Here is a 115,019-nt window from a genome sequence, read left to right as displayed (position 1 = left end):
CGGACTGGGAGCAGGTGCCGTTCAATACCGACAAGGCCAATCCCGGCTGGATGCTGGAGCTGAAGCGCTTCGTCACCTCGCAATGGCGCGCCTTCCATCGCAACCAGCTCGATGCGATCCGCGCCGTCATTGGCGACAAGCAGTTCATCACCATCAACTTCGGTGGCCTCGGCTGGGCCAACCGCTTCGACCGCTACGAGATGAACCGCGACCTCGATGTGACCTCATGGGACGATTATGTCGGCATGGGTCACTTGAAGGCCTATCGCAACGGTGCGACGCACGATCTGGTGCGCGGCTGGAAACGGCAGAATTTCTGGGTGATGGAGACGCAACCCGGCTTCGTGAACTGGGCGCCGGTCTCGAACATGCTCTACCCCGGCGAGACGCGCGCGCTCGCCTGGCAATCGGTCGGCCATGGCGCCGATGCCGTGCTCTATTGGCAGTGGCGCAACGCGCTGAACGGTCAGGAAACGATGCACGGCTCGATCGTCGGCCCGGACGGAAGGCCTCTGCCGATCTACTCCGAAGTGCAGCAGATCGGCCGCGACTTCGCCAAGGCGTCAGCCGCGCTCAAGGGGACAACGCCGATCTCGCCGGTCGCCATATTGCAGGACTATCCGAGCCGCTGGGCGATCGATTTCCAGCTGCACCACAAGGACTATGACCAGATCGAGACGCTGCTTGATTATTATCAGCCGCTGAAGGACGCGCTGGGCGCGGTCGATATGGTCGAAGCCGCCGAGGCGCCGCTCGCGCGCTACAGACTGGTGGTCGCGCCGAGCCTCAACGTCATCACCGATGAGATGGCCAAGCGGCTGACCGACTATGTGCAGGGCGGCGGACATCTCATCCTCGGCCCGCGCTCGGGCATGAAGGACGAGTATAATCGGCTCGACACGGTGCGACAGCCCGGTCCGCTGGCCACGCTGCTCGGCGGTCAGGTCGAGCAATATTACGCGCTCGACGAAGAGATCTCGGTCGGATCGGGCAAGGCGAGCATCTGGGCCGAGCTTCTCTCCACCAGCGCGCCCGATACGCAGGTGCTTCTGCGCTATGGCAAGGCGAACGGCTGGCTGGACGGCAAGCCCGCGGTCATCAGTCGCAAGGTCGGCAAGGGCCGGATCACCTATGTCGGCGCACTGGTCGACGATGCGGTCATGAAGGGGTTGATGGACACCGCTCTGGGCGATGCCGGGGTCGTTCGCGATTTCGGGGTGCCAGCGGATGTCGAGCTGATGACGCGCGAAGGCAATGGCAAGCGGATCGTGATCCTCGTGAACCATGGCCGCGAGGCGCGCGAGGTCGCCCTGCCGTCGGCGATGACCGACATTCTGGGCAGCGGCAAGGTGAGAAAGGTCAGCCTCGCGCCCGAGGGCGTGGCGGTCCTTCAGCGCTGAGGCAAGGTCCGTTCAGTCGGACGCCGTCAGGACGAAGTCATAGCGCACTTCATGGTGCGAGGCCGCGACGGCCTTGAAAGGCACGACCAGCTGCGGCCGGACACCGAAGACGACATCGTCGTCCAGATAGTCGGCGCCCTCCGGGAAGAGGTGCGTGACGAGCGTGCCGAAGCCCGGTGCGCTCACGATGAAGTGGATATGCGCCGGGCGATAGTTGGAGATGGCCGTGCGGCCGATGAGATCGCCGACCGGCCCGTCCATCGGAATGGTGTAGCCGAGCGGCATGACCGTCCAGAAGTCGAACTTGCCGGCCGCATCCGTGGATAGGATCGCGCGGAGCCGCGGCTCGTCGGCACCGAGCTGGGCTTCGTAATTGCCCTCATGATCCGCCTGCCAGAAATCGACGGTAGCGTTCGGGATCGCAGAGCCCTCGACCCCGCACACCGAGCCGACGACGTGCAGCCGCCCTCCCCCGATGCTCTCGGCCAGATCGGCAGCCGACCACAGGTCAGCATTTTCTGATTCACGCGGAGACGCAGAGACGCGGAAAAAAAGCGCTGCTTCCTCCGCGCCTCTGCGTCTCCGCGTGCAAAAATAATGCCTTCGGCGAAGCGCGGCTTCGGTGTTTGAGCGAGACGCGCGCCCCAATTCTCGGCCGCACCGGGTCCCAACCCCTTCCCTGAAAGAGATATTTTCCTCCCCCTCTAGAGAAAATACCGACCGATACATAAATACCCCTTGAAGCCGCCCGGCCTATTATTATATCGATCGGTATGGAATGAGGCGGAAGGCCATGGTGCTTCCCCTGCCGCTGCGGTCTCCCGCCTCGTCCTGATCAACCGACCCAAGGGTCATCTCTCAAAAGGGGGTGGCAGACACACCGTCTCGTCCGCGAGGCAGGCGATGCCCGGCTGCGCCCAACGTAAAAGGACTTACACATGAACCGCACCCTGATCGCCAGCGTTCTGGCAGCGACGGCGCTCGTCCCGGCCGCAGCCTCCGCGCAGTCGTTCGACGGCCCCTATGTCGGCGTCCAGGCCGGCTGGAATCACGACGTTGCCATCCAGGACGATCGCGACGCGGCCGTCGCGGGCGTCTTCACCGGCTATGACAAGCAGGTGACGCCCAACATCGTGCTCGGCGTCGAAGGCGGCTTCTCGATTGCGGCCGAGGATCGCATCGGCCCGTCCGGCAACAACGCCGCGCGCATCGATCCGCTGCACAGCTTCGATCTCTCGGCCCGCGCCGGCTATGTCGTGGGCGAGAACAACCTTCTCTACGTCCGTGGCGGCTATCAGAACAGCCGCGCCCGCTACACGACCACCGTGGCGAACGTCACCAGCAGCGACCTTCGCACGCTCGACGGCTGGTTCGTCGGCGGCGGCGCCGAGCGCAAGCTGACCGACAACATCTCCGCCCGTCTCGAATATCGCTACGCCGATCTCGGCCAGGAAAATGCGAAGTTCGAGCGTCACCAGGTGCTGGCCGGCGTGTCGTATCGCTTCTGACGACTGCCCTGCCTTACCCCTCCTCTTCAGAGGAGGGGTTGGGGTGGTGCTACGACGATGCGCTCTGGCGCTCCAGCCCCGACCCAAACCAAGTCATTCCCGCGAAAGCGGGAATGACGACGTTGCCATCCCTGTCCTACAACCCACCCCTCATGCTAGGAAGTCCGCAAGCGCCACCTCGCGCCCGTCGCTCTTTGACTTCGTAAAATCCCCTGAAATCAATACCCTCCGCTCACCTGCGAGAGGAGCTTTCGCGTTCACCATGCGCGATATGAGGGAAGTTAGCGAAGCCAAGCCCGGAACCCCGCAGAAAAGCGCGCTTCCCGTCCCTCAGCGCTCAGCGCCTAACCGGCACAAACCTGCACGTCCGCGTGAAGATAAGCCAACACCCGCACTTCGACCGCCCAAACCACGCATCCCGTCAGGAGTCGCGCCCGACCTCCCGCGCACGGCCATTCTCGTCGATCGCGACGAAGGTGATCACCGCATCCGTCACCTTGGCCACCGCCTCGCCATTGCGGTCCCGTGCCCAGGCCTCGACCGCGATCCGCATCGAGCTGCGCCCGATCCGGTCCATGCGCGTATAGATGGAGACCTCGTCCCCAACCTTCACCGGCTGATGGAAATCGATCCGCTCCATCGAGGCCAGCACAGCCCGCCCCTTCGACCGGCGCGAGGCAAGAGCGCTCGCCGCCAAGTCCATCTGCCCGACCAGCCAGCCACCGAAGATATCGCCATAGAAATTGGCATCGGCCGGCATGGCGGTCACGCGGATGGTCGGCTGCTCGGCGGGCAGCACTTCAGACATGGATCGCGTGACCGAGCGCCTTGAGTGCGCTCTCATGGGTCGCCTCGCCCAACGTCGGGTGCGCGTGGATGATCCCCGCGAGATCCTCGAGCGTAGCGCCCATCTCGACCAGCGTGACGAACTCTCCGGCCAGTTCGGAGATATGCTTGCCAACCCCTTGGATTCCGACGATCCGCCCGCTGTTCTTCTCGGCAATGGTCCGCACGAACGTCCCGACATCGCCGGCATCCATGCTGAGCGCGCGGCCGTTGGCCATGAACGGGAACTGGCCGACGACATGCTCCTCGCCGGGCGCATCAAGGCCGACCGAGACGATCTCCGGCTCGGTGAAGCAGATCGCGGGAATGGCGGCGGGGTCGAAGCGGCGGCGCTTGCCGGCGATGATCTCGGCGACCATCTCGCCCTGCGCCGAGGCGCGGTGGGCGAGCATCGGCTCGCCGGTCACGTCGCCGATCGCCCAGACGTTGGTCGTGGAGGTGGCGCAACGCTCGTCGATCTTGATGAAGCGGCCCTCCATCTCGATCGCCATCTTCTCCAGCCCCCACCCCTCGGTGCGCGGCTTGCGGCCAACGGTGACGAGGATCTTCTCGGCCGGAATGGTAAAGCGATCGCTCAGCGCCGTCTCGATGTCGAGCCCGCGCGCGGAGGTGCCGAGCGCCTTGGCCTGCAGGTGCATCTCGACGTCATGCTTGTGCAGCCAGTCGGCAACCGGCCGGGTCAGTGCCTCGTCATAGAGCGGCAGGATGCGCTCGGCCACCTCGACCAGCGCGACCCGCACGCCCAGCTTGGCGAAAGCGATGCCGAGCTCCAGCCCGATATAGCCCGCGCCGACCACCGCGAGCGTGCGCGGCAAGTCTGTGAGCGAGAGCGCCTCGGTCGACGAGAGGATATTGCCGCCAAAGGGCATGCTCGGCAGCTCGACCGGCACCGATCCCGTCGCGAGGATCACATGCTCCGGCTCGATCTTCACCGTTCCGTCCGCCGTTTCGACCGCGCAGCTCTTGGCGTCGGCAAAGCTCGCCCAGCCATTCAGCACCGTCACATGCGCCCGGCGCAGTAGCCCAGCGACGCCGCCCGTCAGCTTGTCGACCACCCCGTCCTTCCAGCGCATCGTCGCTGCCAGATCGAGCTTCGGTACGGTCTCCAGCCTGATGCCGAGATGCCCCGCCACGCTGCTCGCCCGTGTCATCTCCTCGAACAGCCCGGCCGCATGGATGATCGCCTTGGACGGGATGCAGCCCTTGATGAGGCAGGTGCCGCCCGGCCTCTCCGCCTCGACCAGCACCGTCTCCAGCCCGAGCTGGCCCGCCCGGATCGCGGCGACATAACCGCCCGGCCCGCCGCCGACAACCAGCACCTTGGGGCGCAGCGTCTTGCTCATGCGCCGTCTCCCATGAAGATCAGCGCCGGATGCTCGATGAGCCTCTTCAGTTCCTGGATGAACAGCGCGGCATCATAGCCGTCGACGATCCGGTGATCGAACGACGAGGAGATATTCATCACCTTGCGCACGCCGACGAACGGCCCCTGCACGACCGGCTTCTCGACGATCTTGTTCGGCCCGATGATCGCGACTTCCGGATGATTGATCACCGGCGTCGTCGCAATGCCGCCGAGCGGACCGAGCGACGTGATCGTGATCGTGGAGCCGGACAGTTCCTCGCGCTTGGCGCTGCCGTCGCGCGCCGCCACCGAGAGGCGCGTGATCTCGCGGGCGAGTTCGGCGAGGCTCATTGCTTCGGCATGGCGCACGACGGGGACCATGAGGCCGCCGGGGGTCTGTGTCGCGATGCCGACATGCACGCCCTCGGAGGTGTGCAGCACGCCCGCATCATCGTCGAAGCGAGCATTGACCTCCGGGAAGTCCGGCAACGCACGCACAAGCGCGCGGATGAGGAACGGCAGCAAAGTGAGCTTCGGCTGGCCCTCTGCGGGCTTGGCATTCATCGCCACCCGCAGCGCTTCCAGCTCGGTCACGTCGACTTCCTCGACATAGGCGATGTGCGGGATGCGGCGCTTGGCTTCCTGCATCTTCTCGGCGATGCGGCGGCGCAGGCCGACGATCTTGATCTCCTCGCCGCCAGTCCGCACAGCCAGACCGCCGGGCGCGCGGGTCATGCCGCCCGCCGCGATGAAGTCGTCGAGATCGGAAGGCAGAATGCGGCCGCCGGGACCCGTGCCGGGCACGAACTGAAGCGGAATGCCAAGCTCATGCGCGCGGCGCCGCGTGGCGGGGGCCGCAAACGCTTCCTTGCGGCCGATGGGAATGTCGACCCTGGGAAGCGCCACCGACTTGCGTGTGGACGCAACCTCATCCCCCTCCCGCTTGCGGGAGGGGCTAGGGGAGGGCTTCGACGGCGCCGGTTCGGGCTGCGCCTGCACGATATCAGGCCCTCCCCCGTCCCCTCCCGCGGGCGGGAGGGGAGCAGAAGCGGCATTGCCCTCGCCCTCGACCTCCAGCTCGACCAGCACGGCGCCCACCGCCAGCATCGCGCCAACATCGCCATGAACCGCCGTCACGGTCCCATCGACCGGCGAGGTCATCTCGACCGTCGCCTTGTCGGTCATGACGTCCGCCAGATTGTCGTCCTCGCGGATCTTGTCCCCCGGCTTCACATGCCAGGCGACGATCTCGGCCTCGGTGACACCCTCACCGACATCGGGCAGGCGGAAGAGATAGCGGCCCATCGTCAGTCCTCCATCACCTTGACGAGCGCGGCGGCAAGGCGCCCGGGGCCCGGCAGATAATCCAGCTCGAAGGCGTGCGGATAAGGCGTGTCCCAGCCCGCCACCCGCGCGATCGGCGCCTTGAGCGCCCAGAAGCAGCGCTCTTGGATAAGCGCGGATAATTCGCCGCCAAAGCCCGCGAACCGCGTCGCCTCGTGCAGGATGACGCAGCGCCCGGTCTTGGCCACCGAAGCCACGATCGTCTCGATGTCGAGCGGCACGATCGAACGCAAGTCGATGAGTTCCGCATCGACCCCGCTGTCCTCGATCCCCGCCTTGGCCACGTGCACCATCGTGCCATAGGCCAGCACGGTCGCGTCCTTGCCCTCGCGTGCAATCGCCGCCTTGCCGAGCGGCACCGTATAATGACCCTCGGGCACGTCCGCGCTCGGATCGCCCGCCCAGTTCTTCAGCGCCTCGTCATGCTTGCCGTTGAACGGGCCATTGTAGATGCGCTTTGGCTCCATGAAGATGACCGGGTCGTCATCCTCGATGCAGGAGATCAGCAGCCCCTTGGCATCATAGGGATTGGACGGGATCACCGTTTTCAGCCCTACGACATGCGCGAACAAAGCCTCGGGCGACTGGCTGTGCGTCTGACCGCCGAAGATGCCGCCGCCATAAGGCGACCGCACCGTGATCGGCGCCCAGAACTCGCCGCCCGAACGATAGCGCAGCCGCGCCGCCTCGGAGACGAGTTGGTCATAGGCCGGCAAGATATAGTCGACAAACTGGATCTCGGCGACCGGGCGCAACCCGTAGGCGCCCATGCCAATCGCCGCGCCGATGATGCCGCCCTCGGCAATCGGCGTATCGAAGCAGCGGTTCTTGCCATATTTGGCCTGCAGCCCGTCGGTTACGCGGAAGACGCCGCCGAAATAGCCGATGTCCTCGCCGAACAGCAGGACGTCCGGGTCGCGCTCAAGCATCACGTCGAGCGCGCTGTTGATCGCCTGGATCATGTTCATCGTCGGCATGTCAGACCCCAAGCTCCCGGCGCTGCTCGATCACGCGCCAGTCGGGCTCCTTGAACACGCCCTCGAACATCTCGCTGACCGGCGGCTTGGACTTGCCGAGCGTGCCGATCGCCTCGCCGTCCTTCATTGCCTGACGCACGGCCTGGTCCAGCTCCTGCGTGAGCGCGGCGTGGCGCTCCTCGTCCCATTCGCCGAGCGCAATGAGATGCTGCTTCAGCCGCTCCAGCGGGTCACCGAGCGGGAAGTGATTGGCCTCGTCACTCGGGCGATATTTGGTCGGATCGTCCGAGGTCGAATGCCCCGCGACACGATAGGTCACGAACTCGATCAGGGTCGCGCCCATATTGGCCCGCGCCCGCTCGATCGCCCATTGCGTCGCCGCCCAGATCGCCAGGAAGTCATTCCCGTCCACCCGCAGCCCCGGCATGCCGAAGCCGATGGCGCGCGCCACCAGCGGCGCTTCCTGCGCCCCGGCAAAGCCGGAATAGCTGGAAATCGCCCATTGGTTGTTGGTGATGCAGAGGATCGCCGGCGCGTGATAGACCGAGGCGAAGGTCAAAGCCTCGTGGAAGTCGCCTTCCGCCGTCGTGCCGTCGCCGACATAGGCCAGCGCCAGCTTGTCGTCCTGCTTGTAGGCCGAGGCCATGGCCCAGCCGACCGCATGGATCATGCGGCTGCCGAGATTGCCGGACAGCGAATAGAAGCCGTAGTCGCGCGCCGAATAGAGGATCGGCAACTGACGGCCGCGCAGCGGATCCTTCTCGTTCGAGAAGATCTGGTTGGCCAGATCCGGCAGCGGATAATCGCGCGCCATCAGCCAGCCGAGCACGCGATAGGTGGGAAAGCACATGTCGCCCGCGCCGAGCAGCAGCGACTGCGCGACCGGGATCGCCTCCTCGCCGGTCGACTTCATGTAGAAGCTGGTCTTGCCCTGACGGTGGGCGCGAAACATGCGATCGTCGAAGATGCGGGTCAGCATCATCGCGCGCAGACCCTTGCGCAGCATCTCGGGATCGATCCGCGGTGCCCAGGGGCCGACCGCCCGATGATCCTCGTCCAGCACGCGCATAAAGCGGAACGGCATTTCGCGCAGCTCAAGGCCGGGCGTATCCGGAGACGGACGCTCGGTCGCGCCGGCGGGCGCGAGATGGAGATGGGAGAAATCGGGTACCTCCCCGGGCCGCGCATCGGGCTCGGGAATGTGAAGAGAGAATGACCGGTCATTCCTCATCGCAAAACTCTCCATGGATCTGTTCTTCAGCCGGATTGTCTCACACAGCGCCGTGAAACAACATTGCTTTCTTGTCCGCCAAAACCGATAATTCGGGAAAAGGGTTCCTTGGAGAGCGCCTGAAGTGGAACATCATTCTCTCGACGGGTTCGATCGCAAGATACTCTCTGTCCTGCAGGAAGAGCCGGATATCACGGTCAGCGCGCTTGCCGAGCGCATCGGCCTCTCGCAGACGCCCTGCTGGCGCCGGCTCAAGGCACTGGAGAATGAAGGCTTCATCGCCCGCCGCGCGGTCATTCTCGACGCCAAGCGCCTCGGCTTCATCGTCGACGTCTTCGCCCATGTCCGCCTCAGCCATCATGACGGCGACACGCTCGACCGGTTCGAGGATGCCGTGCGCAGCCATCCCGAGGTGGTCTCCTGCTTCTCGATGAGCGGAGAGAGTGACTATCTGATGCGCATCCTGTGCCGGAGCATCGAGGATTATGACCGCTTTCTCAAAAAGGTGCTGCTGCACCTGCCCGGCGTCGCCTCGGTCAATTCGAGCTTTTCGCTGAAGACGGTGAAGCAGACCACCGACTTGCCGATCGAGGGACTCTAACTCCCAACAACAATCCCGCCATTGGGATGCAGCACCTGCCCGCTCATATAGCTCGAATCCTCGCAAGCCAGGAACAGGAAGCTCGGCGCCACTTCATTGGGCTGGCCGGGCCGGCCCATCGGTGTGCTCTCGCCGAAATGCGCGAGCTTCTCCTTGGTGGCACCCCCATCGGATTGAGCGGAGTCCAGATCGGACCCGGCGCGACGCCATTCACGCGGATGCCTTTCTCGATGAGATTTTCGCTGAGCGAGCGCGTGAACGCCGTTATCGCGCCCTTGGTGCTCGAATAGTCCAGCAGTTCCTTCGATCCCTTGTACATCGTGACCGAGGTGCAATTGATGATAGACGCGCCTTCGCGCAGGTACGGGATCGCGGCCTGGGTCAGGAAGAACATGGCGAAAATGTTGGTCTGGAAGGTGCGGCGAAGCTGCTCTTCCGTGATGTCCTCGATCTTCTTGTCGGGATGCTGCTCGCCGGCATTGTTGACGAGAATATCGATGCGGCCAAATGCCGAGATCGTCCGCTCCACCAAGCGATCGCATGTCTCCCGCTCGCCCAGATCTCCTGCGAAAGCCATGGCGCGGGCTCCCTCAGCCTCAACGAGCTTCTGAGTCTTTTCCGCATCGTCATGTTCGCAAAGATAGGCGATCACGACATCCGCGCCTTCGCGAGCAAAGAGGACCGCGACGGCGCGGCCGATCCCGCTGTCCGCTCCGGTGACGATCGCGACTTTACCCTTGAGACGATCGGATCCCGGATAGCGCGGCGTCCAGTCCGGCTTGGGTTCGAGCTGGCTTTCATGGCCCGGCAGGGCATCTTCGTGGATCATTTCGGCCGTGTCGGCCATGGCTCATGCTCCTGTTGAGTGAGCCCCCTTTGGTCGACTTACCGGTCTACATGCTCCGGCTTGCCCTTGTGCTTGGTGTGGGCGAAATCCTCGAGTTGATTCTCGCTCATGGACTCATACATATCGCGCGAGGCGCCCTTGAGTTCGCTCTTCTTGGTATCGCCGCGTTTGGCAGACAGCGCCGCGCCCGCAGCCTTCTGCTGCGCTTTCGATTTCGCCGGCATGGATCAAACTCCTGTGCAGCCGGCCGGACTCATGACAAGCCCGGCCGGCGGCCGCGTTCATCGTCAGATGAACGGATAAGGTACGCCCCAATAGCCGTAGACCTGGCGACCATAGACATGGTCGTAGGCCGGCTCGGCATGTTCGGCTGTGTAGCGCGGCGCATTCTCGAGCCGCGACTTATCAATGTCCACGACATAGCCGCCAAGGTCGGTGTCATAGATCAGCATATCCCACGGGATGGGATAATGATCACTGCCGAGGCCGAACAGGCCACCGAACTGCAGCACGGCGTAGTCCGCCTTGCCGCTGCGCTTATCGACCATGAAGTTTTTGACGCTCCCGAGCTTCTCGCCCGCGCGATTATAGACCGTAGTGCCTTCGACCCTGTCGGACGCGATGAGCCGATTGGTTTCTTCAACGGCAAGTGTTTCGGCCATGATTGGCTCCTTTCTCATGAATTGCGGCATCCCCGGTCCACAGCTGGGGTTCGCCCGAACCTGCCGGGACCGGGGTCCGTCCGGGCCGGCTAATGCCTGGCCCTTCCGTCTCATCGGCGGCGGCATCTCGCTCGTCGCCTTTCCCTTCCTCAACGGATGGACGAGAACATGGTTTCAACGCTTCGGCGCAACTTCGCCGACGACCCGCCGCGCCATGACTTATAAATCGGGGAGCGCCTGTGCCGCGAAGCCCCAACCGCGCAATGCCTTGTCCCGAGAGCGTTCAAATAAGGTCGAAACATCGCCAATATCAAAGGGATGCGCGTCCTTCATCGCATCGAGCTCGTCCCAGGAGATCGGCACGGCCACCGGCGCGCCCGCCCGGGCGCGGGCGGAATAGGGCAGGACGGCGGTGCTGCCACGCTGGTTGCGCAGATAGTCGATGAAGATGCGGCCTTTGCGTTTCGCCTTGCTCATCGTCGCGACGAACCGCTCCGGCTCTACCGCAGCCAGCGCCTCGGCAAAGCGATGCGAGAACCCCTTGTGCGCCTCCCAGTCATGGCCCGGCGTCAGCGGCACAACGACATGCACGCCCTTGCCGCCCGAAAGCATAGCGAAGCTGACAAGCCCAAGATCGGAAAGCTGGCGGCGGATGTCGCGTGCAGCGCGCTTCACCTCGCCAAAGTCGAGGCCCTCGTCCGGATCGAGATCGAAGATCATCTTGTCCGGCAGCTCGACATCCTCGACCTTAGAGCCCCAGCCGTGGAACTCGATCGTGCCCATCTGGACGCAGGCGAGGATTCCCTCGGCATCGCGGATGAACAGATAATCCTCCGCCCCGCCGTCCTTCTCGACGATCGGCACATGGAAGACATGGTCGCCGAACGAGCCGCTGTCATGCTTCTGGAAGAAGCACTTCTTTGCGCGGCCCTGCGGGCAGCGCACGAGGCTGACCGGCCGGTTCGCGGCAAAGGGCAGCATCAGCGGCGCGATCGCTCGATAATAGTCCGCCAGATCGCCCTTGGTCTGGTTGCTTTCCGGGAACACCACGCGGTCACGATTGGTGATGCGGATGTCCGTCGCCGGTTCGGGCGCGGGCTCGGCTGTTTCCGGTGTCACGGTCTTGGCCTCCTTGTCGGAGCGGAGCGCAATGAAGCTGCCGTGGCGGACGCGACCCTCGGCCGTCAACTCGGCAAAGGCGATCTCGGCGACGAGCCTCGGCTTGATCCACTGGACGCCGCGTGCTTCGGTTCGCTGCACCTCGGCCGCCGCTTTCTCCTGCGCGAGCGGCTCCATCTTCTTCGCCAGATCGGCCAGCATATCCGTGTCGAAGCCCGTGCCGACCTTACCTTTATAGCTGAGCTTGCCGCCCTCCTTCTGCCCCAGCAGAAGCGATGAGAACGGCCGCCCGCGCGCGCTGCTCTTCGTCCAGCCAAGGATCACGAACTCCTGCCGCAGCGTGCATTTGACCTTCACCCAGTTGCGCGTGCGATCGCCGCGATAAGGCGCGTCGATCCGCTTGGCGATGATCCCTTCCTGCCCGGCCTTGCACATTGCCGCGAACAGCTTCTCGCCCGCGCCGATGACATGATCGGCGACATGGATCGGCGCTTGTGCCTCCGCGAGCAGCGCTTCCAGCCGCTCCTTGCGCTCGATATTGGGCAGCGCCGTCAGGTCCTGCCCGTCGAGCGAGAGCAGATCGAACGCATGAAAGGCGAAGCTGTCGCTCGCTTTCTGGGCGCCATGGCCGCGCTTGAGGACGTTCTGCAAGGCCGAGAAATCCGGATTGCCGTCCTTGTCATACGCGACGATTTCGCCGTCGATCAGGCTGGCGGGCAGATCGAGCGCGGTGACCTGTTCGGCCAGGGGTGCGAACTTCTCCGTCCAGTCGAGGCCCGAGCGCGTGTAGACCCGCACCTCCTCGCCCTTTGCCGCGATCAACGCGCGATAGCCGTCGAACTTGATCTCATGCATCCACTCGTTGCCGGTCGGCACGTCATCGACCAAGGTCGCGAGTTGCACCGGCTGAAAGCGCGGCAGCCTGGCCGTGCTCTTGCGCTTGCGGACGGGCGCTCCGGCTTTGGAATTGTGCCTGGCCGCCGCTGCCATGGCAGCGTTGAAGTCCTTGCCCTTCTTCCCGGCGAGCGATTGCGTCCCTTTCCGGTCGGCCGCGATCTGCGCCATCGTCCGGTCCGTCAGCACGCTGGTCAGCCCGCGCTCGACCAGATCGTCACCCGATCCTTCCTCGCCGTCCGCGATCTTGCGCAGCAGCCAGTTCTCGCGCTTCTCGCCGGGGCGCGGCTTCATCCGCACCAGCAGCCATTCGCCTTTCATCCGCTCGCCCTGCAGCGTGAAATGGAGATGGCCCTGCTCGATGTCCTTCGCGCTCTTGCCCTCGATAGGTGCCCAGGTCCCCTGATCCCAGAGCATCACCGTGCCGCCGCCATATTCGCCCTCGGGAATGATCCCCTCGAACCGCGCATAGGAGAGCGGGTGATCCTCGGTCCGCACCGCGAGCCTTTTGTCCTCCGGGTCAAGGCTCGGCCCCTTGGTCACCGCCCAGCTCTTGAGCACGCCGTCCACTTCCAGCCGGAAATCCCAGTGCAGCCGCGTCGCGTCGTGCTTCTGGACGATGAAGAGATTGCCGCCCGCGCTGCGCTCGGCCTTGCCCGCCGGCTCCGGCGTCTTCTTGAAGTCGCGCTTGGCATTGTAGGTGGCGAGCGCGTTGCGTGCCATCAGGATTCCTCCACTTGCCCCTTGGCATGCGGCTCGATCCAGCGCTTCTCGACCACGCGCAGCACGGTCATCATGATGACCGCGACGATCGCCGCCACCAGCACGAGAGGCCATTGCCCGGCACCGCACGCGATACCGATCACCGTCGCCAGCCAGATATGGGCCGCCGTTGTCAGATTATGCACTTCACCCTTGCTAATCACGATCAATCCGGCGGCGATGATACCGACGAACGCACCCGCACCCTCGAAGATGCGCAGCGGGTCCATGCCATGTTCCTGCCCGCCGAGCTGATGATAGAGCGCGATGGAGCAAACCGTCATGACCGACGCGCTGAAACAGATCAGGCCATGCGTGCGCATCCCCGCCGCATTGCCTTTCAGCTCTCTGTCGAGGCCAAGGGCCAGGCCGAGCAACGCCGCCAGGCCCAAACGGAGCAGCACGTCCGTATCGATCCAGTGAAGGGGCGTCCCCGCATTAAGCTCCATGTCAGGCGCTCTTGCGCTTGGGTGCAGTCTTGCTTGCAGCCGGCTTGCGCATGGGGGACTTCTTCGCCGGAGCTGCCTTCGCTGACACCGCCTTGGCCGCGCTCCGCCCGCCCTCCCCCACCGATTTCTTGAGCGCGGCCATCAGATCGATGACGTTTGCGCCGCTCGGCCGATCGGGCTCGCCGACATCCTCCAGGATACGCTTGCCGCCGCGCGCCTTGCGCTTCTTCTCGATCAGCCGCTCAAGCGCCTCGACATAGCGGTTGTGGAATTCCGCGGGCTTGAACGGCGCGGTCTTCTTGTCGATCAAGGTCGTCGCCAGATCGAGCAGGTCCTCGTCCGGCTTCATGTCCTCGATCTCGCGGAAATAGCTCTGCGCCTTATGCACCTCGTCGGCATAACGCAGCACTTCCATGACCATCCCGCGCCCGCATGGCTTGATCGAGACGAGCTGCTCGCGCCCGCGCACCGAGAGCTGGCCCAGCCCGACCTTCTTGGTCTGGCGCAGCGCATCGCGCAGCACGACATAGGCTTCTTCCGCCAGATCGTCCGCCGGCACGACGAAATAGGGCTTCTCGTAGTAGAGCACGTCGATCTCGTCCGCCTCGACGAACTGGACCAGATCCAGCGTCTTGCGGCTCTCGATCTTGACGGCCTCAATCTCCTCGTCGTCGAGCAGGACATAGTTGCCCTTGGAGACCTCGAAGCCCTTCATGATCTCGTCGCGGTCCACCGGGCCGACGCCGGGCGCGACTTTCTCGTAACGGATGCGCTTGCCGCTCGGCTCGTGGATCTGATGAAAGCTGATCGCCGCGCCCGACTTGGTGGCCGGGTAGATTTCGACCGGAATCGAGACCAGAGCGAGCTTGATCTGTCCTTGCCAATATGCGCGTGCGGCCATGGGAACCTCCTGCTGGAGAAGGTTCGGATGGGGGATATGGTTCCCGTCGTGATCCTAAAGCCCCTCCCTTTCAAGGGAGGGGTAGGGGGTGGGTGTCGCGCAGCGATCCGGAACGTCGAAGGCCCCACCCCAACCCCTCCCTTGAAGGGGAGGGGCTAATCTCTTCAAACCATCTTCTCCGGCCGCACGAAACGATCGAATGCCCCCTCGTCCACCAAGCCGAGCGCCAGCCCCGCTTCCTTCAGCGTCAGCCCCTTCTCATGCGCGTGCTTCGCGATCTTGGCCGCATTGTCATAGCCGATCTCCGGCGCCAGTGCCGTCACCAGCATCAGCGAGCGATCGACCAGCTCGGCGATCCGCACCTCATTGGGCTTCAGATCCTCGATGCAGCGCTCGGCGAAACTCTCCATGCCGACCGAGAGCAGATGGATCGAACGCAGCACGGCAGCGCCGATCATCGGCTTGAACACGTTGAGCTCCAGATGCCCCTGGAGCCCGCCCACGGTCACCGCCTGATGATTACCGATCACCTGCGCCGCCACCATGGTCAGCATCTCGCACTGCGTCGGGTTCACCTTGCCCGGCATGATCGAGCTGCCCGGCTCGTTGGCGGGCAGGTCCAGCTCACCCAGCCCCGAGCGCGGCCCGGAGCCCAGCAGGCGGATATCATTGGCGATCTTGGTGAGAGCAACCGCCAGCGTGTTGAGCGCGGCCGATACATGGACCAGCGGATCGTTGGAGGCCAGCGCCTCGAACTTGTTAGCCGCCGTGTAGAACGGCATGTCGGTGAGCTGGGAAATCTCCGCGGCGACCGCCTCGGCAAAGCCCTCCGGCGCATTGAGGCCGGTGCCGACCGCCGTACCGCCCTGCGCCAGCGCCATGACGTCATGCATCACGGCATGGGCGATGCGCTCGCGGCAATTGGAGAGTTGCTGCGTGTAGCCGGAGAATTCCTGGCCGAGCGTCAGCGGCGTCGCATCCTGCAGATGGGTGCGGCCGATCTTCACGATCCCGCCCCAGGCACTCGCCTTGGCATCGAACAGGTCGCGCAGATAATCGAGCGCCGGCAACAGATCGTCCGTGGCCATGCGCGCGACGGCGACATGCAGCGCGGTCGGGAAGCTGTCGTTGGACGACTGGCTCATGTTCACATGATCGTTGGGATGCACCGGGCTCTTGCCGCCCCGCGTGCCCGCCAGCGCCTCATTGGCGCGCCCGGCGATCACCTCGTTGACGTTCATGTTGCTTTGCGTGCCGCTGCCGGTCTGCCAGATGACGAGCGGGAACTGATCGTCGAGCTTGCCGGCCGCCACCTCGTGCGCCGCGCTCTCGATCGCGTCGGCAAGTTTCGCATCCAGCCCATGCGCCCGGTTCACCCGCGCCGCCGCCTGCTTCACAATCGCCAGCGCATGGACGATCTGGCGCGGCATGCGCTCTGTCTCGCCGAACGGGAAATTCTCGATGCTTCTTTGGGTCTGTGCCCCCCAATAGGCCTCGGCTGGGACCTCGATCGCGCCGATGCTGTCACTTTCCATGCGGGTGTCGGTCATGGGGAGTCTCCTCGCTGGGCGCATATTCACATGAGCGCGAAAGGCTTGCCGGACAAGCTTCTACGACAACGCATCGCAGCCGTTCCGGCTCCAAATGCCCGGTTCGCGCATTGTGGGCGCACCGGATCTTCATGTTGGAGCATCATGACGCAACGCCTCATCTTCGTCGATGATAGCCTGCCGGGCATCAGCCGCCGCAAGCTGCGGGGCCACTGGGCCTATTATGATCCGGCCGGCGGGCGCATTACAAATCGCGACGAGATCGACCGGCTCAATCGCATCGGCCTGCCCCCGGCCTATAGCGATGCCTGGTTCGCGCCCAGCGAGCGGGCGCACATATTGGCGACCGGCCTCGATGCGCGCGGACGCAAGCAATATCGCTACAATCCCGATTTCCGCGCGGCGCGCGAGACCGCGAAGTTCGACGGCTGCGAACAGTTCGGCCGCCTACTCCCGCTCATCCGTGCGCGCGTGGAGGACGATCTGGCGGGGCGCGACCTCACCCAGCAGCGCGCCATCGCATCCATTGTCCGCCTGCTCGACAGCGGGCGCATCCGCATCGGCAACGAGTCCTATGCCAAATCGAACAAGAGCTTCGGCGCGACCACCTTGCGCAGGCGCCACGCGAAAGTCGCCGGCAAGCGACTGATGCTCCGCTTCAAGGCCAAGTCAGGCAAGCTCTGTGAAATCGGCATGACCGACACGCGGCTGATCCGCTTCGTCAAGCAGATGCAGGACCTGCGCGGCCAGCACCTCTTCCAGTATCTGCGCGAGGATGGCGATCCGGCGCCGATCAGCTCGTCCGAGGTCAACGACTATATTCGCGAGACGATGGGCGCGGATTTCACCGCCAAGCATTTCCGCACCTGGCGCGCGAGCGCGCTGGCCTTCGAATGGCTGGCGGAGGAAAGCGGCACGGGCCTCAACGACATGCTCGCCTATGTCGCCGGGCATCTCTGCAACACGCCGGCCATCGCGCGGAAATCCTATGTGCATCCAGTGCTGATCGACATCGCCAAGGAGCGCGCCAATGCGTTTCGCGAGACGCTGCGCCTTCCGCGCAAGACCCGCTGGCTGAGCCGCTACGAACGCGGACTGATCGATTGTCTGGAAGACGCAGGCTAGCATCTAGCGACAGGCCCGCCAGCCCATTCCGCCACGCGCCGCCTGATCGAGATGGAGATGGTCGCGATGCTGGGCGTTGTAGTCCGGTGAGAGTACCGTCGCGAACAGGCGGCAGGCGCCGTCGCGCACTTCCTTGAGGAAGATCGCTTCCTCGCCCGGCTCCGGCCAGTCCTTCAGCACGGAGATACGCCGCCCGTCGGTCAGGACGAAGGCACTGATATCGATCGCGTCCGCCGTCGCATGCTCGCTCCACGCGCCTTCCGTGCGGCCATACATCCGGCGGCAATTGTGGCTACCCAGAGTCTCGATCGAGGCGACCGATGCGCCGAACAGGCGCTGCGCGGCAGGCTGCACGACCTGCCATTTCCAAACCGCGACCGCGGCCGCGACCGGGCAGGACGGCGTCACACTGGCCGGCGCGAGCGCCAGCATTTCCTGCCGGGGCGCGATCCGCACCGCATCCGCTGCGAGGCATTGCCCCTCCCCGCGCGGCGGCAGTTCTTCGAAGCGCAGTCCCGTCTCGCGCAGCAGCATGATGCAGCGAGCCGGATCGCTGGTCAACGCGGTGAGCTTGCGGCCCGTGAACAAGCCGATCGGCTCGCCCAGCCTGAGCTCCGTCCACGGCAGGTCCTGCGGCGGCGGACGGAAGAACACAAAGGCCAGCATGCCGTCGGCGACGATCACCAGCAGCCAGACGATCCGGCGCAGCCAAGGCACGATCCTCACGCGCTTCATGCTCCCGCAACGCCCGGAACCGCGCTTGGCTGCATCGCTGCGATCAGTTCGGTCGCTGCGGCTCCCCGGCCCGCGATACGTCGATCGTCGCGATCTGCCCATTGCGCAGGCCATAGATCACGAACACCCGCACCGCGATCGACTCGCCCTGTCTGAGCGGCGCCACGGCGAAGTCCGGTGCATCGGTCTGTGCGACGAACGTGCTCGTACAATCCACGGCGATCCCGTTGTCGTCGATCACGAGGCTGTGGATCGTCAGATGCTCGCGCACGTTGCGGAACATCGCACCGTAGAAATCGCAGATCGCCTGCTTGCCGACCATCGGCGGCACGGACGGCAGCCGCAGCGTGCAATCGTCCGTATAATAGCGCCCGGCCCGCTCCATGTCCCCGGCGCTGAACGCCGCCGCATAGGCCTGATAGGCGGCCCGCCCGCCCGCATGACCTGAGAGCATCGGCGCCTTGAGGACGCCCTGATCGGTCGGCCAGGTCATCGAGCAGAGCTCCTGGATCAGCCCGTCCGCGTTCAGCGCATAGGTCACGAAGAAACGCACCGTGATGATGTCGCCCGGCAGCAGCGGCTTGAACGGAAAGTCCGGGCGCGGCGCCGTGCAGACAAAGTCCATATCGACATCGACGAACAGCCGGTTGCCGTCCTGCAGCACCAGCCGCGGACGCACCACTTCACGCACCCCGTCATGCGCCCAGTGCAGGAAAGCGAGCAGCTCCGCCCGTCCCCGGCTGACCCGGCTGCTCGAATACATCACGCAATCCGGCGCGAACCAGGTCTCCACCAGCGCCGCGTCGTCGCCCTGATTGAAGGCCTCGATATAATCATCGTAGTTCATGCGAGTTCGTCGATCGCCGCCATGCCGTCCAGCGCGAGCCGATCCGCACGGCGCGCCATGCGCAGCAGCAGGCCGTCGAGCAGGGCCAGTTCGTCCTTGCTCATGTCCACCGTCAGCGACTGGAAGAAAGCACGCCGCTGCTTGTGTACACGCTCGTAGATGCCTTGCCCTTCCGGCGTCAGTGCCAGCAGGTTGCTCTTGCGATTGCGTGGATTGTCGAGCCGCTCGACGAAGCCGCCTTCCTCCAGCACGCGCACTGCCCGGCTGACTTCGGCCCGATCGACCAAAGCCGCCGCCGAGACCTCGCTCGCGCTTTTCGAGCCCATCACGGCCAGATGCGCCAGCACCCGCCATTCGGCGAGCGACATGCCGGCAAGATCGCGGACATGCTGGACGGAGAGCCGGTCCAGCATCTTGCCCAGCATCAGCAGCCGATAAGGGAGATGACGGGCGTCGAAGATACGCCACGCCTCCTCCAGCGGCCCGACGGCCGCTTCCTCGTCCCGCATCATCCGCTCTCTTCCCCCGCGATTGGCCATCAGAGCGCGACGCTGACCGCCTTGAGCTCGGTATAGGCCTCGATGCCGGCCTTGCCGTTTTCGCGGCCCCAGCCCGATGCCTTGAAGCCACCCAGCGGCAGCGCCGGATCGACGCCGCCCGATCCGTTGATGCGGATCGTGCCGGCTTTCAGGCGCCGCGCCAGCTTGTGCGCGGTCGTGATGTTCTGCGTGTAGATCGACGCCGACAGGCCGAATTCCGTCTCGTTGCCGCGCCCCGCAAGGGCCTCGACATCATCATCGTCGCCGAAGCGCATGGCGCACAGCACCGGCCCGAAAATCTCTTCCTTGCGCACGCGCATGTCCGGCTTGGTGTCGAGCAGCACCGTCGGCTGCACGAAATAGCCCGTATCGCCGATCGCCTCGCCGCCGACGAGAATGCTGGCGCCCTCCTCCCGGCCGGACGCGATATAACCGGTGACGCGCTCGAGCTGCGCCGCGCTGACGAGCGGGCCGATCATCGTGTCGGCTTCCAGCGTCTGGCCGACCTTCAGGCCCTTCGCCATGTTGACCACGCCTTCCAGCACCTGATCGGCGACCTTCTCATGCACGAACAGGCGCGATCCCGCCGCGCAGACCTGCCCGGCGTTGAAGAAAATGCCCATCGCTGCCGCGGGAATCGCCTTGGAGAGCTCGGCGTCCGCGAAGATGTAGGTCGGCGACTTGCCGCCCAGCTCCAGCTGCACGCGCTTCATGTTGGTCTTCGAGGCGTCAATAATCGCCTTGCCGGTCACGGTCGAGCCTGTGAAGGCGACCTTGTCCACGTCGCGATGTGCCGCCAGCGCCGCCCCCGCCGTCCGGCCGAAACCGGAGACGATGTTCACCACGCCTTCGGGAATGCCCGCTTCCAGCGCCAGCTCGCCGATGCGCAGGGTCGAGAGCGGCGTCTGCTCGGCTGGCTTCAGCACGACCGTGCAGCCTGCCGCCAGCGCCGGCGCCAGCTTGCCGATCGCCATCACCATCGGGAAATTCCACGGGACGATCTGCGCGCAGACGCCGATCGGCTCGCGCAGCACATAGCTCAGCCATTCGCCCGGCGCGCTGATCTCGGCCGTCTCGCCCGCGATCTTGCTGGCCCAGCCCGCATTGTAGCGCAACTGGCCGATCGCGCCAGCCACGTCGATCATGCGCGAGAACTGGATCGGCCGGCCCACGTCCAGCGTCTCCAGCAGCGCCAGTTCCTCGGCATTGGCCTCGATCAGATCGGCAAGCTTCAGCAGCAGCCGCGTGCGCTCATCCGGCTTCACCTTCGACCACGGACCCTCGAACGCCTTGCGCGCCGCCGCGACCGCCCGGTTGACATCGACCTCGCCCGCGCTCGCGACATTGGCGATCAGCTCGCCCGTCGAGGGATTGAGCGTCTCGAACGTCTCGCCGGACGCCGCCTCGACCCACGCCCCGCCGATCAGCATCTTCACCGGTCCCTTGGCGTAGCGAAGCTGCAATTGCTCGAGGAGCCCGGGATTATAGGGGGCGTTCATGGTACTGGCATCCTTTCCTGATGCGGGCCATACGGCCCGACATCTTAGAGTTGTTGAATCATCACGATCTCATCAATAACAGCAGTTATTGGCAAGCGCCAAGTTCGGCGTGACAAAGTCAACGGGAGAGAGACGCTGACCGCCGAAACTTATGATTATGTGATCGTCGGCGCAGGCTCGGCGGGCGCCGTGCTGGCGACGCGCCTCACCGAGGATGCGGCCGTGCGCGTGCTGCTGCTGGAAGCCGGCGGCAGTGCCGATAACTGGCTGATCCGCATGCCGCTCGGCTTCCTGCGCGCCCTGCGCCGGCCCGAGATCACCTGGCCTTACTGGACCGAGCCAGAGCCGCACATGAACAACCGCAAGCTCATCCTGCCGCGCGGCCGGCTGCTCGGCGGCTCCTCCTCGATCAACGGCATGGTGTTCATGCGCGGCCACAGCGCGGACTTCGATCGCTGGGCGCAAATGGGCTGCCAGGGCTGGAGCTATGCCGACGTCCTCCCCTATTTCCGCCGGATGGAGTCAAGCTGGCGCGGCGACTCCGAACTGCATGGCGGCTCCGGCCCACTCAGCGTCACGCCCAACGCGACCAAATGGCTGCTCCATGACGAGCTGATGGCCGCGGCCAAGGCAGCCGGCCATCCGCTGACCGACGACATTCACGACGGCAATGAGGAAGGCGTCGGCAAGGTCGAGCTGACCATCGATCGCAATGGCCGCCGCGCCTCGACCTATGAGGCCTATCTCAAGCGCGCCATGTCGCGGCCCAATCTCACCGTCCTGACCGGCGCCATGACGCAGCGCGTTCTGACCGAGGGCAAGCGCGCCGTCGGCGTCGAATATCGCCGCGAGGGACAGCTGATCCAGGCCAGGGCGAACCGCGAGGTCATCCTCTCGGGCGGCGCCTTCAATTCGCCCCAGCTCCTCATGCTCTCGGGCATCGGCCCGGCGCAGCATCTGCGCGACATGGGGATCGAGGTGGTCCATGACCTCCCCGGTGTCGGCCAGAACCTCTCGGAGCATCCGCGCATACCCCTGCTGTTCGAGGCCAAGCCCGTCACCTTCGTCAACGAGCTGCGCTTCGACAAGGCGACGCTGAGCGTGCTGCGCTGGTATTTCACCGGCAAGGGCCCATTCGCGCGGCAAGTGAACAGCGCCAATCCGGTGCTGCGCACCGATCCACGCCTTGCCCAGCCGGACATCCAGCTCTGGTGCAACCCGGTGACGCTGGACGCGCACCTCTGGTTCCCCGGCATCAAGAAGCCGCCGCAGCACAAGTTCACCGCCGACGTAATCCTGTTGCACCCGGAAAGCCGTGGGCAGGTGTTCCTGAAGTCGCCCAAAGTGGACGACCATATCGGCATCAGCCTCAACCTGTTCAGCGCACCGGCCGATTTCGCAACGGCGCGCGCGGGCATCCGCATCGCGCGCAAAATCTACGCAACCTCGCCGCAGGCCGAGATCACCGGGCCGGAGATCAGCCCCGGCGCGCATGCCCAGAGCGATGCGGCGCTAGACGAGCATATCCGCGCAACATCCACCACCACGGCCCACCCCCTTGGCACCTGCCGCATGGGCGCGGGACCGATGGCCGTTGTCGATCCGCAGTTGCGCGTCATTGGCATGGAGGGCCTGCGGGTCATCGACGCCTCGGTCATGCCGGACGAGACCGGCGGCAACATCAACGCGCCGACCATCATGATCGCCGAGAAGGCGGCCGACATCATCAAGGGCAAGGTGCTGCCCGCTGCAGAGCTTCCGAGGCGGCGAGAACAGGCCGCATGACCGGAGAAAAACCAATAAGCCCCTCCCCTGAAGGGGAGGGGCTTGTGGAGACCAAGCTCAGGGCGAACGGAGTTTACGAAATGGAGAGAGCCGCATGACCCGCGAGGATTTCGAGCGCTATATCGATTGCTTCAATCGCAACGATTTCGAGGGCTTCTCCAGCTTCTACGCGGACGATGTCGACTTCAACCTGGGTGACCGCAAGCGCATCATCGGCCGCGAGGCGATCGCCGACTTCTATCGCGGCGTGAAGGCGCATATCGACGAGGAACTGACCATCCTCGATCTGATTATCGCACCGGATGGCGTGGCCATGCACAACCGGACTGTCTTTCGGACAGTAGTCGACTGGCCGGACTTCGAAATCTGGCCAACCAAGAAAGGCGACGTCCGCACGATCGAGAGCATCGTCTTCTACAAGATCAAGGACGGCAAGTTCACGCACATCAAGTCCGCGCGTTTCAAGGAACTCTGACTCTTGGCATCTCCCAATCCCGATTTCATCGTCATCGGCTCGGGCTCCTCGGGCGCCGTCATTGCGACGCGCCTGTCCGAGGACCCGCACGCCAATGTCCTGGTGCTGGAAGCCGGCAAGCGCGAGCGCTCGCTCCGCCTCGCCATGCCGATCCTCTTCCCGTTCGTGATGGCCGACCCCAAGTTCAACTGGGGCTATATGGGCGAGCCGGAGCCGTTCGCGAACGATCGCGAGATCCGCCAGCCGCGCGGCAAGGTGCTTGGCGGCTCCTCCATGATCAACGGCATGCTCTATGCGCGCGGCCATAGCCGCGATTTCGACGAGTGGCGGCAGCTCGGCAACGAAGGCTGGAGCTATGAGGATGTCCTCCCCTATTTCCGCAAGTCGGAGAACCATTGGGGTCCGGCCGACGATTGGCATGGCAAGGGCGGCCCGCTCTCGATCAAGCAGCAGCCCAAGAACAACGATCTCTACCGCCGCTTCATCGAGGCGGTCGGCAAGCTCGGCTATGAGGAGCGCGATACCTTCCACAGCGCCCGCGATGGCGGCGGCCAGGAAGGCTGGGGACCACCACCCCTGACCATTCACGAGGGCACGCGCGGCAGCACCGCCGCGCGCTTCCTCATCCCCGCGATGAGCCGGCGCAACCTCAAGGTCGAGACCGGCGCGCTGGTCACCAAGATCGAGATCGAGAAGGGCCGCGCAGTCGCCGTGCAGTTCCGCGATTCCTCCGGCCAGATGCGGCGCATCGCGGCCAATCAGGAAATCATCCTCTCGGGCGGCGCCTATAATTCGCCGCAGCTCATGCTGCTCTCCGGCATCGGCCCTGCCGAAGAGCTCGCGAGCCACGGCATCGACATCGTCCACAATCTGCCCGGCGTCGGCATGAACCTGCAGGATCATCCCTCCGTCGCGATGGTGCTCCATGCGAAGCGCGAAGTGACGCTAACCAACAGCCTGCGCCTTGATCGCGCCGGTCTCGCGGGCCTGCACTGGCTGCTCAACCGCGGCGGCATGATCGGCGACATGCCGGTGACCGCGAACGGCTTCATCAAGACCCGCCCGGAGCTGGAGCGGCCCGACGCGCAATGCCTGTTCCAGCCGACCATGATCGGCGCGCAAACTTGGTTCCCCGGCTGGCGCAAGCCCAAACCCGATGTCGTCGCCATGGCCTGCGTTCTGCTGCGGCCCGAGGGGCGCGGCTGGGTCAAGCTTCGCTCGGCCGACCCCACGGACAAGCCGCGCATCCTCTCCAACGTCCTCTCGACCGAGAACGACCGAGCCTTCTTCCGCCGCCTGATCCCGCAACTGCGCGAGATTTTCGCGACCGAACCGCTCAAGGACGTGCTTGGCGCCGAGGTGATGCCGGGCGACAATGTGCAGACAGCCGACGAGATCGATGCCTGGGCGCGCACTGCCTGCAACACGGCGCTGCACCCTGTCGGCAGCTGCGCCATGGGCAGCGCGAGCGACCCCATGGCCGTGGTCGATGCGCGGCTGCGCGTCCATGGCATCAAGGGCCTGCGCATCGCCGACGCCGCGATCATGCCGCGCATCGTGGGCGGCAATACCAATGCCGCCTGCATCATGATCGGCGAGAAGGCTGCCGACATGATCAAGCAGGACAATGGTCTGGCCGTGGCGTGATCTGAAGCGGAGTCTGATCAGATAAGGCCAGTCTCACCTCTCGCCGTGGCAATCATCCCACATCTTTGTTGATTCCCCATCATCTCCATGATTGAGTGCGCCCGATAAAGCCCCGCGCGAACGGGCGCCACACCGGGGATGCCAGCCATGACCAAGTTCGACGTCGAAGCCTTTATCGATCGCACGCGCATCGGCGCCACGCAGGGCATCGCCCTGTTCGTCTGCGTGCTGGTCTGCTTCATCGATGGGTTCGACATCTTCATGATCGGCAAGATCGCGCCGGCAATCGCCAGGGATTTCGGCGCGGAGTCGCAGGCCATGACGCCGGTGTTCGTCTACCAACAAATCGGACTCGCGATCGGCGCCTTCACCATCGCGCCGCTGGCCGATCGGTTCGGTCGGCGGTTCATGCTCGTCGTCGCGTGCCTGATCTTCGGCACGATCACGCTGGCGAGCACTTATGCGCAGACGCTCACCCAGCTTGCCGTGCTGCGCGGCGTCGCCGGCGTGTTCATGGCGGCGGGCCTGCCGATGGCGATGGCACTCATTTCCGAGATCACGCCCAAGCGACGCCGCTCGACCCTGGTCGCCGTGGCCCTCGCCGGCTTCTCGACCGGCAGCGCCGCGAGCGGCGTCGTGGCCGCCTGGCTGCTCGACGATTATGGCTGGCAGAGCGGTTTCTGGATCGGCGGCGGTGTGCCCCTGCTCTGCGTGCCGCTGCTCCTCTTCTTCGTGCCGGAATCCTTGAAGTTCCGCGCCGAGCGCAACCCGTCCGACGCCAGCATCGCCAAGACCGTGCGACGGCTCGAACCGGGCGTGGAACTGCGCGGCGATGAGCTTTTCGTGCTGGAGAGCGGCGACGCGAAGGGCCGCAAGGCCAAGCTGACCGACGTCTTCTCGGAAGGCCGCTTAACCATGACGGCGATCATCTGGGCGGCCTGCACGCTCAGCATGACCAACACGGCATTGCTCAGCGCGTGGCTGCCGACCTTCTTCCAGGAAATGGCCGATATCTCGATCCAGGATTTCGCGAAGGTCGCGCTGATCGGCTATCTGGGCGGCGTCGGCGGGACGCTCTGCATCGGCTGGCTGATGGACCGGATGCGCCCTGCCCTGCTGCTCGCCGGCTATTATGTGCTGGTCGCGGTCTGCCTCACCTCTCTAGCCTGGGTGCCGTTCCACACCAGCGCCTTCGTCCTGCTTGTGATCGTCTGGAGCTTCTTCCAGACCGGCGGCCAGGGCGGCCTCAACACGATGATCACGCACGTTTACCCGCCGCGCATGCGCTCCACGGCGCTTGGCTGGGCCGGCGGCGCCGGGCGCGTCGGCGGCGTGGTGGCGCCGATCGCGGGCGGCTTCGCGCTGACGCAGCATTTCTCGCTGCAACTGACCTTGGCGCTGGCCTCACTGCTCCCGCTCGGCGTCGCGCTGCTGATGCTGGTGCTGGCGGCTGTGCGCGGCGACCGCCCCGCACCGAGCGCCCAGCCGGTCACGGCCTGAATGCCCGACCGCGCCTGGTTTGAGGCTTATCTGACCGCCTTCAATGCCAATGATTTCGAGGGCTTCGGCGCCTATTATGCCGAGGACGTCCAGTTCTTCGGGCAAGCCGCAACCTTGTCAGGCAAGCAGGCGGTGCTCGATTTCTACCGCGGCGTGAAGGCCCGAATAGACGAGCGCGTCGACCTGCTGAGCTTCATCGGCGACGACAGGATGATCGCCGCCGAGATCTGCACCACCCTGGTCCCGCTGGAGGACTGGCCGGACTTCCCGACCGGCGCGCTGACCAAAGGCGAGATGCGGCGCAGTGTGAACTTCGCCTTCTACGATCTCGCGGACGGCAAGTTCACTCGCATCCGCTCGGCACGGTTCCGGCGACTGGAGTAGTTCCCTCTCCCCTTGGGGAGAGGGTTAGGGAGAGGGGGGTTGGCCCGCCCTCTCATCGATACGCCCCGGGCGAAAGGGAGTTGCCCCTCTCCCCAGCCCTCTCCCCAAGGGGAGAGGGAGCCAAGCTCAGGCCGCCGCTCCCAGCGACATCCGATACTGCCCGCTCTCAAGCGTCTCCTCCGGCACCCAGGTGCCATGGAAGGTCGCGCGCACGCGCACCGGCAGCTTGAGCAGCGCCACTGGCCCAGCCGACGGGTTCTGCGCATCGAGAATGGCGAGGTCGCTGCGCATTTCCGACACGCGCGAGACGAGCACCAGCAGCCAGCCATCGCCTTCCGGCGCGTCGGGCGTCCGGGGCACGAACTGCGCTTCCTGCACGCTGTCGCCCGGTCCGGGCTTCCAGATGTCGATCTCGCCGGTCTGCGTATCGACCTTCCCCATGCCGCTGGAGCCATCCATCGCGCGGGCGATGACATAGCCATACCGATAGGGCCGGCCCTGATAGCGGTCGTCCGTGCGCGGCATTTCGCACGGCAGGTTGAGCAGCCGCTTCGTCTCGAAACTGTCGTCATTGCTGGCGAGGTCGAAGGTCATGCGCGTCAGGAACGGCGGCACCATGGCCGTCTCCTCGCCCTGCGGCGTCGTGAAGAACGGGAAGCAATTGCCGTCATAATAGCACAGATCCAGGTGAATCTTCGTGCCGTCGCGATGCGCGTTCAGCATGTGACCGGCGCTGCCTGCCGGTCCCTTGAACCAGCGAATATCCTCCGCCTTGCCATAGCGCGGCACGAGCGCGACATGGACATGCTCTTCGGGATGCCACTGATAATAAGGCCCGCCAGCCTTGACCACGTCCAGATCGGTGATCAGCGGGAAGAAGGGCACCACCACCCACTCATCGGTGATCGCGAAATCATGGACGCAGGCCGCATAGGGCATCTCGAACCAGATCTCGGTCTTGATCTTCCGCTCAGCGTCGAAAACGTAGAACACGAAGTCCTTCGTGGCGTCGCCCTTCGCCTGATAGCCGAACGCCAGCAGCTCGTTGGTGATCGGGTCGACCTTCGGATGCGCCGTGAAGGTCTGCGAGCTGATCAACCCGCCGAAGTCCACGCGCCCGATCGTCTCCAGTGTGTCGGGATCGATCTCATAGGGAAGATCGTCCTCCTTGAGCGAATAGAGATGCCCCGCATGAAACATGGCGGTCGTGTTGGCCGTGCCGAGATGCACGTCCTTCACGCTCTCGTCGATCGTGTAGCGGTTGCGGTAGCGCCCGAAGAGCCCCCGGCGCGCGGCTTTCTGCCTTTTGTAGCGTTCGGTCTCCACCCACTTCACGACATAATCGACCTGATTGTCCTTGAAGCGGAACATGTGCATCTGGCCTTCGCCATCAATGAAGATGTCATCGGTGCGGCCCGAGGGATATTGGCGATCCGCCCCCACGCGATACAGCGCGCCTTCGAGGCCGTCCGGGATCGCGCCCGAGAGCAGCTCCAGCCCGCGCAGCTCGACATTGGAGCGCATCGGCTCGCCCCAGCCCCGGTAGAGCTCGACGTCTGGGAAATGGATGGGTTCGACCATGAGGGAAGTTCCTTCCTTATGCGCCGCCGGCCTCAGACCGTGGCGATGAAGTCCATGATGAGATGTTCGAGATCGCTGCCCGGCGTGCCGATCTCCAGCACCGGCGAGAGATGGTTGTGCCCGCCCAGCCAGTGCAGCCGCGGAAAGACCTTGTTCGCCGTCGTGTAGCGCGCCGCGAGAGCGGCCGCCTGAAGCTGGAAGTCGGTTGGATCATATTCCGAAACGGCAATCAGCAGCGGCGTCTTGGTGCTCGTCAGCGCGGCGACCGACGAGGTCGGCCCGTAGGCGGCCACATCGTCGCCATAATAGGCCTTGTGGAAATCGCTCGGCGCTGCGGAAGCGACATCGTAAATGCCCGAGATGAGCAGCGCGCCGGCCACCTTGGGATCATGCCGCGCGACATATTCTGCGACATGCACTGCGCCCGCCGATTGCCCCATGACGAAGATGCGGTCCGGATTGCCGCCATACTGGGCGACATTCTCACGCAGCCAGTTCACCGCGAGCGCGACATCCTCGCCGCCCGAGGGCCATTTGTTCGCCGGTGCGAGGCGATAGGTGATCGTCACGCCGACCCAGCCCTCGTCGACCGCGAAGCCGCCGATATTGTCATAGAAGGGCGAGCCCTCGGTCGTCTTGTCGCCCATGACGAAGCCGCCGCCATGGACGAAGACCAGCACCGGCGCGTTCTCCAGCCCATCCTTGGTGAAGATGTCGAGCCGATTGCGCTCGTCCGGCCCGTAGCGGTGATCGCGCGTCACTTTCGCGCTCGGCGGCAGGTCGGGCTGCAGCGCCTTGTAGATTTCCTGCGTGCCGCCGAGCATGCCGGGGGTAAGCTCCGCGCCGAAGCCGGACAGTTGCTTGCGAATGTCGGGGGTCATGCTGTTTCTCCAAGCTTGAGCACGGGCTTTATGACCGTGCCCGCCTCGCAATCGTGAAAGGCCTTGCCGATGTCCTCGAACCGGTAGGTCTCGATAAGCCGGTCGAACGGAAAACGGCCCTGCCGCCAATAGTCGATCAGCATCGGCAGGAAAGTGCGCGGATTGGCATCGCCGCCGAGAATGCCGCGCAGCTGCTTGCCACCGGCCAGCATGGCGAACATCTGCGGCGTCCATTCCCCGCGTGGCGCGGAGACGAAGCCCGCCGTACCGTTCATCGCGAGGCAGTCGAGCGCGATGCTGTGGACTGCCGCGACCGTCGTCGAGTTGAAGCTGAAATCCACACCGCGCCCGGTGATGTCGCGAATTTGCTGCGCAACATTGTCGGTGTCGGCCGCGATGATGTCCGTCGCGCCAAGCTCCTTCGCCAGCTCAAGACGCTGCCTGTTGATGTCGACCGCGACGATGCGCTTGGCGCCGACGAGCTTGGCGGCCATCACCGCGGAGAGGCCGACGCCGCCCGTGCCGAGAATGGCGACCGTGTGGCCCGCCCGCACCTTCAGCGCCTCGATGATCGCGCCCGCCCCGGTGATGACGCCGCAGCCGAGCGGCGCCAGCTTGTCGAGCGGGATGTCCTTGTCGACCTTCACCGCCGTGCGCTCGGGCACGATGGCATGGCTCGCGAACGAAGACTGGCCGAAGAAGTGCGAGTGGATCTTCTCGTCGCCGCACGACAACGCAACCGATCCGTCCAGACGCTTGCCGCCGAAGCTCATCGGCATGGCGAGATCGCAATAGGTCGGCCGCCCCGCAATACAGCTCGGGCAGGCACCACACGAGCTGCCGGAAAGGACGACATGGTCGCCCACCGCAAAGCCGCGCACGCCCTCGCCCAGCGCCTCGACCACGCCCGCGCCTTCATGGCCGAGCACGATCGGGTGCGGCGCATGACGGCCGGGATGCTCGTGCAGATCGGTATGGCAGATGCCGACCGCGACGATGCGCACCAGCATCTCGCCGGGACGCGGCGCTTCCAGCTCCAGCGTCTCGAGGCTGGGCGCATCCTGATTGGAGCGGCTGACGGCAGCGGTGATTTTCATGGACGGGCTCCCAATCCCTCGCCCCCTTCAGGGGGAGAGGATAGCGCAGCTTGTCGCTGCAAGCGGCTAGCGAAGCTTGGAGAGGGGGAGGGGCGCAGCGGCGCGAACGCAGCAAAGCCCCCTCTCCCTCCCACGCCTGCGGCGCGGGTCCGTCCCTCTCCCCCTGAAGCGGGCGAGGGCAGCATTGCCCTTCCAATCACTTCTTCCCCGCGACCGGCTCGGCCTTGTGGACCGGCTTCTTGACCATCAACAGCTCGCCCTTCCACGGCACCTGATCCGCCGCCGTCCAGGCATTCACATGCAGCGACTGGAAGCGCCACGGCCCTTCCTTCTTGGTCACATGGTCGATGCGCGTGCCGATGCCGAACACGAAATTGGTGTGATAGTCAGTCTGGAACTGGATGATCTGGAAGAAGCAGCGCACATCCGCCTCGCCCTCTTCCTCGCGCGGCTCCATGATGAAATGGTTCATCAGATGCTGGCGACCATACCACCAGTGCTGCCGGTCGTTCCACAGCGACTGGAGATTCTTGAGGATCTCCTCATGGCCCTGCACCTTGCCCTGCCAGAGATGATCGAACCAGCAATCCTGCGTGAAGGTGGACATGGCCATGTCCGCATCCGCCAGGTCGATACCCCAGGCATAGCGCGAGTAAAGCTCCTGGATTTCCAGCCGGTCGAGTGCGCTCAGTTGCCATGCCATATCGTCTTCTCTCCCAATCGTTCCGTCGAAAGAAAGACCCTCACCCTTCCGCGCTTCGCGCTCCTTCCCTCTCCCGCATGCGGGAGAGGGCGGGGCCCGCCGCCGCAGGCGGTGGGAGGGTGAGGGTCTTTCTGGATCCTATTGTTTGCCCAGATGATGATCGTTCTGAATATCCGCCGGCTCGCCATGCTGCGTCAGCAAAGCCTTGCGGCGAACATAGCGCAGGATCGCCTCCGGCCCGGTCCGCGCGCCACCGCCGACACCGCTGTTCCCGAACGCCGTGCTGCCCACGGTGCGGTTCTTGGCGAATGTCAGGAACGTGTCCTGAATGAACACCGATCCCGCATTCACCTGTTCCGCGATCGGCAGTGCTTCCGCCTCGGTCCCCGCGATCACATTGGCGGTGAGGCCGAAGCTCGTGTCGTTGGCAAGCGCGATCGCTTCCTCGATCGTCTTGAAAGCCATCACCGGCAGGATCGGCCCGAAGGTCTCGTCCTGCATCAGCGCCATGTCGTGCGTGACGCCGGTCACCACCGTCGGCCGCATATAGAGCCCGCCGCCAATCTCTTCGGTCTTGCCGCCGGTCAGGATCATCGCGCCCTTGGCCACCGCATCGGCAAGCTGCTTCTCGACGATGCCCGCCTGCGGGGCGAAAGTGAACGGGTGCGAATGCCCCGCGCGCGGATTGTCACTGTTCAACCGAACCTTCTGCGCCTTCTCGACCAGCAGCGCCACAAAAGCATCGTGGATCGTCTCCGCGACATAGATGCGCTCGACCGAGAAGCAGACCATGCCGTTGGCATGCACCGCGCCGCGCAGCACCGCCGTCGTCGCGCGCTCCAGATCGGCCGTCTCGGTCACGATCACCGGGTCCTTGCCGCCCAGTTCCAGGAAACAGGGGATCAGCCGCTGCGCGCACTGCACCGCGATCTTGCGGCCGGTCGGCACGCTGCCGGTGAAGCAGACGAGGTCCGCCGCCTCGATCATGTGCTGCCCGGTCTCGCCGTCGCCCTGCACATAGTCGAACACGCCCGCCAGTTCCGGCACGGCCGCGACCGTCTCGAACAACGGCCCGATCCAGCGCGGCGTCACTTCGGAGGGCTTGATCAGCACCGCGCAGCCCGCGAACAGCGCCGGAATCGCATCGAGCAACACCAGCATCATCGGCGCATTCCACGGCCCGATCACGCTCACCAGCGGATAAGGCACGAACTGCGTGCGCACCTCGACGCTCGGCATTGCCTTGGACGGGCCGAAATAGCCGGCCTTGTCGAGCGCGCCCTGCGCATCCTCGATCCAGCCGCCGATGTTCCCCATCGTGATATAGCCCTGGATGTAGCTGGTGTGGCAGCCACCCGTGTCGACCGCGTCCGCCTCGGATATGTCGTTCGCGCGCTTGGCGACTTCGCCCAGCCAGCGCTGCATCACGCCGATGCGCGCGGCGAGCGGCTTTTCGCCCCAGGCCTTCTGGTTCCGCCGCAGCCGCGCCGCCTTCTCCGCCACCTCCGCCGCCGTGGCGACGGGAAGCGCGAAGTCGATCGCGCCGGTGCGCGGGTTGCGCACGGGAATAGTGCGCCTGTCGCTGTCTGCCATTGCCGTCCTCTCCGAGGGCGAGAGACTCACCCGAATTAGTCAGACATCGTTGTATATTGACAATGGCTCGTCAATCAACCGCTTCTTGCGCCTAATTCACTCTTCCCAAGGCAGGCAGCCGGGATAGCGCAGCCGATCCGAATGGCGCCGCACGATCGCCTGCAGCATGGGCAGCAGCAAATCGAACTCGCCGCTTTTCAGCGATGCCAGGGTCAGCGTCTCGGAGCGGTCCGCCTCGGGCTGGATGCTGGCGGCCTGATCGCGCCCTTCCTCGGTCGTCGCATAGAGCGTCTTGCGCCGGTCCTCGGGGGAGCGCACCGCTTTGAGCAGGCCCCGCACGGCCAGCTTTTTGAGTACGATCGCACACGTCGAGGGATCGAGGCCGAAGACGCGCGCGAACTCGACCTGGCTGAGACCCGGATGCAGATGCAGGATGACCAGCGCGGAGAATTGCCGCAGCGTGATCGTCATCGGCGCGACGCAGGCATTGAAATGCGCGAGGCCGATCTGCAACGCCCTGCGGAACAGCAGGCTCGGCGCATCGGCAAAGGGCGAGACGTCCATATCCCAGCGCGGCGCGCCGTCCCCGCTCTCCCGCGCGATACGGCTCAGCAGCGCGCGGAGCCGATCGCGCTCGTCCTTACCAAACTCGCTCAGCAGTTCATCCTGCAAGGCAGCAAAGGCGCGCTTGACGCCGCCGATGCGTCGCTGACCGTCCCGCGTCAGCGCCGGCAGGCTGCGGCGGCGATCGCGCGGGTCCTGCGTGCGGGCAATGAGGCCGGTGACTTCCAGATTGTCCAGGATGATCGCGGTGGTCGAGGTGTCGATGCCGCAGGCCCGCGCGAGGCCGACCTGATCGCTTTCCCCGCCCGCCTCGATCGCGAGCAATATCTCTGCTTGCGCCAGCGTTTCGTTGTTCCCGGCGAGCGTACCGTAGAGCGCGTTGGCGATCTGATCGATGCGGCTCAGCAGGAAGCCGGGCTTGCGCACGAAGATGCGCATGACCTCATGGACCGGCACGCGCCGCAGCGCCGCGGGCGCCTGCTCCTCGGGCAGCGGGACGGCAAGCTGCACGCCGCCCTTAGCCACGAGGGCGCCTTCTGTTCCGGTTGCGATCCATGGCTTTCATCTTCGACCAAAATCGAAAGCGCTTGGCAATGTCGAATAACAGTTGCGATCCACCATTCAGCCGCTTACGTGTTGAAGAATCAACATCTTGTCCGCAGCGATGGACAGGGTCGATCCGGGAGAGGCGCGGTGACCGAAGAGGACTATGCAGACTATATCGCGCGCTTCAATGCCAATGATTTCGAGGGGTTCGGCCGCTATTATTGTGACGACGTGGTCTTCAATCTCGGCGAGAAGCGGCAGATCATCGGCCGCGAGAACATCCTCGATTTCTATCGCGACGTGAAATCCAAGGTCCGGGAAACGCTGGATATCCTGGCCGTCGCCGCCGGGCCGGATACGCTCGCCTGCCATGTCCGCACGGAGTTTTACGGGCTGGTCGATTGGCCGGACTTCATCGCCGGGCCGCTGATGAAGGGCGAGAGCCTGAACATCGAGAGCCTCGGCTTCTATTATCTGCGCGACGGCAAGTTCGCCCGTATCCTGGGCGCGCGATACAAGACCCTGCCGGTCGTCGCCGCCTCCGCCTGACCCAAAAGGAGACATGAAATATGGCGACACCTGCGCCGCCGCCCCACCCCTTTGCCCCCCGGTTCGAGTTCGCCTTCACCGTCTCGATCGACCTGACCGCGCCGATCTGGCTGACGCCGAGCAGCATGGGCACGACCCGCGCCGCGATCTGGGCCGCGCAGGGCACGTTCGAGGGACCGCGCATCAAGGGGCGCGTCATCCCGATGAGCGGCGGCGACTATCCGCTGGTGCGCCCGAACGGCGTCATCGATTTCGACGCACGCTATCTGCTTGAGGCGGACGACGGCACGCCCATCTATCTCCAGAGCCGCGGCTATCGCTGGGCCGAGGGCGACGCGATGGAGCGCATGGCCCGCAACGAGGATGTCGGGTCGGACGAATATTATATGCGCGTCAGCCCCAAATTCGACGTGCCCGAAGGCCCGCATGACTGGCTCGGCAAGCATATCTTCGTGGGCGTGGCCGAGAAGATCCCGAAGGCCAACCGCATCCATTATTTCATGCTGCTGTAGGCGATAATAAGCCCCTCCCCTTCAGGGGAGGGGGAAGGGGTGGGGGCGATGCGCAGCAGCGCTCGCAAAGCGACCATCGCAACGTTGAAGCCCCACCCCGACCCCTCCCCTAAAAGGGAGGGGCTAAAGAGACATAGAAAGGCCCGTCATGAACGACCCCCAGGTCCCCGCCCATCTCGAATATGTCTTCGAAATGCGCGTCGAGTTCCGCCCCGAGCGCTGCATGTTCGGTCCGCTCCCCGGCGGCGGCGGCCATCAGGGCTACACGCCCTGCGCCAGCGGCACGATCTACGGCCCGCGCCTCTCCGGCATCGTCGTGCCGGACAGCGGCGCCGATTACGCGCATGTCCGCACAGACGGCACGGTCGTCGTCAACTCGCATTATCTGCTGGAGGCGGACGACGGCACCAAGATCTACATCAACAACAACGGCTATCTCGTCCCGTCGAAGCCTGGCGAAGGCAAGCTCGTCCACGGCGTGCGCCAGCCGGCCTATTTCTGCTTCTCGCCGACCTTCACCGTGCCGGAGGGCCCGCATGACTGGATGAGCCGCACGCTCTTCATCGGCACCGGTCACCGCCGCACCGATCCGGATCATTCGATCTTCACTTATTATGCGGTGCGATCCACCATCGACTGACGCGCGCAATGGCCTTAGAGGGCGCGGCGAACGCATCGAATGGAAAGATCATGGCCAAGGCAATCAAACTCACGCTGACCGAAGACGAAATCGAAATCCTGGTCGATGCGATGGAGGCCGATCTCGAAGGCTATGTCGAGGCCGCCAAGGAAGCGCGCGGCAACGGCAATCGCGCGGACGTCGCGACCTTCACGGAAGCGGCCCAGCGCATCCAGGCGCTGATGACCAAGCTGCAGGAATTGATCGAGGACTGAGAGCTTCCAGATTTCGTCACTCTGGACTTGATCCGGAGTGACGGCGATCCTGGGACTTCCCCTCACCCGTGCGGGATCACCGGCACCAGCAAATGGCTGTCAAAATCCCCGCCGACATGCACCACATGCGTCCCCGCATTGCGCAGTTCCTCGTGCCGGGCAAAGGGCAGCATCGGCAGCGCATCGCGATAGATATCCATCCCCTTCACCACCACGCGCAGCGTCTCGCCCGCGCGGAACAGGGTGGATGACGGCCAGATCTCGATCTCGACCGGCACCGGCACACCCGGCTCCAGCCGCTCTTCCTTCACGTGACTATGCACCGGCTGCTCGGGCGTCGAGCGTGCCGCATCGAGCGCACGGTGGCTGGCACGCAGCCAGCCCAAAGCGACCGGGCCGTTCTCATAGAAGGCATAGAAGGTCATACCGACCGGTTGCCCCGTCGTGTCGAGCTTCTGGATCGCGACGAACAGGTCCATGTCGTCCGCGCCCTGCGCCTCGACCCAGAGCTTGAGCTTCATATAGCCCGTGATCTCGGTTTCCTGCGCGAAGAGATGGTCGAACCGCGCCTCGCCTTCCTCATGGCAGGGATCATAGACGACATGGCCCTGTACCGCGCTCGGCGCATGCTGGAGCTGGCCGGTCGCGGTCAGCCAGAGCGGCACATATTCGGTGCGCGCCAGCGGCCATTCCCGCTCCGCGCGGATCGGGTGGACCCGCGCACTCTCGCGCACCTCGATCTGCACCGGCGGCCAGGCCTCGACGCCCCGCGCCTGCCCTTTCAGAAACTCGTCGAAAAAGGCCCGCGCCAGTTCGCGGCTCTCGGGATTATAGAAATGCGCCCATTTCTTCTGCCCGTGGACGAGCATCCATTTCTGCCGCGAGGACATGTGCCGAAATGCCTCGATCGTCCCGCGCGTGTGCAAGCCCTGATCGGACCAGCTCGCCACCACGAAGGCCGGTACGTCGATCGCCGGCAAGTCGATCTCCTTGCTTTCCCAATAGGCGTCGTACAGCGGATGCGCCTGCACGTTAGCGTTGGTGTCCTCATAGCGCTGGTTAGAGAAGCGCAGATTGCCCGTGCCGCGCGGCACGAAGCCGGTCTCGCGAATGCCGCCATGATAGGCGAATTCGCGATACCAGTCGGAAAAGCCTTCCCACGGATTGATCGCGGCGAGATGCGGCGGCTTCAATTGCGCGACCAGATACTGGATCGCCGCCAGATAGGAGACGCCGGTCATCCCGACCTTGCCGTTGCACCAGTCCTGCACGCCGAGCCACTCGATCAGGTCGTAGCAGTCCTCGCCCTCGCCGATACCATTGTGGCGCACATCGCCTTCGCTGAGCCACATGCCGCGCGAGTCCGCATTGCAGACCGCATAGCCCTGCGCGCACCAATAAGACGGGTCCGCCGCCTCGAACGCCGTGAAGCGCGACATCCAGCCCGCCTCAACCCCCGAATGCGGCGGGAAGAGCGTGTCGGACATGCCGTGCTTGCCATAAGGGCTCCAGCCCAGAATGACGGGCATAGGAGCATTTGGGGCCCCATCCGGCGCTTCGGCCGGGCGATAGAGATCGACGAGGATGCGCACCCCATCGCGCATCGTCACCGCGATGTTGCGGTCGATCAGCAGCCCGTCCTCGACCCGCTGCTGATGCTCGCGCGGCGGCAGCGGCGGCTTGCCCGGCGCGGTCGCCGGATCGACGCCATCCTTCATGATCAGCGTGAAGCCGGTGCCGCTCATTCTGCCTCTCCTGCGTCCATAGGGCGGACGCCCGGCGCGTTCATCCGCTGCCGGGCGTCCTGGGGGGTATCAGAAGCGGAACCGCGCGCCGATGCGATAGGTGCGGCCCATCACGTCATAGAGCACGTTGTTGGTTGGGCCGAAGCTGGACGGCGTATCGACCGGCGGGTCCTTGTCGAACAGGTTGCTCACCACGCCGAAAATCTCCAGCTTCTGATCGCCCTTTCGCCAGACGTTCACGCTCGCGTTCAGGTTCACATAGGTCCAGGCGGCGATGCTGTTATCGCTGATGCTGTTGGCCTTGAGCGGATCGTAACCCGCCTGCCCCGGCCCGACCAGCTCGGCATTGTACACGCCCGCCGAGATGTGCCGCACCTGCAGCTGCGTCGTCAGCAGATCGGAGTTGAAGGTCAGATAACCGTTCAGCACATAGCGGGGCACACCGGATGGCTGCGAAACCGGCGAGCCGTTCATGCCCGAACGATTGACAGCCACACCGGCCGAATCCACCGTGATCAGGTCATCGACGATGGTCGCCAGGCCACGAAGCGAGACCTGCCCGCCCCACAGGCCGACCGGCAGCGTGTAGAGCGCTTCGATGTCCCAGCCCCGCGTGATCAGCGTGTTGAGATTGAGGTTGAAGTTGCGCACCTGCGTGATCAGGCCGGCCCCATCGCGCGTCACCAGCGAGCAGAGCGCGGCGTTGCCGGCTTCGCAACGGTTGACGATCACCTGCGCGCCAAGCGTCGAAACGGCGCCGTCCAGCTCGATGTTGTAATAGTCGGCGGAGAGCCGCAACCGGCCGGCCGATCCCAGATCGGGCTGAAGCACTACGCCGACCGTCCACGTGTCGGCCTTCTCGGGCACCAGATTGGCATTGCCGCCGAGCAGAACCTGGGTGAGCACCTGCGCGCCCGTGCGCGGATCGAGCACCGACTGGAAGGAGGTCTGCGCCGGCCCGTACAGCTCGAAGAGATTGGGCGCGCGGATATCGCGCGAGACGGTGCCGCGAAAGCGCAGCCAGGAGAGCGGCGACCAGTCGGCACCGACCTTCCAGGTCGTCAGGTCACCGCTCACCGAATAATCGGTGTAGCGGATCGCGCCGGTGAGCTCCGCGCCCGAGAATAGTGGCACGCTGAGCTCGCTGAATGCCTCGAACACGTCGATCTTGCCGCTGATCGGCGAACCCGGCCCGGTATAGAATTGCAGGGCCCTGGAGATCGGATCCGCCGTGCCGCGCGCGATGTCCTGGCGGATCTCGGCGCCGGTCGCTGCCTTGATCGGGCCGGCCCAACCTTCGAAGAGCGTGCCCTGCATGCTCGCCGACACGACATTCTGGGTGAGCCGCGTATCCTGCTCCGCCGTGCCGGTGACATAGGCCCTGGCGGCTACCGACGGGCTGCCCTCGCCGAAGGGATTGAGCGGCTGGCATCCGGCGGCGGCGGCTACGCCATCGCGCACGCCCCGACACACGATGTTGCCGCTGCCATCGCGCACCGTATCCAGCGCGAAGGTCATGCGCGGCGTGATCGTGGTGTTGTAACCGCGCTGCGAATAGTCCGTCCGGCCGAACTGATAATAAGCATCGAGCGTCCAATCGCCCCACATCTCGGCATTGAGGCCGGCGACGAAACGGTAATTCTCGCGCGTCACCTCGGCGAGCTGCGGCCCGATGTCGTTCCAGATGCGACCCAACGAGAAGGACGTGAGTCCGAGCGTGTCCATCTGCGTCCCGATCGCGGTCGGCAGGAATGCATTGTCCCGGCGGATCGTGATGCTTCCCAGGTCGCGACGCTGCGCGCCGACCGTGCTGCCCTTCACCCGGCCATAAGACCCCTCCAGGAACAGCGTCAGCTTGTCCGAGGTCTCGAACTCGGCATGCGCGAAGCCGATCAACCGTTCGACCGGCGCGGCAAGCGGGAAATGCTCGTAGAAGGCCAGCCGGGAATCGCCCCCGCCGCTCTGGAAGATGCCTGCATTATAGTAGGTGCCGTAATTGTGGCTGAACGTCGTGCCGTCGGGGCGGAACTCCGTACCGCGCAACGCGCCGGCCGTCGTGATGATGCCATTGACCGTCGATGTCGCGGTGCGCGTATTCGGCAGGATCAAGGTCGCCGGCTGACCGGCCGCCACGCGCTGGCCGCCAACGAGCGGGTTGCTGACCGTGTTGTAGGACAGCGCGCACCAATCGCGGCTGTAGCAACCCTCGCTGCCCTTGCTGTCGGAATATTCAACGCCCGCCACGATGTGCCCGCGACCGCCCGCGAAGCTCGTGCCGCCGGCCAGCGAGAGCTGATATTCCTCGCCGTCGCCGGCATCGTTGATCCCATATTGCGCGGAGGCCTTGATCCCGCTGAGCCGCGTATCTAGCAGGATGTTGACGACGCCCGCCACCGCGTCCGAGCCATAGGCGGCCGACGCGCCGCCGGTCACGACTTCGGCGCGCTGGACGAGCGAGGACGGGATCAGGCTGAGATCGACTGCGCCGGCAACGGCGAAACCGCCGCCCTGCACCGTGGAGGCCACCACCCGGCGGCCATTGATCAGCACCAGGGTGCGATTGGCGCCGAGGCCGCGAAGGTCGGCCGTCGAGGCGCCGATATTGTTCGTGAAGATGGCGTTGGTCGATGGCGTCGCCTGCGGACGGAAGGACGGCAGGTCGTTCAGAACCTGTGCGACGTTGACCGCGGCCTGCCGCTCGATCTGGTCGCCGCCCAGCACCGTCACCGGCGTTGGCAGGTCGAAGCCAGAGCGCGCGATGCGCGAACCGGTGACGACGATCTCGACCTCTTGCGCGGACTCATCCTGAGGCGCGGCGCCGTCTTCCTGCGCGAGGGCAGGCACGGCAAGCAGCGCAAGGCTGAGCGCGAGCGCCCGCAGGCTAGTGCCGGCGACGGTGACTCGCGAATGAGCGATGAAAGTGGACATGATCTCTCCTCTCCTGGTCGCTGCGCTGATTGGAATTTCAGCGTCTTAACGAGTGCCCGGCCACAGGCGCGAGACAGCGCCAGACCAGATGCAACGAACACTGATTATCAGGCACTTCTTGAGTTCTCAACAAGTTTTCCGCTGCGGAAGCATTGTACCGACTGCTTGCCGCATCGCTGTGCCATGAGCGCAACGCTCTCAAGGAACTGTGCGCGCACTCGCTGCCCGGTGTGGAACCGCTACCTCGTCGGCCGGGTCGTCATCGATCCACTCGGTCTTGCGGTGGCAGATTGTGGCGCAAAGGACGGAGGTCACGACTGTTGCGAAGAGCAATGGTTCACTGCCCGGCCCGGCATCGAAAAGATGAAAGGCCGCCGCACCCAGCACGCCGCCGGCCAGAGCCCAGGCCATCCAAGACCGGGCGCCCGCGATATGCTGGCCCAGCGTGACCATCACGACCGCACCGATGCCGTTCGCCGGCAAGGCGATCAACATGCCGAACACCACCGCGAGCAGCATCGCAAAACCGAGGGCGAACACGGCGCCCAATTCGACAGGAATGGCGGCGGGAAGTTGTGCGTAGAGCACCGCACAAGCGACGGCGGCAACGAAGGTCGGGCCTGCGATCAGGCTCGCCACGATCACGCCATAGGTGGTTCCGTTCGCTTTCATCATGGTCCAGTTCCTTCACTATCGCGGCGCGCCCGGGATGATCGCGCGCGCCGCCTTTGATCATCCACTTCACGCCATGCGGGCCTGCTGATCGCTCAGCCACCGGTTCACCTTGCGGCCGAAATGCGCGATCGCACCCATGTTGAAGAAGTGCATGCCGCCCAGCACGACCACGGCCAGACCGACCTTTCCGCTCAGGAAGCGGATCGCTTCCGGAACCGTATGAGGCTCCGCGCCGAGGCTCAGGGTCAGCGTGATGAAGCCGATGTTGACGAGGTAGAAGCCGACCACCAGCAGATGATTGGTGGAGCGCGCGAGTTGGGCATCATGGCCGAAACATTCGGTCAGGAAGATCTCGCCATTCTTTGAGAGAGTCCGGGCGACCCAGATCGTGATGCCGATCGTGATCGCCAGATAGAGGGCGTAGGAAGTCTCAACCATCGTTCTATCCTTTCATTACGAATATTTCTGTAATTTCAGAAATCATGTGATGAGCAAATGGATGTCGTGCGATGCCTGCCTCCTTTCAGTCCTTGGGAGCCTTGCCGGGGATGAAGCGCGCGACCTTGCCGCCCAGCTTCATCAGGGCAACCAGCGTCGACTTGGGCAACTTGCGCACCTGGTCGTACCAATTGCCCAGCGTCGAGATGAACTCGTGCATGCGGGTAATGCGTTCGCGCACATGGGCTGGCGCCGATGTGTCGGCCGCCAGCCGCTCGGCCAGTTCGCCCAGCATGGCAACGGTCGGGTCGATCTCGCGCCGCTTGCGCTCGGCGACGATCCGCATGAGCATTTCCCACAGATCGGTCTCGGCGGTGAAATGATCGCGGCGGTCCCCATCGACGTGGACGCGGCGGACGATGCCATAGCCCTGCAACTCCTTGAGCGCCGTCGAGACGTTGGAACGCGCCAGCCCGAGCTGATCGACAATCTCGTCGGCGGGCAATGGCCGGTCGCTCAGATAGAGCAGCGCATGGACCTGCGACACCGAGCGGTTCACGCCCCACTGCGTCCCCATCTCCCCCCAGTGGAGGATGAACGCCTTGACGTCGGGATGGTCCAGCAGTGGCACTATCGTTCCTTTCTGTTATTTCAGAAATAACAGCCGATGCAGCTTGGTGCAACGATTCGTTTTCGCCCTTCTCTCTAGCCCCTCCTCTTCAGAGGAGGGGTTGGGGTGGTGCTTGCAACCTCGCAGAAGAGCGGGGCGATCAGGTCTCACCCAGAATCCCGCTTGGCCGGAACTACTTATCAAGTTAAATGGATTCGCAAGAATGAATGGAGAGGCAAATGACCAGCGGACCCGACCCCAAGGCGCTGCGGGATGCGATCGACAAAATGGAGATCGGCGAGCTGCAGAGCCGCTATATGTACGCGATCGACTGGTTCGATGAGGAGGTCTACGGCGGCTGCTTCACGCAGGATGCGATCCTCTCCTGGCCGGAGGGCCATGCGCAGGGACGCGAGGCGATTGCCGGCGCGGTGGCGCGCATCGGCCAGTTCTTCGGCCGCTTCGCCGAGGCCGCCAAGCCAACCAAGCCCGCCAAGCTGCGCCATTTCGTCACCAATCGCGTCATCCGCATCGACGGCGACACCGCTCATGCGGTCGCCTACTGGTTCGATCTCAACAACGACAATCAGCCGCGCTGGCCCTATGTCGCGGGCTATGGCTATTATCAGGACGATCTCGTCCGCACAGCCGATGGCTGGCGCTTCTCCAAGCGCTTCGTGATGAACGAGATTTCCGCCGTCTCGCCGCCGGAGAACCCGGCATGGTGAGCGCGGCCGCCAGTGCGAAGGCGCAGCAGGATCTCATCGACAAGACCGAGATCGGCGAGCTGCAGAACCGCTACATGTTCGCGCTCGATTGGTGGGATGCCGATGTCTATGCCGGCGTCTTCACCGAGGATGGCGTGCTGAGCTGGCCCGAGGGTCATGCCGAGGGCCGCGAGGCGATCCGCGCGGTCTGCGTCGGCCTTGGCGAAATGTACCGCCGCCAGGGCGCGGCCTCCGCGCCGACCAAGATGGCCCACAAGCGCCATTTCGTGAGCAACCGCGTCATCAAGGTCGACGGCGATCGGGCGAGCGCGCGCTGCTACTGGTTCGACTTCAACAACGACAACCAGCCCCGCTGGCCCTATGTCCAGGCCTATGGCTATTATGAAGACGAGCTTGTCCGCACGGCCGAGGGCTGGCTCTTCACCAGTCGCCGCATCTACAACGAGATGACCGAAGAGACGCCGCTGGAGAACCCGGGCTGGTAGCGAGACCGCCTTGCGCCTCTTACTCCGTCATTCCCGCGAACACGGGAATCCAGCGCGTGACCTCACGCCCTGAACCCTGTCCCGATCAATGTGAACACGTGCTCCTGCGAAGGCCCTGTCCTACAGACCGGCTAAGCTGGCATGAACTTGATGCACGCCGCGAAGTACGCTGCTCTTTGAATCCGTAAAAAATCTAACAAAAACATATGCTTACGAGCATCAGGCCGGAACTTTCGCACACTCGCCATATGTCACACGTGTGAAGTTAGCGAAGCCAAGGCCCGAAACCCGCAGAAATGCGCGGTTTCGCCCTGCCCGGCAATTGCCGGAAAGCTGTCGATAGTGTGACCTTCGTGTGACCTTTGGCGGCCAACCGCCGTCGAAACCACCCAAACCACGTCAAATCGCGGTCAGCAGGCCGAGTCGTCAGCGCTTGTCCAAACCATGCTTCTTCAGGAACAGATCAAGCTGCTGCGCCACCTGCTCGTTGTTCATATCGGCAAACGGGATATGCGTGTTCCCGCTGAGGCCTGCGGCGGGCAGCATGAGCAGCTCCGCCTTGCCGCCATGCTTGTTGACGATCTCGACGAACTGCTTGCTGAGTTCGACATTGGCCTTCCAAAAGGTCTGCTCGGTATAGTCGCCCCAGACGAGCTGGATCGGGATGCGCGTGAGCCGCTTGAATTCCTCGAGTGGCACATGTGTGGGCCCAAAGCCGCCTTCCTCGCCCTGCGGCCCCTCGCCTTCCGGGAAGACGAACGCGGCCGTCTCGTAAGCGACGATGCCCTTCACATTGTCGCTCTTGAGCGCGGCGAGCATCGCGCGCCAGCCGCCAGCGCTGCTGGTGAGCGCCACGACCGGGCCGATCCTGTCGATCGCCTTGGCCGCGGCTTCGGCTTCCATGTGCGCGTTCTTCGCGACGTCCCATTCGACATAGCGCGCGTCCATGGCGGCGTCATAGGCTTCCTTGCTGTCGGTCGGAAACTGCACACCCTTGAACCACTCGCCCTGCTTGGGGCCGAAGCGCCAGGCGACCCAATTGCCCTGGTCCTGCCCCGTGCGCGGCTCATAGCTGGTCGGTTCGCAGCTCATCGTGCCGCGCCCGACGCGGGGGCCGTCCCAGATATAGGTCGCATAGCCGCGCCGCAGCAGCTTGGACTGATAGCCCTCGCCGCCATCCCAGCGGTTCTGCCAGACATGCGCGCTGGAGCTGTGCCAGAGCCAGATCGATGTCTTCCGCGCCTTGGCCGGGATCAGATATTCGACATGGCCCTGATCGCAATGGAGCGTACTCGCAGCGTCGCCGATGATCTTGCCACCCGCCGCGAAGCTGCCCAGCTTCTCGATCACGATGGGCGCATCCTTCGCGCCAGCCGCTGCTGGCGTCAGGATGGCTGCGACGGCAAAAGCCACGGCCCGCGCCGTCCGCGATGGTCCAGAAAAGCTCATAAATGCCATCGCACCTTTCCCCCATCGTTGATCGGCCTAGCATGCCGGTGGCGGTCCGCCCGATAATATCCGCGACGGCAGTATGTTTTGACTTTCAGCCTCTTGCCGCCATCTCGATGATCCTGACCAGATCGGCGAGCGTGTCGCAGACCGGCGTGGAGACGCCGAGGCTGGCCCCTTCCCGCGCGATCGCGCCGTTGATCATCTCGATCTCGGTCTGCCGGCCATGCTCGCGGTCCTGCAGCATCGAGGCCTTGTGATGGGCATGCTCGCGCAGCGCCGAGTCCACCGTGGCGACGATCTTGTCACGGTCGATGCTGATGCCCTTGGCGGCCGCGACCGCCACCGTCTCGTCCACGACGTTCACCGCGAGCCGGCGACCGGACTCATTGTCGAGCCCCGCATTGGGCACCTGGCAGATCATGCCCGAGGCATTGAGCGCCGCGTTGAAGGCCACCTTCTCCCACACCGCGGCATTGGCATCGCCCGCGACATGGCTGTCGAACCCCGCACCCTGCAGCAAGGCCGCAACGGATGGCGCGAACTGATCTGCCGCCGTCGTGAAGCCACCCAGATCGAGATGGCCGAAGCCATGGGTCAGCACCGATGCCGGCCCGGTCAGGTCGGCGGGCACATGCGCCGTGCCCATCAGCACCTGATCGGCGCCAAAGGTCTCGGCCAGCAGGTCCGCATTGCCGATGCCGTTCTGCAAGGTGAGTACGATCGGCTTCGAGGCAACCAGATGCGCGACCGAACGGATCGCCGCGCCGCTGTGCACGCCCTTGGTGAAGAGGATCAGCAGGTCGACCGGCGCGAGATCGGCCGCAACGCTGGCGCCGATCGGGATCGTTCGCGATCCGTCGTCGTCCTTGAGCGTCACGCCATCGCGCGCGATCGCGCCCAGCCGGGCCTGATCGACATCGACGAGCGTGACCCTGGCGCCCTTTTCGCCGAGCCGCGCGGCGAATAGGCACCCCATCGCGCCGGCGCCAATGATGGCGACGCTGGGAGAGGAAGGCAGCATGGGGTTCTCCTAGACGCCGTACACGTCGAGCATGGTGGGGACGACGTCGTTCATGAGCCGGATGATCTTGCTGGCGATCTTCCACTCGCCATCGACCAGCACGAGCTCATGCTCGTAGCGGCCGAAATAGGCGTGGCTCTTGTTGGTGCGCACGTCGTGGACATTGGTGAGGAAGGAGCTGTCGACGCGCACGGTCCCCTCGCCCGCATCCTGCGTCACGACATTGCCGATCATGTGCGCAACGCGCGGCATGACGGCCGAGGCGACCGAGAAACCGGAGCGGATGCGCTGCACGCGATCCTCCAGATTGCGCCGGCCGCGATAGAAGATGAGGCTGAGCTCGCGGTCCGGGTCCTCCGTCTGCGTGCCATCGTCGCGCCAGGCCGGCATCCAGAACAGGCAGTCCGGCGTGTAGAGCGCGAGCCAGGGATCGAAGTCCAGCCGGTCGAGATGCAGAGCTTCCCGCGCGAGAAACGTGGCCGCGTCGGCCGATGTCAGGCTCGTCACGAAAGCACCCCCGCCATGCGCTGCGCCCAGGCGCGGTAATAGCTGCCGAACAGGCTCTCGTCACAGAGCTGCGCATCGGAGAGCACGCTGCGCGCGGGCTTCATGCCGATCATGTCGGACCAGTCGTTGCCGCCTTCAATCGAGGCGCCGAGGCCACGCGCATGACCTTGCAACCACGGCCGATCCTGCTCCGCCATGCCGATCTGCGCTTCCTCGTAGCAGACCGTGTCATCCGGCGTCGCCATGCCGGTCGGATTGAAGAAGTCCTCATATTGCCGGATACGGAACGACCGTGCCTGCGCGCTCTCGCCCCTCGGCGCGATGCACCAGGTCTGCATCTCGGTCATGCCCGCCGCGATCGGCCGGATGACGCGCATCTGGCTGGATGCATTCTCCGCGAGCTGCAGGTTGGGGAAGATGGTCAGGTTGCGCATGTTGAACATCCAGTTGCGCTTGGCGACGCCATGCAACTGGGCCAGCTGCTCCGCCCGCTCGAACTCGGGCAACGCGGACGAGACCGGCATGATGCCCCAGTTGAGCACATGGCCATGATCGAAGCTCATCGTCCCGCCGGTGACGCCGCTCGCATCTTCCTGCCAGAAGTCGGCCGCGCCGATCGAGGATTGCACGACCTCATTGACCTGCTCCTTGGCACGCTGGTCAAGGATGCGGATGTAACTCGGATGCGTGGAGGTGAAGTGATACTGGTCCGAGCAGTTCTCGAGCTGCATCTTCCAGTTTGCGGCATAAGTGAACACCACGCGGCCTGGCACCAGCTCCACGCCGTCCGGGCTCTTGTCGACGATCAGGTCGATCAGCTTGCGCGTCTCGCCCAGATGCTCCTCCAGGCTCGGCACGTCGGCATTCAGGCTCGCGAACAGGAAGCCGCGATACTCGCCGAACTTCGCGACCGTAGCGAGGTCGTGATTTTCCTCGTCGAAGCCCGGCGCATAGCGGCCGGCCTTCTGCCACTTGATATTCTTGTTCGCGCCGGCGCTGTCGAACGTCCAGCTATGATAGGGGCAGACATGACGGCGAGCATTGCCGCACAGCTTCTGCAGCAGGCGCACGCCCTTGTGCGGGCAGGCATTGACGAAGCAGCGCAAAGTCCCCTCGCCGTCGCGCTGGATGATGATCGGGACGCGGCCGAGGAAGTTCGTGAAATAGTCGTGCGGGTTCTCGGCCTGTGTGGCGAGGCCGACGAACACCCAGCCTCCCTCGAACACATGCTTCATCTCGAGGTCGAACAGCGCCTGATCACGAAACAGGGCACGGTTGACGCGGAACACGCCATCCTGCGGGCGGTCATCGACAAGGTCGCGAAGTGCGAAGGGTTTCATTCCAGTTTCAGCCTTATGATATTGTCGACGCGCACCGGCCCCACCGTCACCCGCCTCAATTGATCCCCATCTGATTGAAAGACATTTTCTACGGCACAGACGCGCGGGCAGTCGCCGCGAGGCGATCCGCCCGGCGGCGGCTCTACATGCTGGCGTCGACCGTGTAGTGGATCACGACCGGCGGCACTTGCGCATAATTCGGCCCGTCAGCGGCGACGGCCGCGCCTTCCGGCGATCCCATGGCCGCGCCGAATGCGCCGATGTCCGCAAACTCTGCCTCGAACACGCAGAAATAGGGCGGCTCACCGCCGACACCCGCGACGTCGAACGTGTAGCGCAGCGCCTGAAGGCCCGGCAGCTTGCGCGCGAGCGGGATATGCTTCTCGACATAATAGGCCTTGAACGCTTCCGGATCGGGCTGCGATGGATAGAGAACGACGATCTTGTGCAAGGCGAACTCCCTTCTTCTTTCTGACAAAATGCTCCGCCAGCCGTAGGAGACGCCAGGCAAGCGGACCGCCATCAGGTCGCACGCCCCTGCCTCTCCTCGCATTTACCGGCCTGGGCCAACCGCCGGAGAGCGCAGCAAAACCGAGACTCTCAGAGAGCAACAGTTAACGTGATAACCATTCCGGCGCAAGACTATTCTCGGCGGAAAGGTCCCGTCAACACGTCAAAGTAGACTATTCGACGTTGACACCCTTGATGGCAGCCGAGAGCGCGCGAAGCTCGTTCAGCAGCTTGTCGAGCCGCTGATCACCGAAGCGATCGGCATATTCGCGCATGACGCGCACCACGTGGCGCGACACGACCTTGACGACCTCGCGCCCTTCCGGCGTCAGTGCGACGACGGTGCGGCGGCGGTCATTGGCGTCGGGCTCGCGCACGATCAGTTTGCGCTCTTCCAGTTCCTTCAAGATGCGCGTCACGCTCGGCGCATGCAGCAGTCCGACTTCGGCAAGGCCCGTCGCGTCCGTCGCGCCGCGATCATTGATCACGCGCATAACGCGCCACTGCGGCTCGGTGATGTTATAGTCGCGCAACTTGGGCCGCATCGGCGCGATGACGGACTCCTTCGCATGCAGCACGATCGCGGCAATCGATTGCTCGAATGGCGGCAGTTTCCGGATCGTGCTCATGCGCCCTCCCACTGTTTCTCTCGCGCGGAGCGTAGCAACAGGCGCGGCGCGCGTCAGCCCTTCATGCGCTTGCCGGCGATACGGCAGCCCTCGGCCATGGCCCTCAGCTTGGCCCAGACGATTTCCTCGTGACCGACGCGCGAGCCGATGCCGCAATCCGTGCTTGCCTGGACATTCTCCATGCCGACCAGCCTGGCGAAGTTGCACAGGCGCTCGGCAACCAACTCGGGATGCTCGACAAGATCGGTATAGTGGCCGACCACGCCGGGCGCGATGATCTTGCCCGCCGGCAGCTTCACGTCCTCGAACACGCGATATTCATGCGCATGGCGGACGTTCGAATGCTCGAATGTGTAGCACTGCGCATCGATCTTCAGCAGCTTGTCGATGATGTGCCTGAGCTCGATGTCGTGGACATGCGGGCGGTGACCCGAGCCCCAGCAGAAATGGAAGCGGATCTGCTCTTCGGGCAGGCCACGCAGCGCGTGATTGATGATCTCGACACAGAAATCGAGATGCGCACGATATTCCTCGACCGACCAGTCCGGATAGAACATCCATGTCGTCGCGAACTCCGGCTCGTCGATCTGCACGATCAGGCCGGCATCGGTGACCGCCTTATATTCCTCGCGGCACGCATCGGCGACCGCGAACATATAGTCGTGCTCGTCCTTGTAATGCAGGTTGGTCGTTCCGGCGCCGGTGCTGAGCGGGCCTAGCGCGGCGATGAAACCATCGACGCCGGACTTGCCGACGAGCGCCTTCTGAAGCGCATCGATGTCTTCCTGGATCGCGGCATAGCCATGATATTTGATCGGCTCGCTGCACGCGCGGATCGTGTTCGACGTGCCGCTCATGAAAGCGGGCACACCGCTGCCCGGCGTGGCAAAGCCAGGACGAACCTGACCGCCCGAGCCGGCGAACCACAGGCCGGACTCGTAGAAGCCCGGGAAATCGCGCTTGTCGCGTTCCGCCGTGAAGGCGCGCTTGGGTTTCCAACCGGCCGGCTTCTCGACCGTGTTGAAGCCGGTCATGCGGTCATAGATGTAGCCCGCATAAGTGCCGGGCGTCGCGGCCTTCACATATTCGCCGTCGTTGATGATATCGACGCCGCAATCCATCTGCTGCTTGACGACCCAATCGACCGAGCCGGGCAGCAGCTTCTCGATCTGCGCCGCATTTTCCCTGGGATTGGCGATGAGCTTGTTCAGGTCATCCGGCAGCGGAAGATTGCCGCCATGAGTGCTCAGAAAATAATCTGTCGAACGCCGCATCGATTTCAAATCCCTTCATCTGTCCGTTCATCGGCTCGCGCTGGCGGCGACCATTCACGGTGGCTTCGTCCGGAAGCCGGGTGGGCAAGCATCACCGCTCTTCTCAGTAGATGCGCGCACGGCGCGGATACCGCCTGCGTCCGTGCGTCACCGCCGATAAAAGATCGGGTTCCTTTCCCCCCTGCCTCACACCCTTGAATAGCAACGGCGGACACAGTCGCTTGGCGCAGCCGGAAATAAAAAAGACCCACAGCGCCTTGGGAGCGCTGTGGGGTCAGGAGAGAGACGATCAATTTGGTCAGAAGGTCTTGCGGACGCTCAGCGAGATCTCGCGCGGCGGAGCGACGCGGGTCTGATCGTTGATGACGCCCGACATCACCTGATAGTGATACCATTTGTCAGCCAGGTTCGTGATTTGCAGCGTCGCGGTCCAGTCACGGCTCGGCGCCTTGTAGGCGATCTGCGCGTTGAACAGCGAATAGGGCGCGATCTGCAACTTGGCCAACGGCGCGCGCGCCTGCGGCGTCGTGTCATAGGTCTGCCGCGAGATCCAGTTCCAGTCGAGACGCGGCGTGAACATGCCGATCGGCGTATCGATATCGTAAGAGATGTTGGCATGCTGGTTCCAGCGCGGCTGGCGCAGGTTGCCGGGCCACAGATAGCCGGGTGTGTTCGGCGTCGTGACGCTGGACTTGTAGTTATTGTAGCCGCCCGACCAGTCAATGCGCAGGCCATCGAACGGGGTCGCCGTGATTTCCCACTCGAACCCCTTGATCTTGGCCGGGATGCCGACGTTCTGCGTGAAGGTCACCGGATCGGCCGGACCGTTCGGGCCTGGCACAGTGGTCGTCGTGAACTGGCTGCAAATCGTCTTGGCCAGATCAGAGTTTTGAGCGACGCTGAACCAGGTCGCTGTGGGACCAGGCTGGTTGCGGCATTCGGTGCCCGTCGTGGCAACCGAAATCTTCTTATAGTCGATATAGAAGCCGGTCAGGTTGAACCGCAGGCGGCGATCGAACAGATCGGCTTTAACGCCGGCCTCATAGGAAATCAGTTCCTCCTCCGAGGTCGCCTGAAGCTGACGCGGCGTACCAATGATCGTCGTCATGCCCGGCGGGCGCGAGCCGGTCGCCGCAGACGCATAAACCATGACGTCGTCATTGATCTTGTAGTCGAGGCCTATCTTCCAATCGACGCGCTTTTGGGCAGCGATCTGCGGCACCAGAACCGAGACGGCCTGCGGGTTGAGCAACGTGATTGACAGTTCGCTGTTCGTGTAGCGTGCGCCGCCCGAGATACGGAAATTCTCGAACAGGCTATAGTCGAGATGGACGAAGGCCGACTTGCTGTTGTTGATGCCGTGGACCTGCGTCAGCTGATAGATATTGATGAAGCTGACCATGTTGTTCTGGTAGCCATCCATCTTCAACCAGAAGCCGCCCAACACCCAATTCAGCTTGTCGCTGAAGGACCTGCCGTCGAGGCGGACCTCTCCCGTCCATTGCTTGTCCGAATTGATGAAGTGCGTGACGACATAGCCGAGCGGCGACTGGTCGCCATTCTGGGTGAACTCGTTGGCATAGTTGGTATAGCCCGCGATGGCCGTCAGGTTGATATTTTCGCTCAGCTCCGCGCGCAGCTTGCCTGACAACAACGTATGGTGTGCTGTCTTGCCCTGATCGAAGCAGAAGCCGTCCGGATACTCGGCGGGGAAGCTGCCGCCGGTCTTGTCGAGGAGCGGACGGCAATTCGTCGCATAGGTGTCGTAAATACCACCACTACGCATCGGCGTTACGAAATCCGGGCCGGCCATGATGCCAAAGGTTCTGTATGCAGCACGGTGATAGGCTTGCGCGCCGACCGTGCGCCCGCACGTGGCTGGCGGGGTGACGCCGATGGCGGGCGTACCCCCAGGCATCGGGAGCGCCGAGGCGTCGGCGCATCCGTCCAGATAGAACAGCGCCACTTCCGGCGTTTCCTGCAGATCCTCCTCGCGATGACGCCCGGTGATGATGATGTCGATCGCCTCGGTCGGCCGCCAGCGCAGCTTGACCTGGCCGACCGCCGTCGTGCCGCCGCCAAGCTGCCCGATGACGCAGTCCTTCTTCGCCGAGTCCGGCTGGAAATAAGGCAGGCGACCCTTCTTGGCGGGCGTGCCCAGCTTGTCCATCATGCAGGCGAAGTCGAGGCGATTACCGAAGCCGTCCTGCCGCTCGAAATTGCCCGAGGCGCGGATGGCTAGGGTGTCGGTAAGGCCGAGATCGAACGCACCGCTGACGCCCAGCTTCTTGCGCGAGCCGCCGATCATCTGGATGTAGCCCGAACCGTCGCCCTTGGGATCGACAGTGGTCAGCCTGATCGAACCGGCGATCGAGGCATTGCCCGAGAGCGTGCTTTGCGGGCCACGATTGACCTCGACGCTCGCAATGTCCGTGAAGTCGAGTTCCGAACCGGCCGTCGTCGCGTGATAAATGTCGTCGGTATAGATGGCGAGTGCCGGCGGCACCGCGAGGCTCGACGTAGACCCCTGCGTGACGGCGCGCAGGCCGATCACGGGCGTACCGGCCGACTGCGAGTCGCCGGGCATCGTGAACAGGTTCGGCACGACGGCACCGAGCGTGCTGACGCTCGTGACGTTCGCCGCCTCCAGCTGCGCATCCGTCTGCACGGTGATGGCGATCGGCGTCTCTTGCAGATTCTCCGTCACGTATCGCGCGGTGACGACGATGTCCTGGATTGCGCTCTCGCTGGCCTCCTGGGCCTCCTGGGGCGCTGCATCGTTCTGGGCCATTGCGGGCTGCGACATGATGGCCATGACCGCCAGGCAGCTGCCGGCGAGCAGACGGCTGCCCATGCCTCCCGAGCCAAACCCTCCCCTTTGTTTCATTTTCCTTCTCCTCTGCGTCGTTTCTGCGCTTCATCCGCGCCGTCTTCGGCGGCGCTTGTGCGCTTCATGCAATGCGGCTATGCCGTAAAACATAACATGATAAGTATATCGACCCAGAGGTTCCGTCAATACGATCAGCGTAACATCGTTTCGATTTTGGCGTTTTTCGCGTCAGGCGAGCGTTCCGTTTCGCGGAAAGTCGGCCCGCCCGGGTCTCGGAATCAGGCTCGCAGCAAAGGCAAGGAGAGGCAGATGAGGACAGACACGCAGCGACTGGCGCCGCTACAGGATTCGGAACTCGATACAGCCCAGGAAGAGATCATCGCACCCTTCCGCAATGTCGGCGCCGCATTCGGCGTCGTGCGCTCGATGGCGCGCCATCCGCGCATGCTGGCCGCCTTCCGTACCTGGGCGACCTACGTCATGATCGACAAGAACGCCCTCCCCGCCCGCGAGCGCGAGATCGTGGCGCTGCGGACGGCCTGGCTCATAAAGTCCGGCTACGTCTGGTCGCGCCACCTCGCCTACGCCAAGAATGCGGGCCTGACCGACGAGGAGCGCGAGGCCACCAAGCACCCGATCTCCGATCACGACTGGAGCCCGGCGGACATCGCCCTGCTCAAGTCCACCGACGGCCTCGTCACCGATTTCTTCATCCCGGACGATGCCTGGGCAGAACTCTCCGCGCACTTCAATGAGGAGCAGTGCATCGACGTGATCTTCGTCGCCGGGCACTTCTGCATGCTGGGCGCCTATCTCAATACGGCGGGCGTGCCGATCGATCCCGACGTCCCGCTCGACCTCGAACTGGACATGCGAGGCCGGGGCCGACCAAGTAAATAAAATACTGATTCTATTCAATAAGAAGGCTTCGATATGGATCTGGAGCTGGCCGGAAAGTCAGTCGTCATCACCGGCGGGGCGCGCGGGATCGGCCTCGCCTGCGTGGAGGCGTTCGCCCGTGAGGGCGCCCGGGTCGCCATCCTCGACTGGAACGCGGACGACCTTGCGCAGGCCGAGGAAACGATCCGCACGACCGGCGCCGAGGTGATCACCCGGCAGGTCGACGTCTCGAATGCCGAGGCCGTCGATGCCGGCCATGCCTATGTCATCGAACAGTTCGGCGGGATCGATGTGGGCTTCAACAATGCCGGCATCAACTCGCCATTCCGGCCGATCGAGGAGACGCTGGAGGAAGATTGGGACCGGGTGATCGCGGTCAATCTCAAGGGCATCTGGCTCTGCGTCCGCGCGCAAGTCCGGCACATGAAGCCGCGTGGCCAGGGCGCGATCATCTGCACCACCTCGAATGTCGCCTTTGCCGGCGCGCCGGGCGCCGGAGGCTATGTGGCCGCCAAGCACGGAATCGTGGGCATCGTCCGCACCGTGGCGCTGGAACTGGCCACCACGGGCGTGCGCATCAACGCGGTCGCGCCCGGCGCCATCCGGACGAAGCTGGGCACGCGGCTCGGTACGTTCGTGGATCCCTTCCCGGACGCACTCATCCGTCAGGGCCTGCCGATCGGGCGCTGGGGAGAGCCGCAAGAAGTCGCCGATGCCGTGCTCTGGCTGGCCAGCAAACGGTCAAACCTCGCACTTGGCGAGACGCTGGTGATGGATGGCGGATTTCTGGCGCAGTAACCGAGATGGGGCGCGCTGAAGCACCCAGCGCGCGCCCGACAACGTTCGATGCAGGCCACTAAACTTATCATGTTATATTTCTTCGTGACAGAACGACGTCTTTCCCATTTGTTTCTTTTGACGAAACAATGGGATGACAAATCCCTCACGGAAGCGTTCGACCCGACTCGATGAGAGGGCACGGAAACGGTTCCAGCCCCCTCATTTATTCCAGCTGACAAGCTGGTTCGCTCCCGTGATTCAGCCTTGCGCCTCGGCCGGCTTCCGCCCGATGAGCTGAAACTTCGGCTCGTAATAGGGGATGTCGCCAAAGGCATCGCGGCGGGCGAAGCGCCAGCCCTCGGGCGTGCGGCGCAGGATATCCTCATAATGACCATGGTGGACGACAATGGGCGCGTCCTTCTCGCCGCGCATGATGTGGCGCCACTGGCTGGTCGATACTGCCGTGTCGCCGTCGATGTCGATCTTGTGGTCCGAGGTGCTGTGATAGGTGCGGTGGCCTTCGCTTTCCCAGGGCTTGCACAGGCGCGTGAAGAACTCCGTGATCGCAGCGGGGCCGGTCTGGTGGCCGGTCACCCCGGTCCACACGCCATCCTCGGTGAAGAGATCGCCGTACTTCTTGAGATCGCGGCCATCCAGCGCGTCCTGAAGATCCTGGAAGAGCCGCATGATCGCGTCCTTGTCTTCCAGCTCCTGGAGGCGTGCCTCGATCCGGTCGAGCCGCGTGACCGGCGGCGTCTCGAACGGCGCGCGGCCGAAGAAGCGATCGATATCGTGACTGACCAGCTTCCAGACACCGTCCTCGCGCACGAGATCGTCCACATAATGGCCGCCCTGCAGGATCATCGGCACGCCGTCGGGATCGAGCGTCAGGTAGAACCAGCTGACCACCGCCTTGGCCGTGTCGCCATCCAGATTGATATCGTGATTGCCGACGATGTGCTTGGAGCGCGGGAATTTCCGGCCTTTCGAGACCGCGCGATATTTATTGAGTAGTTCGAGGATCGCCACCGGCCCGGTCGCTTCGCCGAGCGAGGCCTTCATCCAGCCATTTTGCGCGAAGAGGCCGGCATAGCCTTCCATATTCCCGCTATCGAGGAAGCGGGCATAGTCCGTGAATATCTGCCGGATCGCTTCCTTGTCCTCCAGCTCGCGCAGGCGGGCATTGGTATCGTCGAGCCGCGCGGGATGCGGGTCCTCGAGCTGGGCACGGCCCATATTGCGGTTCACCGTGTGCTTCAGAATCTTCCACTTCCCGTCCTCGCGCACGAGATCGTCGAGATAATGGCCCATCTGGAAGACCGTCGGCACCTGATCGGCGTCGCGCGTCATGTAGCACCAGGTGATGTCTGCCCTGGCCGTGTCGCCGTCGATCTCGATATGATGATTGCTCATCAGATGGACGGCGTCCTTGAACCGACCCTCCGCCTTCGCCGTCGTGACGCGCTCGACATATTTGGCCATTTGCGCAGTGATCGCCTCGGGGCCGACCGCTTCGCCGAAGGCGCCGTTGCTGGCGAACAGGTTCGCATAGCCGGCATAATCGTAGTTATCGAGATAGCGGGCATAATCGGTGAAGATCTGCCGGATTTCTTCCTTGTCCTCCAGCTCGCGGAGCCTTGCTGCATCGCTCATCGATATCCCTCCCTATGTCTCTATTCTGTGCCGCCGGATCAGCCCCGGCGAAGCTGATCCCTGGTCATGCCGGACGGCAGATCGTAAAACGCGTTGAGCATCGTCCCCGGCGGCACGAGCGCATCGATGCGGTCCATCGTCTCGTCGCTGAGCTTGACGTCGGTCGAGGGCAGCAGCCCTTCGAGTTGATCGAGCGTGCGCGGCCCGATGATCGCGGAGGTGATCGCCGGATGCTGCAGCACGAAGGCGATCGCCATCTGCGCAAGCGTCACGCCGATCTCTTGCGCGATCTTCTCCAGCTCGACGACGATCGCGAGCTTGCGGTGGATGAGCTCAGCATGGGGATCGAACCCCCGGCCGGACATGCGGCCGAACAAGGCAAAGCGGTTCTCGCCGGTCAGATCGTCCGGCGCTCGATATTTGCCGGTGAGGAAGCCGCCATCGAGCGGGCTGAAGCTGAGGACGCCCATGCCATAGCGCTTGCAGGCCGGCAGGATGGTCCGCTCGGCATCGCGCCGGAAGATCGAATAGCCCGGCTGCTCGGAGCGGAAACGCAGCGTGCCGCGCTTCTCGGCCGTCCATTGCGCCTCGACGATGCGATCGGCCGGAAAGCTGGACGAGCCGATCTCGCGTACCTTCCCCTGGCGCACCAGCTCGGTCATCGTGAAGAGCACTTCCTCGATGTCCACGCTTATGTCGTAAAAGTGGATCTGGTAGAGATCGATATGGTCGGTGCCGAGGCGGCGCAGGCTATTCTCGACTTCCTGCACGATCCAGCGGCGCGATGCCCCGCCCATGTTCACATCGTCGCCCATACGCGCCATGAACTTGGTGGCGATGACCAGCCTGTCGCGCAGGCCCTTGATCGCCTTGCCGATAATCTCCTCGGACTCGCCGCGCGAATAGCCGTCTGCCGTATCGATGAAATTGACCCCGGCATCGAGCGCGCGGTGAACGACGCGGATGCAATCGTCATGATCGCGATTGCCGATCTCCCCGAACATCATGGCGCCGAGGCAGAGCGAGCTGACCTTCATGCCGGTGCCGCCGAGCGTGCGATAGTCCATCTGCCCTCCTCCCCCGATCCTTGTCAGCGCGTCAGTATGAAGCCGCTATAGCCCGCGTCCGTCACTTCATCGCAGCGCTTGCGGAAGGCGATCATCCCGCCCAGCCAGAGCAGGAGCCGCCGCGGCTTGCCGGGCACATTGGCGCCGATGTGCCAGCTATCCGCCTGCTCGAGCAGCGAGCCTTCCAGTTTCGATTGCGTCTCGTCGGTCCAGGCGTCCTCGGCCTCGGCGGTCGGCTCGATCGTCTTGATGCCCTGCTTTTCACAATATTCGATCGCGTCGGAAATCCACTCAACGTCATGCTCGATCGAGACTGGCACATTGGTCGAGAGGGCCGGATTGCACGGGCCGCTGATGGCGAGCAGGTTCGGAAAACCGTGGAAACTCATGCCGAGATAGGCGCGCGGCCCATCGTCCAGCCGGTCCGCCAACTTCATACCGCCGCGCCCGACGATGTTCATCGCCCGGAACGGCCCGGTCACCGCGTCATAGCCGGTCGCGAAGACGATGACGTCGAGCGGATAGTCCGTCTCGCCGACGCGGATGCCCTCGGCCGTGATCGTCGTGATCGGGGTCTTCTTGACGTTCACGACATCGACATGCGGCAGGTTGAACGTCTCGTAGAACTGGCTGTCGAGCGCGATGCGCTTGGCCCCAAAGGGGTAGCCCTTGGGTTCGAGAATTTCGGCCTTCACGGGATCCTTGACGATGCTGCGCACCTTCTTTCGGAAGAAATCCTCGATGAACTCCCGCGCCTGCGGGTTGGTATAGGCGTCCTTGAAAACCTGGGCGACCCGTAGGCCGCCTTCGTTCCAGTATTGCTCCTGCAGCCGAGTCGCTTCCTCAATGTCCAAATCGTCGAACACATAGGCCGGGGGATCGTAAGGTTGCCCGCCGAAATGCGCCTTGGCCTTCGCCCAGATCGCCGGATAGCGTGCCTTGATATCGGCGTTGTATTCCGCACTCAGCGGATGATTCTTGGCCGGCATGATATAGGCCGGCGTGCGCTGGAAGACGGTGAGATGCGCGGCCGTCTTGGCGATCTCCGGGATGGCCTGAATGCCTGTCGAGCCCGTGCCCAGAATGCCGACCCGATTGCCGGCGAAATCGACGCCATCCTTCGGCCAGTGGCCGGTGTGATACCAATCGCCCTTGAAATCCTCGATGCCGGGGATGTTGGGGAGATTGGACGCAGTCGAGGTGAGCCCGCCGATCGCCGTCACGACATAGCGCGCCCTCACCGCGTCGCTTGTATTCGTCTCCACGGTCCAGCGCAGCGCGTCCTCATCCCATGTCGCGCCCGTCACCCGCGCGCCGAAGGTCATATGCTTGCGCAGATCGAGCCGATCCGACACGAAATTCAGATAGGCCTCGATCTCGGGCTGTGCCGGAAACCGTTCCGACCAGGTCCATTCGTCCAGCACCTCCTGCGAGAAGGAGAAGCAATAGAAATAGCTCTCGGAGTCGCAGCGCGCACCGGGATAGCGGTTCCAGTACCAGGCACCGCCCGGCCCATCGCCCGCCTCGAACAGACGGCAGCGCAGCCCCTGCTGCGTCAGCTTGTAGAGCATATAGATGCCCGAAAAACCGGCGCCGATCACGACGGCGTCGCATTCTTCCATGGCCTTGGTCATTGCATTCCTCTCACTTGCCCCCGGCGTGGCGCCGCCGCGTAAAAAGAGCGACGAAGGATCGTCGCGCACACTCCCGCCCTTGCTGCTTCTCCACCTTGCGCCGCGATCGCGGCCGGCAAGCACATATCGTTCGTTGACTCTCGCTAGTCCGCAAATATACTTATCATGTTATGTTTTGTGAAGTCCCCTTGTTCCGGTCTTCGCAAAGCCGTTACGCCAACGAGACAATTGGGAGGGGATATGCGGACCGATACGCCGCGGCTGCCGCCGCTGAAGGACGAAGAGCTCAACGAGGAGCAGGAAGCCTATTTCGCGCCGCTGCGCGAGCGCGGGATCGACACTGCGGTCATTCGCTCGCTGCTCCGCCATGTCCGCGCCTCGGTCGCGTTCCGAGGCTGGTCCGGCTATACGATGGGTGGCAAGAACAAGCTTCTGGACCGCGAGCGTGAGGTCGTCGCGCTGCGCACCGCCTGGCTCATCAAGTCCGCCTATGTCTGGTCACGCCACATTCCCTATGGCCGCGACGCCGGGCTAACCGACGCGGAGATGGAAGCGCTCAAGCGCCCAATCTCGGCGCATCCCTGGAGTGCGGCGGACATCGCGCTGATCAAAGCCTCGGAAGCCCTCGTCGCGGACTTCTTCATCCCCGATGACGTCTGGGCCGAGCTCAAGACGCATTTCGACGACGAGCAGTGCATCGACGTCATCTTCGTCTGCGGGCATTTCTGCATGCTCGGCATGTTCCTGAACACATCGGGCGTGCCGATCGATCCGGATGTGACGCTCGATCCGGACCTGGATATGCGGGGGAAATAAGGACGACAGGCGCAGCGTCGCAGCGCAGATTCAACGCACTGCCGGCTTGCAGCTCAGCGGGCCGGCATGGCGCGCTGCGGCAGTTCGCGTGGGACCGAACGAGCCTCATTCACAGGTGTGCCGATTGTCCGTCCGACTACCTTAACGGCCAGACCGCCATGATGAGCGCCGTTCCCAAGACGATCACGAGCAGCGAGAGAGGGGCGCCGAGGCGGGCATAGTCACTGAAGCGATATCCACCCGGACCAAGGACGAGCGTGTTGCACTGATGCCCGATGGGAGTCAGGAAATCGCAACCTGCGCCTACGGCCGTTGCGATCAGAAATGCCTCGGGCCGATAGCCCAGATCATTTGCGAACACGGCAGCGATCGGCGCCATGACCAGCACGGTCGCCGCATTGTTGAGAAAGGGCGTCACGGCCATGGCCGCGACGAGAATGAGCGCTACCGCCCCCCACGGCGGAAGCGAAACGGCAACCTGCGCGAGTTCGGTAGCCAGAATGTCTGATGCACCAGTCGTTCGGAGCGTATCGCTGACCGGAATCAGGCACGCCAGCATGATCAGGATCGGCCATTCGACAGCCTCGTAGGCCTCGCGCACGGGAAGGGCGCCCGTCAGCACCACGAGACCTGCCGCAGCAAAGAACGCGACGGCCACCGGGACAAGGCCGGTCGCCGTTGCGGTCATGGCGAGGGCCAGAATCAATATGGGTAGCCACCCGCGCTTCGAAGCACCGAGCCGCAGCGCGCGCTCGGCCAGCGGCAATGCGCCCAGCTCCCCCAGTCGTTCCGGCAAGAGCGACAACGGACCTTGCAGAACGATCAAGTCTCCGGCGCGAAGCGGGAGCGCACCGATCTGCCGGGTCAGTCGCTCTTCGGCGCGGGAAATGGCAATCAGATTGACGCCGTATCGCTCCTGCAAGCGCATCCGCGCGGCCGTCTGGCCGATAAGAATGGACCCGCTGTTCACGACCGCTTCGATTACGCCGATTTCATCGCTGCCGCTTCCCTCGGGCGCTTCCCGGCTCTGGCCCTCCAGAATAAGGCGGTCCGTCGCGATAACCCGCTCCAGAGCAGCTGGATCACCACCCAGAATCAATATGTCCTCGGCACGGAGGCGAACATTGGGGTGGGAGGGCTTGCTCTTGCCATTCCGCAAGAGCGTCTTGACCACGACCTCCTGGCCATGACGCTTCGTGAAGGCGGCAATGGTTTGACCGACTGCCGGCGATCCCTCTCCAACGGTCGCCTCCGTCACATATCCGGTAACATCCAGCGCTTCGCCCAGGGTCGAGGCCGCGCGGCGGTCTCGCGGTAACAGTCGGTAACCAAAGCGCAGGAACAGCAGCCCAACCACGAAAAGGCCAAATCCTGTGGGAAAATAGTCAAACATGCCGAATGGCTCACCGGTCATGTCCTCGCGCACGCGGCTGACGATGATATTCGGCGAGGTGCCGACGAGTGTCATCAGCCCCCCGAGCAGCGACGCAAACGCCATGGGCATCAAGTAGACTGAGGGACTCGTCTCGTTCTTCTTGGCCATCTGCAGTGCCGCAGGCATGAGCATCGCAAGGGCGCCCACATTCTTGACCAAACCGGAGGCGATACCGACAGACGCCGTCAGGAGCAGCAATTGCGAACGCACCCGACGAACATGCTTCGACACGAAGGAAAGCGCGATCTCGATGACGCCGGATCGCTGGACGGCGGCCGACACAACCAGCGCCGAACCGACGATGACCACAATGTCGTCGGCAAAGCCGCTGAATGCCTCCTCGGGCTTGACCAGGCCGAGTAGCAGCGCAGCCATCAAGGCGATGCCTGCCGTGACATCATAACGGAATCGGCCCCAAAGGAACAAGGCCATCATGCCGACCAAGGTCGCGATGGAGAGCCATTGCGCCGTTGTCATCTGGTTCTCGTCACCGGGAAGAATCGTTCGAAGTCGCTCACCACGGGGATTGAACGCGCGAACGCCGCAACGGTGTCATCGCCAACGCATCAATTGCCGCCAAAAAGTGCAGCCTCGCCAATGGCGGCGCGCGGACCGGGCTTGTCCATCGCCTCGTCAACATCGACGGCGGCATCATTCTTGCTGTCCGCTGCCTCGCCCTGACGGAAAGAGCCGTCGTTCAGCTCGGTTGACCCTTCTGGCTTTGGTTCACCACGCCGAATGCGCAATTCCTGTCTGGGAACGGGAATCTCTATGCCATGGCGGCGCAAGGCGTCGTCCAGCGCCCAGCAATAGGCCGCCATCATGCTTTGTGGCCGTTTCACTGCATCCAGCGACGGCCAGACGACAAGTTCGAAGCGCAGCGAAGCATCGCCGAAAGCGACAAGCCAGACCTGAGACTTGTGCCGATCGCCCTCTGGCAGGGTGAAGGGTACGGCATTCGCTGCTTCAAGCGCTGCCTGCCGCACCAGATCCTTGTCGGCACCGAGCGCCACATGGAAAGGGACATGGATGCGGCGCGTCGCGCGATTGCGCGTCCAGTTCGTCAGCTTGCCGTTTAGCAAATTCGCATTCGGCACCAGAACCGTGACATTGTCGTTCGTCACGAGCGCCGTCGCGCGCGCACCGATCGAGGTCACCGCGCCATTCGTGCCATCTTCCAGCTCGATGAAATCGCCAACTTCCACGCCTCGGTCGAACAGCAAGACGATGCCGCAGAAGAAATTCTTGACGATATCCTGAAGGCCCAGGCCAATGCCGACACCAAGCGCGCCTGCGAAAAGGGAAAGCGCGGACAGATCGACGCCAAGGGCCGAAATGGCCACGGCAATTCCCGCGAAGACGATGAGATAGCGGGATATCTGACCACCGATGTAGACAGCCGAAGCGTTCTCCTCGCCGATTCTCACTTGCATGCGGCGCGTAACGCGCCTCACCGCCCAGGCGGCCAGCACTGCAATGAGCAAGACCAATATGGCCCGCAAGACGGATCCGACGGTCAGCACCGAACCGGCGATGCGGAGGACCGGCTCATTCAGGATAACCGCTGCTTCGTTCATCAATGCGACCTTCTCCGCGCCCGAGGCCTATCGCCTCCGCGGGAGAAAATGCGCGCGAGCCTCGAGATGTTCCGCCAAAGCGTCTGACGCCAATCGCGCTATCGGCATTCCGCCCGCGCGGCAACAGCGTATCAGCGTATCGCCATATCCCCAAAGTCCGGCTTCAACATGAAATTGCGCACTTCAAAGCCGGTATAGGGTGTCTGCGAAGCGGTACGGCCGTGCTTCGTCCAGTAATAATTATTGGCGCGCGGGTCGGCCCAAAGCTTGGTGCCATTGATCGCGTCGAGTTCCCTATTGTAGCGCCAATAAGCATCCTCGGTGACCTCGATCGCATCTTTCCCTTCGAGGATCAGCTTCTCCATGCACTGCATGGCGTAAAACATCGTCATCTCGTGATACTGCGAGACCGGCAGGCCGCCATTGGTGTTCGGCCCGTAGAGCACCCAGAGATTGGGGAAGCCGGGCATCATGCAGCCGAGATAGGCGCGCGGCCCGCCATCGGCCCATAGCTGCTCGATCGTGACGCCGTCCCGCCCGGTGATCGTCATCGGATAGAGGAAGTCATTAGCGCGGAAGCCCGTCGCGTAGACGATGACATCGACGTCGTACTGCGTGCCGTCGCCGGATTCGATGCCGGTCGCGTTGATCCGCTCCGCGCCGGTCGTCACCAGCGTGACGTCGTCCGTCTCCAGCACGTCCAGGATCGAATAGTCCGCATCGACCGCGACGGGGCGCGCCGACCATGGCGGGTGCTTGGGCGTCATGATCTCGACGAGCGCGGGGTCCTTGAGCTTGCTCTGGAGGAACTCGATGCTGCGGTCGCGCGCGGCCTTGTTGCCGGGGCTGACGGTGTAGGGATCCTTGAAATCGGGATCGACGTCGAACAGCCGGGCGAGATACGGCCCCGAGCCATAGTAGCTTTTGAAGCGCATGAAATTGGTGTGATAGGGCAGGTTCCGGTCGAGCCAGAGCAGCTCTTCCGGCGCCTTCGAGAGATAGCCCGGAATGCCCATCATCCACTGCGGCGTGCGCTGGAAGACGACGACATGGCCGGCTTCCTTCACCAGCTCCGGCACCAGCTGATAGCCGGTGCAGCCCGTGCCGATGACGGCGACGCGCTTGCCGGTGAGATCGACGCCATCGGGCCAGCGCGCCGTGTGCCAGGATGGGCCCTGGAACGTCTCCATGCCGTCGATCTGCGGCATGTTCGGCCGGTTGAGGAAGCCGACGCCGCTGATGATCGCGTGCGCGCGCACCGTCCGCTCGCCCTCGGGGCCGACGACATGGACGTCCCACATCGCGTCCGCCTCGTTCCAGGCCATGGAACGGACTTCGGTGTTGAAGCTGATGTCCTTGCGCAGGTCGAAATCTTCGGCGACCCAGTTATAGTATTTCTGGTTCTCGACATGCGTGCCGAAAGCGTAGGCATTCGGGAAATCGACGCCGAACAGGTTCATGTAGAAGCGGCTCGGCGTGTCCACGCGGGCGCCCGGATAGCGGTTCTCGTACCAGGTGCCGCCGACGTCCGGGTTCTTCTCGATCATGTGGAAGCGAATGCCGGCGCGCTGGAGCTGCACCGCGCTGTTCAGCCCGCCCATGCCGGCGCCGATGATCAATACCGTGAAGGCCTCAAGCCGCTTCGGGTCCGGCGTTGCCTGCCAGGTGAGCGCCCGCGCCCAGGGATCGAGTGCGGATTCCTCGATCATGAGATCCAGCGCCTCTTCCTCGACAGGCTTGCCGATGACGAGGCCGAAGCTCTCCGGAAGGCGCTCGTGCGGTCCATAGCCGATCGGGCCGGCGCCGGAATCGCGATAGGCCTTGAGGAAGTCGGCTGCCTTGCGCCGGAGCATCGCGATGTCCTGCTCGTCGGTGAGCTGCACCGTTTCCATGCGGCCGATGCGCACTTTCTGAAGCTCGATATTCTTGACTTGGGGATCGCCCGTCAGCTGGTAGAGCAAGCCGCGCAGGATCAACGGATCGGCGGCTTTCACTGCATTTTCAATTGTTTCGTCGCTCGCCTCAAGCAATTCTGGACGCAACGGAGCTTCAATCGTCGCCATTCTCAGCCTTCCTGCCCCCTCCGGCAATTCGGCCATGCACTTAACATGATAAACATTAGGGAGGCAAGAGGCATTGGCGTCGAGCGCCTCTCCTACATCTCACTTCAGGGACTATTCGATACCTTTGACGGCAGCCGAAAGCGCGCGCAGCTCGTCCGCGAGCCGCTCCAGCCGCTCCACGCCGAACCGCTCGGAATATTGCCGCAGGATACGCATCATGTTGCGGGAGGTCGCCTTCACGAATTCGCGACCCTCGGGCGAAAGGGCGACCAAAGTGCGCCGGCGGTCATGCGGATCCGCCTCGCGCACGACGAGCTTGCGCTCCTCCAGTTCCTTGAGGATCCGCGTGATGCTGGGCGCGCGAAGCAGGCTGACTTCGGCAAGGCCGGTGGCATCGGTCGATCCGCGATCGTTGATCACGCGCATGACGCGCCACTGCGGTTCCGTCACCCGATATTCGCGCAGGGTCGTGCGCAGCGGCGCAATGACCGATTCCTTCGCCCCGATCAGCACCGCGCCGAGCGATTGCTCGAACGGAGGAAGTTTGCGAGTGTCTCCCGTGATCGCCACCCGTCCCCTGCCGCTGCTTGCCAATCTTCTTCTCCCTGCTCCTGGCTGCGGACATAATGTCGCAAATGCTGCACCTGTCCACTCTCTGCACGCGCAGCACGCGGAAGTCACGTTTATCGAGGCAATTCGGCCCCGATTTCCTGCCTCGCATCAGCAACCGGCGCACTTTTTCGCTTCGGTCGACTGCTCCCCTCTTGCCCGCTCCGGATCGAGCGATTATTAACGTGTGAAGTTTATCTGTGCCTGTGGCCGGATGGGATGAAGTTTGGGCGGGCGCCCGATCGGCATGGCCTTGCCGAGATAAATGACGGGGGAACGGGATGTCGAACAGGCTTTTGGGGTGCCAAGCGGCGCTGTTGGACTTCGTGCGACCGAACGGTCGGCGAGCGTCCTGTCGCGAAGGTCTTTCGGCATACAGATGAGCCATTTCGATTATATCGTGATCGGGTCCGGCTCGGCCGGCTCAATCGTGGCGACGCGCCTCAGCGAGGATCCGGATGTTTCCGTGCTCCTACTCGAGGCCGGGCGGCGCGACGATCATCCGTTCATGGGCATGCCGATCGCCTTCCCCAAAGTCGCGACCGATCCCAAATATATCTGGCCGTTCGAGACCGATGCCGAACCCGGCCTCAACGGACGGCAATTGCCGATCCTGCGCGGCAAGACGCTGGGCGGCTGTTCCTCGATCAATGCCATGATCAATGTGCGCGGCAGCCGCTTCGACTATGATCTCTGGCGCCAGCGTGGCCTCGAAGGCTGGGGCTATGCCGACGTGCTGCCCTATTTCAAGAAGTTGGAGCGCAGCTGGCGCGGCGAGAGCCTCTATCACGGGACCAGCGGCCCGATCGGCAATGCGTCGGTCGACCTGCCGGAGGCGCTTTATCCGCAACTGGAACAGGCGGCGATCAATGCCGGACTGCCGGTCTGCGAGGATCATCACGGCGCCGAGCAGGTCGGCATCAGTCGCGTAGAGGTCACAACCAACAATGGCCGACGCGCGAGCACGGCGCGGGCCTATCTGCACCCCGCCATGAAGACGCGAAAGAACCTGACCGTCCTCACCGGCGCGCAGACGACGCGCATCCTCGTGGAGGGCAAGCGGGCCGTCGGTGTCGAATATATGCGCGGCGGCCAGGTGGAGCGCGTCCATGCCGACCGCGAGATCATCGTCTCCGCCGGCACCTATGCCTCGCCGCAGCTGCTGATGCTCTCGGGGATCGGCCCGGCCGATCATCTGCGCTCGGTCGGTGTCGATGTCGTGCAGGATCTTCCGGGCGTCGGCGAGAATCTCCAGGAACATCCCAACATCCTCAACATCTACCGCGCGAACGGAAAGCTCGGCCTGACGCCGCATCTGCGGCTCGACAAGGCGACGATCGCGGTGATGCGCTGGGCGCTGTTCGGCGAAGGGCCGTTCGCGACTGCGGGCACGATGGCCAACATCTTCCTGCGGACGCGGCCCGAACTGGAGCGGCCGGACGTGCAGATCATTGCCATGCCGGTCCACCAGCATGCCGAGCTCTGGTTCCCCGGCTTCACCAGGCCGCCCGTCTATGCCTTCACCGCGCGGGTCGGCATCCTGCATGCCCTCTCGCGCGGCTGGGTGAAGCTGCGCTCATCCAATCCGCTCGATCTGCCGCGCATCCGCTTCAACATGTTCACCGAGCGGGCGGACATGGACGCGATGATCAATGCCGTGAAGTTCAGCCGGCATTTGTTCGACCAGTCTCCGATGCGCGAGCTGATCGCCGAAGAGCTGCTGCCCGGCAAGGACATGCTGACCGACGAGGTGCTGGAAGAGGGCATCCGCAATCAGGCGGAGCATCGCCATCACGCTGTCGGCACTTGCCGCATGGGCATCGACGAGCGCGCGGTGGTCGATGCGCAGCTGCGCGTTCACGGCATAGAGGGCTTGCGCGTGGCCGATGCCTCGGTCATGCCCGAAGATCCGTCCGGCAATACCAATGTGCCGACGCTGATGATTGGCGAGAAAGCCGCGGACCTGATCAAGGGCCGCGCTCTCACGCCCGAAGACGTTTGAAAATGGCGCGCTGAAAAGACGCCAGCGGGAAGCGGTCCATCTCTCTCTCCGGGCCGCTTCCCGTACCCTTTCCGGGAAGCCTAGAGCAGCGGCAGGCCGAGCACCTTTGCCGGATTGGTCTTGAACATGAGCGTGAGGTCCGCCTCGGTGAAGCCGGCCTCGCGCAGCACGCGCGCGGCGACGACGAGCGCGTCGGGATGGTTGCGCGATCCAGTGAGGCCGCTGTCCGATGAGACGATGCAATTGGCCGGGCCGACCGCGCGGATCGCCTTGATCGTCGCCTCGCGCAACGCGCCGCCGAGTTCGGCCGTGACGATCTCGGCATAAGCGCCCATCGCCGTCGCCTTCTTGAGCTGCTCGATGGTCGGATCGGTGAACATCGGACCCAGGCCAGGATGCGTGATGATGATGCGATCGATGCCGCGCTTGCGCGCCTCGGACACGATCTGGAGCATCTCCACCGGATTGACGTGGCCCGTCGCGAGCGTGAGCTTGTATTGCGCGATCAGGTCCAGCACTCCGAGCACGGACGGCAGCAGCACGCCATTTTGTGAGACGATCACATAGGGCCGCGCATCTTTGAGGAATTTGACTTCCTTCTCGGAATCGTGGCTCGGCATCCAGACGATCTTGGCGTAGTTGCCCTCGACCTCGGCGAAGTAGCGCACGGCCTGCGGGTTGACGCCGCCTACGGTCGCGTTGAGCGCCAGGCCGCCGAACACCTCCAGCCCCTCGGCCCCGGCATATTTGCGCACGAGATAGGCCGTGCCCGCCGACTCGGTCCAATGGTTCTTGAGGACGATGCCGCGCATCCCGCGCGCCTTGGCGAGCTTGGCGATCTCGAAGGCATCCCATTGCCGGGCATAGGTGTCCGGCCCGAAATGGGCATGAATGTCGATCGCGCCCTTCAGCACCGGGTCCTGCAGATTCTCGTCCACAGAGCGCTTGGTGAACTTGCCCTTGTAGGATTCCCAGCCGCTGAGCGCGATGTTCTTCGACGGGTTGACGACCGAGTTCGGCGCGGGCGCCCAGGTGACGGGCGCGTCGGCCGGCTTGGCCTCCTGCGCCAGCGCCGGAACGCCGGCCGCCACAGCGAAACAGACCAGTGCTGCCATCGATGTCTTCACGCTCACTCGAACCATGCCTTGCCTCTCCATACTCACTAACTGCCGCTTCTAGCCGATGCCACGTCCGGCATTTGTCGCGAACGGCAGTTTCGCTTCACAAATTTCATTAACATTTTCATCGAACCATCACGCGCGTTGCCATGACTCGGCGCCGGGGCGTAAATTCCGTCCGACGGAATCTTGCGACATTCCGCATAGTCGCGAGGACATTGACAAACAAGCGGCGGTTTCGTTTGTTGAAACCCTGTTTCGTTCGTTGACATGACTTGGCCGGAAACATAATTATCATGTTATGTTTCCGAAAGCGGTCGCGCTGCCGATCGCACAGCCCGCAGGAGAGGTAAGATGAGCACCAACTATCCCAAAGGGGATCCCCGCAACGCGCTCGCGACGGCGCAGCGCGATTCGAATGCCGGCGGCGGCAGCGCGACTCCCGCGAGCTATGGCCTCTATTACAAGGACAAGCCGGTCGACGACGACGCGAACGGCAAAGCCTGGTACACGCGCGGGCAGGATCTGCTGGTCAACTATATCGAGGCGGCGCCGGGCGGCACCTTCTCGCGGACCGGCCAGACCGACGAGTATATGATCGTGCTGATCGACGAAGACGTGCCCTATGAAGTGAGCGCGCAGCACGGCGTCAACGGTCCCGAGACCAAGACCGGCCCGGGCTATCAGGTGGTCATCGTGCCGCCGGGCGACAGCAGCATCACCCTGCCCAAGGGCGGCCGCGTCGCGCGCCTCTTCTCGACTCAGTCGGCCGATCTCAACGCCAAATGCGCCAATGCCGCGACCTATGCCACGCCCGACCGGAACATTCCGCCATTCCAGCGCTGGCCCGATCCGGTCGATGGCTTCAAGCTGCGCGTCTATGACCTCTGGAAGGAGCGTCAGCCGGGCAAGTTCGGCCCGATCTGGCGCTGCACCACGATCATGCTGAACTTCCCGCCCCCGGGCGGCGGCCCGCGCGACATCACCAAGATGTCGCCGCACAGCCATGCCGATTTCGATCAGTGCTCGTTCGTCGTGCAGGGCTCGTTCCTCCACAACATGCGCTGGCCCTGGGGCGTGGACAAGAATGAGTGGCGCGCGGACGAATATCCGATCACCGAGGCACCCTCGGCCACCTTCATCCCGGCCCGCGTCATCCACTCGTCGGAAAGCCTGCACTCGAAGAACAACCGCATGGCCGACATCTTCGCGCCGCCGCGGCTCGACTTCTCGCTGCTGGAAGGCTGGATCCAGAACCACGACGAATATCCGCTGCCGGAAGGCGTCACGATGCCGGAAAAAACACCGGCCTGATCAACTCCATTCGAGGCCCGCGTGCTAAATGCGGGCCTCTTTTTTCGTCCAGACCTCCTGAAAGGCCGATCCTGCCATGAGCACTGCCCGCCCCGACATCCGCGAGTTCCGCAACCGAGTGAAAGCCGGCGAGCCCGTGCTCGGCACCTTCATGAAATTCCCGGTGCCGCAGCCGACCGAGATCCTCGGCCAGGTCGGCTTCGATTTCGTGATGCTGGACGAGGAGCATTCGCCCTGGACGCGCGAGCAGCTTGGCCATGCCTATCTCGGCGCCCGCGCCTTCGGCATTGCGCCGATCGTGCGCATCTCGCGCCCGGACGCTGCCAGCGTGCTCTCCTGCCTTGATGACGGTGCGGTCGGCGTCATGTGCCCGCATGTCGACAATGCGCAGATGGCGCGCAATCTCGCGTCCTGGTCGCGTTACAAGGGCGGCTCGCGTGGCTCGGGCGTCAGCCGTGGCGGCGACTATGGCGGCAAGGCGACGGGCGGCATCGACGCCTATTATGAATGGGCCGACGGGGTCAGCACGGTCTTCGCGATGATCGAGGATGCCGCCGCCATCGAGAATATCGAGGAGATCACGGCGGTCGAAGGCATCGACGTCTTCTTCCTCGGCCGAGGCGATCTCGGCCTGTCGCTGAGCAATGTCCAGGGACCGAAGCCGACCTTGGACGAGGCGGTCAAGAAGGCCGCCGAGGCCGTGCTGCGCAATGGCAAGGCCCTCGCCGCCGTCTGCCCGAGCCTCGCTTCCGACGACGCGCAGGCGATGAAGGACATCGGCGTGACGGTCATGCTGGTCGGCAACGATCAGGCCTTCATGCGCAATAGCGCGGCGGCGCAGCTCACCAATTTCAACAAGCTGATGAAGGGCGCCTGATCGGCCTTCGCCGAAGGCGCGTCAGGCGCCTTCGGCGAGCCTTTGCTGTCGATAGAGCCGGCCATAGGGCGCGATCGTCTTCCACATGAAGATCGCTCCCAGCGGCCCCAGGACGAGCCGGAAGCCGGACATCACATAGCGCAGATCCTGCTCCGATCCCGCCACATAGTCGGTGAGGAGTGCAACGAGCGTCGGCCCGAGCGAGCCGGCAATGGCATTGGCCAGGATGAAGTAGAGCGCCGTGACCTGGCTGCGCATCTCGTTGGGCGTGGTGAGCTGGAGCGCGGCGCTGAACGCCGGACTCGCCATGGCCGCCGCCGCACCGCCGATCGCCACACAGCCGAGCGAAAGCCATGGGTTCGGCATGAGCGGCCCGATGATTCCGAACGGAATGGCGAGCGCCTGCGCGATGAAATAGACGCGCATGTTCGCATCTTCGTGCCGCTTGGCGAGCCAGCTCGCGAACCATGCCCCGGCGAACATGCCGATCGTCGTGCTGATCATGCCGAACAGGCCGAGCAACGGTCCGGCAACGGCCGGTCCCCAGCCATAGGTCCGCTCGAAAAAGGCCGGCACCCAGGCGCCAAGGCCATAGACCTGGAACGACATGAGCAGGGTGGCGATGATGAAGGGCAGATGCAGCGCGCGATGCTCGACGACGAAGCCGATCACTTCGCGCAGCGAATAACCGCCTTGCTTGCGTCCGCCGCGCCGTGTCGGCTCCGGCACGGTGATGAAGAACAGGGCCGCGATGACGAGTCCCGGAATGCCGAGCATCAGGAATACGAGCTGCCAATTGTGAACGACGCCGATGCCGGCGAGATGGATCGGCTGCACATCCGCCAGCAGGCCGAGCAGCACGCCGCCGATCAGCAGCGACAAGGCGCCGCCGCCGACAAAGCCGCTATTGTAGATGGCATAAGCGAGCGGCAGCCGGTTGCGCGGCACGGCATCGGCGATCATCGAGAGGCTCGCCGGGCCGCAGCCCGCTTCCGTCCCTCCGATGACGGCGCGCGCGAAGAAATAGGCCCAGAAGCTCTGCGCGATCGTGCAGAAGGCGGTTGCGCAGCTCCACACGGCGAGGCAGCCGCAGATGACGCTCTTGCGCACGCCACGATCGGCGAGGCGCGAAAGCGGCGGACCGCCGACCACATAGAAAAAGGTGAAGGCGAAGCCGAGCAGGATGCTGACCTGCGTATCGGTCAGGTGGAAATCGCGCTTCATCGGCTGGACGAACAGCGCCAGCACGCCGCGGTCGATCTGCGACATAACCGCGACCAGCCCGGTCATATAGACCGTGTACCAGCCCCGATAGCTGGTGCCGTCGATCAGCGGCGCGCTGGCGGGCGGTGTCTCCGCCCCCGCGGCTTGTGTGCTTGCGGTCACGTCGTCCCCTCTTCTGTCCGGCTCAGTCGCCGGCCTCGATCCTGTCGCGATAGGCCTTGCCGTAGGGCCGGACCGCCAGCCAGATCAGGAAGCAGTCAATCGGCGCCAGCACGAGCCGGAAGCCGACCAGCACGTAACGCAGGTCCTCCTCGGCGCCGGCCACGAAGTCGGTCAGCAGCGCGATCAGCAGCGGCCCCAGCGTCCCGCCGATCGCGGCGATGCAGAACAGGTAGAGCGCGTTGATCTGGCCACGCATGGCATTGGGCGTCGAGAGCTGGAGCGCGCTGTTATAGCCCGCGCCGCCCATCGCCGCGATCGCACCGCCGATCGCGCTCACGCCGAGGGCGAGCCAGGGCGTCGGCATCAGCGGCCCTGCGACGAGGAAGGGGATGCACAGCAGATTGGCGAGGAACATCACGCGCAGGTTCGCGTCGTCGCGCCGCTTGCCGATCCATTCCGCCAGCCAGGCGCCGCCGAACAGCCCGGCCAGCGCCGCACCCATGTTGACCATGCCCAGCAACGGCCCGGCAACGGATGGCCCCCAGCCATAGGTCCGCTCGTAAAAGGCCGGAATCCAGGCGAGCGTGCCGAAGCTCTGGATCGAGTTCAGCAACGAGCCGGCCAGCATCGGCACATGCATGGCGCGATTGGCGACGAGGAAGCCGATGACCTCCTTGAGCGGATAGCCCTGCGCCTTGTGCCCGGCGCGGCGCTGTGGCTCCGGAACGGTGAGCATGATGAGCACCGAGACAAGAAGTCCGGGCAGGCCGAGGATCATGAACACGACTTGCCAGTCGCGGATCACGCCGATGCCGGGCACCACGATCGGCTCCATGCCCGCGAGCATGCCGAGCAGCAGGCCGCCGACGCCGAGTGCGATGGAAGCACCGGCGAGAAAGCCGGCATTGTAAATGGCATAAGCGCGCGGCAGCTTGTGGCGCGGGATCACGTCGGCGATCATCGAAAGCGAGGCTGGACTGCTGGCGGACTCCGCGCCGCCGATCACCGCGCGGCCGAGGAACAGCTGCCAGAAATTCTGAGCGAGACCGCAGAGCGCCGTCGCGCTGCTCCAGATGGCGAGGCTGGCGGCGACCACAGGCTTGCGGAAGCCCCGGTCGGCGATGCGCGAGATAGGAACGCCCATGATCGTATAGGTCAAGGAGAAGGCCAGGCCGATCAGCAGGCTGACCTCGGTGTCCGAGAGGCCGAGATCGCGCTTCATCGGCTGAACCATCAGCGAGATCACGTTGCGGTCGACCTGCGCGAGCATGACGACCACGGCCATCATGACGACCGTGTACCAGCCGCCCTTGACCGTCGTCTCGGCGGGGGCGGCCGTCATGCCAGCCTCGGCGGACGCTTGCGTCATGGGCGACGTCGCAGGGTCATTCGCCGCCCTCGGCGAGGCGCGCGCGATAGGCCTGCCCATAAGGCCGGATCGCCATCCAGATCAGGATCGCATCCAGCGGCCCCAGCACCAGACGGAAGCCGACCAGCACATAGCGGAGCGCCGCTTCATTCTGCGCGACGAAGTCCGTCAGCAGCGCCACCAGCAGCGGGCCGAGACCGCCGCCAATGGCCGCAATCGTGAAGAGATAAAGCGCGTTCATCTGCGCGCGCATCTCATTGGGCGTGGAGAGCTGGAGAGCGGCATTATAGGCCGGGCCGCCCATGCCGGCGATGACGCCGCCGCCCGCCGTGCAGGCAAGCGCCAGCCAGGGGCTCGGCATCATCGGCGCGATTGCGACCAGCGGGATGGAGAAGATCTGCGCATAGAAGAGCACGCGCAGATTGGCGTCGTCGTGGCGCTTGCCCAGAATTTCGCAGAACTTGGCCCCCACGAAAAGCCCGATCAGCGAACTGGCGAGCCCGGTGAGACCGATCAGCGGACCAGCCGTCGCCGGCCCCCACCCGTAGGTACGCTCGTAAAAGGCTGGGCCCCACGCCTGGATGCCGAAGGACTGCATCGACATGATCAGCACGCCGAGCAGCAGCGGCACGTGCATGCGGCCATTGGCCTTGAGGAAGCCGAACACTTCCCTGATCGGATAGCCGCCGGGCTTCTTGCCACCCTTGCGGCGCGGCTCCGGCACCGTGAGCATGATCAGCGCCGCAACGAGCAGCCCCGGCAAGCCCACGATCACGAACACCAGATGCCAGTTGTGTATATGGCCGATGCCGGGCAGCTCGACCGACGGCACATTAGCCAGCATGCCGAGCAGCAGCCCGCCGAACACCATCGAGAGCGCCATGCCGCCCATGACACCGCTATTGTAGACAGCAAAGGCACGCGGCAGTTTCTCGCGCGGGACGACGTCGGCCATCATCGAGAGCGAGGCCGGGCTGCTGCCGGATTCCGCGCCGCCGACAATCGCCCGCGCCGCGAAAAAGCTCCAGAAGCTCTGGGCGAGACCGCACAGCGCCGTGCCGATGCTCCAGATGGAGAGGCTGGCGGCGATGACGGTCTTGCGGACGCCACGATCGGAAATGCGCGAAACCGGCGGGCCGACGCAGGCATAGAAGAAGGTGAAGGCAAAGCCGATCAGCAGGCTGACCTCGGTATCCGAAAGGCCGAGATCGCGCTTCATGGGCTGGACGACCAGCGAGATAACGCCCCGGTCGATCTGCGCGAACATCGCGACGAAGGCCAGCACGAAGACCGTGTACCAGCCGCCCGCGCCCATCTGCGCCGTTTTCGCGGCTCCTTCCGGCTGCACTCCAGGGGAAGCGCCGGTCTCCGAGAAGTCACCGGCCTTGCTTGCGTTCACGCTTGACCCTCTCCGCACCGTCCGGACTGAAAACGATCAGCCCGGCCGGCTCTCCTACGACCCTGAACCGTCCGCCGCCTGGCGCCACGGAAAACATAACATGATAAGTATGTCTGTCCGTTCGCCAAGTCAACGCGCGAAACGCGGTATCATTGAACGAAACCAGGAGAGGTTCGCCAGGCGGTAGAGCAGCCCTTATCCGGCGCGCTTATGATCGGGATCCCAGTCGGGCATCGGGCCAATGAGCTTCTCCAGCGACGGCGTGATGCGGCCGGCGATCATCACGATGAACAGGCGGCAATGCTTGTCGGTGTGGTTGACCCAGGCATGGTCGGTCGCGCGCTGCACCAGAGTGTCGCCCTTGCGCAGGATGACCGGCGGCACATCATCCGGGAAAAGCATCGTGATTTCGCCTTCCAGCACGTGGAGATAATCCACGCTGTTGGTGCGATGCATGAACGGCTGGGCGTCGGCCGGAGTCGGCGGAATATCGGTGATCCGCACGCGCAGGCCATTGTCGGGCATGTTGAAATTGACCGGGCCGGCCGTCGGGTCCGGCTCGGTGGCGTCGATCGGCACGGGTAGCGTGTCGTGCTCCCAGATGTCCTGCACGCGCCAGCTATCCCCGCCTGCGCCATGAAAGACGCACAAATTATCGATCATCGCGACCGACCGGCCATTTTCGTCATGGCCGGTGATGACCCGGCGAAGGTTCGGATAATTGTCCGTGCTGTCCGACATGCTGATCTTCCTCTCGGTCTCGCGGGGACGTCAGCGCCCCACCGCAGCGTTTTTCATGATCTCGTTGGTTCGCGAGACTGCCCGCAAAACATAACATGATAAATATCTGTCGGCAGCAAGGCTTGTCAACGCGCCATTGCCGAGAGCTTTGTGCACAGCCGGCTTCGGCGGGGCTGGTCGCGACGACAGTGCGGAGCTTGTCTTTCTGCTGTTCCCCGGCGAAGGCCGGGGTCCAGTCCTTTAAGGACAGTCGCACGCGACAGCGTGCATTCGGCGCTCCGCGCCGAGTGGACCCCGGCCTTCGCCGGGGAACAGCAGAGGTTTAGTGACGGCTCTCCACCCCAAATCAGCCCTTGCGGCGAACTTCATCCGCCCTGCCTCTACCCTGCTCAGCCCGCCGTGCCCGTCACGCGCCGAATGAAGCGCGCCACTTCCTTCTGGATATCCTCATTCTCCGGCGCTTCGCTCGGCAGGAAGCCGCCATGCGGCATGGCTTCCCAGACATGGAGCTCGGCATCGATACCGGCATTGCGCAGCTTGCGGTGGATGAGCACCGAGTTGGACAGGAAGAGATCGCGCGTGCCGGTCTGGATCAGGGTCGGCGGGAAGCCCTTGGTGAAGTCCGCGAACGAGGGCGAGAGATAGGGATCGGTCAGGTCGTGGCCATTGGCATAGATCGCATTGGCTTCCGTCAGGCCGCGCCGCAGCACGACGTCGAGATCCTCATTGGTGCGGAAGCTGTCGCCCGATTCGGTCAAATCCACCTCTGGTGTCATCAACACGGTGCCAGCCGGCATGGGTATACCCCGGTCGCGGATCATGAGCGTCGCCGCCGCTGCAATGTTGCCGCCCGCCGAGCTGCCGCCGATGACGATGCGCCGTGGATCGACGGTCTCCAGCAGCGCCCTGTAGACGGCGACGACATCCTCCGGCGCCGCTGGAAAGGGATGATCCGGCGGCATGCGATAGTCCACAGAGACCGTCCGCGCGCCAAGCCGGACGGAGGCGCGCGCGCCCAGCAGTTTGGCAAACGCGCCGCCACCCACGACGAACGCACCGCCATGGACGAAGAGATAGACCGGGCTGTCGGCCGCGACGCCGTCGCTCGGCGCGCAATCATAGCAGAGCACGCCCGCGATATGAGTCGTGTCGATGGTCGCCCTGATCGTGGCGAGCAACGGCGCCGCCATCTTCTCCCAGTTGGCGTCGCTCTCCGCCGCGTTGCGCCGCCAGCCATCCGCATTGTCGGCGGCAGGCCAGCTCAGGCCCGGCCCTGCCGCGCCGTCCGACAGGGCCTTTTGCGCGGCGGGACTGATCGTCGAAGGCGGGAATATGTCGCGCGCCCCGACGCGAACCGGGGTGAAAGGCGCTTCCTGATCGGCCATGATCCTGCTCCTGTTCAGCCCCGGAGTGCGCCCATCCAGATCGACACCGCGACGGCACCCGGATCGGGATGGCCGGTCGCGCGGTCGCCAATATAGCTGGAGCGGCCACGGCGCGGCTGCATTGCCCGCGTCGCTTCGGCACCGGCCAGTGCGGCTTCGTGCATCGCGGCGATCCGCGTGGCGGCATCGCCCGACGCGGCCGCAAAAGCATCGGCGGCAGGTACGAGCGCATCCAGCATCGTGCGGTCGCCCGGCGATGCGCCGCCAAGCTCCATCATGCCGAAGCAGGCCGCCTTGAGCGCCCGCCCCCATGCAGCCGGGTCCTCGGCGCGCTCCTCCTGCGTCAGGGTCGAGGCCGCACGCAACACGAACATGGCGTAGAGCGGGCCGGACGTTCCGCCGAGCCAGCGCCGCAGCAGGGCCGAGACCTGCGCTAGCGCGCGGGCCGGATGCTCAAGGTCGAGCGTGGCGAAGGCCGCCTCGATGCTGTCCGCGCCGCGCGACATGCTGATGCCGAGATCGCCATCGCCGACTGCACTGTCGAGCCGCGTCAGTTCCGGCTCGGCTGCGCGCAGGGCAGCCGTGACGGAGTGGATGGCGCTGGCGAAGACAGCGGCGTGCCCGGCGCTCCATTGCGGACCGACGATGCTGTCGTCGATGCCGAGGTCGATCGCGGCGGTGCGCCGGACCTCGTCGGCCGGACGGCTCGGCGGCACCCAGGCGGCCGCTTGCGTCGGCGCCAGCAAGCGGCCAGCGCGCGTCTCGTCAAGGCGCAGCAGCGAGAGCGAGCAGCCCGCCATTTCGAGCGCGCTCAGGAACGTCCCGCTCATCGCGGCCTCAACGTTGATGCCCAGTTCGGCCAGCCGCCGCAGCGCATAGCGCGTCACGATGGCCAGCTCGAGCGCGGGCGTGCCGCCAAGGCCATTGACCAGCAACGCGACCCGATCGCCGCTCTTGTAGCCACCATATTTGACGATCTGGGCAAGCAATTCCTCCAGCATCTCGTCCACCGGGGCGATCTTGCCCCGGCGCACGCCACTCTCGCCATGAATGCCGAGGCCGAACTCGACTTCGTCCTCGCCGAGCTCGAAGCCGGGCTTGCCGGCGGCAGGCACCGTGCAGGGCGTGAGGCTGAGGCCCATGCTGGCAAGATTGTCGGCCGCCGCCTGCGCCTCGTCGCGCACATGCGCGAGGCTGAGTCCCGCATCGGCCGCCGCACCTGCGATCTTGTGGATGAGAATCGTGCCCGCAATGCCCCGACGCCCGACCGCAACATTGCCGTCACCGAGCGCGACGTCGTCACCCACAATGACCATCTCGACCGGAATACCGCGCGCCCGCGCAAACTCGGCGGCGAGGCCGAAATTGAGCTTGTCGCCCGTATAATTCTTGATGATGAGCAGCACGCCCGCCGCGCCGCCGACCGTCAGGATCGCCTTCAGCACCGCATCGACGCTCGGCGAGGTGAAGACGGCACCGGCGATCGCGCCGGTCAGCATGCCCGCACCGACATAGCCGGCATGGGCCGGCTCATGGCCCGAGCCGCCGCCCGAAAGGATCGCGACCCTGCCCGCCTGCTTCACCGCATCGTAGTCCGCTCGGACGATGACGGTCTCGTCGGCAAGGAGAATCAGGCGGTCGTCCGCGCGGACAAGGCCCTCCACCATCTCATCGACCACATGAACGGGGTCATTGATCAGTTTCTTCATCTTGCTGACTCTCCGGTCTTTCCCATTGCGGCACCGGCATTCGAGGCAGGATCGCCTCGTTGACAGCTTGCCGGCGGGGATATACTTATCATGTTATGTTTTGCGGCACGGCAGTGCATGCCAAACACAATAGCACCACGCAAGGTGGGAAAATGCCGGAGGGAAGCAGAAGGGAGCGGCACGCATTGCCACGCTCGTTCGATTTTTCGAACGCGCGCGCCGCGTGGCTCAGCCGGAACATCTTGCCCCATGAACCCGCACTGCGCGCGCAGCTCCTGCGCTGGCGCGTGCCGCATGATCTCGACATCGACGACATCGTCCAGGAGACTTATGCGAAGCTCGCCACGCTCGATGATGTCGAGAGCATCCGCTATCCGCGCGCTTATTTCTTCCAGGCGGCGCGCTCTGTCGTGCTCATGCACGCGCGCCGCTCGCGCGTCGTGGACATTCAGGCAGTCGAGCAGATCGAGCAGATCGGCATCGCGTCGGACGAGCCCGGGCCTGACGTTCAGGCGGCCGACCGCCAGCAGTTGCGGCTGCTCGCGAGCATGATCGCCGATCTGCCCAAGGCCAGCCGCACGGCGATGACGCTGCGCCTGTCCCATGGCCTGTCGCACAACGAGATCGGCGACCGGCTGGGCATGACGGCGAACGCTGTCCAGAAGTGCCTCTCCCGCAGCCTGTCGAGCTTCGTCCGTCAGCTCGGCCGAACAGGCGCGGACGTGATGGAGGGTTGGGAAATCCGCTCCTGAGGCGGCGGTGCCGCAGGGCCGGCAGTTTTCGCCAGGCAGAAATTTTGCGTCACGGCGGCGGGTTTCATCCCACCGCGCATCTTCTCCCTAACAGGGCCTGCGACCAATGCAGCCGGAGTAGGGGAGTGAGCATGAATATCTCATCGAAAAGGGCCATACTCGTTTGCGGGACCGCCGTTGCGGCCCTGATGATGCCAACGGCCAGCTTTGCGCAGACGGACACGGCGGCAGCGGCGGAAAGCGCCGATGTGGGCGAAATCCTCGTCACCGGGTCGCGCATCAAGAAGAACGGCTTCGACTCGCCGGTCCCCGTGACCGTCGTCGACTCGGGGCTGATCCAGCAGCTCGGCCAGACCAACGCGGCCGAAGTGGTCAAGCTCATGCCGCAGAACATCGCCTCACAGTCCGATGCCACCTCGGGCACCAGCCTGTCGGCCAACGCCGGTTCGCAATTCGCCAACCTGCGCGGCCTGAACCCGACCTTCGGCACGCGCACGCTGACGCTGGTCAACACGCGGCGCTTCATCCCGACCTCGGATGGCGGCCAGGTCGATCTCAACCTCATTCCCTCGGTCATGATCGGCCGCGTCGAGACGGTCACCGGCGGCGCCTCGGCCGCCTATGGCTCCGATGCCATCGCCGGTGTCGTCAACATCATTCTCGACAACAATCTCGAAGGCTTCAAGGGCCAACTCGACTATGGCCAGACTGGTCGTGGCGACGGCAAGTCGTTCCACGCCGCAGCTGCCTATGGCCTCAAGTTCGGCGACGGGCGCGGTCACATCATGGTCGGCGGTGAATATCAGCGGAACTGGGGCATCCAGCAATGCGCGGACACGCGCGACTGGTGCGGCGAAAGCTGGGGCACGGTCCTGAACCAGGGCACCATACGTCCCGACTACAACATCAACGATCGCACGACGCTCAACCAGAACCAGGCCGGCCGCTCGAGCAGCAACAATACATCCGGCTACAACGTGCCGGGATCGGTCGGCTTCGGCCTGCCTCAATATATCATCGGGCCGGGCCTCGGCCTCGTCTACAACGCCATCGACGGCGTGATCCGCAACTTCTACCAGGGGGGAAGCACCACCGGCTCCGTTTACAGCGCGATCTTCCCCGCGATTAACCCGCCGCCGGAGTTGATAGACAAAGTCTTCACGCCTGACGGCAAAAGGCTGATCCCCTACGATCCCGGCCTCTATGGGCCCAAGCTCGTCGGCGGCGTCGCGCACGGCGGCGACAATGACTCCGCCTATCGCGATCAATATATCCAGACGCCCGTGCGCCGTTACTCGACCTATCTCGCCGGCCGGTACGATCTTACCGACACGCTGACGGTCTCCACGGAACTCTCTTATGCGGATCGGAAGGCGAACAGCCGCTCGCTGACGGCAGCCACGCGCTCGACGATGTCGATCCGGGCCGACAACGCCTTTCTTCCCGCTTCCGTGGCGGCGATCATGAACGCGCCGCAGGCGCCGGGTTCGTCGCCTTACCCGATCGCGCCCTACACGTTCAGCTTGGGCAAGGACCCTGATGACGAGTTGGACAACGAGCTTTCGGTCGATGCTCAGGCGTTCCGCGGCGTGCTGGGCCTCAATGGTGAGCTGTTCGCGAACTGGACCTGGGACTTCTACTATCAATATGGCAAGAACAAGCGGCACTCGTCCGTTCGTTATTCGCGCCACAACGACGCCTTCTTCATGGCGATCGATGCCGTGCGGCAGGATCCCAACAACCCCAACAGCCAGATCGTTTGCCGTCCGCTCGACGAGAGCGTCATTTCGGCCGGCGTGGCGACGGGGCGGTTCTCGAGCGACTATGTCGCCGGACTGAGAGCGCTCAACGCCGCGTGCAGACCGCTCAATCTGTTCGGCAGCGGCAACATGAGCGCCGATGCCATCGCCTTCGCCTGGCGGCCGGCCGTCGAGGATTTCGAATTTCGGCAGCATGTGCTCGCGGGCAGTGTCCAGGGCGACCTAGTCGATCCCTGGGGCGCCGGCCCGATCAGCATGGCGCTGGGCGTGGACTATCGCGATGAAAAGGGCGACGTGACCCATGGCGGCGTGAACCCGAACGACTTCGCCTTCTCGTTCGGCCTCGATTATGCTGGCAAGATCAGGGTTGTCGAAGGCTTCGCCGAGACGAATATCCCGGTATTCCGCGATTTCGCGCTGGGCGAGATGCTGGAACTCAATGGCGCCGTCCGCTTCACGAAAAACAAGAGCACCGACACCCTCACCAACCAGTCGCGTACGGTGAACGGCACCAGCTGGAAGATCGGTGGCATCTACGACATCGCGGGCGGGCTGCGTCTGCGCGCCACCCAGTCGCGCGACTTCCGGGCAGCCGGCTTCCGCGAACTGTTCCTGAAGACGGCTCCGACCGAATCGGGCACGGCTCAGGGGCGTGTGCAAAATCCGAACAAGACGAATCCCGCCGTCGGCGGAACGCCTGGCGCAGACGCGGCGGATGCGACGCCGATCTACAGCGGCGGCAATTTCACCCTCGCTCCGGAAAAGGCGGACACCACGACCATCGGCGCGGTCTTCTCACCGCAGTTCCTGCCGGGCTTCCGTGTGTCGCTCGACTGGTACCAGATCAAGCTGAAGGATGCGATCAGCAACCTCAGCGGACAGCGCGTGGTCGATCTTTGCATCGGAGCCAATCTGTTGTGCCACCGGGTGACCTTCGCCTCACCCACCGACATCACCCGCGTCGATGCCGGTTCGGCGAATGTCGGGCTGATGACAGTGCGCGGTTTCGACTTCGAGGCGTCTTACCGCCTGCCGCTGTCGGACATAGCGGCGTCACTGCCCGGCGCTCTCGACGCGCGCTTCCTGCTCAATCACCAATATGACTTCATCGTGCAGCAGGGTCCCGGTGCCGTGGCGAGGGACTATGCCGGACAGACCGGTCCCGTCATCGAAGGCGGCGACTTCTACCCCACGCCGAAATGGATGTGGAATGCGCTGGTCGGCTATACGACGGATCGTTTCAACTACACCGTCGGCGTGCGCCATATCGGCAAGGGCATCCTCAACGTCGAGCGGATCGGGCCGGAAGACCCTGGCTATTCCCCGAGCGCGGCGAACAGTGTCTCGTTCAACCGCGTGAAATCGGCGACTTATGTCAACATCGCCATGTCCTACAAAATTCCGATCGGATCCGAGGATCAGAATATCGAGGTATTCGGCACGATCGAGAATCTGTTCGACAAGCGGCCGCCGATCGCTGTGGGCACAAGCCCCACGAACCCGGCCGCCTATCCGACCAACCCGGTGTATTTCGACACGTTCGGCATGCGCTGGAAGGCCGGTATGCGCGTGCAGTTCTAAGACACAGACGACCGGACGGGCGCCGCCGCGAGGTGATGCCCGTCCGGGCGAAGGGCGGGACGCATCGCGCCCCGGCTCGACGTGAGGGGGTGCTGACCAACATGCCTTACTTTGGAGAGAGATCGTCATGACGACCGGCAATCCCAACCGCCGAGACCTTCTTGCCGGCGGCGCCCTGATGGGCGCCGCCGTTCTTGCGGGAGCCGCCACCTCGGCCCAGGCCCAGACCTCGGCAGCCAAGGGCAAGATCCTGCCACCGCGCGATCCCAATCCCTTCACCGTGCCTCCCCTGCCCCCGGCCATGACAGCTCCTGCGGGCATCGCGAAGCTGGACGGCGTCAACATCTGGTACTGGGACACGGGCGGCCCCGGTGAAGTCGTGGTGCTACAGCACGCCATGACCGGCAGCGGCCATGTCTGGGGCTATCAGCAGCAGGTCTTCCGAGCCGCCGGCTATCGCGTGATCGGCTATTCCCGCCGCAGCTATCGCGAGACCACGTCGGACAATCCCGGCGGTAGCACGGCCGTCGAGGATATGCGGCAGCTCATGGACCATCTGAAGATCGACAAGTGCCATGTCGTCGGCACGGCGGGCGGCGGGCTGCTCGCGGCGGGCTGGGCGTTGCGCTACCCGCAGCGCACGCGCACGATCACGATCGCGCATTCGATCGTGCTGATCGGCGCACCCGAGCTTGCCCCTTATTTCACTACCGTGGGCCAGGCCTGGAATGCCGCAGTGCCGCACGACTATAATGAGCTGAGCCCTTCCTATCGCGCGCTGGCCAAGGAAGGTTGGGCGCTGTGGAAGGATTTCGCTCACAAGGCACGCGTGCAGCAGCAGGGGCTGCCGGCCCAGCCCTATGGCGGTCCGGCGAGCATGGCGGACCTGGCGAAGATCAGCGCGCCGACGCTGCTGATCTACGGCGATGCCGATCCCGGCTCGACGCCGCCGCTCGGCCGTCTGTTCAACAGGACGATCCCGAACAGCGAGTTCGTCATGTTCACCGAGTGCGGCCATTCGGGCTATTGGGAACGGCCGGATCTGTTCAACGCGACCGTACTCGAATTCATGAAGCGGCGCGGCTGAGATACGACATCTGGCTTGGGCCACCCTTGTTCTCCTTCGAAAGCAGGAGTCTAGGGCTCAGGGGCCTTGAGCTCCTGCCTTCGCAGGAGCACTAACTCAGCCGGATCAAGTTACGCTCCCGACAGATCGTCCAGCTTCGCATGGATGGCCTCGAGCACGTCCAACGCAATGTCCAGCTTGGCGGGATCGATGTCGCGCAGTACCTCGGCGCGCAGATTGTTGGTGATCGCCATGATGTCGCGCGTCGCCTGCTCGCCCTTGGGCGTGATGCGATTGTGCGTGATGCGCTTGTCCTGCGCGCCCTGATAGCGCTCGATCAGGCCGTCTCGCTCCAGCGAATTGAGCATATGGACCATGGTCGGCCCCTTGACGCCGACCACGCGGGCCAGCTCTCCTTGCGTCAGTTCCTCGTCCGAGCTGGCCATCAGATAGAGCGTTTCCCAGCGCGCCATGTTCTGGCCGATATTCTTGATCCGGTCATTGGCGAGCTTGCGCCAGCGCCGCGCGACCACGACCAGCTCCCGCGTGGTCCGGAAGTAGCGATGGTCGCTTTCGTTCGGCTGATCGCCGCCGTAGAAGTTATCGAGGTGGCGCGCGACGACATCGACCGAATAGCCGCCATGCGGCGCCGTCTGCCTGACGTTCCGCTCAGCGCTCGCGGGCAAAGCCTCCCTGACCATTATCTCTTTCCCCCAGCGCCTTGCCGGCGGCGGCGCTTTGTTGCGCTATCCGATCGACATGACAGAGGAAGACCCTCGCCCATGTATCCCGTTCCCGTCAACGCCAGCGAAGAGGTCGGTTCGACGCCGGTCAAAAAAAATGTGCCGGACCGAGACGGTCCGGCACAGTGAGGAGGATCAGAAAGTCGCCCGGATGCCCGCCTTGTACATGCGGCCAACGGGGTTGAAGAGCACGTTGTTGCCGCTGCCGTTCGCGCCCGGGAATGCCGGCGGATCGACGTTGAACAGATTGTCGACGCCGAAATAGACGTTCAGCTTCGAGCGATCGCTCACCGGCACCTTCACCGTGCCGAGGATATCGACATAGGTGCGCGCGGGCATGGCGTTGGTGCTGGAGCTGTCCGGGCGGGTGACCGTGTAGCCGGGCTGCTCGGCGCCGACGAAGGCCGCGTTGTAGAAGCCCTTGTTGATCCAGCGCAGGTGGGTCGAGAAGGAGAAGCGCTCGCCGATGTCCAGACCGGCGGTCGCATCGACCGTCCAGTCCGGGATACCCGGAGGCGTACCGCCGCGCAGGCCGGTCTGGCCCGCACGCTCCACCGGCCCGACCGCATCGACCGTGATGAGATCGATCATGTGGCTCGCCAGAACGGACAGGTTGAGCGAGCTGCTGCCGCCGATCGGCTGGCGATAGCCGAGTTCAATGTCGATGCCGCGCGCCTTGAGCTGGCTCACATTCTGCACGACGTCGCGGATATTGGTGATGACACCGGTCGGGCTGCCGCCTTCGCGTGTGATGAGCGAGCAGCTCAGGGTATCGCCCTGCGAGCAGCGCGTCACGATATTCTGCTGGCCGAGCGTGCTGATCGCGTCCTTGATCTTGATGTCGTAATAATCGACCGAGGCGCGGAAGCGACCAAGCACGCCATCGCTCGGTTGCAACACGACTCCCACCGTGAAGGTGTCGGCCTTTTCCGGACGCAGATTGGGGTTGGAGCCGAGCGTGATCGGTGCAACCGTCTGCTGCCCGCCGCGCGCTGGATCGTTGAGGATGCCCTGCGCGCTGGTGAGCGGCCCGAACAGTTCCACCACGTTCGGCGCGCGAATGTCGCGCGACTTGGTGGCGCGGAAGCGGATCGCGTCGACCGGCGCCCAGACACCGCCGACCTTCCAGGTCGTCACGTTGACGGTGCTGCTCGGGACCGTCGCGCTGGAGCGCTTGTAGTGCGTCCGGCGGACAGCGCCGTTGAGGCTCAGCTCCTGGAAGCCGGTGACGTCGCGCAGGACCGGAACCTCGGCCTCGCCATAGGCTTCCGCGACCTCGATCTTGCCGGAAATGACCGAGCCATTGCCGGTGAAAAAGGCCAGCGCCTTGGAATTCGCGTCCGCATCGCCGCTCACCGTGTCGCTGCGATATTCCGCGCCGACCGCGACGCCGAGCGGGCCGGCCGGCAGCTCGATCAGCGAACCGGTGAGGTTGGCGGCGACCACGTGCTGCGTCGTGTTGTTGGTCTGCCAGGCATTGGCCTTCACATAGGCCTTGGCTGCGGCGAAGGTCGCGCCCTGGCCCGATCCGAACGGATTGAGCGGAACGCAAGCCGCATCGTCATTCGTTGTGTTGGTATCGACGTTCACGCGGCAGGCCACGGTCCCGTTCGGGCCCGGCGCCGCATCCAGAGCCTTCAGAATGCGCGAGGTGATCGTGCCGCCGATGATGTCGCTGCGGAACTCGTTGCGGCCGTACTGGTAGTAGATGTCCGCCTTCCAGCTGTTGCCGATGTCATAGGCGGCCGAGGCCACGAACCGATAGACATTGTTCTTCACGATCAGGTCGCCAGGGCCGATGTCCTTGAAGCCCTTGCCCAGCGTGAAGCTCGTGAGGCCGGACTGCGCCATGATCGTGCGCAGGTCGAGCGTCGGGTCCGAAGAGCTCGGAATGAAGGGATTGTCCGCCTGGATCGCGATCGCCGTGTTGCGATAGGCGACCGCGCGGTGACGGCCCTCGCCATGACCATAGTTGAAGCCGAGCTCGACGGTCAGGTCCGGCGTCGCGTCCCAGCTGAGGAAGCCCATGCCGTTGTAGCGCTCGGTCGGCGAGACGATCGGGAAGTCGAAATAGATGTTCTCGCCCGGGCCGTCATTGGTGCCGCCCTGCTGATAGAGATTGTTGGCCAGGACGCCCTGCGTCGTGCGAAACGGCGTGCCGTCGGCGCGGAAGCCGATCCCGTCGATCGCGCGGAATGTCGGCACGAGGCGGCCGGTATAGGCCGAGCTCGGCGGCGTGGTGATGCCGTTATAGGCCGCCGTCCAGGGATAGACGCCGGCGAGGATATTGTTGGCCGGAATGCTGGTCACGCCGGGATTGCGGCTGATGTTGATGAAGCCGTTGGCGCACCAGTCGCGCTGCGGGCAGGATTCCACGCCCTCGGCCTTTTCGAACTCGCCGCCCAGGATGAGGTGGACGGTCTCGCCCAGCTGCCAGCCGCCGGCCGCGCCGAACTGGCGGGTGAAATTGTCGCCTTCCTGCGAGAAGCCCAGCTGCCCGTTGACCTTGTAGCCGGTCATCTTCTTGTCGATCAGCAAGTTGACGACGCCCGAGACCGCGTCCGAACCATAGACGGCCGATGCGCCGCCGGTCACGACTTCGGCGCGCTGCAGCAGGATCGACGGGATCATGTTGGTGTCGACTGTCGCCTGCGTCGTCGAGGGGACGAAGCGCTTGCCGTCGAGCAGGGTGAGCGTGCGCACGGCGCCAAGGCCGCGCAAGTCGAGGATGCGGCCGCCGACATAGCCGCCGGCAGCGCCGAGTCCGGTCGAGGCGGGCGTGTTGGTCGCGCGGAAGGCGGGCAGCTCGTTCAGCGCATCGCCGAGATTGGTTGCGCCGCGCGCTTCGAGGCGCTCGGCGCCCATGACGGAGACGGGCGTCGGGCGGTCGAATCCGGACGCGATACGCGAGCCGGTGACGACGATTGCTTCCTCTTCGTCGCTCGCGGCGTCATCGGCGCCGGTCTGGGCGACGGCAGGCAGAGCCGCCAGCAGGCTCGTGGCGACGGCCAGGAGGCAGGTGCGCTCGCGCAACCCCACAGCAGAATATTTCATCAATCTCTCTCCCTGGTTTCTTCTGTATGTAGGGAGGTAGATATCCACCGAAATCGATTAGGTTGCAATCTACTTTCTTTGCGACCGGTCACAACTCGAGTGCGCTCCGCCCCCCTCGGCAGCGCATTATCGGCTCAATTCCTAGAAAAACCGCTCGAAGCCCCTGTTGCGCGCAGGCCACAATCAGCTGTCCTGTCGCTCCTTGGCCCAGGAGGTGATCGCGATGTCGTCATTCTCGATGCCGGCGACCGCGGCGACCCGCGCCGCGTTCATATAGCTGCCGATGATGCCGAGCATTTCGAAAATACGTTCGTCGGAATAAAGCGCACGCATCGCGGCCAGCGTCTGGTCGGTGGGCGAGACGTCGCGCACCACTTCGGTCGTGAACTGCGCCACCGCCGCTTCATCGGGCGCCAGCGCCGAGAAGTCCCCGCTTTCGAGTCCCGCGATCGCCGCATCGCCGATGCCGAGCGAGCGGGCCAGCGAGACGTGGTGGAAAAGCTCATAGGCGCTGTTCGAAAGATAGGCGACGCGCAGCACGATGATCTCGCGCATCCGGTCATCGATCAGCGTGTTGTTGACCACCGCCAGCGCCATATCGACGGTCGCCCGCCAGATCGGATCGGGCGCCACCATGGAGATGCGCGCGATGTTGAGCAGCCGCAGGTTCGGCGCGTCGAGATAGGCGCGCTTCGCCTCCGACAGGCTCGCGGGATCGGGATAGGGAATGCGGTTCATCGTCGGACTCCTGACAGGTCCGGTATCCATCGCATCGTCGCAACGGCTTGGACAATGCCATTGCGTGCGCGCGGAGCGTCGCACCATGCCTCGGAGCCGGGAACATTCCGGCAGGAGGAACTTCCGAAAATTCCCCTTTCGGCGGCGCGCATATTCGTCGATTCATCAATGACGAACGCAAGTTGACAAAGACAAATAGCCTATTTGTCGAAGGGGAGTGATGCAGGGAGTCGTGAGGGTGCAGGAACAAAGGCCCCGCGTCAGGCGAGCAAGGGCCTCGTCGGCCTTGTCCGTCATTGCGCCCGCCATCCTAGACGCCCGCGCGCGCGAATCAATGCCTTTTCATACACAGCCGACCGGTTCGCAGCGGGGCGATCCGCGCTGCCCATCCTTTTCTTGCCGCCAACAGGGAGCTTAACCCATGCCGATTTCCAGAAGCCGCTGGCTCGCCGCGATCACGCCTGCCCTCTTGCTCGCCGGCGCGGCGCCCCTGCATGCGCATGAGGGCGAGCCGTCCGGCAAGAACTATCCGCCGGCCACGGCTGCCGACAAGGCTCTGCTCCGGCAAGCGATCGACATCCATTCGCATCTGGATCCGGACAGCTTCGGCCCGCACAGCGCGCAAATGGCCCGTTCGCTCGACATCATCGACATGGCCAGGCGCGCAGAGGCCGCGGGGATGCGCGGCTTCCTCATCAAGCAGCATTATGACCAGACGGCACAGCTCGCCTATCTCGCAAACAAGGTGGTGCCGGGCGTCGAGATTTTCGGGCAGCTCAGCCTGAACCTGACCGTCGGCGGCCTCAATCCGGCGGCCGTCCACCATTTCGCCGAGGTGAAGGGTGGCCGGGCTCGTATCGTCAGCATGCCCACCTGGGACAGCGAGAATAATATTCGCCATTCGCAAACGCCGAACAATCCGTTCGTGCGCGTGTCGAAGGACGGCGCGCTTCTGCCCGAGACGAAGGCCGTCATTGCCGCGATCGCAACGGCCAAGGTTCGCGATACGGGCGTTCCGCTCGCCCTCTCCACCGGGCACCTGTCGCCGGCCGAAGCCCTGATGGTCATCCGCGAGGCGAAGAAGCAGGGTATCGCGCGCATCATCGTCACACATGCGATCGCCCATCCGATCGAGATGAGCCTTGCGCAAATGAAGGAAGCCGCCGGACTCGGGGCCTTTATCGAGTTCGCCGCCGGCTTCCTGGTCGGCGAGCGCTCGACTTTCACGACCCAGCAATATGTCGACGCGATGCGGGCGATCGGCCTTGATCATGTGATCCTGAGCAGCGACTCCGGCCAGGTCGGCCGCGCTCCGCCGGACGAGATGATTGCCATGGTCGCCGGGCAACTGCGCGCCAAGGGCCTCAGCACCGCGGACCTGCGCAAGATCATGGTCGAGAACCCGGCCACGCTACTCGGCATCCCGCAACCGGCCGGATGAAGAGCGGCGGCGCCGCATCGACACGAACATGAGGAAAGCCTGTTCCTGCACGTCTCGGGCAGGGACTGGCACCTCATCTCTGCCTGTCCTATTCCGGACATCGATGGCATGACCTTCGCACGACGCCCGAAGCATCGCCGCTCTTTGACCCCGTAAAAATACCTCAGAAATCAATGCCTTAAATCGCCCTCGAACAAAGTTTCGCGCGCTCACCATGCGTCACACGAGGGAAGTTAGCGAAGACAGGCACCCAAAACCGCAGAAAACCGTGCTTTCCCGCTTGGCATCTGAAACGGGGAGCAGCCCATTTCGCGGCATAAGGATGAAGCTAGCAATCCGATCGATGCCGCAAGCGCCGAATAGCCGCGATCCGGCGCCAACTCCCGCGAGTCGAACGCACAGACGGCGACGGGTTTCCCCGCCGCCGCCCGGCCTCTCCTCAGCCTACGCGGCCAAGCCGGTGATAGAGGTGCGAATATTTAAGGGACTCCGGCCGGTCCTTCACCTCGCGCAGATAATGCGCGACGGCCGTCCGCAGCAGGCGGAAATCCTCGGTCGAAAAGACCGCACGGGCTCTCTGGGGTTCACTCATCGTCTGTCTCCTTTCGTCTCGCGTACTCACGCTGCGAACTGGTTCATGGTGTTGGCGGTGCCGCCCGCTTTCAGGGCGGCCTCACCGGCGAAATAGTCCTTGTGGTCGTCGCCAATGTCCGATCCGGACATGTTCTGGTGCTTCACGCAGGCAATGCCCTGGCGGATTTCCTGGCGCTGTACGCCCGCGACATAGCCCAGCATGCCCTGCTCGCCGAAATAGTCGCGGGCGAGATTGTCGGTGCTGAGCGCCGCCGTGTGATAGGTCGGCAGCGTGATCAGGTGATGGAAGATGCCGGCCCGCTTCGCCGCGTCGCGCTGGAAGGTGCGGATCTTCTCATCCGCCTCTCGGGCAAGATCGGTATCGTCATAGTCCGCGCTCATCAGCTTCGCCCGGTCATAGGCCGAGACATCGCGCAGCTCTTCCTCCCAATTGTCATAGACTTGCTGGCGGAAGTTCAGCGTCCAGTTGAAGCTCGGCGAATTATTGTAGACGAGCTTGGCATTGGGGACGACCGCACGGACCCGATCCACCATGCCGGCGATCTGGCCGATATGCGGCTTCTCGGTCTCGATCCACAGCAGGTCCGCGCCGTTCTGGAGCGCCGTGATGCAATCGAGCACACAGCGGTCCTCGCCCGTCCCCTCGCGGAACTGGTAGAGGTTCGAGGGCAGCCGCTTCGGGCGCAGCAGCTTGCCATCCCGGCTGATGAACACCTCGCCATTGCCGATCGCGGCCGGATCGACCGTCTCGCAATCGAGGAAGCCGTTATACTGGTCGCCGAGATCACCCGGCGCCGCGCTGTAGGCGATCTGCTTGGTGAGACCCGCGCCCAGCGAGTCCGTGCGCGCGACGATGATCCCGTCCTCAACGCCGAGCTCGAGAAAGGCATAGCGGATCGCCCGGATCTTCTGGAGAAAGTCCTGGTGCGGCACGGTGACCTTGCCGTCCTGATGGCCGCACTGCTTCTCGTCCGAGACCTGGTTCTCGATCTGCAGCGCGCAGGCACCTGCCTCGATCATCTTCTTCGCAAGCAGATAGGTCGCCTCGGCATTGCCGAAGCCCGCGTCGATGTCCGCGATGATCGGCACGACATGCGTCTCGTGCGACTCGATCGCGTTGATCAGGCGCAGCTCGTCGAGTTGGTTGTGCGTGCGGCGCGTCTCGTCGAGCTGACGGAACAGCATGCCGAGCTCGCGCGCATCGGCCTGGCGCAGGAAGGTGTAGAGTTCCTCGATCAGCGCCGGGACGCTGGTCTTCTCGTGCATCGACTGGTCGGGCAGCGGCCCGAACTCGCTGCGCAGCGCCGCGATCATCCAGCCCGAGAGGTAGAGATACCGCCCGCGCGTCGAGCCGAAATGCTTCTTGATCGAGATCAGCTTCTGCTGCCCGATGAACCCGTGCCAGCACCCGAGCGACTGCGTGTAATTGGCCGGATCGACATCATAGGCCGCCATGTCGCGCCGCATGATCTTGGCGGTGTAGCGGGCAATGTCGAGGCCGGTGCGAAACCGGTTCTGCCAGCGCATGCGCGCGGCCGCCTCGGGGCTGATCGCGGCCCAGACGGAACCGCGCTCCTCAATGGCTTCGCCGAGCCGCTCGATCTCCGAATGATAGGTCATCTGTCTGCTCCTCCGAATATGTGCGGCGGAGATGACAGGCACGATCAAGCACGAGAAGACCGATCCGTGTAACCTTGTGTAACTTTACAAAACTGTTTTGTAATGTTGTAATAACCGTTCAACGCTTTGTTCAGGCGGGACCTAATGGCTCGAAATGCTCTCTATATGGGGCCCCGCCTCAAGCGCATCCGACGCGATCTCGGCCTCACCCAGGCCAATATGGCGACCGATCTCGACATCTCGCCGTCCTACATCGCGCTCATGGAACGCAATCAGCGGCCCGTGACGGCCGAGCTGCTGCTGAAGCTCGCGCGGACCTATGGCATCGACCTCGCCGCCCTCGCCGATGACGGCAGCGACGAGCTGCCCGCGCGCCTGAGTGCCGTCCTCAAGGAACCGCTCTTCGCCGACATCGACCTCCCGGCGCTGGACATCGCCGACGTCGCGACCAGTTACCCCGCCTTCGCCGAGGCGCTGCTCCGGCTCCACACCGCCTATAGCGAGGAACGGCTGGAACTCGCCCAGCGCCGCGAAGGCGCAGCCACAGGATCGGCGCGCGCCGGCCTCGCCACCGACCCCGTCGCCGAGGCCCGCAATTTCCTGGCCGCCCGGCGCAATTGCTTCCCCCTGCTCGACGACGCCGCAGGCGCACTCGCCGAGACGGTGCGAGGCCTGGATGCGCTCGTCCAGCGCTTCGAGAGCGTCCACGATCTGCGCGTGCTGTTCGTGGAGCCGAGCCTGATCCTCGGCGCTCGCCGGTTCCACGATCTGCACCGCCGCCAACTCATGATCAGCCAGCAGCTCGATCATGGCGGCCGCCTGTTCCAGCTCGCGCTGCAACTCGCCCTGCTCGAAGCGCGCGACGATATCGAGCGGCTGGTCTCGGAAGGCCAGTTCACCAGCGACAATGCCCGGCGCATGGCCCGCCGCGCGCTTGCTGCCTATTGGGCAGCGGCCCTGCTCATGCCCTATCGCCGCTTCCTGCGCGCCGCTCGGCAATCGCGCTACGATGTGGAAGCGCTGGCCCGCAGCTTCGGCGTCAGCTTCGAGCAGGCAGCGCACCGCCTCACCACGCTGCAGCGCGCCGGCGAGGAAGGCGTGCCCTTCTTCTTCATCCGCGTCGATCCCGCCGGCAATGTTTCCAAGCGCCTGGACGGCGCCGGCTTCCCCTTCGCGCGCCATGGCGGTGCCTGCCCGCTCTGGAATGTCCACGAGACCTTCCAGACCCCCGGCAGACTCCTCACGCAACATCTTGAACTACCAGACGGACAGCGCTTCTTCTCGGTCGCGCGCACGGTCATGTCGGGAGGAGGAGGCTGGCAGGCTTCCAGCGCCTCCCGCGCCGTCGCTCTCGCCTGCGCGGAAGAGCATGTCGGCACACTCATCTATGCCGAAGGCCCCGCAGCCGAGCCGACGCCGATCGGGGTCGCCTGCCACCTCTGCCACCGCCCGAAATGCGTCGCCCGCGCCGCACCGCCTATCGGCCGCGACCTGCGCACGGACGATTATCGCGACACCGGCGTCCCGTTCGCCTTCGCGGCGGATTAAGGGACTGAGCGGTTGCTGCCCCCTCCTCTTCAGAGGAGGGTTTAGTGGGTGGTGCTGGCGATGCGCCAGCGGCGCTCGCGAGCGATCAATCGCAACGTTTTGGCACCACCCCAACTCCTCCTCTGAAGAGGAGGGGCTAATTGGAGCTATCACTCCACCGTCACCGATTTAGCCAGATTGCGCGGCTGATCCACATCCGTGCCCTTCAGCACGGCGACATGATAGGCGAGCAATTGCACCGGCACCGCATAGACCATCGGCGCGATCAGCGGATGCACCTTGGGCAGTGCCAAGGTCGCGAGACAGCCCTCGCCCGCCGCCGCAATGCCTTCCTCGTCCGAGATCAGCACGACCTTGCCGCCGCGCGCCTGGACTTCCTGCATGTTGGAGACGGTCTTCTCGAATAGCGGGCCGGAAGGTGCGATGACGATGACCGGCACGGCCTCGTCGATCAGCGCGATCGGCCCGTGCTTCATTTCGCCTGCGGCGTAACCTTCGGCGTGAATATAGCTGATTTCCTTGAGCTTGAGCGCGCCTTCAAGCGCCAGCGGATAATCGGTGCCGCGGCCAAGATAGAGCACATCGCGGGCCGGCGCCACCAGGGGCGCGAGCGCCTGCACGGCTTCATCCTGAAGCAGCGCCTGATTGATCGCGGCCGGCGCCTCGGAGAGATGCCAGACGATATCCTTCTCCTCTTCCGCCGTCATCCTTCCCTTCGCGCGCGCGAAATTGGCCACGAGCGCCGCCAGCACCGCCAGCTGGCACGTGAACGCCTTGGTCGAGGCAACGCCAATCTCGGGTCCAGCGTGCGTCGGCAGCAGGAGGTCCGCCTCGCGTGCCATCGAGCTGGTCGGCACGTTGACGACGACGGCGATCTTCTGCCCTTCCGCGCGCGCATGGCGCAGGGCCGCAAGCGTGTCCGCCGTCTCGCCGGACTGCGAGATGAAGAGGGCGAGCCCTCCTTCCTCCTCCATCACGGGCGCGCGATAGCGGAACTCGGACGCGACATCGAGATCGACCGGAACGCGCGCGAACTGCTCGAACCAGTATTTGGCGACCATGCCGGCATAAAAGCTGGTGCCGCATGCCACGACGCTGACGCGCCTGATGGTCGAGAGATCGAAATCGGGGATCGGCAGCGAGACCTGATCGTCAATCCGGCGGAGATAGCTGCGCAGCGTCTGCGCGACGACGACCGGCTGCTCGTAGATCTCCTTGAGCATGAAGTGGCGATGATTGCCCTTGTCGATCATCGCGCCGGACACGCCCGAAAGCGTCACCGCCCGCTCGACGGGGTTGTTGTCCCTGTCGAAGACCTGTGCCTGATCGCGCGTGATGACGACCCAGTCACCCTCGTCCAGATAGGCAATACGCTGGGTTAGCGGCGCCAGCGCCAGCGCGTCCGAGCCGAGATAGGTCTCACCCTCGCCATGACCCACGACCAGGGGCGACCCCAGCCGCGCGCCGATCAGCAAATCGGGATGCTGGCGGAACAGGATGGCGAGTGCGAAAGCGCCGTGCAGGCGCGGGAGCACCTGCTTGACGGCGTCCTGCGGGCTCGTGCCAGCCTCGACCAGCTCGCTCACGAGATGCGCGACCACTTCCGTGTCCGTCTCGCTGGTGAAGACGCGCCCGCGCCCGATCAGTTCGTCCCGCAGAGCCTTGAAGTTCTCGATGATGCCGTTGTGGACGACGGCCACTTCGTCGGTCGCGTGCGGGTGCGCATTGCTGGTGGTCGGCGCGCCATGGGTTGCCCAGCGCGTGTGAGCGATACCGGTCGTGCCGGGCAGCGGCTCGGCGGCCAGCACCTTTCCAAGATTGACCAGCTTCCCTTCCGCACGGCGACGATCGATGCGCCCGCCGAACACGGTGGCGATGCCCGCCGAATCATAACCGCGATATTCGAGCCGCCGCAGGCCATCGAGCAGACGGTCCGCGACATCCTGCGTGCCGACGATGCCGATAATTCCGCACATGAGCGAGCCTTCCGTCTGTCAGAGAGTGTAGGGGATTCGGATCCCCGGCATGTTTGCCGGAAAATCCTTGGTATTGCGTGTCACCAAGATGGAGCCGTTCACCTGCGCCGTCGCCAGGACGATCGCATCGCTCAGCTTCATCCGCGAGCGATGACGGATATCGACGGCGGCCACCGCGATCCGGCTGTCCACCTCGATCACCTCGAACGGTGCGATCAGGGACTGGATATGGTCGCGCGTCTCAAACGGCTCGCCCGCCAGTATCTCCATCCAGCTGATCCGGCTTATCCGGTGTCGCCGGTAACGGGCCAGTTCGGTCGCCGCCTGCGAGCGCTCCGAGAGCCAGTCGACCAGAATATTGGTGTCGAAAACCGGATCGGCCATTGCGCGTCAGCCGAAATCCCGGTCGTCGCGCATGGCGCGCTGATACTCGACCGCATCGCCGATATCCGTCCGATCCTTCCAGTAGCCAAAGCCGCGCGCGATCCAGTCGTTGCCCTTGCGTCCTCGCACATAGAGGCGCACGGCTTCGCGGACTTCGGCGGCGCGGGATCGATTGTTGCGACGCGCAAGCGCATCGAGCTCGGCAACCTCGTCATCGGGCAGTTCGGCAAGGAAACGCATGATATATTGATATCATATCGTGATATCATTGCAAGCCTGGGCAAAAGAAAAGAGGGCGACATGAGCCGCCCTCTTCCCTTCCCACACAATATGCCTCGCATGCGCCCGCAAGGACGCACCTCCCACGGAGGCAAGCTTTCGAGCCAGCGGACTGACCCGGGAAACAGATTTTTTCGCCCTTGTCAGAGCCTTGCCGGCGGGTGCTGAACCCTTCGGGCCGAGAGCTTGCCGGAGTTCGCTCCGACGTCGCTTCCTTGCCCCTGCATGTGTCACGCCGAGCAGCGCGATGATTGGACGATTTCGACGTGGCCGCGTTCGACGTTTCAATTCATCGCAAGTGGAGAACGTTTTGGCGCGGATGTAACATGATGCCGCTTTCAGCTCTTCTTTTCGGCGGCCTTGCGCTTTCGCATCGCATCATGAAAACGGTCGGCCCAGCCCGGCTTCACGAACTGTTCCGCGCGCACCAGCCGCAGCTCCCCGTCCGCGACATCGCGCGAGACCGCACTGCCCGCAGCGACGATAGCATCGCGACCGATCTTCACCGGCGCGATCAGCGCGCTGTTCGACCCGATGAAGGCGCGATCGCCAATGATCGTCCGATGCTTGAAATAGCCGTCATAGTTGCAGGTGATCGATCCGGCGCCGATGTTCACCTCCTCGCCGACCGTCGCATCGCCGACATAGGAAAGATGGTTGGCCTTCGCGCCCTTGCCCAGCGTCGCGTTCTTGATCTCCACGAAATTGCCGACTCGCGCCTTCTCGCCCAGCACGGCGCCCGGCCGCAGCCGCGCGAACGGGCCGACCGAAACACCGCGCCCGACCTGCGCGCCTTCCAGGTGGCAGAAGGCATGGATGACCGCTCCTTCCTCGATCGTCACGCCGGGGCCGAAGACGACATTCGGCTCGATCGTCACGTCGCGCGCGATCTGCGTGTCATGCGCGAAGAAGACCGTCTCCGGCGCGATCAGCGAAACGCCATCGCGCATTACCTCCGCGCGCCGCGCCGCTTGCCAGCTCGCCTCGACCGCCGCCAGTTCCGCGCGGCTGTTGACGCCCGCGACTTCGCTCGCGCCCGTCTCGATGACCGCGCTCGGCCGCCCGTCACCCATGGCCAGCATAACAATGTCCGGCAGATAATATTCGCCCGCGGCATTGTCGTTGCCGATCCGCGCGAGCAGCGCGAACAGATCGTCCGATCGTACCGCCATCAGCCCGCTGTTGCAGAGGTCCACCGCCCGCTCGGCCTCGTTCGCGTCCTTAAACTCGACCATCTTCTCGATCCGCCCATCCGGCGTCGCGATGATCCGGCCATAAGCGGCGGCATCGTCCGGCCGGAAGCCGAGTACGACGCAGGCTGGCGCATCGGCGCGATGCAGCCGCTCGACCATCGCGCGCATCGTCTCGCCCGTAACCAGCGGCACGTCGCCATAAAGAATGAGTACGTCGCCCACAAAGCCGGTGAGTGCCTGCCTGGCCTGCGCAACGGCATGACCCGTGCCGAGCTGCTCGGCCTGTATGGCGATGTCGATGCCCTTGCCCGCGACCGCCGTCTCCACCTGTTCGCGCCCTGCCCCCACGACCACGACCTGCCGCGCCGGCGCCAGTGCCGCGACGCTGGCGAGCAGATGCAGCAGCATCGGCCGGCCGGCGATGGGATGAAGGACCTTGTGCAGGCTGGACTTCATCCGCGTGCCCTGCCCGGCGGCAAGAACGATCACGGCCAGAGGGGCACTTGACGACGTCGACACGGGCGGAACCTCTCTTTCCTCGAAACGCGCGACGCCCTTGCCATGTTTGACTTGATCGCGCCACCGCGCAACGGGCATGGGCGCGCCGATGGCAAATATTCCTTTCGACATCGTCGGATTCGATCTCGACGGCACCCTGCTCGATACCAGCGCGGACCTGGCGGCAGCGGTCAATCATGCGCTGGCGACCATCGGCCACGGCTCCTATCCGATCGACGAGATCAAGCCATTCATCGGCAAGGGCGCGCGACGCATGCTGGAGCGGAGCCTCGCGGCCGCCGGTATCGTCGATCAGGCGCTGATCGACGAGCTGCTACCTGTGCTGCTCGACTTCTATGGCGCGAACATCGCTGTCCAGACGGTTCCCTATCCCGGCCTGATCGACGCGATGGACGACCTGGCTGCGCGCGGCATCCGGCTCGCCATCTGCACCAACAAGCGCGAGGCCCTGGCACGCAAGCTGCTGGACGAGCTTGGGCTCTCCGCGCGCTTCGCGGCGATCGTGGGCGGCGACACGCTCGGGCCAAACCGGCACAAGCCGTTGCCCGATCTGCTGTTCGACATGGTCGAGAAGGCCGGCGGCGGCCGCACGATCTTCCTCGGCGATACGGACAATGATACGCTGGCTGCGCGCGCGGCGGACATCCCGTCGATTGCCGTCAGCTTTGGCTTCGTCCCCTGCACGGCAGAGGAACTCGGCGCTGATGCCGGGATCGATCATTATGACGAACTCATATCATTGCTGGAACGCTGGCCCGCGACCTGAGCGCCGTCACCCAATCGGCCGATAGCCTTTACGCCATTTCGTCCAGAGATGCCGCGCCAGCATGAGCGGCGGCATGCGCAGCAGGTGCGAACGGAAATAGAAGCCGAGGCGCAGAAAGGGACGCGCTTCCTGCCCCCATGACGTCCGGGTCAGCAGGCGCGCCGCGAACAGACCGTCAAGTACGCCGCCGCCCAGCCAGTCCTTGGGCACCTCCGTTCCGAAGATGCGATGCGACAGCCGCACGGCCCGTCGCATCGGTGCGCGCAACTGATGATGTCGTGAGCGCGCGTCCAGGCCATTCCAGAAGCTCTGGTCCTCTCCATGCTCAATCAGCAGGCAATGAATATCCCACAGATTGCGCAGGCCGCCCGCCATATCCCCGTCGGCAATCAGATGCGCGGCAGCATGGCAAAGCATGTCGTCGATCCGCAGCACAGAAATGCCGTTTGCCAGCGGCATGGCATCGGCAATCATCGCCGCCGCATCCGGGCGTGGTCGCGCGGTCAGCGGCAGGATCGTGTGATGCACGTCGATCATCCGGTCGCGCTCGACATGGATGAGAGGTGGCAGCTCGTGCATCCAGCGGCGATAATATGCCTCATCATAGGGGTCGGGCTTCACCCATTCCCAGCCGGCACCTCGCAAGGCGGCCTCGACCTCGTCCAGCCGGTCGCGTGGTACCAATATGTCGAGATCGCCGATCGCGCGGCCTTGCGCGGCGAGCAGTCCGGCGGCCGCGAAAGCGCTCCCCTTGAGCAGCACCACAGGGCAATCGAGCGGGGCGAGCGCGACCATGGCCCTGTCGATTTCCCAAAGCGCCTGCTGCCGGTCGCGCCGCGCGTCCACGCGGGTGTCCGCGAGGATCGCGGCGACATCGGGAGGCATGGCAAGGCCGTCCAGCTTGTCCGCGATCGTCCCCAGCAGCCTTTCCGCGCGCGCTGCCGTGAGGAGCGCTGTCCATGTCGGCGCATCGAAGCGCGTGACGAGCCCCGGGTCGATCAGCGTCTCCGCGAGCAGAGCGGCGCTCATGCGACCTCGCCCCACAGTGCCTCGACAGCGGCAAGTACGGTCGCGCTGTCCGGATAGTCGAGCGCGACCGCCGGCACAGTGCGCACGAACCGCACCAGCGCGCCGAAGCCCGCTTCCCCCAGCGCGATATAATTGGTCGATGCCTCGGTCAGCCGGACGAACGCCTCGCCCTGCTCGACCGGCCGGTGCGCCTCGGCAAAGCCGTAGCGCGGCAGCAACAGCAAACGAGGCACCGCAGGCTCGGCCATGCGCGCGATCGCCTCGGCATTCGGCACGAGATGGCGGATCGCGCCCTTGGGCGTGCCTTCGAGGCGAGGGCCGATCCGCTCCGGCGTGATGCCGGCAGTCGCGATATCAATGGCCTCGTTCTTGAGGCTCACGAGCCGCGGGAAGGCGAACACCATGCCGCTCGCCGGATCGAGGAGCGCGAACTCGTCGCCCATCAGGCGCCAGCCGCGCTCGCCGAGCATCGCCGCAAGCGTCGATTTGCCGCTGCCGGACTCGCCGGTGATGACCAGCGCCTTGCCGTCCTTCTCGACGCAGGAGGCGTGGAGCAGCACATGCCTGCGCCAGCCGAGCGCCATCTGCAGGTTCATCCCCATCTCGGCTGCCAGCAGGCCATGCTCCAGCGCCATCGGCGCGGCGTCCGGCAGCATGTGATCGCCGGCAATGAAGATCGACGAGCGGATGAAACGCCGCCACGGCTGCACCGGCTGGAGCCTGACCGTAAAATCCGGCACGCGCCGCGCGAAGTCGATGGGCGGATACGCCGCATACAGCCGCGCCAGCGCATCGATCGGCCCACGCCAGGCCGAGCCGATCCGAAAGGTCGCCGGCCCGACGGCGAGGCCAAGCTGATGCCGCATGCCGAAGCTCAGCGCTCGCCCCGGACCAGGCCAAGGTCGATCAGTTCCGCCAGCCGCTGTTCCAATGCCGCTTTCGCTTCGTCATCCGGAGTGTCGAGATCGAAGCGCGCCGCGAGGCGCGCGAGCAGGCCGGCGACGTCCGTGGCCCCTTCGCCCAGGGCTTCGAGGATTTGCGGAACCGGCGCGGCGACAAGGTGCGTCGTGCCCGAACGGCGATGATACAGCGCGTCGATGGCGCCGAGACGTTCGACAATGATCTGGTCAGGCGCCTCGGCCCGGTAGGTCACGGCCACCGCCGGCGAACCCGTGCGGCCCTAGCGCGCGGCCATGAGCGAGGCGTAGCAGGTAAAGCCGCTGCGGCCATGCTGCAGGCGGCGCACATAGTTGAGATAGGCCTGACTCTCCTGGTAGCTGGTGCCGGGCAGATTGCCGCCGCGAAGGCCAGTGCGCACCTGCTCGCCGGTGAAGGTCCGCCCGCCCGGGAAAGATCCGCTCGTGCCCTTTGGCACCATCGTGCCGTCGGGGGCAACCGCCTGACCGGCACGGGCGGGATCGGGCACCGGTATCTCACAAGCCAGAACGGACGTCGCCGCCTGGGCAATGCCCGGCCGCACGGTCAACACGACTGCGCCGGCGGCCGCGCTCAGGCGCAGAAGCTGGCGGCGCGAGGTCGCACCCGCATGCCCGGCCTCATCCTGGCCAGGCTCGTGCTGCGCGTCCGGCCCTTTGCCCTCGTTCATGCGTCTGCCCTTATGCCCATGCTGCGCACCGGCGCCGTGTCACACGGCATCCTTTATTCGGCATCGCAGTCTTTAGCAAAATAATCTAGGGGGCCTCGCCATGGGTCGCATCGATCGCTCGATATGGATTCTGTTCCTTTCTGGGACGGCGGCCGCCGTGATGGTTTTCACGCTCACCCGGAATTGGGAAGCAACCTTCGCCTGTGCCATTGCAGGGCTGTTCGCCATGGCCATGCTGTTCGATGCGCTGGAACGACGCACAGCTTCTCCGCGCGCGCCAATGCTGTCACCGGCAAAAAGCGTTTCCAGCCTGGACGAGATCGATGCGCTGCTCCAGGCACTCCCGCATCCCTGCTTCATCGCGCATCGCGGGCGGATCGAATATTGCAACGAGGCCGCTCTGGCCCTCCTCGGCCGCCACATCATCGGCCAGGATGTGCGCCTTGCGCTGCGTCACCCGGCCGCCATCGATCTTCTGACCGGTCCCAAGACTCTGGACGCGCCCGCCCGCGTCGAGATCGTCGGGCTGGGCACGGCTGAGCAAAGCTGGGAGCTCGACATCCAGCCGCTGCGCGACGACCGGCTGCTGGTCTTCCTGTTCGATCAGAGCGGGCGTCAGGCGACCGAGCGCATGCGGGTCGACTTCGTCGCCAATGCAAGCCACGAATTGCGCACGCCGCTTGCCGGCATATTGGGCTTCGTCGAAACCCTGCGGGACCCCGTCGCTGGGGCCGACGCCGCGACGCGAGAGCGCTTCCTCACGATCATGGAAGGCGAGGCGCGGCGCATGCAGCGGCTCGTCGATGACCTGATGTCGCTCTCCCGCATCGAGGCGGACAAATATCGCGCGCCCGAGCAGCCGGTCGCCCTGCTGCCTCTCGTCGAGGAAGTCGTCGCGGTCTTTCGCCAGAGCCAGAACAAGCGCGCGCAGGACATCGTCGTCGACGTCAGCAATACGGTCCCGGCCATTCGCGCCGACCGCGCGCAGATGAGCCAGCTGCTCCACAATCTCGTCAGTAATGCGCTCAAATATGGCGCGCCGGGCACTCCGGTCACGCTCTCGGCGAGGGCGCTGGACGACGATATGATCGAAGTGGCCGTGGCCGACCAAGGCGACGGCATCACCGCCGAACATCTGCCGCGCCTTACCGAACGCTTTTATCGAATCGATTCGAGTCGCAGTCGCGCCATGGGCGGCACCGGTCTCGGTCTGGCGATCGTCAAACATATCGTGCAGCGACATGGCGGCGTTCTGAATTTCGATAGCAGTGTCGGTGTCGGCACGACCGTAAGGGTGGAATTGCCGCAGTTTCGCAAGGGCGGCGGCAGTGAAGCAGAGATGATCCCGGCCGGCATGCCGGGCGATGTCACAAAAGCGTAATCAAACCGTCACATTGCGGCGACGAACCCGGTTCAAGGCGATTCCGGGTCCCACGCAAATCGCCCCAGGAGATTCTCCATGCGTTACGCATTCGTCGCGGCATCCGTGTTCGCGCTCGCAGCTTGCCAGGGTCAGTCGGGCGGCGGCGCCAGCGCCGCACGCGACCAGATCCGGGCCGTCGGCTCATCGACCGTCTATCCGTTCGCGCAGGAAGCCGTGGGTCTGTTCACCCAGACCAATCCGGGAATGAAGGCGCCGATCATCGAGTCGACCGGCACCGGTGCGGGCATGAAGCTGTTCTGCGCCGGCGTCGGCAGCCAGCACCCCGACATCGAAAATGCGTCGCGCCGCATGAAGAAGTCCGAGTTCGATCAGTGCCAGGCCAATGGCGTCAAGGATGTCGTCGAAGTCCAGATCGGCCTCGACGGCCTTGCCTTCGCTGAAGCCAAGGAAGGCCCTGGTCTCTCGCTCACCACGAAGCAGGTCTATGAGGCGCTCGCCGCCAATCCCTATGGCAAAGGCGAGAACAAGGCGAAGACCTGGAAGGATGTCGACCCCTCCCTGCCCGCCGTCGCCATTTCCGTCTTCGGACCGCCTTCCACCTCCGGCACGCGCGACTCGCTTGCAGAGCTGGTGCTGACCGCCGGCTGCGAGAGCGACCCGGCGATGAAGGCTCTCAAGGGCAGCGACGAAGCCAGGCACAAGCAGCTCTGCACCCAGGTGCGCGAGGACGGTGCCTATGTCGATGCCGGCGAGAACGACAACCTGATCGTCCAGAAGCTCTCGGCAAACCCGCAAGCGGTCGGCATCTTCGGCTTTTCCTTCCTCGACGCCAATCGTGCGACCCTGAAGGACATTCCACTGAACGGCATCGAGGCGACCTATGATGCGGTCGCCAACGGCACCTATCCCGGCGCCCGCCCACTCTACATCTATGTGAAGAAGGCGCATGTCGCTGCGGTGCCGGGCCTCAAAGCTTATGTCGAAGCGATCGCCAAGAACTGGAATCCCGACGGCGCGCTCGCCAAGCGCGGCATGGTCGTGGCACCGGAAGATGTTCGCAAGACCAATAGCGACGTGGTCACCAATCTCACCGTCATGACGGGCGCAGACCTGAAGTGATGGCCATCGATCGGCATGGCGAGCCGCGCGCTCGCCATGCCGCCTTCCGCCCGCGAATCCAGGGGAACACGGCAAGATGACCGGCATGATGATCGTGATGATCATAGTCGCGCTCGCCCTCATCGGGTGGATCGTGGCGCGTGCCCGAGCGACACGCCTCGGCATCGAGGCCGGCCGGCTCGCGACCAACAGCCGGCCGAGCCAGCATGGCTGGTATGTGGCGCTGTGGACAGCCCTGCCGGCACTGGCTTTTCTGGCGGTCTGGGCGAATGTCATGCCGAGCCTCGTGCTCGACAGCGTGCTGACCTCGCCTGCCGCACAGTCGCTTCCGGCCGACGATTTCTCCCGCGGCGCAATCCTGTCCGAAGCCGGCGCGATCGCCAGCGGCGCGCAGACCGCCGCCTTCAATCCGCAGTCGATGTCGCTGGTCGAGCCCTATCGCGCCGCCTATGGCCGCTATTCGACAATCGGCGCCGTGCTCGCCGCCATCCTCGCCTTTGCCTGCGGCGCCTATGCCTTTTCGCGCGTCCGCCCCTCGTTCACCGCGCGCAACCGTGTCGAGCGCGTCGTCATGTGGACGCTGCTTCTCGCGTCGCTCATCGCGATCATAACGACCGCCGGCATCGTCGCTTCGCTGCTCTTTGAGTCGCTGCGCTTCTTCTCGATGGTCAATCCGCTCGACTTCCTCCTGGGTCTCAAGTGGAGTCCGCAATCGGCAGCCATGGGCTATGGCAATGAAGACGCATTCGGTGCCGTTCCGCTCTTCTGGGGCACGATCTTCATCGGCGCGATCATCGCCATGATCGTCGCCATCCCGCTCGGGCTGATGAGCGCCATCTATCTCACCCAATATGCCAAACCACGGACACGCAAGTGGATGAAGCCGATGCTCGAGGTGCTCGCAGGCGTACCGACCGTGGTCTATGGCTATTTCGCCGCGCTCACCGTGGCGCCCGCACTGCGCAATCTCGCCGCCGGGATCGGTATCCCCGGCGCATCGTCAGAAAGCGCGCTCGCGGCCGGCCTCGTCATGGGCGTCATGATCATCCCATTCGTTTCCTCGATGGCCGATGACAGCATCGCCGCCGTGCCGCAGTCGATGCGCGACGGCAGTCTCGCTATGGGCGCCACGACCAGTGAAACGATCCGGCGCGTCCTGATCCCCGCGGCGTTGCCCGGCGTGGTAGGCGGCGTCCTGCTCGCCGTCAGCCGCGCGATCGGCGAGACGATGATCGTGGTGATGGCGGCGGGCCTCGCTGCCAATATGACGCTCAATCCCTTCGCCAGCGTGACGACGGTGACCACGCAGATGGTCCAGTTGCTGACCGGCGATCAGGAGTTCGACAGTGCCAAGACGCTCGCAGCCTTCGCGCTCGGCCTCGTGCTGTTCATCGTGACATTGCTCCTCAACATCGTCGCCTTGCGCGTCGTGAAGAAATATCGCGAGGCCTATGAATGAGCGAGGCTGTTCTCCCCATGTCCGCGACACCTGTTGCCACATCCCGCGCGCCGACTGACTGGAATGGCGAGGCGATGCGCCGGCGCATTGCGCTTCGCTACGCAGCCGAGCGCCGTTTCAGGCTACTGGGTCTCTGCGCGGTGCTGATCTCGGCGGGCTTTCTGGCCTTCCTGCTGATCTCGATGGGCGCCAATGGCGCGCGCGGCTTCATGAGCACGCAGATCAAGCTGCCGGTCGATTTTCCCCGTTCACCGATCATGATCGACCCCGCGATGCTCTCGACCAATCCGGATCAGGTGCTGGCCAACGCCAATCTGCCGCAAGTGATCGAAAGTTCGGCGCAGGCCGCCTTCGGCAAGGATGGCGACGACTATATTTCATCCGGGGCGGTCGCGGCCCTGCGCAAGGCGATCATCGCCGACCCCGGCATTCTGACGCGCAAGGTGACGATCACGGTCCCCGCATCCGCCGGCATCGACCTCGCTGCCAAGAGCGACGGCAGCGAGGCCGACGAGGCAGCGGTTGTAAAACTCGAACAGGCCCGCGCACTCTCGACCGGTTTCAATGGCGGCTTCCTGACCTCCAGCGACGGCACGGACCCGACCGTGGTCGGTATCTGGGGAGCGCTCAAGGGCTCGCTGCTGACCATGGCGATCACGCTGGCGCTGAGCTTCCCGATCGGTGTGTTCGCGGCCCTCTATCTGGAGGAATATGCACCGCGCAATCGCTGGACCGACATCATCGAGGTGTCGATCAACAATCTCGCGGCCGTGCCCTCGATCATCTTCGGCCTGCTTGGCCTCGCCATTTTCCTGAACATGATGCACCTGCCGCGCTCGGCGCCGCTCGTCGGCGGCATGACGCTCGCGCTCATGACCATGCCGGTCATCGTCATCGCCGGACGCAATGCCATCAAGGCCGTGCCGCCGTCGATCCGCGATGCCGCCCTCGGCATCGGCGCGTCGCCGATACAGGTCGTGTTCCACCATGTCTTGCCGCTGGCGCTGCCCGGCATCCTCACCGGCACGATCATCGGCATGGCCCGCGCGCTCGGCGAGACCGCACCGCTGCTGATGATCGGCATGCGCGCCTTCGTGGCTTCGCCTCCGGGCGGAATCACCGATCCGGCGACCGTGCTGCCCGTCCAGATCTTCCTGTGGTCCGACGAGGTCGGCAAGGGCTTCATCGAGAAGACATCGGCGGCAATCATCGTGCTGCTGATCTTCCTGCTGACGATGAACAGCATCGCCATCTACCTGCGCAACAAGTTCGAAAAGAAATGGTGACGACACCAATGGCTGACACGGCAACCACCACGAACAAGATGACGGCGCGCGGCGTCAACGTCTTCTATGGCGAAAAACAGGCAATCCAGAACGTCTCGATCGATGTCGATCTGGAGAATGTGACGGCCTTCATCGGCCCCTCGGGCTGCGGCAAGTCGACCTTCCTGCGCACGCTCAACCGCATGAACGACACGGTCGCCAGCGCCCGGGTCGAGGGGCGGATCACACTCGATGGCGAGGATATCTACGGCTCCGCCATGGACGTCGTGCAGCTGCGCGCCCGTGTCGGCATGGTGTTCCAGAAGCCCAATCCCTTCCCCAAGTCGATCTACGAGAATATCGCCTACGGTCCGCGCATTCACGGCCTGGCGTCCGGCAAGGCCGATCTCGACCAGATCGTCGAGAAGTCGCTGCGCCGCGCCGGCCTGTGGGAAGAAGTCAAGGATCGCCTGAACGACAGCGGCACCGCGCTCTCCGGCGGCCAGCAGCAACGCCTCTGCATCGGCCGCGCCATCGCGGTCGAGCCCGAGGTCATCCTCATGGACGAACCCTGCTCGGCACTGGACCCGATCGCGACCGCCAAGATCGAGGAACTGATCCTCGAACTGCGCGGCAATTACGCGATCGTGATCGTCACGCATAATATGCAGCAGGCGGCGCGCGTCTCGCAGCGCACGGCGTTCTTCCATCTCGGCCGGCTCGTGGAGCAAGGGCCGACCACCGAGATCTTCACCAATCCCCGCAAGGAGCGGACCAAGGATTACATCACGGGCCGCTACGGCTGAAACAGCGACGGACAGGATACGGACCATGACGGAACATACGGTCAAGGCGTTCGACGACGACATCAACGCGCTGCGCGCGCTGATCGCCGAGATGGGCGGCCTCACCGAAGATGCGATCGACAATGCCATGAAGGCGCTGTCCACGCGCAATGTCGAACTCGCCCGCACGGTCGTGGCGGGCGATGCGCGGATCGACGAACTGGACGCGCATATCGAGCGGCTGGTCGTGCAGACCATCGCCCTACGCGCCCCGCTGGCGGACGATCTGCGCGAGATCATCGCCGTCCTCAAGATTTCGGGCATTGTCGAGCGCATGGCGGACTATGCCAAGAATATCGCGAAGCGGGTTGAGACGGTCACCGCGCAAAGCCGCATGGAGCCGCTCGCACTCCTGCCTTCCATGGCGCAAATCGCGCGCGAGATGGTCAAGTCTGCGCTCGATGCCTTCGCCGCGCGTGACGCCAAGCTGGCTCTCGCCGTGATCGAGCGGGATCGGGCGGTCGATGATTTCTACAACTCCATCTTCCGCACCATGGTCACCTTCATGATGGAAAATCAGAAGATGATCTCCGAGAGCGCACACGTGCTCTTCATCGCGAAAAATCTGGAGCGTATCGGCGACCATGCGACCAACATCGCCGAGATGGTCCACTATGTAGCGACCGGCGAGAAGCCGCCCGAGCGCGAGAAGGCGACGATCATCGATACGGTGGAGCGTTGAGCGTGGCCCGCGCCAAGATGCTTCTCGTCGAGGACGATGCCGCGCTGGCGGAATTGCTGACGTGGCATTTCCAGCGCGAAGACTTCGACGTCGCTCAGACGCCGGACGGCGAGGAGGCGCTGATCCTCGCCCAGGAGCGCACGCCGGACATCGTCCTGCTCGACTGGATGGTCGAGAATCTCTCCGGCATCGAGGTCTGCCGCCGCCTGCGCCGCATGAACGAGACGGCCAATGTGCCGATCATCATGCTGACCGCGCGCGGCGAGGAAGAGGATCGCGTGCGCGGTCTCGAAACGGGGGCCGACGACTATGTCACCAAGCCCTTCTCCCCGCGGGAGCTGATCGCGCGGGTTAACGCCGTGCTGCGCCGCGTGCGCCCTGCGCTGGCGGGCGAAGTGCTGATCTTCGGGGATCTGGAGATGGACACGGTCGCCCACAAGGTGCGGCGCGCCGGCGCTCTCGTTCCGCTGGGTCCGACCGAGTTCCGCCTGCTGCGCCATCTGCTCGAGCATCCCGGCTGGGTGTTCTCGCGCGAGCGGCTGCTGGATTCCGTGTGGGGGCAGGACAGCGAGATCGAGCTGCGGACGGTCGATGTCCACATCCGGCGCCTGCGCAAGGCGATCAATGCCGGCGGCGCACCCGATATCATCCGGACCGTGCGCTCGGCCGGTTACTCGCTGGACGCCGACGCAGCCTGAATTGCTGTATTGTATCACTAAGGCACTAATGTTACCTTCTCCGCCAAACAGGGGAGGTAACAGATGTACTCCAATGCCGATCTCGACGATGCCGTCGATGCGGGTGTCCTGACCAGCGACACCCTACTCGCGTTCCGCAGCTTCATCGCGGAGCGCCACAAGACCAGCCTGGTGGACGAAGAGCAATTCCGCCTGCTGACGGGTTTCAACGACATTTTCGTCGCCATCGCGGGCGTCATCCTGCTCGTTGCCGTCGGAAGCCTCGGCACGCTGATAGGGACATCGACCGGGATGGTCCGCGATCATGCCCATATGGAATCGCCTCTGGCCGGCATCCTGGTCGCCGGCACGGCCTGGGCGCTCGGCGAATATTTCACGCGGCAGAGGCGCATGGCGCTGCCTTCCATCATCTTCCTGCTGGCTTTCTCGATCGGGATGTTCTGGAGCCTGACGGCGAGCGGCCTCATGATCGTCGGGCAGGACCATGACGATCAGATGGCCGTCGGCATCACGATCGGCATCAGCGGTATCCTGACGGCGCTGGCGACCTATCTGCACTGGCGCCGCTTCGCGGTTCCAATCACGATCGCCGCTCTTGTTGCGGCGCTTGTCGGGGCCGTCATCGGCTTTGTTGGCGCCAACAACGCGATCGACGATCTACTTTACTGGCCGATGCTGATCTGTGGCATCGGGGTGTTCGCCTTCGCCATGCGCTGGGACATGTCGGATCGGGATCGCCGCACGCGCCGCTCGGATGTCGCCTTCTGGCTGCACATGCTTGCCGCGCCGCTGATCGCGCACGCGCTCTTCCATCTGCTGCACGCCTTCGATCACGATCTCTCGACCGGCACCGGCCTTCTGGTGGTGCTGCTCTATATGCTCTTCGGACTTGTAGCCCTTGCGGTCGATCGGCGCGCGCTGCTGGTATCGTCGCTGGCTTATGTGCTCTGGGCACTGCAGAGCCTGTTCGAGCAGGTCGGTGCACTACAATTCGGCATGGCCCTCACCGCGCTGGTAATCGGGTCCGCACTCCTGCTGCTCTCGGCGCTCTGGCACAAGGCTCGTGCGCTGGTTGTCGGCTGGTTGCCGGGCGATCTCGCCATGAGATTGCCGCCGGCAAGCGACCCTGGACCTGCTTCGCGGGCAGCGGCAGCCTGACGCGCGGCGCTATGCGCGCTTAGAAATCATACTGCGCGCGGAGGCCGAACACATCGACATCATAGTCGTTGAGCGCGCCGATCAGGACCGGTGTGTCCTCGACGCTGACCCGAAGATAATTGGCCAGAAACTTGACGCGCTCGATCGGCACCCAGACCAGCGAAGCGCCCAGCGTGCGCTGCGTGCCGCCGCGCACGCTTGCATCGTTGAGATCCAGCCAGTCGTACCGCAGGTTGACCTGCCAGGCGCCGGCACCGCCCTTGTCGATGCCCTTGGTCGGCCGGATGGCCCCGAACGCGCCTTTGCTGTAGCCGCGGCCCTTCCCGCCCGCAAAGACATAGCCGATCTCGCCATAGCCGCCGAAGAAGGTCGGATCGCTGAAGTTCGGGCGGTCGACATGCTGCCAGAACGCTTCCGACGCGACATGGAACGGCCCGTGGCCCAAAGCGAATTCCAGACCATAGCCCGTTTCGGACGTGGCGCTGAACGCCCCCGTATCGACAAACCGCATGTCAGTGGTTCGTGCGCCCGGCCGCGCCCGGTAGCGCAGAGGCGCAAACAGGCCCTGCAATTCCCGCCGATGCAACGAACCGCCGACATGAAGCTGCGTGCCGCCGATCTTCGGCATGTAGACGAGGCGCCCGTTCAGCGAGAAGCTGTCATCCTTCACGCCCGTGCCCATCGTCTCAAGGTCGTCCGCGAAGGCGCCGACATTCAGCAGAAAATTCCCCTTTGCCAGCGCGACCGAAACGCCGAGGCGCCGCTCGAAACCAAAGGCCTGCGTGAAGGACGCACGTTCCAGCATGCTCGTCTCGAGATCGCTGGTCAGCTCGTCGAGGCCTCCGAAAGTCTTGTGGTTGCCGATAGTGACGGTGAGCGGCCCCTTCTCAAAAGTGAGCCACGCATCAGTCAACAAAGCCGAGCCGGTCGCGACATCCACCTCCAGCCGATAACCGAAACCGCCGCCCAATGCGCCGTCCACACCGATATAGGCGCGGCGCACATCCGACGACCAGCCGAGCGTCGGAGCGCCCGAGTTGCCGGGCCGCGATACATAGCTTGTATCGAGTTGCAGGCGCCCGCGCGGCTTGAAGGTGATGCCCTTGCCGTTCGACATTTGCGGAGCACCGCGCCAGGTGATGCTGGTCTCGGGCGCTGCCGCTGCGGCTTGCTGCGGCGCGGGCGCGACGGGCGTCGAGGTTGCCGAGGGCGCCGCCACGACCGCCTGCGTTTCGACCTTGTTCAAGCGCCCTTCCAACTGCTCAAGCTGCGCGCGCAGACGCGCGATCTCGGCCCGCATGGCAGCGACGTCCGTTTCGCCTTCCTGTGCCATGGCCGATACCGGCATGAGACACAGAGAAGCGGCCAGGACAGTGAAACAAGCAGTGGATCGCACGAATTCGCTCCGGTGGGTCTGGGGGCAGAAGGGCGCGGCTATGACATTTTGATTACAGTTTTGCGACGAAGTTAATACGACATACCTCTGCGTACTACTCTCTGCTCACGTCAGCCCCCTGCATCATGCGAAAGTCAATTTTATGGCGCCGGCGATCGCGCGCGGTGAACCGCCATTTCCGCGCGGCCGGCACCTAGTCTTCGACTATTTTCAGCAATCGACGCTCGACCGGCGCAAGCACGCCGGCCAACTCCTGCCCGCGGCGCAGCACCGCGCCTGTCTCTCCGATGAGCGCCCACATGCCCTGGCGATGACGCAACGACGGACGCTTTTCGATACGAAACTCAGGCCGTTCAGCCGCGCGGCGGAAAGCCGAGAAGATCGCGACATCGCGATTGAAATCGATCGCATAATCACGCCACTGGCCGGCGGAGACCATCCGGCCATAAAGGTCCATGATGCGGGAGAGTTCGAGCCGGTCGAAACCCGTCTGTGTCGGAGCGGCGGTTGAGCCTGAGTGCGAACGCGGAAACGGGGTGATGTTGCTCATCAGGCCGATGTGCGCGACGGGCTTTCAGGCTCCGCACTCCGTCCGGCGTCCCGCTCGGCGGCAAGTTCGGCCAGTCGCTTGCGCAGATTCTCGACTTCGCACTGGAGGATTTCGAGCTTTTGCGTTGCCGGATCGTAGGCCTCCGAGCAAGGGGTGCCATAAGGTACGAACGGCTTCTGATACTCCTTGGCGTCGATCAGCGTCGCGCGCGCCGGAATGCCGATCATCACCGCGCCTTCCGGCACGTCCTTGGTCACGACGGCATTGGCACCGATCCGGGCGCGCACGCCGACCGTGATCGGCCCCAGCACCTGACATCCCGAGCCGAGGATGGCGCCATCAAGAATCGTCGGGTGCCGCTTGCCGGCAATGCCATTGGCCGGATCGGTACCGCCCAGCGTCACGCACTGGTAGATAGTGACGTCGTCGCCGATGTCGGCCGTTTCGCCGATGACCGTGAAACCATGATCGATGAAGAAATTCTTCCCGATCTTCGCGCCGGGGTGAATGTCGATCGCGGTCAGGAAGCGCGAGAAGTGATTGACCAGCCGGGCCAGGAAATAGAGGCGGGCGCGAAACAGCCGGTGCGCGACGCGATGAAGACCGAGTGCCCATACGCCGGGATAGATCAGAATCTCCATGCGGGACCGCGGCGCGGGATCGCGCGCTTTGATCGAATCGAGATAGGACAGAAGTCCCATGGCGCGGCGCCTCTGCATTGATGACAAGAGCCGCTATCTAGTGCTTGCGCCCGGAAATTTCCATAGCGTTGCGCTGGTCAACTGTCCCAGGACAATCTACTTGCATTCTCTCGGCTCCTTCGTATTTGTCCATCGGATTAATTGAGAAGGATTGAATGTGGCTGAAGGCTGGGTCGAGTTCCTGCAGACATTGCTGCCGTTCATCCTCGTCGGTTTTGGCGCCCAGATCATCGATGGCGCGCTCGGCATGGCCTATGGCGTCATCTCCAGCAGCCTGATGCTGGCGCTCGGCGTGCCGCCCAAGGCGGCTTCGGCCAGCGTCCATGCCGCCGAGACCTGCACCACGGCCGTGTCCGCAATAAGCCACGTGCTTCACCGTAATGTGGACTGGAAACTGTTCTGGCGCCTGATGGTGCCCGGTGTCGCGGGCGGTGTCGCGGGCGCCTATTTCCTGTCCAACATCGATGGCGATCTCGTGAAGCCCTGGATCCAGGCCTATCTCGTCGGCATCGGCCTCTGGCTGCTTTGGCGCGGGTTCAGATATCCGCCCAAGCCGCGCGATGCCCGCTTCGTCGCGCCGCTCGGCCTTGTCGGCGGCTTTCTCGACGCTACGGGCGGCGGCGGGTGGGGACCGGTGGTCACCTCCAATCTCCTCATCCAGGGCTCCGCGCCGCGCTACACGATCGGGACCGTCAACACGGTCGAGTTCTTCCTGACGCTGGCGATCAGTGCGACATTCCTGGTGCATCTGGGCTGGGAGACATTCACCACGGTGACGATCGGCCTGCTCATCGGCGGCGTCATCGCCGCGCCGATGGGCGCCTGGGTCGCCCGGCATGTCCCGGCCAAGCCGCTGATGATCATGGTTGGCTTCATCCTTACCCTCACCGCTGGCTATGGCGCGTTGCGCTCGCTTGCATTGATCGGTTAAGTCACTTATTTCTTCTCGAACCATCGGGAAGGACGATCAATGTCGATCTACATGCCCACGCTCAAACAGCTCCAATATCTGGTGGCGCTGAAGGAGCATGGCCATTTCGGACGGGCGGCCGACGCCTGTTTCGTGACCCAGTCGACGCTCTCGGCCGGCATCCGCGAGCTGGAATCGCTGATCGGCGTCACTTTGGTCGAGCGCACCCGCCGCATCGTCCGCTTCACAGCGCTCGGCGACCGCATCGTCGAGAAGGCGCACCGCGTGCTGCGCGAGGCGGAGGAGCTGGCGGCGATCGCGCAGGCTTCCGGCACGCCGCTGGCGGGCGAGCTGCGCATGAGCGTCATCCCGACCATCGCGCCGTTCCTGCTGCCGAGCCTGCTGCCCCGCCTGCGCGCCGAGCGGCCCGCCTTGCAGCTCTATCTGCGGGAAGAGACCAGCCACACCGCGCTCGACAGCCTGCGCCACGGCCATGCCGACTGCGTGCTGCTCGCGCTCCCCTTCCCCTGCGGCGATGTCGAGAAGGAAGTGCTGTTCGACGATGCGCTCTTCGTCGCCTTTCCAAAGGACGATCCGCGCGATCCGCCCGCGCAGATTACGCCCGACATGATCGACGGCAACCGGCTGCTCCTGCTGGAGGACGGCCATTGCCTCAAGGAGCATGCGCTCGCCGCCTGCAACCGGGCCGAGCTGCGCAGCGAGGCGACGATCACCGGCACATCGCTGCACACGCTCGTTCAGATGGTCGATAATGGGCTGGGCCTTACCCTGCTGCCCGAAATGGCGATCCGTGGCGGCATCCTCGCCAATACGGACATCGTCGCCCGGCCGATCCGCTCGCCCAGTGCGCATCGCGAGATCGCGCTCATCTGGCGCCGCAATTCGCCGCGCGAGGCCGACTTTCGGCTGATGGCGGACATTCTCCGCAATGCTGCCGTCCGGCAGCGCGAGGCGGTCGCAGCCTGACATCAGTCGCGTTGACTCGCGCGCAGATTGTCGCCGAGCTTCATCAGGCCCTGCTGGAGCGCACCGAGTTCTTCGATGCTCATGCCCGTCGCCTTGAGGATATCGGTCGGGACGCAGGCAATGCGATCGGCAAGGCCCCTGCCCTGCGCCGTCAGGGAGACACGCACGACGCGCTCGTCCGCGCTGTCGCGCTGGCGCGTCACCAGCCCGGCGGCTTCGAGGCGCTTGATGAGCGGCGTCAGCGTGTTCGACTCGAGGAACAGCGCGTCACCAAGCTCGCTGACCGCCTGTCGGTCGCGGTGCAGAAGCGCGACAATG

General features: G+C 64.4%; 103 protein-coding genes and 1 pseudogene (2 of these 104 running past the window's edge). 37 read left to right on the top strand and 67 right to left on the bottom strand.

The annotated features are described in order from the left end of the window. A protein-coding gene (locus KM135_RS02185; RefSeq protein ID WP_221712254.1) for a beta-galactosidase crosses the window boundary here: on the top strand, nucleotides 1-1,400 show its 3' portion. It extends 676 nt beyond the left edge of the window; the window shows 1,400 of its 2,076 coding nt (coding positions 677-2,076); the start codon falls outside the window, past its left edge; the stop codon is at nucleotides 1,398-1,400. A gap of 12 nt (nucleotides 1,401-1,412) precedes the next feature. Here the strand turns inward: KM135_RS02185 and KM135_RS19660 are convergent, their stop codons facing one another. Beyond that, on the bottom strand, nucleotides 1,413-2,129 hold the full coding sequence (locus tag KM135_RS19660) for a dioxygenase family protein (RefSeq protein WP_246605659.1): 717 nt from the start codon (nucleotides 2,127-2,129) through the stop codon (nucleotides 1,413-1,415). A gap of 209 nt (nucleotides 2,130-2,338) precedes the next feature. Here KM135_RS19660 and KM135_RS02175 point away from each other — a divergent pair, with 209 nt between their 5' ends. After that, entirely contained in the window at nucleotides 2,339-2,908 is a 570-nt protein-coding gene (locus KM135_RS02175; protein ID WP_221712252.1) for an outer membrane protein, read from the top strand. Nucleotides 2,909-3,329: 421 nt separating this feature from the next. On the opposite strand, the gene KM135_RS02170 is transcribed toward KM135_RS02175, so the two are convergent. The 5 genes from KM135_RS02170 to KM135_RS02150 are packed head-to-tail and all read right to left on the bottom strand — an operon-like array spanning nucleotide 3,330 to nucleotide 8,651. Then, the gene (locus tag KM135_RS02170) at nucleotides 3,330-3,716 is read right to left on the bottom strand and encodes an acyl-CoA thioesterase (RefSeq protein ID WP_221712251.1); all 387 of its coding nucleotides are present in this window, start codon (nucleotides 3,714-3,716) and stop codon (nucleotides 3,330-3,332) included. Then, complete coding sequence (gene lpdA, locus KM135_RS02165) at nucleotides 3,709-5,097, bottom strand: dihydrolipoyl dehydrogenase (RefSeq protein WP_221712250.1); 1,389 nt, start codon at nucleotides 5,095-5,097, stop codon at nucleotides 3,709-3,711. Before lpdA ends, KM135_RS02170 begins: the two co-directional genes overlap by 8 nt. Further along, on the bottom strand, nucleotides 5,094-6,404 hold the full coding sequence (locus tag KM135_RS02160; protein WP_221712249.1) for a dihydrolipoamide acetyltransferase family protein: 1,311 nt from the start codon (nucleotides 6,402-6,404) through the stop codon (nucleotides 5,094-5,096). Before KM135_RS02160 ends, lpdA begins: the two co-directional genes overlap by 4 nt. A gap of 2 nt (nucleotides 6,405-6,406) precedes the next feature. Continuing rightward, nucleotides 6,407-7,411, bottom strand: coding sequence for an alpha-ketoacid dehydrogenase subunit beta (locus KM135_RS02155; protein ID WP_281422123.1), 1,005 nt, complete (start codon nucleotides 7,409-7,411; stop codon nucleotides 6,407-6,409). 10 nt (nucleotides 7,412-7,421) lie between these two features. Then, the gene (locus KM135_RS02150; RefSeq protein ID WP_221712247.1) at nucleotides 7,422-8,651 is read right to left on the bottom strand and encodes a thiamine pyrophosphate-dependent enzyme; all 1,230 of its coding nucleotides are present in this window, start codon (nucleotides 8,649-8,651) and stop codon (nucleotides 7,422-7,424) included. Nucleotides 8,652-8,775: 124 nt separating this feature from the next. Between KM135_RS02150 and KM135_RS02145 the strand changes: the two genes are divergently transcribed. Next, entirely contained in the window at nucleotides 8,776-9,252 is a 477-nt protein-coding gene (locus tag KM135_RS02145; RefSeq protein WP_221712246.1) for an Lrp/AsnC family transcriptional regulator, read from the top strand. Here the strand turns inward: KM135_RS02145 and KM135_RS02140 are convergent. From KM135_RS02140 to fumC, 7 genes and pseudogenes are all read right to left on the bottom strand, one after another. After that, a pseudogene (locus tag KM135_RS02140) lies at nucleotides 9,249-10,099 on the bottom strand (SDR family oxidoreductase). The gene KM135_RS02145 and the pseudogene KM135_RS02140 sit on opposite strands and share 4 nt — an antisense overlap. Nucleotides 10,100-10,137: 38 nt before the next feature. Next, nucleotides 10,138-10,323 carry a DUF3008 family protein gene (locus KM135_RS02135; protein WP_221712245.1) on the bottom strand — a complete coding sequence of 62 codons (186 nt, stop codon included), beginning with the start codon at nucleotides 10,321-10,323 and terminating at the stop codon, nucleotides 10,138-10,140. Between the two features lie 63 nt (nucleotides 10,324-10,386). Next, the gene (locus KM135_RS02130) at nucleotides 10,387-10,761 is read right to left on the bottom strand and encodes a PRC-barrel domain-containing protein (protein WP_221712244.1); all 375 of its coding nucleotides are present in this window, start codon (nucleotides 10,759-10,761) and stop codon (nucleotides 10,387-10,389) included. Nucleotides 10,762-10,980: 219 nt separating this feature from the next. Beyond that, on the bottom strand, nucleotides 10,981-13,497 hold the full coding sequence (ligD, locus tag KM135_RS02125) for a DNA ligase D (protein WP_221712243.1): 2,517 nt from the start codon (nucleotides 13,495-13,497) through the stop codon (nucleotides 10,981-10,983). After that, nucleotides 13,497-13,985, bottom strand: coding sequence for an MgtC/SapB family protein (locus tag KM135_RS02120; RefSeq protein ID WP_221712242.1), 489 nt, complete (start codon nucleotides 13,983-13,985; stop codon nucleotides 13,497-13,499). Before KM135_RS02120 ends, ligD begins: the two co-directional genes overlap by 1 nt. A gap of 1 nt (nucleotide 13,986) precedes the next feature. Further along, nucleotides 13,987-14,886: a non-homologous end joining protein Ku gene (ku, locus tag KM135_RS02115; RefSeq protein ID WP_221712241.1), complete on the bottom strand. Its 900-nt coding sequence runs from the start codon at nucleotides 14,884-14,886 to the stop codon at nucleotides 13,987-13,989. Nucleotides 14,887-15,050: 164 nt separating this feature from the next. Beyond that, nucleotides 15,051-16,436, bottom strand: coding sequence for a class II fumarate hydratase (gene fumC, locus KM135_RS02110; RefSeq protein WP_221712240.1), 1,386 nt, complete (start codon nucleotides 16,434-16,436; stop codon nucleotides 15,051-15,053). 144 nt (nucleotides 16,437-16,580) lie between these two features. On the opposite strand from fumC, the gene KM135_RS02105 reads away from it, so the two are divergent. Further along, on the top strand, nucleotides 16,581-17,561 hold the full coding sequence (locus tag KM135_RS02105) for a DNA topoisomerase IB (RefSeq protein ID WP_221712239.1): 981 nt from the start codon (nucleotides 16,581-16,583) through the stop codon (nucleotides 17,559-17,561). A 3-nt stretch (nucleotides 17,562-17,564) separates the two neighbouring features. On the opposite strand, the gene KM135_RS02100 is transcribed toward KM135_RS02105, so the two are convergent. Genes KM135_RS02100 through KM135_RS02085 form a run of 4 tightly spaced genes read right to left on the bottom strand, consistent with a single transcriptional unit; the run spans nucleotide 17,565 to nucleotide 21,181 of the window. Further along, nucleotides 17,565-18,296 carry an extensin-like domain-containing protein gene (locus KM135_RS02100; RefSeq protein WP_221712238.1) on the bottom strand — a complete coding sequence of 244 codons (732 nt, stop codon included), beginning with the start codon at nucleotides 18,294-18,296 and terminating at the stop codon, nucleotides 17,565-17,567. 43 nt (nucleotides 18,297-18,339) lie between these two features. Further along, nucleotides 18,340-19,143 carry a nuclear transport factor 2 family protein gene (locus KM135_RS02095; RefSeq protein ID WP_221712237.1) on the bottom strand — a complete coding sequence of 268 codons (804 nt, stop codon included), beginning with the start codon at nucleotides 19,141-19,143 and terminating at the stop codon, nucleotides 18,340-18,342. Continuing rightward, nucleotides 19,140-19,655, bottom strand: a complete 516-nt coding sequence (locus KM135_RS02090; protein ID WP_221712236.1) for a MarR family winged helix-turn-helix transcriptional regulator — start codon at nucleotides 19,653-19,655, stop codon at nucleotides 19,140-19,142. Before KM135_RS02090 ends, KM135_RS02095 begins: the two co-directional genes overlap by 4 nt. 26 nt (nucleotides 19,656-19,681) lie before the next feature. Beyond that, the gene (locus KM135_RS02085; protein ID WP_221712235.1) at nucleotides 19,682-21,181 is read right to left on the bottom strand and encodes an aldehyde dehydrogenase family protein; all 1,500 of its coding nucleotides are present in this window, start codon (nucleotides 21,179-21,181) and stop codon (nucleotides 19,682-19,684) included. Nucleotides 21,182-21,238: 57 nt separating this feature from the next. On the opposite strand from KM135_RS02085, the gene KM135_RS02080 reads away from it, so the two are divergent. From KM135_RS02080 to KM135_RS02060, 5 genes are all read left to right on the top strand, one after another. After that, nucleotides 21,239-22,966: a GMC family oxidoreductase gene (locus KM135_RS02080; RefSeq protein WP_343228134.1), complete on the top strand. Its 1,728-nt coding sequence runs from the start codon at nucleotides 21,239-21,241 to the stop codon at nucleotides 22,964-22,966. 94 nt (nucleotides 22,967-23,060) lie between these two features. Beyond that, a complete protein-coding gene (locus KM135_RS02075; protein WP_221712233.1) occupies nucleotides 23,061-23,441 on the top strand; it encodes a nuclear transport factor 2 family protein in 381 nt (126 codons plus the stop codon). A 3-nt stretch (nucleotides 23,442-23,444) separates the two neighbouring features. Then, nucleotides 23,445-25,088, top strand: a complete 1,644-nt coding sequence (locus KM135_RS02070) for a GMC family oxidoreductase (protein ID WP_221712232.1) — start codon at nucleotides 23,445-23,447, stop codon at nucleotides 25,086-25,088. Nucleotides 25,089-25,235: 147 nt separating this feature from the next. Further along, entirely contained in the window at nucleotides 25,236-26,588 is a 1,353-nt protein-coding gene (locus KM135_RS02065) for an MFS transporter (RefSeq protein ID WP_221712231.1), read from the top strand. Further along, nucleotides 26,589-26,972: a nuclear transport factor 2 family protein gene (locus tag KM135_RS02060; RefSeq protein WP_221712230.1), complete on the top strand. Its 384-nt coding sequence runs from the start codon at nucleotides 26,589-26,591 to the stop codon at nucleotides 26,970-26,972. It begins immediately after the preceding gene. 126 nt (nucleotides 26,973-27,098) lie between these two features. On the opposite strand, the gene KM135_RS02055 is transcribed toward KM135_RS02060, so the two are convergent. The 6 genes from KM135_RS02055 to KM135_RS02030 form a co-directional block, all read right to left on the bottom strand. Beyond that, a complete protein-coding gene (locus KM135_RS02055) occupies nucleotides 27,099-28,553 on the bottom strand; it encodes a carotenoid oxygenase family protein (protein WP_221712229.1) in 1,455 nt (484 codons plus the stop codon). Between the two features lie 32 nt (nucleotides 28,554-28,585). Beyond that, the gene (locus tag KM135_RS02050) at nucleotides 28,586-29,434 is read right to left on the bottom strand and encodes an alpha/beta hydrolase (RefSeq protein ID WP_221712228.1); all 849 of its coding nucleotides are present in this window, start codon (nucleotides 29,432-29,434) and stop codon (nucleotides 28,586-28,588) included. Further along, on the bottom strand, nucleotides 29,431-30,531 hold the full coding sequence (locus KM135_RS02045) for an NAD(P)-dependent alcohol dehydrogenase (protein WP_221712227.1): 1,101 nt from the start codon (nucleotides 30,529-30,531) through the stop codon (nucleotides 29,431-29,433). Before KM135_RS02045 ends, KM135_RS02050 begins: the two co-directional genes overlap by 4 nt. 196 nt (nucleotides 30,532-30,727) lie before the next feature. Then, nucleotides 30,728-31,234, bottom strand: coding sequence for a nuclear transport factor 2 family protein (locus KM135_RS02040; protein ID WP_221712226.1), 507 nt, complete (start codon nucleotides 31,232-31,234; stop codon nucleotides 30,728-30,730). A gap of 138 nt (nucleotides 31,235-31,372) precedes the next feature. Continuing rightward, a complete protein-coding gene (locus KM135_RS02035; RefSeq protein ID WP_221712225.1) occupies nucleotides 31,373-32,827 on the bottom strand; it encodes an aldehyde dehydrogenase family protein in 1,455 nt (484 codons plus the stop codon). A 96-nt stretch (nucleotides 32,828-32,923) separates the two neighbouring features. Further along, complete coding sequence (locus tag KM135_RS02030) at nucleotides 32,924-33,916, bottom strand: MarR family winged helix-turn-helix transcriptional regulator (RefSeq protein WP_221712224.1); 993 nt, start codon at nucleotides 33,914-33,916, stop codon at nucleotides 32,924-32,926. A 168-nt stretch (nucleotides 33,917-34,084) separates the two neighbouring features. Here KM135_RS02030 and KM135_RS20125 point away from each other — a divergent pair, with 168 nt between their 5' ends. From KM135_RS20125 to KM135_RS02010, 4 genes are all read left to right on the top strand, one after another. After that, nucleotides 34,085-34,486 (top strand): nuclear transport factor 2 family protein, encoded by a 402-nt coding sequence (locus KM135_RS20125; RefSeq protein ID WP_221712223.1) that lies wholly within the window; start codon nucleotides 34,085-34,087, stop codon nucleotides 34,484-34,486. 20 nt (nucleotides 34,487-34,506) lie between these two features. Continuing rightward, complete coding sequence (locus KM135_RS02020) at nucleotides 34,507-34,998, top strand: DUF3237 domain-containing protein (protein WP_221712222.1); 492 nt, start codon at nucleotides 34,507-34,509, stop codon at nucleotides 34,996-34,998. A gap of 148 nt (nucleotides 34,999-35,146) precedes the next feature. Continuing rightward, complete coding sequence (locus KM135_RS02015; protein WP_221712221.1) at nucleotides 35,147-35,638, top strand: DUF3237 domain-containing protein; 492 nt, start codon at nucleotides 35,147-35,149, stop codon at nucleotides 35,636-35,638. 50 nt (nucleotides 35,639-35,688) lie between these two features. Beyond that, on the top strand, nucleotides 35,689-35,892 hold the full coding sequence (locus KM135_RS02010; protein WP_221712220.1) for a hypothetical protein: 204 nt from the start codon (nucleotides 35,689-35,691) through the stop codon (nucleotides 35,890-35,892). A 62-nt stretch (nucleotides 35,893-35,954) separates the two neighbouring features. Here KM135_RS02010 and KM135_RS02005 read toward each other — a convergent pair whose 3' ends face one another. The 5 genes from KM135_RS02005 to KM135_RS01985 all read right to left on the bottom strand — a co-directional run bounded on the left by KM135_RS02005 (nucleotide 35,955) and on the right by KM135_RS01985 (nucleotide 42,309). Next, nucleotides 35,955-37,637 (bottom strand): CocE/NonD family hydrolase, encoded by a 1,683-nt coding sequence (locus KM135_RS02005; RefSeq protein ID WP_221712219.1) that lies wholly within the window; start codon nucleotides 37,635-37,637, stop codon nucleotides 35,955-35,957. Between the two features lie 69 nt (nucleotides 37,638-37,706). Beyond that, nucleotides 37,707-40,565 carry a TonB-dependent receptor domain-containing protein gene (locus tag KM135_RS02000; protein ID WP_221712218.1) on the bottom strand — a complete coding sequence of 953 codons (2,859 nt, stop codon included), beginning with the start codon at nucleotides 40,563-40,565 and terminating at the stop codon, nucleotides 37,707-37,709. A gap of 198 nt (nucleotides 40,566-40,763) precedes the next feature. Continuing rightward, nucleotides 40,764-41,240 (bottom strand): hypothetical protein, encoded by a 477-nt coding sequence (locus KM135_RS01995; RefSeq protein ID WP_221712217.1) that lies wholly within the window; start codon nucleotides 41,238-41,240, stop codon nucleotides 40,764-40,766. A 66-nt stretch (nucleotides 41,241-41,306) separates the two neighbouring features. Then, nucleotides 41,307-41,678, bottom strand: a complete 372-nt coding sequence (locus KM135_RS01990) for a hypothetical protein (RefSeq protein WP_221712216.1) — start codon at nucleotides 41,676-41,678, stop codon at nucleotides 41,307-41,309. A gap of 85 nt (nucleotides 41,679-41,763) precedes the next feature. After that, complete coding sequence (locus KM135_RS01985) at nucleotides 41,764-42,309, bottom strand: GbsR/MarR family transcriptional regulator (protein WP_221712215.1); 546 nt, start codon at nucleotides 42,307-42,309, stop codon at nucleotides 41,764-41,766. Between the two features lie 218 nt (nucleotides 42,310-42,527). On the opposite strand from KM135_RS01985, the gene KM135_RS01980 reads away from it, so the two are divergent. Together KM135_RS01980 and KM135_RS01975 are read left to right on the top strand one after the other, a co-directional pair. Next, nucleotides 42,528-43,016, top strand: coding sequence for a nuclear transport factor 2 family protein (locus KM135_RS01980; RefSeq protein ID WP_221712214.1), 489 nt, complete (start codon nucleotides 42,528-42,530; stop codon nucleotides 43,014-43,016). Further along, the gene (locus tag KM135_RS01975; RefSeq protein ID WP_221712213.1) at nucleotides 43,010-43,501 is read left to right on the top strand and encodes a nuclear transport factor 2 family protein; all 492 of its coding nucleotides are present in this window, start codon (nucleotides 43,010-43,012) and stop codon (nucleotides 43,499-43,501) included. Before KM135_RS01980 ends, KM135_RS01975 begins: the two co-directional genes overlap by 7 nt. A gap of 426 nt (nucleotides 43,502-43,927) precedes the next feature. Here the strand turns inward: KM135_RS01975 and KM135_RS01970 are convergent, their stop codons facing one another. From KM135_RS01970 to KM135_RS01935, 8 genes are all read right to left on the bottom strand, one after another. Continuing rightward, nucleotides 43,928-44,914, bottom strand: a complete 987-nt coding sequence (locus KM135_RS01970) for an alpha/beta hydrolase (RefSeq protein ID WP_221712212.1) — start codon at nucleotides 44,912-44,914, stop codon at nucleotides 43,928-43,930. A 130-nt stretch (nucleotides 44,915-45,044) separates the two neighbouring features. Continuing rightward, the gene (locus KM135_RS01965; RefSeq protein WP_221712211.1) at nucleotides 45,045-45,974 is read right to left on the bottom strand and encodes a ketopantoate reductase family protein; all 930 of its coding nucleotides are present in this window, start codon (nucleotides 45,972-45,974) and stop codon (nucleotides 45,045-45,047) included. A 9-nt stretch (nucleotides 45,975-45,983) separates the two neighbouring features. Beyond that, the gene (locus tag KM135_RS01960; protein WP_221712210.1) at nucleotides 45,984-46,481 is read right to left on the bottom strand and encodes an aromatic-ring-hydroxylating dioxygenase subunit beta; all 498 of its coding nucleotides are present in this window, start codon (nucleotides 46,479-46,481) and stop codon (nucleotides 45,984-45,986) included. After that, a complete protein-coding gene (locus tag KM135_RS01955) occupies nucleotides 46,478-47,821 on the bottom strand; it encodes an aromatic ring-hydroxylating oxygenase subunit alpha (RefSeq protein ID WP_221712209.1) in 1,344 nt (447 codons plus the stop codon). The genes KM135_RS01960 and KM135_RS01955 overlap by 4 nt, the downstream gene beginning before the upstream one ends. Nucleotides 47,822-47,963: 142 nt before the next feature. Beyond that, nucleotides 47,964-48,272 (bottom strand): EthD family reductase, encoded by a 309-nt coding sequence (locus tag KM135_RS01950; protein WP_221712208.1) that lies wholly within the window; start codon nucleotides 48,270-48,272, stop codon nucleotides 47,964-47,966. Nucleotides 48,273-48,504: 232 nt separating this feature from the next. Beyond that, nucleotides 48,505-48,960: a MarR family winged helix-turn-helix transcriptional regulator gene (locus tag KM135_RS01945; protein WP_221712207.1), complete on the bottom strand. Its 456-nt coding sequence runs from the start codon at nucleotides 48,958-48,960 to the stop codon at nucleotides 48,505-48,507. A 53-nt stretch (nucleotides 48,961-49,013) separates the two neighbouring features. After that, complete coding sequence (locus KM135_RS01940) at nucleotides 49,014-50,234, bottom strand: uroporphyrinogen decarboxylase/cobalamine-independent methonine synthase family protein (protein WP_221712206.1); 1,221 nt, start codon at nucleotides 50,232-50,234, stop codon at nucleotides 49,014-49,016. 298 nt (nucleotides 50,235-50,532) lie between these two features. Next, complete coding sequence (locus tag KM135_RS01935; protein WP_221712205.1) at nucleotides 50,533-53,088, bottom strand: TonB-dependent receptor; 2,556 nt, start codon at nucleotides 53,086-53,088, stop codon at nucleotides 50,533-50,535. A gap of 285 nt (nucleotides 53,089-53,373) precedes the next feature. Between KM135_RS01935 and KM135_RS01930 the strand changes: the two genes are divergently transcribed. Continuing rightward, a complete protein-coding gene (locus tag KM135_RS01930) occupies nucleotides 53,374-53,964 on the top strand; it encodes a carboxymuconolactone decarboxylase family protein (protein ID WP_221712204.1) in 591 nt (196 codons plus the stop codon). A gap of 33 nt (nucleotides 53,965-53,997) precedes the next feature. Further along, nucleotides 53,998-54,762 (top strand): SDR family NAD(P)-dependent oxidoreductase, encoded by a 765-nt coding sequence (locus tag KM135_RS01925; protein WP_221712203.1) that lies wholly within the window; start codon nucleotides 53,998-54,000, stop codon nucleotides 54,760-54,762. Between the two features lie 240 nt (nucleotides 54,763-55,002). Here the strand turns inward: KM135_RS01925 and KM135_RS01920 are convergent, their stop codons facing one another. Genes KM135_RS01920 through KM135_RS01910 form a run of 3 tightly spaced genes read right to left on the bottom strand, consistent with a single transcriptional unit; the run spans nucleotide 55,003 to nucleotide 59,098 of the window. Then, nucleotides 55,003-56,397 (bottom strand): nuclear transport factor 2 family protein, encoded by a 1,395-nt coding sequence (locus KM135_RS01920; protein WP_221712202.1) that lies wholly within the window; start codon nucleotides 56,395-56,397, stop codon nucleotides 55,003-55,005. Between the two features lie 38 nt (nucleotides 56,398-56,435). Next, a complete protein-coding gene (locus KM135_RS01915) occupies nucleotides 56,436-57,464 on the bottom strand; it encodes an aldo/keto reductase (RefSeq protein ID WP_221712201.1) in 1,029 nt (342 codons plus the stop codon). Between the two features lie 23 nt (nucleotides 57,465-57,487). Further along, nucleotides 57,488-59,098 (bottom strand): flavin-containing monooxygenase, encoded by a 1,611-nt coding sequence (locus KM135_RS01910; RefSeq protein WP_221712200.1) that lies wholly within the window; start codon nucleotides 59,096-59,098, stop codon nucleotides 57,488-57,490. A 240-nt stretch (nucleotides 59,099-59,338) separates the two neighbouring features. Between KM135_RS01910 and KM135_RS01905 the strand changes: the two genes are divergently transcribed. After that, nucleotides 59,339-59,914: a carboxymuconolactone decarboxylase family protein gene (locus tag KM135_RS01905; protein ID WP_221712199.1), complete on the top strand. Its 576-nt coding sequence runs from the start codon at nucleotides 59,339-59,341 to the stop codon at nucleotides 59,912-59,914. A gap of 136 nt (nucleotides 59,915-60,050) precedes the next feature. Here KM135_RS01905 and KM135_RS01900 read toward each other — a convergent pair whose 3' ends face one another. The 4 genes from KM135_RS01900 to KM135_RS01885 form a co-directional block, all read right to left on the bottom strand. Further along, nucleotides 60,051-61,826, bottom strand: a complete 1,776-nt coding sequence (locus KM135_RS01900; RefSeq protein ID WP_221712198.1) for an SLC13 family permease — start codon at nucleotides 61,824-61,826, stop codon at nucleotides 60,051-60,053. A gap of 89 nt (nucleotides 61,827-61,915) precedes the next feature. Next, complete coding sequence (locus KM135_RS01895; RefSeq protein ID WP_221712197.1) at nucleotides 61,916-62,926, bottom strand: mechanosensitive ion channel family protein; 1,011 nt, start codon at nucleotides 62,924-62,926, stop codon at nucleotides 61,916-61,918. 131 nt (nucleotides 62,927-63,057) lie between these two features. Further along, entirely contained in the window at nucleotides 63,058-64,920 is a 1,863-nt protein-coding gene (locus tag KM135_RS01890; RefSeq protein WP_343228124.1) for a flavin-containing monooxygenase, read from the bottom strand. A gap of 180 nt (nucleotides 64,921-65,100) precedes the next feature. Continuing rightward, a complete protein-coding gene (locus KM135_RS01885) occupies nucleotides 65,101-65,583 on the bottom strand; it encodes a MarR family winged helix-turn-helix transcriptional regulator (protein ID WP_246605657.1) in 483 nt (160 codons plus the stop codon). 394 nt (nucleotides 65,584-65,977) lie between these two features. Between KM135_RS01885 and KM135_RS01880 the strand changes: the two genes are divergently transcribed. Beyond that, complete coding sequence (locus tag KM135_RS01880) at nucleotides 65,978-67,600, top strand: GMC family oxidoreductase (protein WP_221712195.1); 1,623 nt, start codon at nucleotides 65,978-65,980, stop codon at nucleotides 67,598-67,600. An 80-nt stretch (nucleotides 67,601-67,680) separates the two neighbouring features. On the opposite strand, the gene KM135_RS01875 is transcribed toward KM135_RS01880, so the two are convergent. Then, nucleotides 67,681-68,742 (bottom strand): DUF6282 family protein, encoded by a 1,062-nt coding sequence (locus KM135_RS01875; protein ID WP_221712194.1) that lies wholly within the window; start codon nucleotides 68,740-68,742, stop codon nucleotides 67,681-67,683. A 330-nt stretch (nucleotides 68,743-69,072) separates the two neighbouring features. Here KM135_RS01875 and KM135_RS01870 point away from each other — a divergent pair, with 330 nt between their 5' ends. Beyond that, on the top strand, nucleotides 69,073-70,032 hold the full coding sequence (locus KM135_RS01870; RefSeq protein WP_221712193.1) for a cupin domain-containing protein: 960 nt from the start codon (nucleotides 69,073-69,075) through the stop codon (nucleotides 70,030-70,032). A 76-nt stretch (nucleotides 70,033-70,108) separates the two neighbouring features. After that, nucleotides 70,109-70,909, top strand: coding sequence for an HpcH/HpaI aldolase family protein (locus KM135_RS01865; RefSeq protein WP_221712192.1), 801 nt, complete (start codon nucleotides 70,109-70,111; stop codon nucleotides 70,907-70,909). A gap of 21 nt (nucleotides 70,910-70,930) precedes the next feature. Here KM135_RS01865 and KM135_RS01860 read toward each other — a convergent pair whose 3' ends face one another. From KM135_RS01860 to dhaL, 6 genes are all read right to left on the bottom strand, one after another. Then, nucleotides 70,931-72,295, bottom strand: a complete 1,365-nt coding sequence (locus KM135_RS01860; RefSeq protein ID WP_221712191.1) for an MFS transporter — start codon at nucleotides 72,293-72,295, stop codon at nucleotides 70,931-70,933. A 22-nt stretch (nucleotides 72,296-72,317) separates the two neighbouring features. After that, nucleotides 72,318-73,664: an MFS transporter gene (locus tag KM135_RS01855; protein WP_221712190.1), complete on the bottom strand. Its 1,347-nt coding sequence runs from the start codon at nucleotides 73,662-73,664 to the stop codon at nucleotides 72,318-72,320. Nucleotides 73,665-73,680: 16 nt separating this feature from the next. Further along, the gene (locus tag KM135_RS01850; protein WP_221712189.1) at nucleotides 73,681-75,063 is read right to left on the bottom strand and encodes an MFS transporter; all 1,383 of its coding nucleotides are present in this window, start codon (nucleotides 75,061-75,063) and stop codon (nucleotides 73,681-73,683) included. A 195-nt stretch (nucleotides 75,064-75,258) separates the two neighbouring features. After that, nucleotides 75,259-75,804, bottom strand: a complete 546-nt coding sequence (locus tag KM135_RS01845; RefSeq protein ID WP_221712188.1) for a cupin domain-containing protein — start codon at nucleotides 75,802-75,804, stop codon at nucleotides 75,259-75,261. Nucleotides 75,805-76,193: 389 nt separating this feature from the next. Then, nucleotides 76,194-77,189: an alpha/beta hydrolase gene (locus tag KM135_RS01840; RefSeq protein WP_246605656.1), complete on the bottom strand. Its 996-nt coding sequence runs from the start codon at nucleotides 77,187-77,189 to the stop codon at nucleotides 76,194-76,196. A gap of 14 nt (nucleotides 77,190-77,203) precedes the next feature. After that, on the bottom strand, nucleotides 77,204-78,898 hold the full coding sequence (gene dhaL, locus KM135_RS01835) for a dihydroxyacetone kinase subunit DhaL (RefSeq protein ID WP_221712187.1): 1,695 nt from the start codon (nucleotides 78,896-78,898) through the stop codon (nucleotides 77,204-77,206). Between the two features lie 242 nt (nucleotides 78,899-79,140). Between dhaL and KM135_RS01830 the strand changes: the two genes are divergently transcribed. The 3 genes from KM135_RS01830 (at nucleotide 79,141) to KM135_RS01820 (ending at nucleotide 84,078) form a co-directional block, all read left to right on the top strand. Beyond that, nucleotides 79,141-79,650 (top strand): RNA polymerase sigma factor, encoded by a 510-nt coding sequence (locus KM135_RS01830; RefSeq protein WP_221712186.1) that lies wholly within the window; start codon nucleotides 79,141-79,143, stop codon nucleotides 79,648-79,650. 188 nt (nucleotides 79,651-79,838) lie between these two features. Beyond that, entirely contained in the window at nucleotides 79,839-82,991 is a 3,153-nt protein-coding gene (locus tag KM135_RS01825; RefSeq protein ID WP_221712185.1) for a TonB-dependent receptor domain-containing protein, read from the top strand. Between the two features lie 127 nt (nucleotides 82,992-83,118). Beyond that, nucleotides 83,119-84,078, top strand: coding sequence for an alpha/beta fold hydrolase (locus KM135_RS01820; protein WP_221712184.1), 960 nt, complete (start codon nucleotides 83,119-83,121; stop codon nucleotides 84,076-84,078). 110 nt (nucleotides 84,079-84,188) lie between these two features. Here KM135_RS01820 and KM135_RS01815 read toward each other — a convergent pair whose 3' ends face one another. The 3 genes from KM135_RS01815 to KM135_RS01805 all read right to left on the bottom strand — a co-directional run bounded on the left by KM135_RS01815 (nucleotide 84,189) and on the right by KM135_RS01805 (nucleotide 88,592). Further along, nucleotides 84,189-84,758, bottom strand: coding sequence for a MarR family winged helix-turn-helix transcriptional regulator (locus KM135_RS01815; protein WP_221712183.1), 570 nt, complete (start codon nucleotides 84,756-84,758; stop codon nucleotides 84,189-84,191). 177 nt (nucleotides 84,759-84,935) lie between these two features. Next, nucleotides 84,936-87,854, bottom strand: coding sequence for a TonB-dependent receptor domain-containing protein (locus KM135_RS01810; RefSeq protein ID WP_221712182.1), 2,919 nt, complete (start codon nucleotides 87,852-87,854; stop codon nucleotides 84,936-84,938). A 183-nt stretch (nucleotides 87,855-88,037) separates the two neighbouring features. After that, nucleotides 88,038-88,592 (bottom strand): carboxymuconolactone decarboxylase family protein, encoded by a 555-nt coding sequence (locus tag KM135_RS01805; RefSeq protein ID WP_221712181.1) that lies wholly within the window; start codon nucleotides 88,590-88,592, stop codon nucleotides 88,038-88,040. A 421-nt stretch (nucleotides 88,593-89,013) separates the two neighbouring features. Here KM135_RS01805 and KM135_RS01800 point away from each other — a divergent pair, with 421 nt between their 5' ends. After that, nucleotides 89,014-90,033, top strand: coding sequence for a DUF6282 family protein (locus tag KM135_RS01800; protein WP_221712180.1), 1,020 nt, complete (start codon nucleotides 89,014-89,016; stop codon nucleotides 90,031-90,033). A 439-nt stretch (nucleotides 90,034-90,472) separates the two neighbouring features. Here the strand turns inward: KM135_RS01800 and KM135_RS01795 are convergent, their stop codons facing one another. Together KM135_RS01795 and KM135_RS01790 are read right to left on the bottom strand one after the other, a co-directional pair. Continuing rightward, on the bottom strand, nucleotides 90,473-90,625 hold the full coding sequence (locus KM135_RS01795; protein ID WP_221712179.1) for a hypothetical protein: 153 nt from the start codon (nucleotides 90,623-90,625) through the stop codon (nucleotides 90,473-90,475). 26 nt (nucleotides 90,626-90,651) lie between these two features. Then, nucleotides 90,652-92,247, bottom strand: coding sequence for an isocitrate lyase (locus tag KM135_RS01790; RefSeq protein ID WP_221712178.1), 1,596 nt, complete (start codon nucleotides 92,245-92,247; stop codon nucleotides 90,652-90,654). A 144-nt stretch (nucleotides 92,248-92,391) separates the two neighbouring features. On the opposite strand from KM135_RS01790, the gene KM135_RS01785 reads away from it, so the two are divergent. Continuing rightward, complete coding sequence (locus KM135_RS01785; protein WP_221712177.1) at nucleotides 92,392-93,795, top strand: helix-turn-helix domain-containing protein; 1,404 nt, start codon at nucleotides 92,392-92,394, stop codon at nucleotides 93,793-93,795. Nucleotides 93,796-93,944: 149 nt separating this feature from the next. On the opposite strand, the gene glmS is transcribed toward KM135_RS01785, so the two are convergent. The 4 genes from glmS to glmU form a co-directional block, all read right to left on the bottom strand. Beyond that, the gene (glmS, locus tag KM135_RS01780) at nucleotides 93,945-95,771 is read right to left on the bottom strand and encodes a glutamine--fructose-6-phosphate transaminase (isomerizing) (protein WP_221712176.1); all 1,827 of its coding nucleotides are present in this window, start codon (nucleotides 95,769-95,771) and stop codon (nucleotides 93,945-93,947) included. Nucleotides 95,772-95,789: 18 nt separating this feature from the next. Beyond that, the gene (locus KM135_RS01775; RefSeq protein WP_221712175.1) at nucleotides 95,790-96,155 is read right to left on the bottom strand and encodes a type II toxin-antitoxin system VapC family toxin; all 366 of its coding nucleotides are present in this window, start codon (nucleotides 96,153-96,155) and stop codon (nucleotides 95,790-95,792) included. Between the two features lie 6 nt (nucleotides 96,156-96,161). Further along, complete coding sequence (locus KM135_RS01770; RefSeq protein ID WP_246605655.1) at nucleotides 96,162-96,395, bottom strand: CopG family ribbon-helix-helix protein; 234 nt, start codon at nucleotides 96,393-96,395, stop codon at nucleotides 96,162-96,164. A gap of 377 nt (nucleotides 96,396-96,772) precedes the next feature. Beyond that, on the bottom strand, nucleotides 96,773-98,146 hold the full coding sequence (gene glmU, locus KM135_RS01765; protein ID WP_343228123.1) for a bifunctional UDP-N-acetylglucosamine diphosphorylase/glucosamine-1-phosphate N-acetyltransferase GlmU: 1,374 nt from the start codon (nucleotides 98,144-98,146) through the stop codon (nucleotides 96,773-96,775). A gap of 88 nt (nucleotides 98,147-98,234) precedes the next feature. Here glmU and KM135_RS01760 point away from each other — a divergent pair, with 88 nt between their 5' ends. Beyond that, the gene (locus KM135_RS01760; protein WP_221712173.1) at nucleotides 98,235-98,912 is read left to right on the top strand and encodes an HAD-IA family hydrolase; all 678 of its coding nucleotides are present in this window, start codon (nucleotides 98,235-98,237) and stop codon (nucleotides 98,910-98,912) included. Between the two features lie 6 nt (nucleotides 98,913-98,918). Here the strand turns inward: KM135_RS01760 and KM135_RS01755 are convergent, their stop codons facing one another. From KM135_RS01755 to KM135_RS01740, 4 genes are read right to left on the bottom strand one after another with little or no spacing between them, the layout of a single operon-like run. Continuing rightward, nucleotides 98,919-99,941, bottom strand: coding sequence for a nucleotidyltransferase domain-containing protein (locus KM135_RS01755; protein WP_221712172.1), 1,023 nt, complete (start codon nucleotides 99,939-99,941; stop codon nucleotides 98,919-98,921). Beyond that, nucleotides 99,938-100,807, bottom strand: a complete 870-nt coding sequence (locus tag KM135_RS01750) for an HprK-related kinase A (RefSeq protein ID WP_221712171.1) — start codon at nucleotides 100,805-100,807, stop codon at nucleotides 99,938-99,940. The genes KM135_RS01755 and KM135_RS01750 overlap by 4 nt, the downstream gene beginning before the upstream one ends. A gap of 8 nt (nucleotides 100,808-100,815) precedes the next feature. Continuing rightward, on the bottom strand, nucleotides 100,816-101,100 hold the full coding sequence (locus KM135_RS01745) for an HPr-rel-A system PqqD family peptide chaperone (protein WP_343228122.1): 285 nt from the start codon (nucleotides 101,098-101,100) through the stop codon (nucleotides 100,816-100,818). Between the two features lie 21 nt (nucleotides 101,101-101,121). Continuing rightward, nucleotides 101,122-101,547 (bottom strand): hypothetical protein, encoded by a 426-nt coding sequence (locus tag KM135_RS01740; protein WP_221712170.1) that lies wholly within the window; start codon nucleotides 101,545-101,547, stop codon nucleotides 101,122-101,124. Between the two features lie 160 nt (nucleotides 101,548-101,707). Here KM135_RS01740 and KM135_RS01735 point away from each other — a divergent pair, with 160 nt between their 5' ends. From KM135_RS01735 to KM135_RS01700, 8 genes are all read left to right on the top strand, one after another. Then, the gene (locus KM135_RS01735; protein WP_246605697.1) at nucleotides 101,708-102,928 is read left to right on the top strand and encodes an ATP-binding protein; all 1,221 of its coding nucleotides are present in this window, start codon (nucleotides 101,708-101,710) and stop codon (nucleotides 102,926-102,928) included. A 78-nt stretch (nucleotides 102,929-103,006) separates the two neighbouring features. After that, complete coding sequence (locus KM135_RS01730; protein ID WP_221712168.1) at nucleotides 103,007-104,050, top strand: substrate-binding domain-containing protein; 1,044 nt, start codon at nucleotides 103,007-103,009, stop codon at nucleotides 104,048-104,050. Between the two features lie 76 nt (nucleotides 104,051-104,126). After that, nucleotides 104,127-105,509 carry a phosphate ABC transporter permease subunit PstC gene (gene pstC, locus KM135_RS01725; RefSeq protein ID WP_221712167.1) on the top strand — a complete coding sequence of 461 codons (1,383 nt, stop codon included), beginning with the start codon at nucleotides 104,127-104,129 and terminating at the stop codon, nucleotides 105,507-105,509. Further along, nucleotides 105,506-106,795 (top strand): phosphate ABC transporter permease PstA, encoded by a 1,290-nt coding sequence (pstA, locus tag KM135_RS01720; RefSeq protein ID WP_221712166.1) that lies wholly within the window; start codon nucleotides 105,506-105,508, stop codon nucleotides 106,793-106,795. Before pstC ends, pstA begins: the two co-directional genes overlap by 4 nt. Nucleotides 106,796-106,803: 8 nt before the next feature. Then, entirely contained in the window at nucleotides 106,804-107,580 is a 777-nt protein-coding gene (pstB, locus tag KM135_RS01715; protein ID WP_221712165.1) for a phosphate ABC transporter ATP-binding protein PstB, read from the top strand. Between the two features lie 25 nt (nucleotides 107,581-107,605). Next, on the top strand, nucleotides 107,606-108,301 hold the full coding sequence (gene phoU / locus KM135_RS01710) for a phosphate signaling complex protein PhoU (protein ID WP_221712164.1): 696 nt from the start codon (nucleotides 107,606-107,608) through the stop codon (nucleotides 108,299-108,301). A gap of 2 nt (nucleotides 108,302-108,303) precedes the next feature. Continuing rightward, nucleotides 108,304-108,999 (top strand): phosphate regulon transcriptional regulator PhoB, encoded by a 696-nt coding sequence (gene phoB / locus KM135_RS01705; protein ID WP_221712163.1) that lies wholly within the window; start codon nucleotides 108,304-108,306, stop codon nucleotides 108,997-108,999. A gap of 63 nt (nucleotides 109,000-109,062) precedes the next feature. Beyond that, nucleotides 109,063-110,157, top strand: coding sequence for a hypothetical protein (locus tag KM135_RS01700; RefSeq protein ID WP_221712162.1), 1,095 nt, complete (start codon nucleotides 109,063-109,065; stop codon nucleotides 110,155-110,157). A 19-nt stretch (nucleotides 110,158-110,176) separates the two neighbouring features. Here the strand turns inward: KM135_RS01700 and KM135_RS01695 are convergent, their stop codons facing one another. The 3 genes from KM135_RS01695 to epsC all read right to left on the bottom strand — a co-directional run bounded on the left by KM135_RS01695 (nucleotide 110,177) and on the right by epsC (nucleotide 112,804). After that, a complete protein-coding gene (locus KM135_RS01695; RefSeq protein ID WP_221712161.1) occupies nucleotides 110,177-111,490 on the bottom strand; it encodes a porin in 1,314 nt (437 codons plus the stop codon). 256 nt (nucleotides 111,491-111,746) lie between these two features. Then, nucleotides 111,747-112,103 (bottom strand): DUF2794 domain-containing protein, encoded by a 357-nt coding sequence (locus KM135_RS01690; protein WP_221712160.1) that lies wholly within the window; start codon nucleotides 112,101-112,103, stop codon nucleotides 111,747-111,749. Further along, nucleotides 112,103-112,804, bottom strand: a complete 702-nt coding sequence (gene epsC / locus KM135_RS01685) for a serine O-acetyltransferase EpsC (protein WP_221712159.1) — start codon at nucleotides 112,802-112,804, stop codon at nucleotides 112,103-112,105. Before epsC ends, KM135_RS01690 begins: the two co-directional genes overlap by 1 nt. Nucleotides 112,805-112,961: 157 nt before the next feature. Here epsC and KM135_RS01680 point away from each other — a divergent pair, with 157 nt between their 5' ends. Continuing rightward, entirely contained in the window at nucleotides 112,962-113,735 is a 774-nt protein-coding gene (locus tag KM135_RS01680; RefSeq protein ID WP_425516985.1) for a sulfite exporter TauE/SafE family protein, read from the top strand. A gap of 39 nt (nucleotides 113,736-113,774) precedes the next feature. Beyond that, complete coding sequence (locus KM135_RS01675) at nucleotides 113,775-114,701, top strand: hydrogen peroxide-inducible genes activator (protein WP_221712157.1); 927 nt, start codon at nucleotides 113,775-113,777, stop codon at nucleotides 114,699-114,701. A gap of 2 nt (nucleotides 114,702-114,703) precedes the next feature. Here the strand turns inward: KM135_RS01675 and KM135_RS01670 are convergent, their stop codons facing one another. Next, nucleotides 114,704-115,019 carry the 3' portion of a MarR family winged helix-turn-helix transcriptional regulator gene (locus KM135_RS01670; RefSeq protein ID WP_221712156.1) on the bottom strand. Its footprint extends 155 nt past the window's final position, so only the last 316 of its 471 coding nucleotides appear in the window; its start codon lies beyond the right edge, outside the window; its stop codon occupies nucleotides 114,704-114,706.

This window comes from Sphingobium xanthum (assembly GCF_019737615.1).
Taxonomy (GTDB): Bacteria; Pseudomonadota; Alphaproteobacteria; order Sphingomonadales; family Sphingomonadaceae; genus Sphingobium; species Sphingobium xanthum.
This window is presented reverse-complemented; position numbering and strand designations above follow the sequence as displayed.

Coding starts and splice junctions, on each gene's coding strand:
- KM135_RS02020 (WP_221712222.1), top strand. CDS start 34,507: ATGGCGACACCTGCGCCGCCGCCCCACCCCTTTGCCCCCCGGTTCGAG.
- KM135_RS02100 (WP_221712238.1), bottom strand. CDS start 18,296: ATGAAGCGCGTGAGGATCGTGCCTTGGCTGCGCCGGATCGTCTGGCTG.
- ku (WP_221712241.1), bottom strand. CDS start 14,886: ATGGCCGCACGCGCATATTGGCAAGGACAGATCAAGCTCGCTCTGGTC.
- KM135_RS02150 (WP_221712247.1), bottom strand. CDS start 8,651: ATGAGGAATGACCGGTCATTCTCTCTTCACATTCCCGAGCCCGATGCG.
- KM135_RS01930 (WP_221712204.1), top strand. CDS start 53,374: ATGAGGACAGACACGCAGCGACTGGCGCCGCTACAGGATTCGGAACTC.
- KM135_RS01945 (WP_221712207.1), bottom strand. CDS start 48,960: ATGAGCACGATCCGGAAACTGCCGCCATTCGAGCAATCGATTGCCGCG.
- lpdA (WP_221712250.1), bottom strand. CDS start 5,097: ATGAGCAAGACGCTGCGCCCCAAGGTGCTGGTTGTCGGCGGCGGGCCG.
- KM135_RS01820 (WP_221712184.1), top strand. CDS start 83,119: ATGACGACCGGCAATCCCAACCGCCGAGACCTTCTTGCCGGCGGCGCC.
- KM135_RS02105 (WP_221712239.1), top strand. CDS start 16,581: ATGACGCAACGCCTCATCTTCGTCGATGATAGCCTGCCGGGCATCAGC.
- KM135_RS01815 (WP_221712183.1), bottom strand. CDS start 84,758: ATGGTCAGGGAGGCTTTGCCCGCGAGCGCTGAGCGGAACGTCAGGCAG.
- KM135_RS01755 (WP_221712172.1), bottom strand. CDS start 99,941: ATGAGCGCCGCTCTGCTCGCGGAGACGCTGATCGACCCGGGGCTCGTC.
- KM135_RS02050 (WP_221712228.1), bottom strand. CDS start 29,434: ATGACCCCCGACATTCGCAAGCAACTGTCCGGCTTCGGCGCGGAGCTT.
- KM135_RS01965 (WP_221712211.1), bottom strand. CDS start 45,974: ATGCTGCCTTCCTCTCCCAGCGTCGCCATCATTGGCGCCGGCGCGATG.
- KM135_RS02085 (WP_221712235.1), bottom strand. CDS start 21,181: ATGAACGCCCCCTATAATCCCGGGCTCCTCGAGCAATTGCAGCTTCGC.
- KM135_RS01880 (WP_221712195.1), top strand. CDS start 65,978: ATGAGCCATTTCGATTATATCGTGATCGGGTCCGGCTCGGCCGGCTCA.
- KM135_RS01675 (WP_221712157.1), top strand. CDS start 113,775: ATGTCGATCTACATGCCCACGCTCAAACAGCTCCAATATCTGGTGGCG.
- KM135_RS01955 (WP_221712209.1), bottom strand. CDS start 47,821: ATGAAACCCTTCGCACTTCGCGACCTTGTCGATGACCGCCCGCAGGAT.
- KM135_RS01925 (WP_221712203.1), top strand. CDS start 53,998: ATGGATCTGGAGCTGGCCGGAAAGTCAGTCGTCATCACCGGCGGGGCG.
- KM135_RS01800 (WP_221712180.1), top strand. CDS start 89,014: ATGCCGATTTCCAGAAGCCGCTGGCTCGCCGCGATCACGCCTGCCCTC.
- KM135_RS02055 (WP_221712229.1), bottom strand. CDS start 28,553: ATGGTCGAACCCATCCATTTCCCAGACGTCGAGCTCTACCGGGGCTGG.
- KM135_RS01865 (WP_221712192.1), top strand. CDS start 70,109: ATGAGCACTGCCCGCCCCGACATCCGCGAGTTCCGCAACCGAGTGAAA.
- phoU (WP_221712164.1), top strand. CDS start 107,606: ATGACGGAACATACGGTCAAGGCGTTCGACGACGACATCAACGCGCTG.
- KM135_RS01785 (WP_221712177.1), top strand. CDS start 92,392: ATGGCTCGAAATGCTCTCTATATGGGGCCCCGCCTCAAGCGCATCCGA.
- KM135_RS01775 (WP_221712175.1), bottom strand. CDS start 96,155: ATGGCCGATCCGGTTTTCGACACCAATATTCTGGTCGACTGGCTCTCG.
- KM135_RS01870 (WP_221712193.1), top strand. CDS start 69,073: ATGAGCACCAACTATCCCAAAGGGGATCCCCGCAACGCGCTCGCGACG.
- KM135_RS02120 (WP_221712242.1), bottom strand. CDS start 13,985: ATGGAGCTTAATGCGGGGACGCCCCTTCACTGGATCGATACGGACGTG.
- KM135_RS01875 (WP_221712194.1), bottom strand. CDS start 68,742: ATGGTTCGAGTGAGCGTGAAGACATCGATGGCAGCACTGGTCTGTTTC.
- KM135_RS01805 (WP_221712181.1), bottom strand. CDS start 88,592: ATGAACCGCATTCCCTATCCCGATCCCGCGAGCCTGTCGGAGGCGAAG.
- KM135_RS02005 (WP_221712219.1), bottom strand. CDS start 37,637: ATGAGCGGCACCGGCTTCACGCTGATCATGAAGGATGGCGTCGATCCG.
- KM135_RS01810 (WP_221712182.1), bottom strand. CDS start 87,854: ATGAAATATTCTGCTGTGGGGTTGCGCGAGCGCACCTGCCTCCTGGCC.
- KM135_RS02175 (WP_221712252.1), top strand. CDS start 2,339: ATGAACCGCACCCTGATCGCCAGCGTTCTGGCAGCGACGGCGCTCGTC.
- KM135_RS02075 (WP_221712233.1), top strand. CDS start 23,061: ATGACCCGCGAGGATTTCGAGCGCTATATCGATTGCTTCAATCGCAAC.
- KM135_RS01905 (WP_221712199.1), top strand. CDS start 59,339: ATGCGGACCGATACGCCGCGGCTGCCGCCGCTGAAGGACGAAGAGCTC.
- KM135_RS02060 (WP_221712230.1), top strand. CDS start 26,589: ATGCCCGACCGCGCCTGGTTTGAGGCTTATCTGACCGCCTTCAATGCC.
- KM135_RS01845 (WP_221712188.1), bottom strand. CDS start 75,804: ATGTCGGACAGCACGGACAATTATCCGAACCTTCGCCGGGTCATCACC.
- KM135_RS01795 (WP_221712179.1), bottom strand. CDS start 90,625: ATGAGTGAACCCCAGAGAGCCCGTGCGGTCTTTTCGACCGAGGATTTC.
- KM135_RS01840 (WP_246605656.1), bottom strand. CDS start 77,189: ATGGCCGATCAGGAAGCGCCTTTCACCCCGGTTCGCGTCGGGGCGCGC.
- KM135_RS01975 (WP_221712213.1), top strand. CDS start 43,010: ATGGTGAGCGCGGCCGCCAGTGCGAAGGCGCAGCAGGATCTCATCGAC.
- pstB (WP_221712165.1), top strand. CDS start 106,804: ATGGCTGACACGGCAACCACCACGAACAAGATGACGGCGCGCGGCGTC.
- epsC (WP_221712159.1), bottom strand. CDS start 112,804: ATGGGACTTCTGTCCTATCTCGATTCGATCAAAGCGCGCGATCCCGCG.
- KM135_RS02130 (WP_221712244.1), bottom strand. CDS start 10,761: ATGGCCGAAACACTTGCCGTTGAAGAAACCAATCGGCTCATCGCGTCC.
- KM135_RS02065 (WP_221712231.1), top strand. CDS start 25,236: ATGACCAAGTTCGACGTCGAAGCCTTTATCGATCGCACGCGCATCGGC.
- KM135_RS02135 (WP_221712245.1), bottom strand. CDS start 10,323: ATGCCGGCGAAATCGAAAGCGCAGCAGAAGGCTGCGGGCGCGGCGCTG.
- pstC (WP_221712167.1), top strand. CDS start 104,127: ATGACCGGCATGATGATCGTGATGATCATAGTCGCGCTCGCCCTCATC.
- fumC (WP_221712240.1), bottom strand. CDS start 16,436: ATGACCGACACCCGCATGGAAAGTGACAGCATCGGCGCGATCGAGGTC.
- KM135_RS01770 (WP_246605655.1), bottom strand. CDS start 96,395: ATGCGTTTCCTTGCCGAACTGCCCGATGACGAGGTTGCCGAGCTCGAT.
- KM135_RS01900 (WP_221712198.1), bottom strand. CDS start 61,826: ATGACAACGGCGCAATGGCTCTCCATCGCGACCTTGGTCGGCATGATG.
- KM135_RS01995 (WP_221712217.1), bottom strand. CDS start 41,240: ATGATGAAAGCGAACGGAACCACCTATGGCGTGATCGTGGCGAGCCTG.
- ligD (WP_221712243.1), bottom strand. CDS start 13,497: ATGGCACGCAACGCGCTCGCCACCTACAATGCCAAGCGCGACTTCAAG.
- KM135_RS01740 (WP_221712170.1), bottom strand. CDS start 101,547: ATGAACGAGGGCAAAGGGCCGGACGCGCAGCACGAGCCTGGCCAGGAT.
- KM135_RS01935 (WP_221712205.1), bottom strand. CDS start 53,088: ATGGGCAGCCGTCTGCTCGCCGGCAGCTGCCTGGCGGTCATGGCCATC.
- KM135_RS02035 (WP_221712225.1), bottom strand. CDS start 32,827: ATGGCAGACAGCGACAGGCGCACTATTCCCGTGCGCAACCCGCGCACC.
- KM135_RS01940 (WP_221712206.1), bottom strand. CDS start 50,234: ATGCGGCGTTCGACAGATTATTTTCTGAGCACTCATGGCGGCAATCTT.
- KM135_RS02160 (WP_221712249.1), bottom strand. CDS start 6,404: ATGGGCCGCTATCTCTTCCGCCTGCCCGATGTCGGTGAGGGTGTCACC.
- KM135_RS01980 (WP_221712214.1), top strand. CDS start 42,528: ATGACCAGCGGACCCGACCCCAAGGCGCTGCGGGATGCGATCGACAAA.
- KM135_RS01915 (WP_221712201.1), bottom strand. CDS start 57,464: ATGGACTATCGCACGCTCGGCGGCACCGGCATGAAGGTCAGCTCGCTC.
- KM135_RS01920 (WP_221712202.1), bottom strand. CDS start 56,397: ATGAGCGATGCAGCAAGGCTCCGCGAGCTGGAGGACAAGGAAGAAATC.
- pstA (WP_221712166.1), top strand. CDS start 105,506: ATGAGCGAGGCTGTTCTCCCCATGTCCGCGACACCTGTTGCCACATCC.
- KM135_RS02155 (WP_281422123.1), bottom strand. CDS start 7,411: ATGAACATGATCCAGGCGATCAACAGCGCGCTCGACGTGATGCTTGAG.
- KM135_RS01735 (WP_246605697.1), top strand. CDS start 101,708: ATGGTTTTCACGCTCACCCGGAATTGGGAAGCAACCTTCGCCTGTGCC.
- KM135_RS02010 (WP_221712220.1), top strand. CDS start 35,689: ATGGCCAAGGCAATCAAACTCACGCTGACCGAAGACGAAATCGAAATC.
- KM135_RS02015 (WP_221712221.1), top strand. CDS start 35,147: ATGAACGACCCCCAGGTCCCCGCCCATCTCGAATATGTCTTCGAAATG.
- dhaL (WP_221712187.1), bottom strand. CDS start 78,898: ATGAAGAAACTGATCAATGACCCCGTTCATGTGGTCGATGAGATGGTG.
- KM135_RS02040 (WP_221712226.1), bottom strand. CDS start 31,234: ATGGCATGGCAACTGAGCGCACTCGACCGGCTGGAAATCCAGGAGCTT.
- KM135_RS01760 (WP_221712173.1), top strand. CDS start 98,235: ATGGCAAATATTCCTTTCGACATCGTCGGATTCGATCTCGACGGCACC.
- KM135_RS01790 (WP_221712178.1), bottom strand. CDS start 92,247: ATGACCTATCATTCGGAGATCGAGCGGCTCGGCGAAGCCATTGAGGAG.
- KM135_RS01695 (WP_221712161.1), bottom strand. CDS start 111,490: ATGGCACAGGAAGGCGAAACGGACGTCGCTGCCATGCGGGCCGAGATC.
- KM135_RS02000 (WP_221712218.1), bottom strand. CDS start 40,565: ATGTCCACTTTCATCGCTCATTCGCGAGTCACCGTCGCCGGCACTAGC.
- KM135_RS01690 (WP_221712160.1), bottom strand. CDS start 112,103: ATGAGCAACATCACCCCGTTTCCGCGTTCGCACTCAGGCTCAACCGCC.
- KM135_RS01910 (WP_221712200.1), bottom strand. CDS start 59,098: ATGACCAAGGCCATGGAAGAATGCGACGCCGTCGTGATCGGCGCCGGT.
- KM135_RS01895 (WP_221712197.1), bottom strand. CDS start 62,926: ATGAACGAAGCAGCGGTTATCCTGAATGAGCCGGTCCTCCGCATCGCC.
- KM135_RS02095 (WP_221712237.1), bottom strand. CDS start 19,143: ATGAACTACGATGATTATATCGAGGCCTTCAATCAGGGCGACGACGCG.
- KM135_RS01730 (WP_221712168.1), top strand. CDS start 103,007: ATGCGTTACGCATTCGTCGCGGCATCCGTGTTCGCGCTCGCAGCTTGC.
- KM135_RS01855 (WP_221712190.1), bottom strand. CDS start 73,664: ATGACGCAAGCGTCCGCCGAGGCTGGCATGACGGCCGCCCCCGCCGAG.
- KM135_RS01700 (WP_221712162.1), top strand. CDS start 109,063: ATGTACTCCAATGCCGATCTCGACGATGCCGTCGATGCGGGTGTCCTG.
- KM135_RS02170 (WP_221712251.1), bottom strand. CDS start 3,716: ATGTCTGAAGTGCTGCCCGCCGAGCAGCCGACCATCCGCGTGACCGCC.
- KM135_RS19660 (WP_246605659.1), bottom strand. CDS start 2,129: ATGTATCGGTCGGTATTTTCTCTAGAGGGGGAGGAAAATATCTCTTTC.
- glmS (WP_221712176.1), bottom strand. CDS start 95,771: ATGTGCGGAATTATCGGCATCGTCGGCACGCAGGATGTCGCGGACCGT.
- KM135_RS02045 (WP_221712227.1), bottom strand. CDS start 30,531: ATGAAAATCACCGCTGCCGTCAGCCGCTCCAATCAGGATGCGCCCAGC.
- KM135_RS01750 (WP_221712171.1), bottom strand. CDS start 100,807: ATGCGGCATCAGCTTGGCCTCGCCGTCGGGCCGGCGACCTTTCGGATC.
- KM135_RS01990 (WP_221712216.1), bottom strand. CDS start 41,678: ATGGTTGAGACTTCCTACGCCCTCTATCTGGCGATCACGATCGGCATC.
- KM135_RS02090 (WP_221712236.1), bottom strand. CDS start 19,655: ATGATGCGGGACGAGGAAGCGGCCGTCGGGCCGCTGGAGGAGGCGTGG.
- KM135_RS01825 (WP_221712185.1), top strand. CDS start 79,839: ATGATGCCAACGGCCAGCTTTGCGCAGACGGACACGGCGGCAGCGGCG.